This window comes from Kribbella sp. NPDC048915 (assembly GCF_040649595.1).
Taxonomy (GTDB): Bacteria; Actinomycetota; Actinomycetes; order Propionibacteriales; family Kribbellaceae; genus Kribbella.
Map to the genome: position 1 here is coordinate 57,455 of NZ_JBEZFT010000007.1, position 81,915 is coordinate 139,369.

Annotated in this window: 78 protein-coding genes (1 of these 78 running past the window's edge); 29 read left to right on the forward strand and 49 right to left on the reverse strand. The window is 68.8% G+C overall.

Annotated features, from left to right (window positions below):
- The 4 genes in view from AB0B82_RS06220 to AB0B82_RS06235 are tightly spaced (at most 34 nt apart) and all read right to left on the reverse strand, a layout consistent with a single transcriptional unit that may run on beyond the window.
- A protein-coding gene (locus AB0B82_RS06220; RefSeq protein WP_360163229.1) for a MerR family transcriptional regulator crosses the window boundary here: on the reverse strand, positions 1-16 show its 5' end (the start). 998 nt of this gene lie to the left of the window's left edge; only the first 16 of its 1,014 coding nucleotides appear in the window; it begins with the start codon at positions 14-16; its stop codon lies off the left edge, out of view.
- A gap of 34 nt (positions 17-50) precedes the next feature.
- Positions 51-569, reverse strand: coding sequence for an AAA family ATPase (locus AB0B82_RS06225; protein WP_360163231.1), 519 nt, complete (start codon positions 567-569; stop codon positions 51-53).
- 14 nt (positions 570-583) lie between these two features.
- Positions 584-1,735: an anhydro-N-acetylmuramic acid kinase gene (locus AB0B82_RS06230; RefSeq protein ID WP_360163233.1), complete on the reverse strand. Its 1,152-nt coding sequence runs from the start codon at positions 1,733-1,735 to the stop codon at positions 584-586.
- 1 nt (position 1,736) lies between these two features.
- A complete protein-coding gene (locus AB0B82_RS06235; RefSeq protein WP_360163235.1) occupies positions 1,737-2,909 on the reverse strand; it encodes an MFS transporter in 1,173 nt (390 codons plus the stop codon).
- A 342-nt stretch (positions 2,910-3,251) separates the two neighbouring features.
- Between AB0B82_RS06235 and AB0B82_RS06240 the strand changes: the two genes are divergently transcribed.
- Positions 3,252-4,154, forward strand: coding sequence for an endo-beta-N-acetylglucosaminidase H (locus tag AB0B82_RS06240; protein ID WP_360163237.1), 903 nt, complete (start codon positions 3,252-3,254; stop codon positions 4,152-4,154).
- A 58-nt stretch (positions 4,155-4,212) separates the two neighbouring features.
- Here the strand turns inward: AB0B82_RS06240 and AB0B82_RS06245 are convergent, their stop codons facing one another.
- Both AB0B82_RS06245 and AB0B82_RS06250 read right to left on the reverse strand, forming a co-directional pair.
- Positions 4,213-4,440, reverse strand: a complete 228-nt coding sequence (locus AB0B82_RS06245; protein ID WP_360163239.1) for a hypothetical protein — start codon at positions 4,438-4,440, stop codon at positions 4,213-4,215.
- Positions 4,441-4,527: 87 nt separating this feature from the next.
- The gene (locus AB0B82_RS06250; RefSeq protein WP_360163241.1) at positions 4,528-5,043 is read right to left on the reverse strand and encodes a histidine phosphatase family protein; all 516 of its coding nucleotides are present in this window, start codon (positions 5,041-5,043) and stop codon (positions 4,528-4,530) included.
- Positions 5,044-5,128: 85 nt separating this feature from the next.
- Here AB0B82_RS06250 and AB0B82_RS06255 point away from each other — a divergent pair, with 85 nt between their 5' ends.
- The 5 genes from AB0B82_RS06255 to AB0B82_RS06275 all read left to right on the forward strand — a co-directional run bounded on the left by AB0B82_RS06255 (position 5,129) and on the right by AB0B82_RS06275 (position 11,369).
- Entirely contained in the window at positions 5,129-6,997 is a 1,869-nt protein-coding gene (locus tag AB0B82_RS06255) for an acyl-CoA dehydrogenase (RefSeq protein WP_360163243.1), read from the forward strand.
- A 299-nt stretch (positions 6,998-7,296) separates the two neighbouring features.
- A complete protein-coding gene (locus AB0B82_RS06260; protein ID WP_360163245.1) occupies positions 7,297-8,556 on the forward strand; it encodes a hypothetical protein in 1,260 nt (419 codons plus the stop codon).
- Positions 8,553-9,200 carry a hypothetical protein gene (locus AB0B82_RS06265; protein ID WP_360163247.1) on the forward strand — a complete coding sequence of 216 codons (648 nt, stop codon included), beginning with the start codon at positions 8,553-8,555 and terminating at the stop codon, positions 9,198-9,200. The genes AB0B82_RS06260 and AB0B82_RS06265 overlap by 4 nt, the downstream gene beginning before the upstream one ends.
- On the forward strand, positions 9,197-10,453 hold the full coding sequence (locus AB0B82_RS06270) for a hypothetical protein (protein WP_360163249.1): 1,257 nt from the start codon (positions 9,197-9,199) through the stop codon (positions 10,451-10,453). Before AB0B82_RS06265 ends, AB0B82_RS06270 begins: the two co-directional genes overlap by 4 nt.
- A 139-nt stretch (positions 10,454-10,592) precedes the next feature.
- A complete protein-coding gene (locus AB0B82_RS06275) occupies positions 10,593-11,369 on the forward strand; it encodes a DUF4097 family beta strand repeat-containing protein (RefSeq protein ID WP_360163251.1) in 777 nt (258 codons plus the stop codon).
- A gap of 23 nt (positions 11,370-11,392) precedes the next feature.
- On the opposite strand, the gene AB0B82_RS06280 is transcribed toward AB0B82_RS06275, so the two are convergent.
- The 13 genes from AB0B82_RS06280 to paaN form a co-directional block, all read right to left on the reverse strand.
- A complete protein-coding gene (locus tag AB0B82_RS06280; protein ID WP_360163253.1) occupies positions 11,393-11,641 on the reverse strand; it encodes a DUF6458 family protein in 249 nt (82 codons plus the stop codon).
- Between the two features lie 60 nt (positions 11,642-11,701).
- Positions 11,702-13,483, reverse strand: coding sequence for an NHL domain-containing thioredoxin family protein (locus tag AB0B82_RS06285; RefSeq protein ID WP_360163255.1), 1,782 nt, complete (start codon positions 13,481-13,483; stop codon positions 11,702-11,704).
- Positions 13,484-13,536: 53 nt separating this feature from the next.
- The gene (locus AB0B82_RS06290; RefSeq protein WP_360163257.1) at positions 13,537-15,171 is read right to left on the reverse strand and encodes a hypothetical protein; all 1,635 of its coding nucleotides are present in this window, start codon (positions 15,169-15,171) and stop codon (positions 13,537-13,539) included.
- Positions 15,172-15,399: 228 nt separating this feature from the next.
- Entirely contained in the window at positions 15,400-16,302 is a 903-nt protein-coding gene (locus AB0B82_RS06295; protein ID WP_360163259.1) for a carbohydrate ABC transporter permease, read from the reverse strand.
- Positions 16,303-16,369: 67 nt separating this feature from the next.
- The gene (locus tag AB0B82_RS06300) at positions 16,370-17,269 is read right to left on the reverse strand and encodes a sugar ABC transporter permease (RefSeq protein WP_360163261.1); all 900 of its coding nucleotides are present in this window, start codon (positions 17,267-17,269) and stop codon (positions 16,370-16,372) included.
- A 43-nt stretch (positions 17,270-17,312) separates the two neighbouring features.
- Positions 17,313-18,590, reverse strand: a complete 1,278-nt coding sequence (locus AB0B82_RS06305; protein WP_360163263.1) for an ABC transporter substrate-binding protein — start codon at positions 18,588-18,590, stop codon at positions 17,313-17,315.
- Between the two features lie 203 nt (positions 18,591-18,793).
- Positions 18,794-19,825 (reverse strand): zinc-dependent alcohol dehydrogenase family protein, encoded by a 1,032-nt coding sequence (locus AB0B82_RS06310; RefSeq protein WP_360163265.1) that lies wholly within the window; start codon positions 19,823-19,825, stop codon positions 18,794-18,796.
- A gap of 15 nt (positions 19,826-19,840) precedes the next feature.
- A complete protein-coding gene (locus tag AB0B82_RS06315; protein ID WP_360163267.1) occupies positions 19,841-20,398 on the reverse strand; it encodes a hypothetical protein in 558 nt (185 codons plus the stop codon).
- Positions 20,395-20,958: a WHG domain-containing protein gene (locus AB0B82_RS06320; protein ID WP_360163269.1), complete on the reverse strand. Its 564-nt coding sequence runs from the start codon at positions 20,956-20,958 to the stop codon at positions 20,395-20,397. The genes AB0B82_RS06315 and AB0B82_RS06320 overlap by 4 nt, the downstream gene beginning before the upstream one ends.
- 65 nt (positions 20,959-21,023) lie before the next feature.
- The gene (locus AB0B82_RS06325; protein WP_360163271.1) at positions 21,024-21,542 is read right to left on the reverse strand and encodes a flavin reductase family protein; all 519 of its coding nucleotides are present in this window, start codon (positions 21,540-21,542) and stop codon (positions 21,024-21,026) included.
- Positions 21,543-21,657: 115 nt separating this feature from the next.
- The gene (locus AB0B82_RS06330) at positions 21,658-22,605 is read right to left on the reverse strand and encodes a serine hydrolase domain-containing protein (protein WP_360163379.1); all 948 of its coding nucleotides are present in this window, start codon (positions 22,603-22,605) and stop codon (positions 21,658-21,660) included.
- Positions 22,565-23,068 (reverse strand): serine hydrolase domain-containing protein, encoded by a 504-nt coding sequence (locus tag AB0B82_RS06335; protein ID WP_360163273.1) that lies wholly within the window; start codon positions 23,066-23,068, stop codon positions 22,565-22,567. Before AB0B82_RS06335 ends, AB0B82_RS06330 begins: the two co-directional genes overlap by 41 nt.
- Positions 23,061-24,731, reverse strand: coding sequence for a phenylacetic acid degradation protein PaaN (gene paaN / locus AB0B82_RS06340; protein ID WP_360163275.1), 1,671 nt, complete (start codon positions 24,729-24,731; stop codon positions 23,061-23,063). The genes AB0B82_RS06335 and paaN overlap by 8 nt, the downstream gene beginning before the upstream one ends.
- 95 nt (positions 24,732-24,826) lie before the next feature.
- Here paaN and paaI point away from each other — a divergent pair, with 95 nt between their 5' ends.
- The 5 genes from paaI to AB0B82_RS06365 all read left to right on the forward strand — a co-directional run bounded on the left by paaI (position 24,827) and on the right by AB0B82_RS06365 (position 29,246).
- Entirely contained in the window at positions 24,827-25,288 is a 462-nt protein-coding gene (gene paaI / locus AB0B82_RS06345; RefSeq protein ID WP_360163277.1) for a hydroxyphenylacetyl-CoA thioesterase PaaI, read from the forward strand.
- Positions 25,285-26,487: a 3-oxoadipyl-CoA thiolase gene (pcaF, locus tag AB0B82_RS06350; RefSeq protein WP_360163279.1), complete on the forward strand. Its 1,203-nt coding sequence runs from the start codon at positions 25,285-25,287 to the stop codon at positions 26,485-26,487. The genes paaI and pcaF overlap by 4 nt, the downstream gene beginning before the upstream one ends.
- Before the next feature lie 9 nt (positions 26,488-26,496).
- On the forward strand, positions 26,497-27,798 hold the full coding sequence (gene paaK, locus AB0B82_RS06355; protein WP_360163281.1) for a phenylacetate--CoA ligase PaaK: 1,302 nt from the start codon (positions 26,497-26,499) through the stop codon (positions 27,796-27,798).
- A 220-nt stretch (positions 27,799-28,018) separates the two neighbouring features.
- Positions 28,019-28,543: a DinB family protein gene (locus AB0B82_RS06360; RefSeq protein ID WP_360163283.1), complete on the forward strand. Its 525-nt coding sequence runs from the start codon at positions 28,019-28,021 to the stop codon at positions 28,541-28,543.
- A 76-nt stretch (positions 28,544-28,619) separates the two neighbouring features.
- Positions 28,620-29,246, forward strand: a complete 627-nt coding sequence (locus AB0B82_RS06365) for a TetR/AcrR family transcriptional regulator (protein WP_360163285.1) — start codon at positions 28,620-28,622, stop codon at positions 29,244-29,246.
- A gap of 15 nt (positions 29,247-29,261) precedes the next feature.
- Here the strand turns inward: AB0B82_RS06365 and AB0B82_RS06370 are convergent, their stop codons facing one another.
- Positions 29,262-32,507, reverse strand: a complete 3,246-nt coding sequence (locus AB0B82_RS06370; protein ID WP_360163287.1) for a BTAD domain-containing putative transcriptional regulator — start codon at positions 32,505-32,507, stop codon at positions 29,262-29,264.
- Between the two features lie 85 nt (positions 32,508-32,592).
- Here AB0B82_RS06370 and AB0B82_RS06375 point away from each other — a divergent pair, with 85 nt between their 5' ends.
- Positions 32,593-33,945: a serine hydrolase domain-containing protein gene (locus AB0B82_RS06375; RefSeq protein ID WP_360163289.1), complete on the forward strand. Its 1,353-nt coding sequence runs from the start codon at positions 32,593-32,595 to the stop codon at positions 33,943-33,945.
- Between the two features lie 284 nt (positions 33,946-34,229).
- On the opposite strand, the gene AB0B82_RS06380 is transcribed toward AB0B82_RS06375, so the two are convergent.
- The 4 genes from AB0B82_RS06380 to AB0B82_RS06395 form a co-directional block, all read right to left on the reverse strand.
- Complete coding sequence (locus AB0B82_RS06380; RefSeq protein WP_360163291.1) at positions 34,230-35,045, reverse strand: ABC transporter permease; 816 nt, start codon at positions 35,043-35,045, stop codon at positions 34,230-34,232.
- Positions 35,042-36,022 carry an ATP-binding cassette domain-containing protein gene (locus AB0B82_RS06385; RefSeq protein WP_360163293.1) on the reverse strand — a complete coding sequence of 327 codons (981 nt, stop codon included), beginning with the start codon at positions 36,020-36,022 and terminating at the stop codon, positions 35,042-35,044. The genes AB0B82_RS06380 and AB0B82_RS06385 overlap by 4 nt, the downstream gene beginning before the upstream one ends.
- A gap of 97 nt (positions 36,023-36,119) precedes the next feature.
- A complete protein-coding gene (locus AB0B82_RS06390; protein WP_360163295.1) occupies positions 36,120-37,436 on the reverse strand; it encodes an MFS transporter in 1,317 nt (438 codons plus the stop codon).
- Entirely contained in the window at positions 37,433-38,164 is a 732-nt protein-coding gene (locus tag AB0B82_RS06395; protein ID WP_360163297.1) for a GntR family transcriptional regulator, read from the reverse strand. The genes AB0B82_RS06390 and AB0B82_RS06395 overlap by 4 nt, the downstream gene beginning before the upstream one ends.
- A 265-nt stretch (positions 38,165-38,429) precedes the next feature.
- Between AB0B82_RS06395 and AB0B82_RS06400 the strand changes: the two genes are divergently transcribed.
- The 4 genes from AB0B82_RS06400 to AB0B82_RS06415 all read left to right on the forward strand — a co-directional run bounded on the left by AB0B82_RS06400 (position 38,430) and on the right by AB0B82_RS06415 (position 41,170).
- A complete protein-coding gene (locus AB0B82_RS06400) occupies positions 38,430-39,833 on the forward strand; it encodes a S8 family serine peptidase (RefSeq protein ID WP_360163299.1) in 1,404 nt (467 codons plus the stop codon).
- A gap of 96 nt (positions 39,834-39,929) precedes the next feature.
- On the forward strand, positions 39,930-40,511 hold the full coding sequence (locus AB0B82_RS06405) for a helix-turn-helix transcriptional regulator (RefSeq protein ID WP_360163301.1): 582 nt from the start codon (positions 39,930-39,932) through the stop codon (positions 40,509-40,511).
- On the forward strand, positions 40,508-40,837 hold the full coding sequence (locus tag AB0B82_RS06410) for a hypothetical protein (RefSeq protein WP_360163303.1): 330 nt from the start codon (positions 40,508-40,510) through the stop codon (positions 40,835-40,837). The genes AB0B82_RS06405 and AB0B82_RS06410 overlap by 4 nt, the downstream gene beginning before the upstream one ends.
- A gap of 123 nt (positions 40,838-40,960) precedes the next feature.
- The gene (locus AB0B82_RS06415) at positions 40,961-41,170 is read left to right on the forward strand and encodes a hypothetical protein (protein WP_360163305.1); all 210 of its coding nucleotides are present in this window, start codon (positions 40,961-40,963) and stop codon (positions 41,168-41,170) included.
- A gap of 25 nt (positions 41,171-41,195) precedes the next feature.
- On the opposite strand, the gene AB0B82_RS06420 is transcribed toward AB0B82_RS06415, so the two are convergent.
- The 6 genes from AB0B82_RS06420 to pdhA all read right to left on the reverse strand — a co-directional run bounded on the left by AB0B82_RS06420 (position 41,196) and on the right by pdhA (position 47,131).
- The gene (locus tag AB0B82_RS06420) at positions 41,196-42,026 is read right to left on the reverse strand and encodes a DMT family transporter (RefSeq protein WP_360163307.1); all 831 of its coding nucleotides are present in this window, start codon (positions 42,024-42,026) and stop codon (positions 41,196-41,198) included.
- A 56-nt stretch (positions 42,027-42,082) separates the two neighbouring features.
- Complete coding sequence (locus tag AB0B82_RS06425) at positions 42,083-43,033, reverse strand: aldehyde reductase (RefSeq protein WP_360163309.1); 951 nt, start codon at positions 43,031-43,033, stop codon at positions 42,083-42,085.
- Positions 43,030-43,467 (reverse strand): MerR family transcriptional regulator, encoded by a 438-nt coding sequence (locus AB0B82_RS06430; protein ID WP_360163311.1) that lies wholly within the window; start codon positions 43,465-43,467, stop codon positions 43,030-43,032. Before AB0B82_RS06430 ends, AB0B82_RS06425 begins: the two co-directional genes overlap by 4 nt.
- Positions 43,468-43,604: 137 nt before the next feature.
- Positions 43,605-45,086 (reverse strand): dihydrolipoamide acetyltransferase family protein, encoded by a 1,482-nt coding sequence (locus AB0B82_RS06435; protein WP_360163313.1) that lies wholly within the window; start codon positions 45,084-45,086, stop codon positions 43,605-43,607.
- Positions 45,086-46,063: an alpha-ketoacid dehydrogenase subunit beta gene (locus AB0B82_RS06440; RefSeq protein ID WP_360163315.1), complete on the reverse strand. Its 978-nt coding sequence runs from the start codon at positions 46,061-46,063 to the stop codon at positions 45,086-45,088. The genes AB0B82_RS06435 and AB0B82_RS06440 overlap by 1 nt, the downstream gene beginning before the upstream one ends.
- 3 nt (positions 46,064-46,066) lie before the next feature.
- Positions 46,067-47,131: a pyruvate dehydrogenase (acetyl-transferring) E1 component subunit alpha gene (pdhA, locus tag AB0B82_RS06445; protein ID WP_360163381.1), complete on the reverse strand. Its 1,065-nt coding sequence runs from the start codon at positions 47,129-47,131 to the stop codon at positions 46,067-46,069.
- 599 nt (positions 47,132-47,730) lie between these two features.
- Between pdhA and AB0B82_RS06450 the strand changes: the two genes are divergently transcribed.
- Both AB0B82_RS06450 and AB0B82_RS06455 read left to right on the forward strand, forming a co-directional pair.
- Entirely contained in the window at positions 47,731-48,669 is a 939-nt protein-coding gene (locus AB0B82_RS06450; RefSeq protein WP_360163317.1) for an EamA family transporter, read from the forward strand.
- Positions 48,670-49,183: 514 nt separating this feature from the next.
- Positions 49,184-49,771 (forward strand): hypothetical protein, encoded by a 588-nt coding sequence (locus AB0B82_RS06455; RefSeq protein ID WP_360163319.1) that lies wholly within the window; start codon positions 49,184-49,186, stop codon positions 49,769-49,771.
- A gap of 757 nt (positions 49,772-50,528) precedes the next feature.
- Here the strand turns inward: AB0B82_RS06455 and AB0B82_RS06460 are convergent.
- A complete protein-coding gene (locus tag AB0B82_RS06460) occupies positions 50,529-51,236 on the reverse strand; it encodes an SDR family NAD(P)-dependent oxidoreductase (protein WP_360163321.1) in 708 nt (235 codons plus the stop codon).
- 28 nt (positions 51,237-51,264) lie between these two features.
- Positions 51,265-52,344, reverse strand: a complete 1,080-nt coding sequence (gene hisC / locus AB0B82_RS06465) for a histidinol-phosphate transaminase (RefSeq protein WP_360163323.1) — start codon at positions 52,342-52,344, stop codon at positions 51,265-51,267.
- 155 nt (positions 52,345-52,499) lie between these two features.
- Here hisC and AB0B82_RS06470 point away from each other — a divergent pair, with 155 nt between their 5' ends.
- Positions 52,500-53,372, forward strand: a complete 873-nt coding sequence (locus AB0B82_RS06470; RefSeq protein WP_360163325.1) for an arginine deiminase family protein — start codon at positions 52,500-52,502, stop codon at positions 53,370-53,372.
- 50 nt (positions 53,373-53,422) lie between these two features.
- Here AB0B82_RS06470 and AB0B82_RS06475 read toward each other — a convergent pair whose 3' ends face one another.
- Both AB0B82_RS06475 and AB0B82_RS06480 read right to left on the reverse strand, forming a co-directional pair.
- Positions 53,423-54,037 carry an S-layer protein gene (locus tag AB0B82_RS06475; RefSeq protein WP_360163327.1) on the reverse strand — a complete coding sequence of 205 codons (615 nt, stop codon included), beginning with the start codon at positions 54,035-54,037 and terminating at the stop codon, positions 53,423-53,425.
- A gap of 19 nt (positions 54,038-54,056) precedes the next feature.
- Entirely contained in the window at positions 54,057-55,685 is a 1,629-nt protein-coding gene (locus tag AB0B82_RS06480; protein WP_360163329.1) for a phage tail tip lysozyme, read from the reverse strand.
- A gap of 168 nt (positions 55,686-55,853) precedes the next feature.
- Here AB0B82_RS06480 and AB0B82_RS06485 point away from each other — a divergent pair, with 168 nt between their 5' ends.
- Positions 55,854-56,522, forward strand: a complete 669-nt coding sequence (locus tag AB0B82_RS06485; protein WP_360163331.1) for a GntR family transcriptional regulator — start codon at positions 55,854-55,856, stop codon at positions 56,520-56,522.
- A 3-nt stretch (positions 56,523-56,525) separates the two neighbouring features.
- On the opposite strand, the gene AB0B82_RS06490 is transcribed toward AB0B82_RS06485, so the two are convergent.
- The 8 genes from AB0B82_RS06490 to AB0B82_RS06525 are packed head-to-tail and all read right to left on the reverse strand — an operon-like array spanning position 56,526 to position 65,349.
- A complete protein-coding gene (locus tag AB0B82_RS06490) occupies positions 56,526-58,556 on the reverse strand; it encodes a hypothetical protein (RefSeq protein WP_360163333.1) in 2,031 nt (676 codons plus the stop codon).
- A complete protein-coding gene (locus tag AB0B82_RS06495) occupies positions 58,553-59,767 on the reverse strand; it encodes an enolase C-terminal domain-like protein (RefSeq protein WP_360163335.1) in 1,215 nt (404 codons plus the stop codon). Before AB0B82_RS06495 ends, AB0B82_RS06490 begins: the two co-directional genes overlap by 4 nt.
- Positions 59,764-60,519, reverse strand: a complete 756-nt coding sequence (locus AB0B82_RS06500; RefSeq protein WP_360163336.1) for an SDR family oxidoreductase — start codon at positions 60,517-60,519, stop codon at positions 59,764-59,766. The genes AB0B82_RS06495 and AB0B82_RS06500 overlap by 4 nt, the downstream gene beginning before the upstream one ends.
- 19 nt (positions 60,520-60,538) lie before the next feature.
- Positions 60,539-61,348, reverse strand: coding sequence for a carbohydrate ABC transporter permease (locus AB0B82_RS06505; RefSeq protein ID WP_360163338.1), 810 nt, complete (start codon positions 61,346-61,348; stop codon positions 60,539-60,541).
- Entirely contained in the window at positions 61,335-62,210 is an 876-nt protein-coding gene (locus AB0B82_RS06510) for a sugar ABC transporter permease (protein WP_360163340.1), read from the reverse strand. Before AB0B82_RS06510 ends, AB0B82_RS06505 begins: the two co-directional genes overlap by 14 nt.
- Entirely contained in the window at positions 62,207-63,490 is a 1,284-nt protein-coding gene (locus tag AB0B82_RS06515) for an extracellular solute-binding protein (RefSeq protein ID WP_360163342.1), read from the reverse strand. Before AB0B82_RS06515 ends, AB0B82_RS06510 begins: the two co-directional genes overlap by 4 nt.
- An 18-nt stretch (positions 63,491-63,508) precedes the next feature.
- Complete coding sequence (locus AB0B82_RS06520; RefSeq protein ID WP_360163344.1) at positions 63,509-64,216, reverse strand: FCD domain-containing protein; 708 nt, start codon at positions 64,214-64,216, stop codon at positions 63,509-63,511.
- Positions 64,213-65,349: a DUF4185 domain-containing protein gene (locus AB0B82_RS06525; RefSeq protein WP_360163346.1), complete on the reverse strand. Its 1,137-nt coding sequence runs from the start codon at positions 65,347-65,349 to the stop codon at positions 64,213-64,215. The genes AB0B82_RS06520 and AB0B82_RS06525 overlap by 4 nt, the downstream gene beginning before the upstream one ends.
- Positions 65,350-65,452: 103 nt before the next feature.
- Here AB0B82_RS06525 and AB0B82_RS06530 point away from each other — a divergent pair, with 103 nt between their 5' ends.
- Both AB0B82_RS06530 and AB0B82_RS06535 read left to right on the forward strand, forming a co-directional pair.
- Positions 65,453-65,839, forward strand: coding sequence for a phage holin family protein (locus tag AB0B82_RS06530; RefSeq protein ID WP_360163348.1), 387 nt, complete (start codon positions 65,453-65,455; stop codon positions 65,837-65,839).
- Between the two features lie 10 nt (positions 65,840-65,849).
- The gene (locus AB0B82_RS06535) at positions 65,850-66,272 is read left to right on the forward strand and encodes a low molecular weight protein-tyrosine-phosphatase (protein WP_360163350.1); all 423 of its coding nucleotides are present in this window, start codon (positions 65,850-65,852) and stop codon (positions 66,270-66,272) included.
- A gap of 40 nt (positions 66,273-66,312) precedes the next feature.
- Here the strand turns inward: AB0B82_RS06535 and AB0B82_RS06540 are convergent, their stop codons facing one another.
- On the reverse strand, positions 66,313-67,524 hold the full coding sequence (locus AB0B82_RS06540) for a pyrophosphate--fructose-6-phosphate 1-phosphotransferase (RefSeq protein WP_360163352.1): 1,212 nt from the start codon (positions 67,522-67,524) through the stop codon (positions 66,313-66,315).
- 78 nt (positions 67,525-67,602) lie between these two features.
- Positions 67,603-68,070, reverse strand: coding sequence for an Lrp/AsnC family transcriptional regulator (locus AB0B82_RS06545; protein ID WP_360163353.1), 468 nt, complete (start codon positions 68,068-68,070; stop codon positions 67,603-67,605).
- 57 nt (positions 68,071-68,127) lie between these two features.
- Between AB0B82_RS06545 and AB0B82_RS06550 the strand changes: the two genes are divergently transcribed.
- Positions 68,128-69,030 (forward strand): EamA family transporter, encoded by a 903-nt coding sequence (locus tag AB0B82_RS06550; RefSeq protein WP_360163355.1) that lies wholly within the window; start codon positions 68,128-68,130, stop codon positions 69,028-69,030.
- A 20-nt stretch (positions 69,031-69,050) separates the two neighbouring features.
- Here AB0B82_RS06550 and AB0B82_RS06555 read toward each other — a convergent pair whose 3' ends face one another.
- Positions 69,051-70,064, reverse strand: coding sequence for an acetamidase/formamidase family protein (locus AB0B82_RS06555; RefSeq protein ID WP_360163357.1), 1,014 nt, complete (start codon positions 70,062-70,064; stop codon positions 69,051-69,053).
- A gap of 104 nt (positions 70,065-70,168) precedes the next feature.
- On the opposite strand from AB0B82_RS06555, the gene AB0B82_RS06560 reads away from it, so the two are divergent.
- The 5 genes from AB0B82_RS06560 (at position 70,169) to AB0B82_RS06580 (ending at position 75,490) form a co-directional block, all read left to right on the forward strand.
- On the forward strand, positions 70,169-70,861 hold the full coding sequence (locus AB0B82_RS06560) for a response regulator transcription factor (RefSeq protein WP_360163359.1): 693 nt from the start codon (positions 70,169-70,171) through the stop codon (positions 70,859-70,861).
- Entirely contained in the window at positions 70,858-72,513 is a 1,656-nt protein-coding gene (locus AB0B82_RS06565; RefSeq protein ID WP_360163361.1) for a HAMP domain-containing sensor histidine kinase, read from the forward strand. Before AB0B82_RS06560 ends, AB0B82_RS06565 begins: the two co-directional genes overlap by 4 nt.
- Positions 72,514-72,734: 221 nt before the next feature.
- On the forward strand, positions 72,735-74,129 hold the full coding sequence (locus AB0B82_RS06570) for a trypsin-like peptidase domain-containing protein (protein ID WP_360163363.1): 1,395 nt from the start codon (positions 72,735-72,737) through the stop codon (positions 74,127-74,129).
- A 132-nt stretch (positions 74,130-74,261) separates the two neighbouring features.
- The gene (locus AB0B82_RS06575; protein ID WP_360163365.1) at positions 74,262-74,777 is read left to right on the forward strand and encodes a DinB family protein; all 516 of its coding nucleotides are present in this window, start codon (positions 74,262-74,264) and stop codon (positions 74,775-74,777) included.
- Between the two features lie 5 nt (positions 74,778-74,782).
- Positions 74,783-75,490 carry a pirin family protein gene (locus AB0B82_RS06580; RefSeq protein WP_360163367.1) on the forward strand — a complete coding sequence of 236 codons (708 nt, stop codon included), beginning with the start codon at positions 74,783-74,785 and terminating at the stop codon, positions 75,488-75,490.
- An 891-nt stretch (positions 75,491-76,381) separates the two neighbouring features.
- Here AB0B82_RS06580 and AB0B82_RS06585 read toward each other — a convergent pair.
- Together AB0B82_RS06585 and AB0B82_RS06590 are read right to left on the reverse strand one after the other, a co-directional pair.
- Complete coding sequence (locus AB0B82_RS06585; RefSeq protein WP_360163369.1) at positions 76,382-76,711, reverse strand: L-rhamnose mutarotase; 330 nt, start codon at positions 76,709-76,711, stop codon at positions 76,382-76,384.
- Positions 76,712-77,406: 695 nt separating this feature from the next.
- A protein-coding gene (locus AB0B82_RS06590) for an IS3 family transposase (protein WP_360163383.1) occupies positions 77,407-78,617 on the reverse strand; the annotation gives its coding sequence in 2 pieces (ribosomal slippage) (positions 77,407-78,344 and positions 78,344-78,617; 1,212 coding nt in all).
- A 235-nt stretch (positions 78,618-78,852) separates the two neighbouring features.
- On the opposite strand from AB0B82_RS06590, the gene AB0B82_RS06595 reads away from it, so the two are divergent.
- On the forward strand, positions 78,853-79,662 hold the full coding sequence (locus AB0B82_RS06595) for a hypothetical protein (protein WP_360163371.1): 810 nt from the start codon (positions 78,853-78,855) through the stop codon (positions 79,660-79,662).
- 410 nt (positions 79,663-80,072) lie between these two features.
- Here AB0B82_RS06595 and AB0B82_RS06600 read toward each other — a convergent pair whose 3' ends face one another.
- Both AB0B82_RS06600 and AB0B82_RS06605 read right to left on the reverse strand, forming a co-directional pair.
- Positions 80,073-80,966 (reverse strand): nucleotidyl transferase AbiEii/AbiGii toxin family protein, encoded by an 894-nt coding sequence (locus AB0B82_RS06600; protein ID WP_360163373.1) that lies wholly within the window; start codon positions 80,964-80,966, stop codon positions 80,073-80,075.
- A complete protein-coding gene (locus AB0B82_RS06605) occupies positions 80,963-81,544 on the reverse strand; it encodes a type IV toxin-antitoxin system AbiEi family antitoxin domain-containing protein (protein ID WP_360163375.1) in 582 nt (193 codons plus the stop codon). The genes AB0B82_RS06600 and AB0B82_RS06605 overlap by 4 nt, the downstream gene beginning before the upstream one ends.
- Positions 81,545-81,915 lie beyond the last annotated feature (371 nt).

Sequence of the window (81,915 nt, forward strand, 5' to 3'; positions counted from 1 at the left end):
TGATCGTCAGCCTCATGAGCCCGACCCTGATCCCTGCACCAACTCGAAAGTCAACTCCGGAACCTGCCCCACAGGTTCAGCGCCTTGCCGAACCGTTCGCCGCGGATCCAGTCGTAGATGCTGCGGGCCACGCGCTCCGGCGAGACGTCACCGCGCACCGACCGCGGTACCCGTTTGCGGAGCTCGGCCGCGTCGGCGAGCGCTTCGGCGATCTGGTCCTCGGCCCAGCCACGCAGCGCCAGCCGTTTCCGCCGTACCGCGTCCGGACAGTCCAGATGCAGCCAGCGCCCCTCCGGCAGCTCGGTCGGCAGCGCCGGCGTCAGCAGCAGAACGGGCAGCCCGGACCGCCGGATCAGCTCGGTGATCCGTAACCAGAGCGCGTTGTACGCCGGCCAGATCGGCGCCGCTGTCGGACTCGCGATGTCGATCCCGAGCAGCCGGCCGTTGTCGTCCAGCAGCTCGTCCATGTCCATCACCACCAGGTTCCCCGGGCTCAGCCGGACCAGTTCCGGAACGACGGTCGACTTCCCCGCCCCGGGAGCCCCAGTCACCACGAACAACCTCGTCACGGATCTAGTGTGGGTTACTCCACCAGGAGGCGCACGGGAGGGCGCGGTTCACCGGCGATCGTGGGCAGTCCGCTCGATCCGGGCGTGACCGAGCCGAGGATGCTGGTATGGGCGGCGCCGGTGCAGCTCGGCACCGTTCCGCCCAGGCCGTGCAGGGTCAAGAAACCCAGGACCGCAAACGCGTACGCTTCCTTCGCCGCGGACGGCACGCCCAACTCGTCGGTGGTCCGGACCGGGATCTCCAGTTCGTCCGCGAGCAGGTGCATCAGCACCGGGTTCTGGATCCCGCCGCCCGAGGCCACCACCTCCGTCCCGCCGTACCGCCGTACCGCGTCGGCGACCGTGCGCGCAGTCAGCGTGGTGACGGTCGCAACCAGGTCCGCGGCCGGGATGACCGGCAGCCCTTCCATCGCCCGCGCCACGTAGCCGAGGTTGAACAGTTCCTTTCCGGTCGACTTCGGCGCCGGCCGCGCGTAGTACGGGTCCGACAGCAGCCGCGCAAGCAGTTCGTCGTGTACCTGGCCGCGCGCCGCCATCACGCCGTCCGCGTCGAACGGCTGCCCGGTCAGGTCGGCCACCACCGCATCGATCAGCGCATTCGCCGGGCCGGTGTCGAAGGCCACGGGCTCACCGTGCACGACGGTGATGTTGGCGATCCCTCCGAGGTTGAGCGCCACCGGTACGCCGGGACGCCCGCGCAGCCACAACACATCCATGATGCTGACCAGCGGTGCACCCTGCCCGCCCGCTGCGACGTCGCGCGAGCGAAGGTCCGACACCACAGGTACGCCGGTGACCTCCGCGATCCACGCCGGCTGTCCGAGCTGCAACGTCCCGCGCACGGTGCCGTTGTCGACCCAGTGGTACATCGTCTGCCCGTGCGACACGACCAGGTCCGCGTACCCGCCGCAGAGCTGCTCGACCGCCTGCTGCGCGACCGCCGCGAACGCCTGGCCGACGCCGGTGTCGAGCCGGCACACCTGTTCCATCGTCGTCGGAGCCGGCGGCAGCGCGGCCGCGACCGCCGCGCGGAGCTCGTCCGGATACGGCTGGCTCAGCATCCCGAGAGGCGTCAGGACCAGTTGGTCCCCATCCAGCCGCAGGTCGGCCGCCGCGGCGTCGATGGCGTCGTACGACGTCCCCGACATCAGCCCGATCACTCGCATGTCAGTCCCGCAACTCCCGTCGATGGTCGTCCCCGCGCAGTGTCAGCAATGCGATCACACTCACCGCACAGGTGACCACCACGTACCAGGCCGGGATGTCGACGTTGTTGGTCCGCTTGATCAGCTCGGTGATGATCAGCCCGGCCGATCCGGAGAACACCGCGTTGGACAGCGAGTACGCCAGCCCCAGGCCGGTGTACCGCGCACGGGTCGGGAACATCTCGGCCAGCATCGCCGGACCCGGTCCCGCCATCAGCCCGACCACCAGACCGGCCACGAACACCGCAGCTCCCTTCGCCGCGGTGCCCGACTCCTTGTCCTGCAACAGGTTCAGCAGGGGGAACGCCAGTACGACGACCAGCGCCGCGCCGGTCACCATCACCGGACGCCGCCCGATCCGGTCGCTCAGCCAGCCGGCCGGGATGATCGACACCGCGAACCCGGCGTTCGCCAGCACCGTCGCGACCAGCGCCTGCTGGAAGGTCGCGTTCAACGTCGCCTGCAGGTACGACGGCATGACGACAAGGAACGTGTAACCGGCCGCGGACCACCCCATCAGCCGCCCGATGCCGAGCGCGATCGCCTTCGCGACCTCGCCGGCCGGCGCCTTGCGCGGCTGCTCCTGCACCCGCTCGAAGCTCGGCGTCTCGTCCAGCTTCAGCCGCAGCCAGAGCGCGACCAGACCGAGCGGCAGCGCGACCAGGAACGGCACCCGCCAACCCCAGTCCGCCAACGCCGCCGCGCTCAAGGTGGTCGCGAGGATCGCCGCGAGGCCGGCACCGGCGAGCAGGCCGAGCGCGACCGTGAACGACTGCCACGAGCCGTACAGCCCGCGCTTCGTCTTCGGCGCGAACTCGGTCATGATCGACACCGCACCGCCGAACTCACCACCGGCGGACAGTCCCTGCAGTGCGCGCACGAGCGTCAGCAACCACGGGGCCGCCGCACCGACCGTCGCGTACGTCGGCAGCAGGCCGATGAGCGTGGTCGACAAGGTCATCAGCAGCAGCACGACGATCAGCGTCGGCCGCCGCCCGATCCGGTCACCGACCCGGCCGAACACCGCGGCACCGAGTGGCCGGAAGAAGAACGCCAGCGCGAACGAGGCGTACGTCTTGATCAGACTCTCCGCGTCGCTGGTCGCCGTACTGCTGAAGAAGTTCGCCGCGATCACCGTGGCGAAGAAGCCGTACGCGCCGAACTCGTACCACTCGACGAGTTCCCGACCGTCCCGGCCACCAACGACCGCCGCGTCCGAACTTGCGTGCCGCTACTCATCCGCTCCTCTTCCGTAAATCTTTCCCTCCCGCCGCAGCCATCATGGTCCATAACTTTCCATCCGCGCGACCCGAACCGCGGCGGCCGGCCGGCACCTTGACAGCCGCAGGTGCCGCGTTGATGATCGTTTCGCTATACCGGTTTATCTCTGACTTCCGCCTGGCTGTTGGCTGGGCGGAAGCTGTTGCTTAACCGCTATAGCGCTTCCGCCCACCTGTGACGAGGAGTCGATGAGCTCATGAAGCGAAGGACCTTGTTGTCTGCTCTGGCCGCCGGGACCGCTGCGGCCGCGACCGGTGCCGCGCTGCCCGCGGAGGCGGCCGGCAAACGTCGGCGTCCCCGGGCCAAGAACGGCCCGATCACTGTCGCGTACATCGAGGTGAACAACTACAGCATGCTGAACGCCGGCAAGTACACGCTGGCGAACGGCGGTGCCCAGGTCATCGACATCGCGCTGATCTTCGCGGCGAACATCAACTACGACGGCACCAAGGCGTACCTGCACTTCAACGAGCAGGTCCACGACGTACTCGACAACGTCGCGACCCAGGTCCGCCCATTGCAGCGCAAGGGCATCAAAGTGCTGTTGTCGATCCTCGGCAACCACCAGGGCGCCGGTTTCGCGAACTTCCCGGACCAGGCGTCCGCCGACGCGTTCGCGCAGGAGCTCGCCGACGCCGTCAACCAGTACGGTCTCGACGGCATCGACTTCGACGACGAGTACGTCGAGTACGGCAACAACGGCACCGGCCAGCCGAACGACTTCTCGTTCGTCTACCTGGTGCAGGCATTGCGCGAAAAGCTCCCGAACAAGCTGATCACGCTCTACGACATCGGCCCGTCGTCCGAGCGCCTCGAGTACAACGGCCAGAGCATCGCCAACACCTTCGACTACGCCTGGTGGCCGTACTACGGCAGCTGGGGCGTACCGCACGGCCCGACCGACAAGTCTCGCCTCGGCCCGGCGGCCGTCTCGTACACCGCAACCAGCGCGAGTACGGCGGCCGCACTGGCGCAGCGCACCGTCGACGAGGGGTACGGCGTCTACCTCACGTACAACCTGACCGATGCGGACACCTCGTCGTACATGACCGCCTTCACCCAGAAGCTGTACGGCAGCGCGACCGTCTACAAGCCCTAGCAGACAAAGGGATGGCCGGCAGGAAGCCGGCCATCCCCCGAAGCCTTGCGCGGTCTTGTCAGCCGCGCCCGCGACCCTTGCGGTCCTTCGCGGCATCGTCCACGCGCCGACGCAGTTCCTCGGGCGAGTCGCCGCGCCCGCCGCCCTTGAAGACGCTCTGGGCGGCGGCCGTCTTGCCGTCGGTCTCGAGACGGTCGACGACCTTCCCCCACTGCCGCTGGCGCTCCAGTGCCTTGTCACCCGCGAGATCGTCCTTCGCGCTGCCGCCCTTGTTGAACAGCCCCATCTTCGCCTCCTGATCACTACCGGTTCGTAACCCCCGTGGTGTTTGCGATCGTAGGACGAGGGCGGGCCACCGCCGGTTCCGTCGAAGTCAGACTTCGTACTCCCAGCCCGGCTGCCAATTGACGCCTCCGGCAACCAACTGCTCCAGCGGAGCCCGGCTGCCGTGGAGATGCTCCAGCGCCCACCGGTTCGCCGAGTGGGCGACCACGAGCACCCGCCGATCACCGAACCAGTGCTTGACGTCGGCAACAAATGAGCGGGTCAGCTCGAGGACGTCGGTGTACGACTGACCGCCCGGGAACGGCATACCGATCCGATCGACCCGCGGCTCGAGCGCCTCCCGCGGCGCGCCGTTGAGCTCGCCGTAGTTGCATTCGCGCAGCCGCCAGTCCTGGAAATGCGGTACCGCGAGCCCGGCCAGTTCCACGGTTTGTACGGCGCGGCGCAGATCCGAGCTGAAGACCATGTCGACGTCGCGGCGGCGCTCGCCCAGTGCGCGCGCCTCGGCCCGGCCGCGCTCCGAGAGCTCCCCGGGCAACCACCCGGTCGCGATCTCGCGTTCGTTGTCCACTGTCGTCGCATGCGTTTCGTAAATCAGCTGCACAGCTCACATCCAAACCCCCTTGGCCGACATTACCGGTGGGTATATACTTAAGTTACTGGCGAGTAAAGTGCATTGGGGAGTCTCCGTGAGCCACTACAAGTCGAATCTGCGGGACATCGAGTTCAATCTGCTCGAGGTCCTGGGCCGGGGCGACGTGCTCGGTCACGGGCCGTACGCCGAGATGGACGTCGACACCGCCCGCGAGGTGCTCGCGGAGGTGGACCGGCTGGCCAAGCACGAGCTGGCCGAGTCCTTCGCGGAGGCCGACCGGTTTCCACCGGTCTTCGACCCGGAGACTCACGAGGTCCGGATGCCCGAGGCCTTCAAGAAGAGCTACCACGCCTACATGGACGCCGAGTGGTGGCGGCTGGAGCTGCCGCCGGAGCTGGGTGGCCAGCCGACTCCGCCCTCACTGCGCTGGGCCGCGGCCGAGCTGGTGCTGGGCGCCAACCCGCCGGTGCACATGTACGCCGCCGGCCCGAACTTCGCGCACGTGCTCTGGCGCAACGGCACCGAGCGGGACAAGTTGATCGCGCACCACATCATCGAGCGCGGCTGGGGCGCCACCATGGTGCTGACCGAGCCGGATGCCGGTTCCGACGTCGGCGCCGGGCGTACCAAGGCCACGCTGCAGGAGGACGGCAGCTGGCACATCGAGGGAGTGAAGCGCTTCATCACCTCGGGCGAGCACGACCTGACCGAGAACATCGTGCACCTGGTTCTCGCCCGGCCGCAGGGCATCGAGGGCGTCGGCGGTCCCGGTACCAAGGGCCTGAGCCTGTTCGTGGTGCCGAAGTACCACTTCGACCTGGAGACCGGCGAGCTGACCGGTGAGCGCAACGGCGCCTACGTCACGAACGTCGAGAAGAAGATGGGCATCAAGGTCTCCACGACCTGCGAGATCACCTTCGGCGACAGCAACTACGGCGGCCCGGCCAAGGGCTGGCTGCTCGGCGAGGTACACGACGGCATCGCGCAGATGTTCCAGGTGATCGAGTACGCGCGGATGATGGTCGGCACCAAGGCGATCGCGACGCTGTCCACCGGCTACCTGAACGCGCTCGAGTACGCGAAGGAGCGGGTGCAGGGCGCCGACCTGACCCAGCCGGCCAAGGACGCGCCGCGCGTGACGATCACCCATCACCCCGACGTACGGCGCTCGCTGATGACGCAGAAGGCGTACGCCGAGGCGCTGCGGGCGCTGGTGCTGTTCACGGCGACATACCAGGACCGGGCCGAGCAGGCGCGGTACGCCGGTGCGCACGACGACCTGGCCGAGCGGGTGAACGACCTGCTGCTGCCGCTGGTCAAGGGCTACGGGTCGGAGAAGTCCTGGACGCTGCTCGGCACCGAGTCGCTGCAGACCTTCGGCGGCTCCGGCTTCCTGCAGGACTACCCGATCGAGCAATATGTGCGGGACGCGAAGATCGACACGCTGTACGAGGGCACGACCGCGATCCAGGGTCAGGACCTCTTCTTCCGCAAGATCATCAAGGACCAGGGCAAGGCGCTCGGGCACCTCGCCGAGCAGGTGCAGGCGTTCGTCGCCTCCGAGGCGGGCAACGGCCGGCTCAAGGAGGAGCGCGGACTGCTCGCCAAGGGCCTCGAGGACACCCAGAAGATCCTGGGCATCATGGGCCAGGCTCTGATGTCCGCGAACCCGCAGGCCGAGAACGGCGACCCCCGCAACGTTTACAAGGTCGGCCTGAACACCTCCCGGCTGCTGTACGTCCTCGGCGATGTGGTCTGCTCGTGGCTGCTGCTCCGGCAGGCCGAGGTCGCGCTGGAGAAGCTGGGCGGCGAGCTCTCCCCGGCCGACCAGGACTTCTACGCGGGCAAGGTCGCGGCGGCGCAGTGGTTCGTGCGGAACACGATGCCGTCGGTGCGGGCCGAGCGGGTCAAGGCCGAGCTGACCGACCTCGACGTGATGGACCTGCCCGAGTCCGCCTTCTGAATCCCGATCCCTCCGGCTCGGCCACTTGCGCGGGTCGAGCCGGAGGCGCGGGCGGTGGCGGCGACGGGCCATGAGCTGAGGTGGGCTGATCTGCCCCGGGCTGCCCCACGATCTGCCCTGTTGCGGAGCGTGATCGTGGAGCACCGTTGCTGCCCTGAAACACCGTGACCCTGGCTTGGCTTCCCCTGTCCGAGCCAGGGTCACGTCCAGGTCCGAGTCCCGGCAGGCGGTGGAACCGAGCGATGCGTCCGTGCGTCCGGATGACTATGCGCGGACCCGGTCGTCGTACCCTGTCGGCGATGCCCCTCCCATTTCTCACCGCGGTACTCGCCGCCTTCGCCTTTCTGCTGCCCGCCCTGCCCGCGGCCGCGGAGGGGATCGCGGAGACGCCGGAGCCACCGGATCGGATCGCCGCCGCGTGGCGGACCGACCGGCTGTACGTCGACGAGCGGTTGAAGGCATCCGTCCCGGCCACTGAGATCGCCCGGATCCGCGCCGCAATGAAGACCGCCGCCCTGCCTGCGTACGTCGCAATCGTGCCGAAGACCCCGGCCCTGGAGCCGCTCCTGTACGACCTGCCGACGTTGCTGCACGCAAGGGTCGGCGAGCCCGGGCTGTATCTGGTCGCGACGGTGACCTCGGACTACTGGTCGGCGGTCGAGGAGATGTACCGGCCGGCCGGTCTGCGCGGACGGACCCTGACCAGCGTCCAGCTCGAGGACAAGCAGCGGCTGGACATCCTGCAGGACCGCCCGGCGCCGCAGATCGTGCGGACGATCCAGCAGGCGTCGAGAGCGTACGACGGTCGTGCGATACCGCCCGCCCCGCCCGGCGATCTCGAGCCGGACCGCAAGGAGAACCCGAACCGCGGGCCTTCCCTCACCGACCAGCAGGACCGGGCGGCGTTCGTCGGCATCGGCATCGGCGCATTGGCCGGTTTGGTGCTGGTCCTGATCCTCGCGTTGCGCGGCCGCGACCACGCGCCGACGGGGTCCGGCAAGCGCCGGCGCGCCGACCGGCCGGTGCTCGAGGCACCGGACGTGGCCGCCAAGGCGGACGCAAAGATCCGACGGGCGCAGCAGGCGCTCGCCAGGCTGGAGCGGCGCCGCCACAAGACGGCCGACCAGCTCGATCTCCGCGACGATGCCCACCGCAGGCTGGATGCGGCCCGGGCGCTGCGGGCGGCGGATCACCAGGACGACGTCCTCGCCGCCGGCGGCGCGCTGGTGCTTGCGCGCCAGGCCGAACAGGCCGCCGCCGGCAAGGCAGTCCAGCCGCCGTGCTTCTTCAACCCCGTGCACCTGCCCGGGACGGTCAGCGTCAACTGGTCGGACGATGTCGAGGTACCGGCTTGCCAGCTGTGCGCCAACGCCATCCGCCGGGAGAAGACACCGGACGGGCTGCGGGTGCCGAAGCCGGGACTGTTCGGCAACGACCGCCAGCGGGTGCCGTACTGGACGCTCGACCCGGAGGACAGCCCGATGGTGGCGACCGGCTTCGGTGCGCTCTCCGACGATCTGCCCGAGCAGCTCGCGACCCGGAAGGACGAGGTCCGATGAGGCGACTGCTGCTGTTGCTGATGGCAACCGGATGGCTCCTCACGGGGACCGCACGGGCTGAGGTGCCGACGGATCCGAGGATCACCGAGGCGGTCAAGGCCTGGGCGATCGAGCCGCTGTACGTCGATCCGGAGTTCAGCTCGGTGGTCGACCGCGCCGAGACCTTGAAGGTCATTTCGGACTCGACCGTGCCGGTGTTCGTTGCCGTCGTACCGTACGGCGAATGGTTCCAGGAGAAGGGCGACGCCGTCCTGCTCGCCGGCTGGATGGCCGCTGCCAACGACAAGCCCGGGCTGTACGTCGTGATGGACGGCAGGCGCTCGTACGGCGCCGCCCATCGGGTCGACGTCCGGGTGTGGAGCTGGGGCTACCAGAAGGACAAGGAATCGCTGAGCCGGCAACTCTCGGGGTTCCTCGGTGAGGTGCGGGAGACGAACAACCGCACACCTGAGCCGGCCCGGACGGAGCCCACGCCGCCGCCCGCACCGGAGCAGCCGGAGCCGCCGAAGAAGTTCACCACCGGCATGGCGATCCGCAACGGCCTGGCCGGAGCGCTGCTCGGACTGATCGGCGGCGGCATCCTCGGTGGAATCGTACTGGCGGTCCTGGCCTTCACCGGCCGGCGACGGGAAGGAAGCACGTGAGAACCAGGTTCCTGCCGATCGCGGCAGCTGTGCTGACTGTGCTGATGGGGCTGACAGGGCTGGATCTGCTCGCCGCGGCGCCGGCCGAGGCCGGGACGGTGCGGACGCCGGCGGAGCGAGCGAAGGAGATCGCGACCGCACTGCGCAAAGACCCGATGTACATCGACCCGGCGTACCGGACGGCACTGCCGGAGAAGCTGCAGGCCGACCTCCGGGCCAAGGCGAAGGCCGTCGGGTACCCGATCTACACGGTCGTGCTGCCGCTGACGCCCAGCGACGAGTTCGAGGGCAAGGAGCGGGTCGCGCTCACGCTGATCATCGACGCGTTGCGGCGGCCCGGGCTGTACGTCGTGATGGACGGCGGCCAGCGGTTCCCGTGGTTCGAGCTCCGCGAGGTCTCGCAGGTCAACGACGAGAAGCTGCGCGCCGCGCGGGACCGCGCGCTCGACGACACCGGCTACGACGCCGGCCCGACCGAGGTGCTGTCCCGGATGTACGAACTGCTCGCCCAGCCGGGGATCCCGCAGACCACGAAGCGACCGAGCAGCGAACGGCCGAGCACCTCGTCCGAAGGCGACGACGGGACCGGCAGGACGGTCTTGTGGTCGCTCGTCGGCGGTGTCGTGGTCCTGATCGGACTGGGGCTGGTGATCGGCCGCGGCCGTGGATCGAAACGGGGGCGGGAGAAGACGTTCCACATCCCGCCGCATGTGGCAGCGACCGTCGCGGCCGAGCGGCGGCGGCGGCTCACCAAGGAGACGAACGCCGAGCTCACCGCGCTCGGGTCGGATCTCGCCGCGCTGCCGACCAGCCGCGGCGACGAACTGGCGCACCAGCAGGCCGCGCTCGACGGGCATGCGGCCGCGCGGAGCGTCCTCGACTCGTCGCCCGACCTGGTCGACCTGGTCGGCGCGATGGTGCTGCTGGACAAGGCGCGGCGCGAGTACAACACCGCGGTCGCGATCGCGGCCGGCCGGCGCACCGACGCCGTACCGGAGCTGTGTGCCTTCAACCCGCTGCACGGACGGTCGTCCGGCCAGCCGACCAAGGTGGAGTCCGACGGTACGACGTTGACGCTGCCGCTGTGCGGGGAGTGCCGGCGCGCGCTGAAGCGCGGCTCCGCACCGGCGTCGCTGCCCGGCAAGGACGGCCCGTACTGGCACGACAACTCGCTCTGGGCCCGGACCTTCTTCGGCACCCTCGGCGAGGACCTGGCCGGCGCGGTTTCGCGGGGCGAGCTGCGCCGCCGCTGACCGCTCCTTCCCCTGAGTGCTCCGACGGCCGTCCCTGAGGGTGGTTCAGGGGCGGGTCGGGGGATCTGCCTGATCCAGCCGGCCACCGCCGCGGCCTACTGTCGTTGCGTCACGATGGGGAGCTGAGAAGAGGCGGACGATGGCGGAGAACAAGCAGCTGGGAGTGGTCCTGCTGGTGGCAGCGGCCGGGCTGGCGTTCTGGCAGTTCGGGGACCGCGACTCCGACGACCGGCACACGGTCGACGAGAAGATCACCACGGTCGAGCTGGCCGCCGGCAGTTCCGACATCACCGTCAAGGTCTCCGACGACGACCGGACCACGGTGCAGGAGAAGCGGAAGTTCTGGTTCTTCAAGCGCGGCGACGCGTACTCGGTGCAGGACGGCGTACTCAAGCTGGACGGCGACTGCGGCTGGCAGTGCACCGCCGACTTCGAGGTCACCGTCCCGCGCGGTACCAAGGTGACCGGTGAGAACGGCAGCGGCGACCTCGAGCTGGTCGGCGTGGCCGGAGTGGACGCGAAGTCCCGCTCCGGTGAGGTCGAGCTGCGCGAGATCGACGGCGACGTGAAGCTCGACGTGACGTCCGGCGACATCACGGTGCAGAGCCTGTTCGGCAAGCTCGAGCTGAAGGCCAACTCCGGCGACATCGAGGCCACGGGGCTGAAGGGCGGCCCGGTGAATGTCGAGACCACCTCGGGCGACATCGAGGTCGAGCTCGCCGAAGCGAACGACGTGACCGTCAAGGGCACCAGCGGCGACATCGAGATCACCGCACCGGCGAGCGACTACCAGGTCCGCACCGAGTCCAAGCACGGTGAGGTCGAGAACAACCTCGGGAACACCGCAAATGGCGCGCACAGCGTCAACGCCACCACGACCTCGGGCGACATCGAGCTGCGCGCGGCCAATTCCTGATCGACCGAACCGGTCTCGAAGGGCTACTCCCGCACGTCGCGGTGGTGCTCCTCGACGACCCGGTACTCCTCTTCCACCGCGGGGTCGATGGCGTTCGTCTCGACCCGGCGCCGGCGGTTGGTGATGTAGAAGGAAAGCATGATTCCGGCCAGGCCGGCGAGCAGCAGGATGAAGCCGACGACCTGCAGGTTCACCGCGTCCCAGCTGTCCCGGACGGCGAACGCCAGCACGGCGCCGACGACCATCAAGAAGATCCCCACACCGATGCTCATCTGTGAGCCTCCCAGCGAGTAGCCCGACACCTTCGACGGTACCCGCTGGCAAACCGGACCTCACGTACTCGAGCCGGACAAAACCAATTCGACGCGGGTGGGGCCGTCGGCGGTGATCTCGATCGGCACGCCCCAGTCCTGGCGGTGCATATGGCAGGCGGGGAACTCGACCTCGTCGGAGTTGTCACACGACGCCGCCTGAACGGCGACATGCAGGACGCCGGAGCCGGCGTGCGGGTCGATGACCAGGCGGCGGACCAGGTCCGTGCTGTCGCCGGCGCCTTCGCGGAGCAAGTTGTCCGGAGTGGACGAGACCAGCAGCCGCGTCGAAGGCCCGTAGCGGTCGTCGAGCTTCTGCCCGGGCGGCGGGTTGAACACGACCTCGAGAGTGACCTCGCCGGCCGCCAGGTCCATCGGCGGGCGCTGCGCGCGGGTGCTGAACTCGTCGGCGGTCGCCGACGCACCGAGCGGTACTCGGGTCAGTCGGTGCGCCGTCGATTCGACCACCAGCAAATCGTTGCCGACGACAACCGCGCCGCTCGGCTCGGCCAACCCGGTGGCCATCGTCTCGACCGTGTCGGTACGCGGGTCGTACCGCCGTACGGCGCCGTTGTAGGTGTCCGCGATCGCCACCGACCCGTCCGGCAGGACGGTCACGCCGAGCGGATGCTGCAGCAGCGCCTCGCTCGCCTTGCCGTCACGCAGCCCGAAGTCGAACAGTCCGGTGCCGACGGCGGTGTGGGCCTCGGTGTCGATCCAGCGCAGCGCGGAGATCTCCGAGTCGGCCAGCCACAACCGGTCGCCGTCGGCGGCGAGACCGCTGGTCTGCGCGAACCAGGCCTCCTTGAGCGGGCCGTCCTTCAGGCCTTCGTTCGTCGTACCGGCCGCGATCTCGGTGACTGAAGTGAACGGGTCGAACGTCCACAGCTGGTGGACACCGGCCATCGCGATCCAGACCTTGTCCTGCCACCACGCGACGTCCCACGGCGAGCTCAGTACGTCGGTGCCGTCGCCGTCCATCCACTGCTTGCCGGTGCCGACGAGGGTCCGGACTGTGCCGTCGGCCAGCGTGATGCCGCGCAGCGCGTGGTTGACGGTGTCCGCCACGACGACGTCGTACCCGAGGTTGCCGGCTACGTCCGGCGGCAGGACGACCAGCCCGTTCGGCTCGGAGAACGCGGCCTGGTCGGCGGGACCGTCCACGAATCCACGCCGGCCGGTGCCGATCCGCCGTACGACGGTGGTCGCATCGTCCGCGAGCTCGACAATGCTGTGGTTGCCGGCGTCGGCCACCAGGAATCCGTTGTCCGCCGCAACCACCTTCGCGGGGAACCGCAGGTCCGTCGGCTCGGGCGTCGGCGCGACGTACGGCGATTTGCCGCGGGTGAGCGTACCGGCCTGCTCGTGCTCGACGACCAACTCGGCGAGCAGGGCGTCGAGGGCGTGAGCGTGTCCTTCACCGGAGTACTGCGCGACGATGTACCCGTTCGGATCCACCAGCACCAGCGTCGGCCAGGCGCGGGCGGTGTAGTTCTGCCAGGTGATCAGCTCCGGATCGTCCAGCACCGGATGCCCCACCTCGTACCGCTCGACGGCGGCCCGCACCGCCGCCTCCTCCCCCTCGTGCGCGAACTTCGGCGAATGCACCCCCACAATCACCAACGCGTCGCCGTACTTCTCCTCCAACGGACGCAGCTCGTCCAGCACATGCAGACAGTTCACGCAGCAGAACGCCCAAAAATCGAGCAACAAAAAGCGTCCGCGGAAGTCGGCGAGCGACAGCTCCCGCCCACCTGTGTTCAACCACCCACGACCACGCAACTCCGGCGCACGCACATGCATGCCCCCATTGTCCGCCGCCGCTCAACCCACCCGGCCCCTGGGTCAGTGGGTGGTCAGCGCGGGAGGATCAGCGTGTCGGTGAGAAGTTTGGCGGTTTTGCGGAGGGTGGCCGGGGACGAGCTCAGGTCGGCGGCGAGGGTGTAGGGGGTGAGGGTTTCGCCGGGGCCGACCAGGCGGTGGCGGTGGGCGATCAGCCAGACGATGGCGCGCGGCCAGGTGGAGAGGCGGGCCTTGGCGAGGAGGTCGGGGGCGTCACGGACCAGGCGTTCGGCGATGTCGAACGCGTCCGGCGCGTACGCCGTACCGAGGGTTTCGCCGGCCATCAGCCAGGCGTGCGGTGCGAGCACCGACAAGGTGGCGGCCTGGTGGTTGTCGAGACCGCGCAGATCGGGCTGCGGTGGCGAACCGAGGCCGGCCAGCGCACGGTACGCGTCCTCGAGATCGTTGGTCGCGTCATCGAGGAAGACCCGCTCGCCCGGCTTCGAACCGACCGGATCCATCATCGCGGCCGCTTCCAGGGCCGGTTGCCAGACGTCGACCGCATCGACAGCCTCGTCGACGACGTCGAGCGGCAGGTTGGTCCGGTCACCGGCGTACGTGAGCCAGGCCTTGACCACCACCGGCACCGCGTCGAAGTAGGTGCTGTCGGCAAGCACCTTGCGCGGCAGCCAGTGCGCGAGGAAGAGCTCGACGAGTACGGCGCTGACCCGCAGTGGACCGCCTACCGTGTGGTCGACGGCGTGGTCGATCCACAACCGGGCGATGTCCGCGGCGTCGCCGGGCAGCGCCGCGCCGTACGGCGAGGCGAGGAACTGCTCGACCAGCTGATCGCGCTGCCGCGGGGTCGGCAACGGCCGGATCGGCGGGCGGACCGGGCGCTCGGGCAGCTGGGTCAGTCGATTCACCAGCAGGCCGGTGAAGAACTCGAAGTCCTCGCTGACCGGCGGATCGTCGTAGTCGCGGGTCTCACCGAGCGCCTGCAGGATGATCCCGGCCGCGATCGGCGGGCGGACGGTCCGCACGGTCACCCGGCCGCCGCGCTCGTACGCATCGAGGACGCGGTCGATCGGCGGGCCGACGAAGACGTCCTTGACGATCGCGCCGATGTTGTTGTCGATGAACACCACGACGGTGTGCGGATGCTGCTCGTCGTCGTAGTCGAGCACGACGCTCAACCCGTCGCCGGTGATGTCCTCGGAGACGATCGCGCTGGTCAGCCGGAAGCCGGCGATCCGGGTCACCCACTCGGGGATCTCGTGCTGGGTCCGCAGCCGGGAGACGTGCGCCCGCTGCAGCGGTAGCCGCCCGGCGGGACCGACCGTCCGCGCGAGGCTGGTCAGCAGCACGAACGACTCCAGATCCCGGCGCTCACCGAGGACCCGGGCGGCGTCGGCCCAGAAGAACCGCTCCACCTCGCCGATCTCGTCCGGGCGCCCGGCCGGCCACAGCTGGTCGGCCAGCATCGCCGCGGAACGGGCCACCGACGCCTCGGCGATCACCGGATGCAGCGCTGCCGGCGCCGCGGCCAGATCGAGGGCAAGCGTTTCCAGCAGCGTCTCCAGCACGGCGACGCTGGGCGTGGTGTCGACGTCGACACCAGCCGCCGGCACCTGCGGTTCGCCCGGCTCGGAGCCGACGAGTCGCAGATGGCTGCGTCGTCCGTCCCGGTTGCTTGGAGACTTGGTCACCTCCGTGAGATTACCGTCCGGTCGCACTCCCCCGCAGTCCCCTCCGCGCGCCCTGTGGACAACTCCGCGGACAACCCCGCCCGCCCCGCGGACCACCCGCTCGCGACCCCGCCCACCGGCCAGTACGCCGACTTTGTGCACCGGATCCGTACCGGAACGCCGGAAAAGTACGGATCTGGTGCACAAAGTCGGCTCCCGGGGCCGGCGGCCCCGGGAGGTGGCGTGCGGTCAGCCCTTGAGGGCGCCGGCCATCAGGCCGCCGATGAACCAGCGGCCGAGCAGGATGTAGACGATCAGCGTCGGGAACGACGTGATCAGCGCGCCCGCCATACTCGCGGCGTAGTCGACCTTTTGACCGCCGGCCAGCGCCGCCAGACCGAGCGTGACCGGCCCGTTGCTCTGCTGGGTCAGGAACAGCGCGAACAGGAAGTCGTTCCAGACCGAGGTGAACTGCCAGATCAGCGTCACCACGAACCCGGAGATCGAGATCGGCAGGATGATCCGGGCGTAGGTCTGGACCAGCCCGGCGCCGTCCACCCGGGCCGACTCGATGATCTCGTTCGGTACGACGGTGGCGTAGTAGTTCCGGAAGATCAGCGTGCAGATCGGGATGCCGTAGATCACGTGCGCGATGATCAGCGTCGGTACCCCGCGGGTCACGTCCAGCTCGGTGAAGGTGGTCCGCAGCGGCAGCATCACCGCCTGGTACGGGATGAACATCCCGAACAGGATGAACGCGAACACGATGTTCGCGCCCGGGAACCGCCAGCGGGCCAGTACGAACCCGTTCAGCGACCCGATGACCGACGAGATGATCGCGGCCGGGATCGCCAGCGACAGCGACCGGACCATGTACGGCTGCAGCACGTCCCACGCCTTGCGCCACGGCTCCAGCGTCCATTCCTTCGGCAGGTTCCACTGCGCGGCGGCCGTGGTGTCGCTGGAGGTCTTGAAGCTGGTGATCAGTACGACGTACACCGGGATCAGGACGAACAGCAGAAAGAGCAGCAGCAGGACGTACCGGATCGTGCGACTGCGCCGCGTCGTGCCTTCGCTGATCCTGCTCCGCGGCTGCTTCCGGCTGACCGCTGCCGCCGCTCGACCTGTCGCCGTCGCAGTATCGGTGCTCATCCACGTCCTCGCTTCGCTCCGGGCGCGGATGGGACACGTCGCACGCTGTAGTTGACTGTTCGCTCACTCATCGTTCGTCCTCCTGCCGGACGGTGACAGCGAGGTACGGGATGACGAGGATCGCGACCACCGCGAGCATCACGATCGCGATCGCGGCGGCCTTGGCCTGGTCACTGCGCAACAAGGTGTTCCACATGTAGACCGCGGGCACCTCGGTACGGAACTGGTTCGGCCCGGTGATCGCGTAGATCAGGTCGAACAGCTTCAGCGAGATGTGGCCGAGGATGATCAGCGCCGACAGCGCGATCGGCGACAACTGCGGGAACAGCACGTGCCGGTACAGCTTGAACTCCGACGCGCCGTCCACCCGGGCCGCCTCGCGCAACTCCGCCGGGATCCCGCGGAAGCCGGCCAGGAACAGCGCCATGATGTAGCCCGACATCTGCCAGACCGCGGGCAGCGCGATGGAGGCCATCGTGGTCCACCGGCTGCCCGCCGTCCACCAGGGGTTCTCCAGGAAACTCAGATGGAGAATCTCGAACAACCGGTTCAGACCGCGGGCGTCCTCACCCTGGGACGGGTTCAGCAACCAGCCCCAGACCACACCCGAGGCGATCATCGAGATCGCCATCGGGAACAGGTAGATCGAGCGGAACACCGATTCGCCCGGGACGCCCTTCTCCAGCAGCAGCGCCCAGAGCAGACCGAAGATCAGCGTGCCCACGATGAACGCCACCGTGAGCACGCCGAGGTTCTTCATCGAGTTGATGAACCGCTCTTCACCGAACAGGTTCACGTAGTTCTCGAACCCGACGTACTCGGCCGGGCCCTTGCGTGCCGTGTGCCGGTCGGTCAGCGAGGTGTTGAAGGACCAGGCGATCAACCCGTAGACGAAGTACCCGAGCAGCAGGACGGTGGGCAACAGCACCAGGGCTCCGGGACCCCAGGTGCGGATTCGTCCGTGCACGATCAGCCCCCCGACCGGGGAGCGGTCCCCAACTCGACGCGCATCAGCTCGTCTTCATCGCGTTGCCGAGCGCCGTCTGCAGCTTGGCGACGTCCGGGCTACCGCTGAACTGGCTGATCGCGGACAGAATGTCGTTGTTCTGGCCGAGTGTGCACGCGGCACCATGGGCACAGGACGGGACGATCTTGTCCTTCTTCCAGTCCGCCATCGCGGCCTGCTGGTACTTCGGGTAGTCGGCCGGGTCCGCGTCCGAGCGGGCCGGGATCGAGCCCTTCTTGGTGTTGAACGCCTTCTGCCCCTCGGCCGAGCCGGTCACCTTCAGCCAGCACTTCGCGCCGTCCGGGTTCTGCCCGTTGGTCGGCAGCGTGAACGAGTCGGCAAGGAACTGGAAGTTGCCGGCGGTTCCCGGCGACGGCCAGTACGTGTATGCCGTGTCCGGCACCTTGTCGGCGAGCTGCTGTGCGGCCACCCAGTCGCCCATCAGCGTGTAGCCGGCCTTCCCGGAGTTCACGTAGCCGAGCGCGTCCGGCCAGTCGATGGACTCACGGTCGGGGTTGGTGTATGTCAGCAGCGTCTTGTACTTGTTCAGCGCCGCGGTCACATCGCCACCGGCCCAGTCGGTCTTGCCGTCCCACAGCCCGGTGAACTTGTCCGGACCGAGCTCGGCGAGCAGTACCGCCTCGACCAGCATCTGCTGCGCGAAGCCCTTGGAGATCGCCAGCGGCGCGGTCACGCCCGCGGCCTTCAGCTTGCCCAGGTCCGCGATCCAGGCGTCGACGTTCGCCGGGGCCTGAGTGGCGTCGATGTTCGCCTTCTTCAGCACCACCGGGTTCGCCCAGACGACGTTCGCCCGGTGGATGTTCGCCGGGATCGAGTAGATCTTGCCGTCGACGGTCAGGTTGTCGATCAGGTTCTGCGGGAAGGCCTTGTCGAGGCCGAACTCCTTGTACAGCGCGCTGACGTCGTCGACCTGACCGGCGTTGATGTAGTCCCGCAACTCGGCACCCGCGTGCGCCTGGAAGGTGGACGGCGGCTTACCCGCCTGCAGGTCGTTCGCCAGCACCTGCTTGGCGTTCGAGCCCGCACCACCGGCGACCGCGGAGTTCACGAACTTGAAGTCCGTGCACTCGGTGTTGAACACCGAAACCAGACCGTCCAGACCGGCCTTCTCGCCACCGTCGGCCCACCAGGTGAAGACGGTGACGTCCTTGCTCGCGGCAGAGTCGCCGCCACCACTGTCGTCGCTGTTCCCGCAGGCGCTCACCGCGAGAAGACCCGCCGCACCCACCAGCGCCAGGGTCTTGCTCAACCCACCACGCATGATTCACTCTCCGATCAGTCCGATGGAGCCGCCTGTGACAACGATGCCCCCTTGACGGCCCCACTCTGGTCACGCGGGCAGACGGGTGTCAACGTTCCGCGCAGGCGCGTTGCGCAGCCGTGACCCCGTACCCCTTGACGGCGTGAGAGCGCGCACATCGGCCCTCAGGAGCAGCGTTCCGCGCAGTGGAATTGCGCAAACGCTCAGGGGCGCAGCAGGACCTTGATCGCGCGCCGTTCGTGCATCGCGGCGTACCCTTCGGCGACGTCGGCGAGCGGCAGTTCGGTGTCGAAGACCTTGCCAGGATCGATCTCACCGGCGAGCACCTGAGCCATCAGATCCGGCAGGTACGCACGGCACGGCGCCGCCCCGCCGCTCAGGCCGATGTTGCGGCGGAACATCGTCGAGATCGGCAGCTCGACGCCGTGCGGTACGCCGACGAAGCCGACCGTGGCACCTGGGCGCGCGACGTCGAACGCGGTTGTCATCGACTGATCGGTGCCGACGCATTCGAGTACGGCGTCCGCGCCGACACCGCGGGTCAGTTCGAGGACGGCGTCGCGGGCCTCGTCGCCGCGCTCGGAAATGATGTCCGTGGCACCGAATTCCTTCGCGAGCTTCTGCCGCGGTTCGTGCCGCGACAGCGCGACGACCCGCTCCGCGCCCATCCGCGACGCCGCGAGGACGCCACACAGCCCGACCGCACCGTCGCCGACCACCACGACCGTGTCCCCGGCCTTCACCCGGGCCGAGCGCGCCGCGTGCCACCCGGTACCCATCACGTCGGACAGTGTCAGCAGCGACGGCACCATCGAGTCGTCGGGCACCTCCGGCGTCGCGACCAGCGTGCCGTCGGCGTACGGGAGTTTGACGTACTCGCCCTGGCCGCCGTCGGCCTTGTCGCTGCCGTAGCCGACCATGTTCTGGCAGGCGGTGTGGAACCCGGCCCGGCAGTGCGGGCAGGTGCCGTCGCTGACCACGAACGGCGCCACCACGAAGTCGCCGGGCTTGACCGTCCGGACCTCGGACCCGACCTCCTCGACGATGCCGACGAACTCGTGGCCGATCGGCCGTGGCTGCTTGACCTCGTTCTCCCCGCGGTACGGCCACAGGTCCGATCCGCAGACGCACGAGGCGACCACCTTGACCACCGCGTCACCGGGCCCGTCGATCCGCGGATCCGGCCGCTCTTCCAGCCGTACGTCGAACGCTCCGTGGATCACTGTGGCTCGCATGGAACTCACAGTAGATCAGGCCGGAACGGGCTCCACCGACGCGGGCCGTTTTGCGTCCCAGGCCAGCCAGACGCACGCGGCCGCGAGCAGTACGCCGTGCCCGATCCGCAGCGCCGGCGGACCGAAGAACTGCGGCAGGAACAGCCCGAACCCGACCGCGAACAGGATCGCCGGCACGGTCTTCCTGCGGACCGCGACCATGATCGCAGCGACCGCCATCGCCAGCAGCCCGAGGCCGAACATCGTCATCGCGTACGGGTTGAAGCGCACCTTCTCGGCCAGGTCGACGACGTTCGACTGGTTCGCGATCGCGTGCAGGCCGAAGACCTCGGCACCGTAGTACGGCAGCGTCAGGCCGGCGCCGATCCAGAAGACCACGGCCGCGGTGCGATGCCATGACAGCAACACGATCGGCACGATGACGAACCCGATCATCGCGCACAGGTGCGCGACGATCCACGCGGTCGAGCCCATCGCGGCGGCAGCGCCGGCGGTCGTGGTTTCGTCCTCCCACGGGCGAAGGACGGGATAGAGCAGGAACAGCACGCCTGCGACGGTCAGCGGGATCCTCATGATTCGTTCCTCAGACTGGCGAGATACAGCTGGATGAGTTGGTCGTAGGTCTCGTCGAGGTCCTCGGGCAGGCCGAAGCCGCCGGCCGACTCGATGGACGCGAAGCCGTGCACGATCACCCGCAGGCGCCGGATCGCCTGAATGGCGGCCGACCCCTGGAGTCCGTAGCCGCGCAGCGTCGCCCCCAGGACGCCGATCAGCTTCGTGCCCGCAGCTTTCTGGACGGGGTCGTGCATCGGGTCCATCGGCATCGCGGCGTACCGCTTCGGATGCGCGGCGACGTACGCCCGGTAGGCGTGCATCAACGCGGTGACCGCGTCGTCACCGGCGCGGCCGAGGACCGCGGCGGTGAACTGCTCGGTCATGTCCTCCAGCACCCGCACACCGACGAGCGTCTTCAGCTCGCCGAGGCTCGCCACGTGTTTGTACAGCGACGGTGTGGCGACCCCGCAGGCTTGCGCAACGGCGGCGAGCGTGAGGCCGTCGGGCCCGTGCTCGTCGACGAGACCGAACGCGACGTCGACCACGGCGGCGGGCGTCAACGTTCGTTTTACTACCATAGCCCTAAGGCTAATGCCATTAGCTTAGCGCGTCAAGCAGCCGCCCGGCGCGACGGGCCGAGCGGTCAGATCGTGAAGTAGCGGCCGCGGCGGTGGACCAGCGGCGGTACGTCGTCCGCGCCGAACTCGACGTGGGCGATCTCGAGCTGGACCTGGAGCGCCCAGCCGACCTCGGGCGGGTCCTGGTCCACGAGCGTGCAGCCGGCCCAGGTGCTGACGCCGACCGGCGCGGGACCCCACTCGGTGTCGGTCCAGTCGATCATCCGGAACGGTCCGCCCGGCGCGGGAGCGACGTACCCGAAGGCGTCGGCGAGCTTGCGGTGCGGTTCGCCGAGCAGCGAGACCACCGCGGTCCTTGCCGCACGCAACATTTCCCACAGGTCGGAGTCCGGGTCGATCAGTCCGATCACGTAGCCCGGTTCGCCGTCCGCGACCAGCATCGACGACACCGTGAGCCCGGCCCGCTCGCCCTCGTACGCCGTCGTCCACAGCCCGACCGGCGACGGCAACCGCCCCCGCAACCGCCGCACCGGACTCCGCTCCGACTCGGGCGGCATGAACGGGTGATCGCTGTGAATCGTCATGGGGCCTCCCGGTCTGGACTGAGGAGCCTAGGGAGCGTAGCGACCGGAGCGACGAGGGAAGACCGGGAGGCACAGCCCCATGACCCGCCGCGCCGGAGGCGTGGCATGTGCACAGTCACCTGGTCACGGTAACTCGGTTGCCCAGGTCGAAGGTGTGGAAAGGATGGAGGGTGAGGCCGCTGGAGCCTTGAACCGCTTCAACGGCACCGTTCGCATCGAACGTGAAGCGATACGCCTCGCCGTACGCGCCGTAGCCGTTGCCGGCGGTGACGCGGAGCGTGTCGCCGTCGACCTCCAACGTTTGCGGTTCCTCGGCCGGGTTCGCCCCGGACGGGTCGGTCGCGTAGAGCCGGCCGCCGAGCAGCGCGAAGTCGACAACGCCCCACAGGTTGGCGAAGCGGCCCGTGAAGCGCTTCAAATCCGTGTTGTCCCGGCGGTCCTTCGATCCGGCCAGGTCGAGCAGCCGGAAGAAGCCCTCGGCGAGCTGGCCCGCCGGGCCGTCGATCGCGTTCGTCAGCACCGAGACGACGACCCGCGCCTTCGGGTCGACGAGGGTCCGGGTGATGTGGCCCGGGTAGCCGCCGCCGTGCCCGAACAGGTCCCGCTCACCGAGCTTGGTCACCGACAGACCGAGTCCGTACCGCGCCTTCTCGTCCGAGCCGGTCGTCCACAGCGGGTGCTGCATCTCGCGCTTGGACTTGTCGGTCAGCAGCCGGTCGTCGCCGGGCAGGTGCGCGGAGAAGTAGGTCACCAGGTCGCGGGCGGTGCCGAAGAACCCGGTCGCCGAGGCCAGCGCGCGGGTGTCGACATGCTCGATCGGTACGCGCGTATCGGCGTACGTCAGCGCGCTGTACCCGGCGGCGTACTCGGTCAGCCGCGCCGGGTCCAGCTCAGGCCCGAGGCCGGACAGCCCGAGCTTGTCCACGATCGCGGTCTGCACGTAGGCGTTGTACGGCGTACCGCCGGCGGCCTCGATCACCAGGCCGAGGAGTCCGTAGCCGATGTTCGAGTACTTGAACCGCTCATTCTCCGCGATCACCGCCGTGGACTCGTCCCGCAGCACCTCGAGCAACTGCGCACGGTCCGGGAAGGGCGGTGGACAGCTGCCACCAGTTCGCCTCCGAGCTGTCGCGGGTCAGTCCGCCGGCGTGCGCCAGCAGTTCCCGGACGGTGCGTTCGCCGGCCGGCGTACCGACGATCTCGGTGACGTGCTGGGAAACCTTGTCGTCGAGCCGCAACCGGCCCTGCTCGACCAGCTGCAGGACGGCAGTCGCGGTGAACGTCTTCGAGTGCGACGCGATCCGGAACAGGTGCTGCTCGGTCAGCGGGACGTCGTTCTCGATGTCGGCGCGCCCGTACGCCGCGGAGAACGCGACGCCGCCGTCGGCGTACACCGCGGCCTGGATCCCGGGGACCCGCTGGTAGTGCTGGTTGAACGCCAGCCAGCTGTCGAAATAGCCGAGCGTTTCACGCAGTGTTTCCGGGTCGACGGCTGAATCGGGCGGGGAATTCAAGGCCTCAGACATGACGCCTAGACTGAATGACGCGGAAGCGACTCGCAACGTAAGCGCCGTCGGTGTATGTCGCGTTGGCCGCCGGATTCGCCCCGGTGCCGTGGAAATCGCTGAAAGCAGCCGATTGATTCACATACACCTGGCCGGTCAGGTTCTCCGACAGTGCGACCCCGGCGTCGAGGGCCGCGTCGCGGGCCTGCTCGATGATCTTGGCGTCGGTCGAGTAGATCCCCGCGGTCATCGCACCGTCCTCGGTCACGGTCGACCGGAACACGTCGATCGACTGCGCGGTGTCCGCGGTCCGGACCAGGAACGACACCGGCCCGAAGCACTCCCGGCCGTAGGTGTCCGCGTCGTCGGCGTCGATCGCGACCAGCAGCGGCGTCCGGACGACCGCGTCCGGGTACGCCGGGTGCGTGATCGCGCGGGACGGCAGCACGACCTCGCCGTACTCGTCGGCGAGTTCGAGGCGGCTGATCACGGCCTGGTTCACGATCCCGCCGAGGATCTCGACCGCGCGGGCGTCGTCGCCGAGCAACTTGTCGATCGCGCCGGCGATCCCCGCACCGACCTCCTCGAAGGACTTGTGCCCCTCGTCGGTCTCGATCCCGCCGGCCGGGACGAACAGGTTCTGGGTGGTGGTGCACATCTGGCCGGAGTACAGCGACAGCGTGAAGGCGAGGTTGGCGCACATCGCCTTGAAGGAGTCGGTGGAATCGATGACGACCGCGTTGACGCCGGCCTTCTCGGTGAACACCGTCGCCTGGGTGGCGTTCTGCTCCAGCCACTCGCCGAACTCGCTGCCGCCGGTGAAGTCGATCAGCTTGACCTCGGGCCGGGTCGCCAGCGGCTTGGCGAGGCCGTCGCCGGCGCGCTCGGCCGCCAGCGTGACCAGGTTCGGGTCGAAGCCGGCCTCGGCGAGCACCTCGCGGCAGACCTCGACGGTGATCGCGAGCGGCAGGACGGCCAGCGGGTGCGGCTTCACCACGACCGCGTTGCCGGTGACCAGCGACGCGAACAGACCGGGCCAGGAGTTCCAGGTCGGGAACGTGTTGCAGCCGATCACCAGCGCGACCCCGCGGCCGGTGACGGTGAACGTCTTCTCCATCCGGATCGGGTCGCCCTTGGCCGGCTTCTCCCAGGTCGCGGTCGCCGGGTAGCGGCTCATCTCCTCGTACGCGTACGCGACCGCCTCCAGCGCCCGGTCGAGCGCGTGCGCGCCGCCGGCCTGGAACGCCATGACGAACGCCTGACCGCTGGTGTGCTGGACCGCGTTGGCCAGCTCGAAGACGCGCTTGTGCAGCCGGTCGAGGATCTCCAGCGTGACACCGACGCGACCGTCGATCCCGGCGCGGCGCCAGTCCGCGAGCCCCTGCTGCGCGGCGGCCAGCAGCTCGTCCAGCCCGTCCTCGACCATCCGCGGGTACGCGACGTCCAGGCTGATCCCGTACGGCGACTGCTCGGTGACGACCGTGCCGCGCGCCCCGGGGATCTCGAGCGGATACGTCGCCCCCAGGCGGGCCTCGAAAGCGGCCTTGCCATCGGCCGCCGCGGTCTCGCCGTACACCCGCGGACTGGGCGACTCCGGGAACGCGGAGTAGTACCCGCGCTCGTGGATGGCCTTCAGCGCCCCGTTGAGACGGTCACGGTGGGTGGAGAGCAGCTCTGCGGTCATGGCAGCGATGTTACAGTCGTGGACGCGATTCGGACTAGGCTGTCACAAGGCTGTTTCGGCGGCCTCTGCGATCAGGCACAACGATGGGACGCAGCATGGAAGCCGGCAGGGAATCCGGCAGGGAATCCGGCGGCGACGACCTGGCGGCGCGGGTGGCGGCGGCGATGTGGGCCGACGACACCGCCAGCGCCGGCCTGGGGATGCGGCTCCTGTCGGTCGGCGAGGGCACCGCGCGCGTGGAGATGACAGTACGCGACGACATGGTCAACGGGCACGGCATCGCGCATGGTGGATTCGTGTTCACACTGGCCGACTCCGCGTTCGCGTTCGCCTGCAACTCGCGCAACCGGGTCACGGTCGCGCAGGCCTGCGACATTGTGTTCGTGGCCCCCGCGCGCCGCGGTGACCTGCTGCTCGCCGACGCCCGGGAACGGACCACCTTCGGCCGGAACGCGATCTACGACATCACGGTCACCCGCGGCGACGAGGTGATCGCCGAGTTCCGCGGCCGCAGCCGGGAACTGTCCGGAACCATCATCCCGACGGAGGAAACATGAGTCGCGAGGCGTTTCTGGTCGATGGCCTGCGCACCCCGATCGGTCGGTACGGCGGTGCGCTGTCGGCGGCCCGCCCCGACGACCTGGCGGCGCACACGATCGCGGCGCTGCTGCAGCGAACGCCCGTGGATCCGGCCCGGATCGACGACGTGATCCTCGGCTGCGCCAACCAGGCCGGTGAGGACAACCGGAACGTCGCCCGAATGGCCGTGCTGCTGGCCGGCCTGCCGGACTCGGTCCCGGGCACGACGATCAACCGGCTGTGCGGGTCCGGACTCGACGCGATCGCCTCGGCGGCCCGCTCGATCATTGCCGGAGACAACGACATTGTGGTGGCCGGCGGCGTCGAGTCGATGTCGCGGGCGCCGTTCGTGATGCCGAAGGCCACGACCGCGTTCTCCCGCCAGGCGGAGGTCTTCGACACCACGATCGGCTGGCGGTTCGTCAACCCGGCGCTCAAGGCGCAGTACGGGATCGACTCGATGCCCGAGACGGCCGAGAACGTGGCCGCGGAATTCGCAGTCTCCCGCGCGGACCAGGACCTGTTCGCGTTGCGCTCGCAGCAGCGGGCCGCGAAGGCGCAGGCCAACGGCCGGCTCGCCGAGGAAATCGTCGCGATCGAGGTGCCGGGCAAGCGCGGCGCGGTGACCGTCGTCGACACCGACGAGCACCCGCGTGAGACGTCCCTCGATGCGCTGGCCGCACTCAAGACGCCGTTCCGGACGCCTGGGACGGTCACGGCCGGGAACGCCTCGGGCGTCAACGACGGCGCGGCGGCCGTGCTCGTGATGAGCGGCGAGGCCGTCGAGCGGTACGGCGTGACGCCGCTGGCGCGGGTGGTCGGTACGGCGGCGGCCGGCGTACCGCCCCGGATCATGGGCATCGGGCCGGCGCCCGCGACCCGGAAATTGCTCGAGCGCACCGGAGTCGCATTGACCGACATCGACGTGATCGAACTGAACGAGGCGTTCGCGTCGCAGTCGCTGGCCGTCCTGCGGGAGCTCGGACTGCCCGACGACGCCGACCACGTCAACCCGAACGGCGGCGCGATCGCCCTCGGCCACCCGCTCGGGATGTCCGGCGCCCGCCTCGCCCTCACCGCGGCCCTGGAGCTTCGCCACCGCGACGCGCGGTACGCGCTCGCCACCATGTGCATCGGCGTCGGCCAGGGCATTGCGACCCTGCTCGCCCGTCCCTGAGGAGCCCTCATGCTCGGTGATGCCTGCCCGATCGAGTTGCGTGACGCCGGTGAGCGGCTGTCGGTCGACGAACTCCGCACCCGCCAGTTGTCGTTGCTTCAGGCAACCGTACGGCGCGGCTACGAGAACGTCCCGCACTACCGGAAGGCGCTGGACGCGGTCGGGTTCACGCCCGGGGACCTGCGGGAGCTGTCCGATCTGAGCCGGTTGCCGTTCACGACGAAGGCGGACCTGCGCGACAACTACCCGTTCGGCATGTTCGCCGTACCGCGGTCCGAGGTGGTGCGGGTACACGCCTCGTCCGGTACGACGGGACGCCCGACGGTGGTCGGCTACACGCGCAACGACCTGGACAACTGGGCCGACCTGATGGCGCGCTCGATCCGGGCCGCGGGCGGTCGCGCGGGCGATGTCTGTCATGTCGCCTACGGGTACGGGCTGTTCACCGGCGGGCTCGGTGCGCACTACGGCGCCGAGCGGCTCGGGTGCACCGTCGTACCGGTGTCCGGCGGGATGACCGAGCGGCAGGTGGACCTGATCCGGGACTTCGGCGCGCGGATCATCATGGTCACGCCGTCGTACTTCCTGTCGATCGTCGACGAGTTGGCCGCGCGCGGCCTCGATCCGCGCGACACCTCGCTGCGGATCGGGATCTTCGGCGCCGAGCCGTGGACCGAGCAGATGCGGCAGGAGGTCGAGGAGCGGACCGGGATCCACGCGGTCGACATCTACGGACTGTCCGAGGTGATGGGGCCAGGAGTCGCGCAGGAGTGCGTGGAGACGAAGGACGGTCTGCACATCTGGGAGGACCACTTCTACCCGGAGATCATCGACCCCGTCACCGGCGAGGTGCTGCCGGACGGATCCGAGGGCGAACTGGTCTTCACCACGCTGACCAAGGAAGCGTTCCCGGTACTGCGGTACCGCACGCGCGACCTGACCCGCCTGCTGCCCGGTACCGCGCGCCCGGGGATGCGCCGGATGGAGAAGATCACCGGCCGCACCGACGACATGATGATCGTCCGCGGCGTCAACGTGTTCCCCACGCAGATCGAGGAACAGATCCTGCTGGTCGACGGGCTGACCCCGCACTACCTCTGCGTCCTCACCCGCCCCGGCCGGCTCGACGAACTCACCGTTCAGGTGGAAGCGGCTCCGGACCTCGTGGACCGCAGTACCGCTGCCGCAACCCTCGCCCGCCGCATCAAGGACCGCGTAGGCATCACCGCCACCGTCGAGGTAGTGGCCCCGCACGGCCTGGAACGCTCCCTGGGCAAAGCCAAGCGCATCCGCGACGACCGCCGCCGCTGACGGCTTGTTTCACCACTGACCCCGGACAACCTGTCGGCCGTGACACAGACCGTTATTCGGGTGCCGGGGTGGGGCCGGTTCGGCTAGCGTGTCGGGTGCCGGGGTCTCGGCTCCCGGCCGGCGAGAGGAGGTGAGCGCGATGTCGAGTTCGTCTGTCGTGCTGCCCGTTCGCCGTGCCTGCGGCTGACCGGGTGGCTTCGTACCACCGAGGAGTAGTCGCATGTCCGAAGTACAACGGCCGCCGCTGACAGCTGACGAACGCACACAGCTGATCGGGTGGCTCGACCTGCAACGTTCGTTCGTCCGGATGAAATGCGCCGGACTCGGCGAGGACGACGCGCACCGCAGCGTCGTACCGACCTCGCCGCTGATGACGCCGGCGGGGCTGGTCGCCCATCTCCGCTGGAACGAGTACTCGTGGTTCCAGCTCAACCTGCTCGGCGTCCCCGACACCGGGCAGACGCCGTGGACCGAAGGCGGTCATCCCGACGCCGAGATGCTCGTCGACGACGTACCGCTCGCCCAGCTGCTCGACGAGTACGACGCCGAGTGCGCGCGCTCCAACGCCGCGATCGACGGCCTCTCGCTGGACGCCCTCGAGCAGGGCCCGTACGCCCCGCGCGAGGCCGCCTCACTGCGGTACGTGCTGTGCCACCTGATCGAGGAGACCGCCCGGCACGTGGGTCATCTCGACATCATCCGGGAGTTGATCGACGGTTCGAAGGGGTACACGAAACTGGAGTGACCCGACCCGGTTACACCCGCGCCGAGGGGTGGATAGGATGTCCGGGATCTGACACGGGGTAGCGACAAGAGGTGTGATGAGGGAACCCTCCGTACGCCGTTATTCCGGACGGTCAGTCGAGGAATGGAAGGCCGCGCGCCGGGAACGGCTGCTGGCCGCCGCACTCGAGCTCTTCGGGACCGACGGCTACCCGGCGACATCCGTGGAACGCCTGTGTACACAGGCGAAAGTGTCCACCCGGCACTTCTACCACGAGTTCCAGAACAAGGAAGCCGTGCTGCTCGCGGTGCACGCGCAGGTGATCGAGCTGGCGGTCCGCAGTACCGGCGACGCGTTGCGCCGGACCGCGGACCGTCCGGTCCGGGAGCGGATCGCCGCGGCCGTCGACTCGTACCTACGGACGATCATGTCCGACCTGCGGCGGGCGCGGATCTCGTTCGTCGAGGTGGTCGGCGCGAGCCCGGCGGTCGAGGAGCAGCGGATCGCGTTCCGGAACCTGCTGATCCGCAACGTCCGGGACGTCGGCGACACCGCGGTCGAGCGCGGCGAGATCAAGCGCAAGGACTTCCGGTTCGTCGCGCTGGCGTTCTTCGGCGCCGTCAACACCGTCGTGCACGACTGGATGCTGACCGACCCCAGACCGCCGGAGCAGCACATCCAGAACTCGCTGCGCGACCTGGCCGTCGAGATGCTCACCACCTGAGGTCAGGTCAAGACGCTAGTCCGGGTAGCGCTTGCGGAGTTCGGCGACGGCGTCGGCGCGGGTGAGCGCGGCGCCGCCGGCGTACGCCGTTTCGTACCCGTCGTCGCCCAGCGCCTGCCGGAGTCCGTCGACGGTCCGCCGCACGTCGCCGTCCGGGATGGCGCGGGTGCCCTTGATCGCGGCCGCGAGACCGAGCGTCCGGGCGGCCGTGGTCAGCTCGGCCCGGTCGCCACCGGCAGCCAGCACCAACGCGTCCACCGAGGCCTCCACGACCGACGCGCTGAGCGGCATGTCCTCCGTACCGAGTCCGAGCTGGACGGATTCGCGCGCAGCCCGCTCGGCGTTCTCGAGATCGCCGAGCGACGCATAGATCCGGCCGAGCTGCGAAAGCATGCCGGCCTGGCCGTGCGGTGCCATCCGCTCGGCCACCGGGTCGAGCATCGAGTAGCCGCGCTCCGCGAGCTCCTTCGCCTCCTCGAACCGGCCGGTGCGGTGCGCGAGCCGCGCGAGACCTCCGTACACCATTGCCTGCCCGCCGCGGGAGCCCGTCTCCTCGGCGAGCCGCAGCGCCCGCTCCAGGTCCGTCCGCGCGCCGTCGTAGTCGCCGAGCTCGAGCCGGCTGGCCGCGCAACCGCCGAGCAGTTGCGCGACGCCGTCCGACGTCCCGAGCTCCTCGATCAGCCGGAGCGCCTCGGTCATCGACTCCAGCGCCCGCTCGTGCTCGCCGCTGGTCGCGTAGTAGCCGGCCAGCCCGCGCAGCGCCATCGACATCCCGAACCGGTCGCCGAGCGTGCGGAAACCGTCGAGCGCGACGGCCAGGTCGACCACCAGCCCCTCGATCTCGCCCTCGTTCTCGCGGAACATCGCGCCCATCATCACGCCCATGTTCCGGATCCACGGATCCGGATGCCGGGCGGCCGCCTCGAGCTCGGCGAAGCTGCCCGCCTTGTCCCGCCGGATCGCCGCCCACACGGCGTTCGTAAACAGGCTGACCCCGGACTCGACCAGCATCCGGTGCCGCCGCGCCATCCACCGAACGGTCGCGAGCCCGCGCAGCATCTGCTGGAACGACGCGACCGGATCGGATTCCGTGGACAGCCGCCCGACCGCGAGCAGGTACAGCGCCTCGGCCTTGTCCAGCGGCACACTCCGCCCCGGCACGGCGACGGCGGCCTGCATCCAGCTCACCGCCTCGGCGGGACGACCGCCCATCGTCCAGTACTGCCCCAGCACAGCCACCATCTGAACGGCGACCCGCGCCGAACCACTGTCGATGGCCGTCCGCAGCGCGTCGATCAGGTTCTCGTTGTCGGCGGTCAGGCGAGCGATCCACTCGACCTGCTCACCGGTCCGCATCTTCGGCCGCGCGTTGCGCAGCAGGCGGCTGAAGTACACCGTGTGCGCGTGGCGGAAGCGCTCGTACTCACCCGAGGCCTTCAGCTGCTCCCCGGCGTACGCACGGACCGTCTCGAGCATTCGGTAGCGGACGGAGCGCTCGCCCGACGCGGCCTCGACCAGCGACTTGTCGACGAGCGAGGCGAGGACGCCGAGCACGGACTCCGCGGGCAGGTGCTCGTCGCTGCAGATCTGCTCCGCGGCCTCGAGCGACGCGCCACCTGAGAACAGCGAGAGGCGGCGCGCAACTGCTTGCTCGTCCGGGTCGAGCAGGTCCCAGCTCCACTCCACCACGGCCCGCAGCGTCTGGTGCCGCGGCAGGGCGGTCCGGGAGCCGCTGGTCAGCAGCCGGAACCGGTCCGCGAGCCGGTCCACGATCTGCGGCGGAGTCAGCGCGCGCAGCCGGGCCGCGGCGAGCTCGATCGCCAACGGCATCCCGTCCAGCCGCCGGCAGATCTCGGCGACCGCGTCCCGATTCGCGTCGGTCAGCTGGAAGTCCGGACGTACGGCGCGGGCGCGGTCGACGAAGAGCTGCACAGCGGGGTACTCGTCGACGGCCGAATCCTCCGGCGGCAGACCGAGCGGACCGACCGGGTGCAGGTGCTCGCCGGGGATGCTGAGCGGCTCACGGCTCGTCGTCAGCACCCGCAACCGCGGACACGACGCGAGGAGCGAGTCGACGAGTCCGGCGACCTCCTGGACCAGGTGCTCGCAGTTGTCGAAGACGAGCAGGACACGGCGGTCGCCGATCACCTCGACCAGTCGCTGCGTCGCTGCGCGGCTGGTCGGGAAGTGCTTCGGCGCGATCCGGGTCGGGTCGATGTCGACGTACTCACTGGCGCCGAGCGTCGACAGGACGGTCGGCGCCACATCGGCCGCGTCACCGAGCGGCGCGAGCTCCACGAAGTAGATGCCATCGCCGGACTCGCCGATGAGCGTACGTCCGGTCTCGGTGGCCAGCCTGGTCTTGCCGGCGCCGCCTGGTCCGACCATGGACACCAGCCGGGTGCCGTCGCTCAGCAGGCGAGTCAGCTCGGCTACTTCCTCACGCCGGCCGACAAAGCTCGTCAACGGAGCACGCAGGTTGCTGCGCGGCGCCGCAGGGGCCGGTGCGATGGGCGCTGCCTTCGCAGCTGGGTCCAGCGCGTCGCCCCGCAGTACTGCGACGTGCAGGTCGCGCAGCCGTGTGCCGGGGTCCGCGCCGAGCTCGTCGGCCAGCGTGGTGCGGATGCGTTCGTACGCCGCCAGCGCCTCTGCCTGCCGACCGTCGGCGTACAGGGCGCGGATGAGCAGCTCGTGGATGCGCTCGCGCAGCGGATGGTTGGCGGCCAGGTGTTCGAGGTCGCCGATCAGGTCGCGGGCGCGGCCGCAGCTGACCGCGGCCTCCGCCAGGTCCTCACGAGCGGCCAGCCGCAGCTCGGCCAGACGGTCAGCCTCGATCGCGGCGAACGGCAGGTCTTTCAGGTCGGCCAGCGCCTCACCACGCCACAACTTGTCGGCCTGGGTCAGCAGCGCGTGCGCCTGTTCCGGGTCGGACGTCAGCAGCCCGCGCCCCCGCCGTACCAACTCCGCGAACTGCAACGCGTCCACACAGTCCGGGCCGAGGGTCAGCGTGTAGCCGGCCGGACCGGACTGGACCGACACGCTCGACTCTGTGGCCGGCAGGCTCGCACGCAGCCGCGAGACGAGCGACTGCAACGCGTTCGCACTCGGGGCCTCACTGCCCCACAATCCGTCGACCAGCGTCTCGACACCGACCGGCCGCCCCGCGCTCAACGCCAGCCGCGCGAGCAGCCCGCGCAGGCGGACGCCGCGGATGTCGAGCGGAGTCCCGTCGGCCGCCCACATCGCAAGAGGCCCAAGCACCGCTATGCGCACCCCACCAGCCTCGCATATCCGCCGCCCCAAACACCCGTGCCTTTTGTCATCGGGCGATCTAAGGTCGGTGGTCGTGACTGAAATTTCCGCGCCGACACAGGTCGCGCTCTCTCGCATCGTTGCCGAACGTCAGTCCAAGGGCCGGGTGCCCGGGGCCGTGGGCGCCGTCGCCCGGGCCGGGAAACTGGCCTGGTCGACCGGGGTCGGGTCCGCCGACCTGGACCGTCCCGGCGTACCGCCGAACGCCGACTCGCAGTTCCTGATCGCGTCGCAGAGCAAGACCCTGACCGCGGTGGCGACCATGGCGCTGCGCGACGAGGGCAAGCTCAGCCTCGACGACACCGTCGAGTCGCTGCTCCCCGACTCCAAGCACGGGGGCATCACCGTCCGGCAGCTGCTCAGCCACGCCAGCGGCATGCAGCGCGAACCGGTCGGCGACGTGTGGGACCTGATGAAGTTCCCGTCCCGCGAGGAACTGCTGACCAGCTGGAACGCGGCCGAGCGGATCGGCAAGCCGCACCACCGCTTCCACTACTCGAACCTGGCATTCTCGCTGCTCGGCGAGATCATCGCGCGGATCGACGGCCGGAGCTGGTACGAGTCGATCAAGGCGCGCATCCTCGACCCGCTGGAGATGCGGCGGACCACGGTCGGCATGGACGGCGGCCCGGCCCAGGTCGGGTACTACGTGCCGCCGTGGACCGACGTACCGGTCCGGGAGCCGCTGCTCGACATCGGCGCGATGGACGCCTGCGGCGGGCTCGCGTCGACAGCGGAGGACCTGGCGAAGTGGGCCATGTTCGTCGCGAACCCGGTCGACGAGGTGCTGTCGAAGGACACCCTGGACGAGATGTGCCAGGTCCGGATCATGGCCGACGTGGACCGCTGGCAGCTCGCGTTCGGACTCGGGTTCATGCTGCTGCGCCGCGGTGACCGGGTCTTCGTCGGCCACGACGGCGGCATGCCCGGCCACATCACGTCGACCTTCGTGGACCGCTCGTCCGGTACGGCGGGGATCGCGCTGTTCGGCGCGACGTCGTCGCCGCCGCCCGGCATGATGGCGACCGACCTGATCATCAAGGTCCTCGAGGACGACCCGCTGCCGCCCGAAGCGTGGGTCCCCGGCACCGAGATCCCTGCCGAACTCGCCGGCGTCCTCGGCACCTGGTTCTCCGAGGGCTCACCGTTCGTGTTCACGATCCGCAAGGGCGTCCTCGAGGCCAAGTCCCCGGCCGCCCCCGAACACCAGTCCCCCGCCGTCTTCGAACGCGTCTCCGAAGACGTGTACCGCACCGTCGCCGGCCGCGAGACCGGCGAACTGCTCCGCATCACCCGCGACCCCGCCGGCCACCCCACAAAGTTGCACTGGGCAACCTACCTCTGCACCCGCGAACCCTTGTCCTTCGCCGAGCTGGGCCAGGCTTGAGCGGTGTTGCCCGGAGCTGATCGGTCGGCTAACCTATGAGCATTCCCCCAGTTGCTTCGGTGGCTGGGCGCGAGGCCCCACCTCTGGTGGGGCTTCTGCTTTTTCACCACCCCGCGGGCTTGCGGATCAAGGCTCCAGCCGAATCCTCCACCTTGTCGGGGAACTGGCTGGCACCGAGCACACCCGGACGGATCGCCGTTGTGGACAACCGATGCCGATCTGCCCCGGCCTGCCCCTGAATGCCCCGGTCTTCTGCGTACCTGGCGGTTCAGGGGCGGGGCGGTTCAGGTACGGCGGCGGTAGGCGCGGATGGCGAGCGGGGCGAAGACCAGGACGAGGCCGGCCATCCAGGCGAGGGTGATGAGGAGGGGTTTCTGGATGTCGCCGCCGAGCATCAGGCCGCGCATGGTGTCGACCAGGTACTTGACCGGGTTGACCTTCACGAACGCCTGCAGGAAACCGGGCAGGGTGTCGGTCTGGACGAACACGTTGCTGCCGAAGGTCAGCGGGAACATCACCAGGAACGCGATCCCTTGCACGCCCTGCGCGGTCTTCAGCGACAACCCCAGCCACACCCAGATCCAGCACATCGACAGGGCGAACGCGAGCACGACCACGAGTGCGAGCAGGCCGTAGCCGACCCCGTTCTGGAAGCGGAAGCCGAGGACGAACCCGGTTCCCATCAGGATCGCGATCGACAGCATGTACCGCACCGCGTCGCCGAGCACCGCGCCGATCAACGGCGCCACTCGCGCGATCGGCAGCGACCGGAACCGGTCGAACACACCCTTCGCAAAGTCGTCGTTCAGCGCGACACCGGTGCCCATCGTGGAGAACACCACGGTCTGCACCAGCAACCCGGGCAAGAGGAACGGCAGGTAGTCGCGCCACCCGGCGCCCTGCGCGATCGCCCCGCCGAACACGAACAGGAACAGCACCAGGAAGATGATCGGCTGGAACGTGACGTCCGCCAGCGCTTCCGGGTTCTGCCGGATCCGGACGATGTTCCGCCAGGCCAGCGTCAGGCTCTGCGGCACCCAGGCGAACGGATTCGTCCGGCGCCCCAGGTGGGCCGCGGGTTCCAGGATGGTCGCACTCATCGGCCCACTCCTTCCAGGATCTTCTGCTCTTCGGTGGTGTGACCGGTCAGGGCGAGGAACACCTCGTCCAGGCTGGGCAGCCGCAGCGACAACTCGGTCACCGCGATCCCGGCCTCGTCCAGGCGCCGTACGACGACGGGCATCGACGTACCGTCCGTCACCGGGACGCTGACCAGGGTGTTGACGACGTCGACCGACGGCCGCGTACCGACCGAATCGGAGACGATCGCGGCGACGCGTTCGAGGTGCGCCGGCTCGGCCGGGCGGACGTCGAGGGACTGTTTGCCGGCCTGGGCCTTGAGTTCGGCCGGCCGGCCGTTCGCGACCACGGTGCCCTTGTCGAACACCACGATCGAATCGGCCAGCGCGTCGGCCTCCTCGAGGTACTGCGTGGTGAGCAGCACCGTGGTGCCGTCGAGCACCAGGTTGCGCACGGTCTCCCAGACGCCGTTGCGGGCGTGCGGGTCGAGACCGGTGGTGGGCTCGTCGAGGTACAGGATGCTCGGGTCGCCGACCAGGCTCGCGGCCAGGTCGAGGCGGCGGCGCATCCCGCCGGAGTAGGTCTTCGCGATCCGGTCGCCGGCGTCGGTCAGCTCGAACCGCTCGAGCAGGTCGTCGGCCTTGACCCGCGCCTGCGACCGCGAGTACCCGAGCAGCCGGCCGATCATGATCAGGTTCCGGCGGCCGGACATGTCCTCGTCGACCGAGGCGTACTGCCCGGTCAGCCCGATGATGCCGCGGACCTTGCCGGCCTCGCGGACGACGTCGTACCCGCCGACCGTCGCGTGCCCGCCGTCCGGGCGCAGCAGCGTGCCGAGAATGCGGACCGCGGTCGTCTTGCCGGCGCCGTTCGGGCCGAGGACGCCGAGGACCGTGCCGGTGGGCACGCTCAGATCGACGCCGGCAAGCGCGGTCGTACTGCCATATTTCTTGACCAGACCGACCGCCTCGATGGCGGTCTGGCTCGTTGTGGTCATCGGTACCTCCCAGTGGACTCACTTCACTGGGACTACCGTCGCGCGGTGGCCTGGCAGCGGCCTGGCACTGCGCTGACAGGAGGCTGTCGCAGCCGGCTCAGCCCTTGAGCGGGACGATCCGGTTCCTGATCAGCGCCTGGTACGCCTCCGGGTTGTAGCGCGCGAGATGCCCGCGCGCCTTCCGCCGGTACTTGAGGATCTGCCGCGTCCCCACCGCCCACAGCACGTACTGGAACGCGAGCGCGACCTTGAAGTCGTGGATCGACTGCGCCGCGCCGCCGGACGAGGCGTCCAGCAAGATGCCGATCATGCCGATCGAGATCAGCGTGGCGATGAAACCGCCCGTGTTGACCATCCCGTTCGCCGCGCCGAAGCGGGTCGACGGATTGAACGTCCGCGCGTAGTCGAGCCCGAGCATCGACCCCGGTCCACCGGCGGCCTGGACGACGATCAGCAGCAGGAGCACCGGCAGCGGAGCCCGGCCCGGCCACAGCAGGACGACGGTCCACACCGCTACAGTGCTTCCGATCACCGCGAGCACGATCCACGACCGGTAGAACGGGAACTTCGCGGCGTACCGCCCGACCAGCGGGCCGTAGCAGAGGCTGGCGAGCACCGGAATGATCAGCATCGCGGCAGCGGTCGTCGGCGGAAGGCCCTGGCCCTGCACGAGGAACGGGTACCCCCACAGCAGGCCGAACGTGCTGCCGGAGAAGCTGGTCGTGAAGTGCGTCCACAGACCGAGCCGCGTACCCGGCTCCCGCCAGGCGCGGCGCAGGTTGGCCCGCACCTCGTCCAGCGGCTGCTTGGCGCGGCGGAGCGGCTCGTCGTACGGCGTGTCCTTGATGAGGAACACGACGAGCAGACCGGTCACCAGGCTGAGCACACCGGCGGCAGCGAACGTCGGCGTCCAGCCGAACGCATGGAAGGCGGCGGCCATCGGAACCGTCGACATGATCGCGCCGAGTCCGCCGAGCATTCCGGTCGCCTGCGACATGACCGGCTGCCGCAGCGCCGGGAACCAGGACATCACCACGCGCAGCACGCTGATGAAGACCAGTGCGTCGCCCACGCCCAGTACGGCGCGTGCAGCGAGCGCGGCGGGGTACGAATCGACCATGCTGAAGGCCGACTGAGCCACGAAGAGCAGGCCGGAAGCTGCGATGAGCAGTCGCTTCGACCCGTACCTGTCGAGCAGTACGCCGACCGGCACCTGCATGGCGGCGTACACGGTGAGCTGTACGACGGTGAAGCTCGCGAGCGCGGACGCGGAGATGTCGAAACGCTCCGCGGCCTGCAGCCCGGCCACGCTCATCGAGCCGCGGTGCAGCACGGTCACGAGGTACGTCAGGACAGCAGTGCCCCACACCGCCCAGGCACGCCGTCCGCCCAGGGGGAAGAGGAGTTCGGTCACCGAGTGCCTCGCAGCTCGGTCGCGGCTTCGGCAATGTGCGTGACGACCAGTTCGCGGAACCGCTTGACGCTGTTGCCGCCGAGCGCGTCGATCATCTCCTGGTGGGCAGCAATGGAGCGGTCCATCCGGGCCGGCTGCACCTCGATCCCGGGCACCCCCATCCGGACCTGCCGGTCGCGGAGGCTGTTGTAGAGCTTGGCCAGGATCTGGTTGCCGGCCGCTTCGACGATCGCCTCGTGGAAGGCGCGATCCGCCTCGAGGAAGGTCTTCGCGTCACCGGCCTTGCGGTGCGCGCGCATCTCGTCGACGCGCTGCGTCAGCGCCTCGATCAGCTGCCTGCGGCGCGGCCACACCTTCGCGGCAGCGTGCGTCTCGATCAGCTCGCGCGCCTCGAGCACGTCCTCGATCTCCTGCGGCAGCACCGGGAGGACGAGCGCGCCCTTCTTCGGGTACAGCTTGACCAGGCCGGACTCCTCCAGGCGCAGCAGCGCCTCACGCACCGGCGTACGGGACACGCCGACCGCGGTGGCGAGCTCACCCTCGGTGAGCAGTTCGCCGCCCGGGTAGCTGCGGTCGAGGATCGCGGCCTTCACATACGCGTAGACGCGCTCGGCCGCGGGAATCTTCTCTGCGCCCGGTGCCGCCTCGACGACCACTCGTGCGATCTCTGCGGTCTCGTCCCCCAGAACCAATGCGTCCGGCGCTTGCGCCGGGTCCCCGCCTGTCACTGCGCTCCCATCCATGCGACTCGTATCTCTGTTGTATCTATCTTACACGGAGCCTTAATCCACCGAAGCCGCCTGGTACTCCCCAGCTTGTCCACGAGTTATCCACAGGCAGATCCACAGGATGTGGGCAACTGAGCGTGATCGCGGCTGCGTGCAGGGTTTCCCTCGCGTTGTGGATGACGAAGTCCCACCGTCGGCGAATCGTCCTAGAGTCTTCGATACCGACCCGGGCCCGTCCGCCCGGGCGCTGCCCTGAGGAGGCGTCGTGTCCCGAACTTCTCGTCCGCGCCGGCTGGCCGCCGGCCTGTCCGCCGCCGCCCTGGCCTGTGTCTCACTCACCGCTGTGACGACGGCGCATGCGGCCGTGGCTGACGACGGACCGCTGATGAACTACGTGATCAACGCGAAAGCGACCCCCGGCCACGTCCGCAAGGCCGAGAACGCGGTCCGCGACGCGGGCGGCACCGTGCTGGTGTCGTACAAACAGTTCGGGGTGATCGTCGCGCAGTCGACGAACCCGGCCTTCAGCACCGACATCCGCAGCACGCACAACGGCCGTGAGGTGCAGTCCGTCGGCGCCACCCGGACCGCCGCGGTCAGCGAAGGCGCCGCCACCGGGCTGAAGTCGATCGAGGACGCCGAGGCCAACCCGGTCCTCGACCCCCGCGAGCACGAACAGTGGGACATGGTCCAGATCAAGGCGGACCAGGCCCACCAGGTGACCGACGGCTCCCGGGACGTCCTGGTCGGCATCAACGACAGCGGCATCGACGACACCCACCCCGACCTCGCCCCGAACTTCGACGCGGCGAATTCGGTCAACTGCGTGAACAACGGCGTACCTGACACCACTCCGGGCGCCTGGCGGCCGACGACCAGCTCGCACGGCACCCACGTCGCCGGTACGGTCGCCGCGGCGCGCAACGGCGTCGGCATCGTCGGCGTCGCTCCCGGCGTACGGATCGCGTCGGTCAAGGTCGTGAACGACGACGGCTTCATCTATCCGGAGTACTCGATCTGCGGCATCGTCTGGGCCGCCCAGCACAAGATGGCCGTCACGAACCACAGCTACTACATCGACCCGTTCCAGTTCTGGTGCAAGGACAACGGGGACCAGGGCGCGGTACAGGAAGCCGTCCGGCGGGCGTACGTGTGGGCGACCGACCAGGGCACGCTCTCGGTCGCGGCCGCGGGCAACTCCAACTACGACCTGGCCAACAAGACCACCGACAACAGCAGCCCGAACGACACCACCCCGGTCACCCGGACCATCGACAACGACTGCCTCGACATGCCGACCGAACTCCCCGGCGTGATCACCGTCGCCAGCACCACCATGGCCGGCGCGAAGAGCAGCTTCTCCAACTTCGGCCTCGGCAAGATCGACGTCGCCGCCCCCGGCAGTTCGATCCTGTCCACCCTTCCCGGTAATCGTTACGGCCTGTCCAGCGGTACGTCGATGGCGTCACCGCACGTCGCCGGCGTCGCCGCGCTGCTCAAGTCCACCCACCCGCAGTGGGGCCCGCGCGACCTCGAACGCGCCCTGTGGCGCGAGGCCGACGACACCGCCTGCCCCACCACCCCCGACCCGCGCTGCACCGGCACCACCGAGAACAACGCCTTCTACGGCGAAGGCATCACCGACGCCCTCGACGCCGTCACCCCCTGACCGAGCCGGGGGTCCCCACCCGGGACCCCCGCACACCGGGTCCCGCCACCAACCTGGGGTATTATCTGATCGGATAACGATTCAGGGGTTCGTGCGATGGACAAAGACAGTCAGACGGTCGTCGATCAACTCGGCCGCGCTGTTGCCGAGAGCGGGCTGTCCCAGTCTGCCTTCGCCGCCGCATTGGGGACGTCCGCGTCGCGCTTCTCCACCTACCGTTCCGGCAAGACCAAGCCGACCGCGCAGTTCTTCCTGCGAGCGCGGCGGATTTCCCGCGCCCTGCACATGGCGCACGAGCACAGGATCATGACCGCCCCGGCCACGGCGAGGGCCATTCGCGACGCCAATGACGACGAATGGGCCTGGCGAATGCTGCTTCAGGGTCGCGATCACCTCCGCCTGCTTCTCCGTCGGAACGATGGTTCCGAGGCGGCGTGGGAGGCCGCGCCCGGTACGACGGGACACGCCGGCTTCGACGTACTCCTCGCCGTCCTGACGGCGCACGAGTTCGAGGCCGCCGGTCAGGAACCGCCCGAGTGGACCGCGGTCGAGCCCCTGCCGGAGCCGTGGATTCCGGAGCATCCTTTCCTGGACCGCGCCGAGGTCATCGAGCAGACCTCGGACTACCTGGCCCGAGCCAACGTCTTCGTTCCCGCCCGTGACCTGGTCACCGCATGAACAACGCCCCTCACGAGTTCAGAGCCGGCGAGATCGTCGATCTCCTCTCGGAGCTCGACCAACGCCTGAAGGCGCGGGGCGTCGCTGCCTCGATCTTCGTCGTCGGGGGAGCGGCGATCGCCGTCACCTCGGACGACGATCCGCGGCGAACCGAAGACATCGACGCGATCACCCGCGACGAGGCCGTGGTCGAGGAAGCTCGCGCGATGGCGAGTGCACGCAAACTCCCTGAGGACTGGTTGAACACCCGAGCCAGCTCCTGGATGCCCCCACTGCCGGCGGATGCGTTGCAGCACACCGACACCCTCGGGCTGAACATCAAGTAAGCGGGTGACGAGTTCCTGCTCGCCGCCAAACTCGTTGCCCAGCGCCGCAAGGACGCAACCGACATCGTCGTACTCGCCGGCCGGCTTGGCCTGCAGCAGGCATCAGCCGCCGACCTCGAGCAATTGATCTACCGCTACTACACCGACAAGGACTCGCTCGAGTTCATTCTCGACGGCGGTGACGTCGCCCGCGAGGTGCGCTTCCTGGCCGAGCGGGCCGTGCGGCTCCGGGCCAGTGATCGTTTCGCCACGACGTCCCCATCACGATCGATCAGCACGGAGGCGACGGCTGTGCGCCGGCCCGATCGGTCGACTCCCCGCGAACGAAGCTGATCCACCCCCTCCCGCCCCGCTGGGGTCAGCCGGTGGTGATGAGGAGGATGCCGGCTACTACGACGGCTGCGGCGGCGGCTCGCTTCGGGCCGAAGCGTTCGTGGAAGAAGATCGCGCCGATGATCGCGCCGAAGATGATGCTGGTTTCGCGGAGGGCGGCAATGGTGGCGAGGGTGCCTCGGGTCTGGGCCCAGAGGACGAGGCCGTACGCCACCATCGAGACGACGCCGCCCGCGAGTCCGGAAAGTATCGCGGGGCGGGGCAGAACGAAGGTCCGCGGCCCGCGCCACGCCAGCACCGCGAGCGGGACCACGAACCCTTGCAGCATGAACACCCAGCCCATGTACGTGGCCACCGGCATCTTGTGGACCGCGAGTCCGTCGACCACGGTGTACGACGCGATCATCAGGCCGGTGCCGAGCGCCGCGAGCAGCGCCGGTGCCTGCCCGCGGCCCGGTCGGCCGATGAACACCAGCGCGATCAGTCCGGCCGAGACGAGGAGGACGCCGGCCAACTCGACCACGGCCAGACTTTGGTGCAGTACGGCGATGGACACGACGGCCACGACCCACGGCGACGTACCTCGGGCCAACGGGTACATCTGACTGAACTGTCCCAACTGGTACGACGCCAGCAGACCACCCAAATACGCCAGGTGCAGGATCGCGGACGCGATGATGTAGCCCCAGGTGCCGTCGGGCGGCAGCCCCATGAACAGTACGGCGACCAGCCCGATCACCCCGGCCGCCAACTCGAACAGCGCCAACCCGACGACACGATCCGGTGCGCCGTGCGCCATCGCGTTCCACGTGGCATGCAGAATCGCCGCGCCCAGCACGACCAGGATCACCAGCACCCGACCACCCTCTCATCGCCCGCGGGCGCAGTCAGGTGGATTAGCCACCAGGTGGATCAGAGCAAGCCGAAGTCTCGAAGACTCTCGGCGGTCTGCACGATCGTGGTCTCGACATCCCGCGGTTGCCAGCCGAGTACGGTGCGTGCGCGCTCGTTGTGGATGATCGGCCGCGGCCTCTCCGGCCCGGGTGCCTCTTCGATCGGCGTCGCCGCTCCGAGCCGAGCGCGCAGAATCCCTGCGAGCTCGAGGAAACTGAGCGACGGACCGTTGGCCACGGCAAGGAAACGGTTGCCTGCGGCATCGGGTGACGCCATCGCGCGAACGTGCAGGTCGGCCACGTCACGGACGTCGACGACACCGAACCGAGCCCGCGGTACCACGGACATCGACCCGTCGAGCATCGCCTTGATCAGCTCCGTCGACGACCGCAGCTCGGCAACGAGCGTCGGCCCGAAGATCGCGGTCGGATTGACGGTCACGAGTTCCGTCGACGCATCCTGCAGGAAATCCCACGCGGCGCGTTCGGCGATCGCCTTCGACCGTGGGTACGGCGCGAGCCCGGGCGTATCCGGATCCGTCCAGTCCGCCTCGGTGAACTCGGCCGAGTCCTTCGGCGTGTACCCGACCGCGGCGAACGACGACGTCAGGAGCACCCGCCGTACGCCGGCGTCGCGCGCCGCCCGCAGGACACGCAACGTCCCCTCCCGCGCCGGCACGATCAGCTCATCGGGATCCTCCGGCTGGACGGCGGGGATCGGCGACGCGACGTGATGCACTTCTTCGCACCCGTCGACCGCGGCCTTCCACCCGTCGTCGGACATCAGGTCCGCCGCGCAGATCTCCAGCCTGGTGTCGTCCGCGTCGCCGCCACGGACCGCGGCCCGCAGTTCCGCGGAGCGTGTGGTCGAGCGCACCGTCGTACGGACGTCTCGACCGTCGCGCAGGAGTCGCGCGATCAGGTGCGACGCGAGGTAACCGGACCCGCCGGTCACCAGTACCGGGCTCATCGGGCCACCTCCAGCTTCGGCACGACTTCCATCACCTGACGGGTCGCCTCGGCCTCGGCGGCTTCGTCGCCGCGGTCGCGGGCGTCCCAGAGTTCGGCCTTCCGGCGCAGGTAGGCCAGACGCACCTGCTGGGCGGCGATGTCGGCCTCAATGCGCTCCGCGTGCCGCAGCAGCAGGTCGCGCTGCTCGGCCGCGGCTTCCCGTCCGCGGGCGCGGTTGGCGAGGTACGTCCGCATGTCCTCGATGCCGACGCCGACCGCGCGCAGGCAGGCCAGCGCCTCGAGGGTGTCGATGTCGGCACTGCGGTACCGGCGGTGGCCGCTGGTCTCGTCGCGGCTGATCGGACCGACCAGGCCGACGTCCTCGTAGTACCGCAGCGTGGGCTCGCTCAGCCCGCTCCGCCGCGACACCTCTTGAATGGTGAAGCTCGTCATGTCCACGAGGCTCACACACTTCAAGCGCTTGAGGTCAAGCCGCGCTCACTGGGTAACTTTTCGTCACTCAGCGCACATTTCTTTCCCAGCGACCTGCGGAGGGCCCGGGCGACCGGCGCCCGGGCCCTCGTGCGGTGTCAGAACATCAGCGCGCGGGCCGGGTCCTCGAGGATGCTCGCCACGTCGGCGAGGAAGGTGGAACCCTTCTCGCCGTCGATCAGGCGGTGGTCGAAGGACAGCGCGAGCGTGGTGATCCAGCGCGGCACGATCTCGTCGTCCACCACCCACGGCTGCTTGCGGATCGCACCGACGGCGAGGATCGCGGCCTCGCCCGGGTTGATGATCGGCGTCCCGGCGTCGACGCCGAACACGCCGACGTTGGTGATCGTGAACGAACCGCCGGCCTGGTCCGCCGGTTGGGTCTTGCCCTCGCGGGCGGTGGCGACCAGGTCGTTGAGCGCCTTGCACAGCTCCGGCAGCGTCATCGCGTCGGCGTTCTTGATGTTCGGAACGATCAGCCCGCGCGGGGTGGCCGCGGCGATGCCGAGGTTGACCGCGCCCTTGTACACGATCTCCTGCGCCTGCTCGTCCCAGGCCGCGTTGACGATCGGCGTACGGCGGGCCGCCAGCGTGACCGCCTTCGCGACGATCAGCAACGGCGAGACCTTCAGCTCCCGGAACGCCTTGTCACCCTTGAGCCGTTCGACGAGCTCCATCGTGGCGCTGGCGTCGACGGTGATCCATTCGGTCACGTGCGGAGCGGTGAACGCGCTGGCCACCATCGCCTGCGCCATCATCTTCTGCACGCCCTTCACCGGTACGCGCGTGTCCTCGCGACCGCTGATCACGGGGGCCGGCTCGGACGCCGGGACCGCCGGCGCGGGGGCTGGTTGTACCTGGGCGGTCTGCGCCTGGGTTGCGTACGCCTCGACGTCCGCCCGGGTGATCACACCACCCGGACCGGTCGGGGGAATTGCGGTCAGGTCGATGCCGAGATCCTTGGCCAGCTTCCGGACCGGCGGCTTGGCCAGCACATGCACCGACCCGTTGCCGCCAGCAACTGGCATCGGGCCGGCCGCCGGAACGGGAGCGGGTGCCGCCACCGGTGCGGAAGCAGCCGGGGCCGGAGCAACAGGAGTCGGAGCAGCAGGAGTCGGAGCAGCGGGAGTCGGAGCAGCAGGGGCCGCGGTGGGTGCCGGGGCGGCAGCCGGCGCAGGGCCAGTGCCGCCCGGCGACGTTTTGCGCTGCCGGCGCTTGGCCTCGGTCGTCTTCGGCCCGTACCCGACGAGCACCGCCGTACGACCGGACCCTTCCGGCTCCGGCACCGACGGCACCATGTCATCGGCAAGAGCCTCAGCCGCTTCGGATGCCTCGACGGATTCGGTCTGCACGGAGATGATCGGCGTACCGACCGGCGCCGTCTCACCTTCGGGCACCAGCAACTCGGTGACCACGCCGGCGAACGGCACCGGCAACTCGACCAGCGACTTCGCGGTCTCGATCTCGACGATCGTGTCGTTGAGCTTCACGGTGTCGCCGGGCTTGACCTTCCAGCTGACGATCTCGGCCTCGACCAGACCTTCACCGACGTCGGGAAGCCGGAACTGCTGAATGCCCATCAGTACTCCATCACCCGGTCGACGCCGTCCAGCACGCGGTCGAGGTCGGGCAGGTAGTCGTCCTCCATCCGCGACGGCGGGTACGGCATGTCGTACCCGGTCACCCGAAGTACCGGGGCCTCGAGGTGGTAGAAGCACTCCTCGGTCACCCGCGCCGCGAGCTCCGAGCCCGGCCCGAACGAGAACGGCGCCTCGTGCACGACCAGCGCGCGCCGGGTCTTCTGCACCGAGGCGAAGACCGTCGGCAGGTCGAACGGCGAAATCGTCCGCAGGTCGACGACCTCGAGGTTGCGGCCGTCCTCGACCGCGGCCTCGGCCGCCTGTAGGCAAGTCTTCACCATCGGGCCGTAGCACAGCAGCGTCGCGTCGGTGCCCTCGCGCACGACCTTCGCCTGGTGCAGCGGCAGCGCCGGCGGGACGGACTCGTCCAACTCGGCCTTCTCGTGGTAGCGCCGCTTCGGCTCGAAGAACACCACCGGGTCGTCGGAGGAGATCGCCTGCTGGATCATCCAGTACGCGTCGACCGGGTCGCCGCAGGACACCACCTTCAGGCCCGGGACATGCGCGAACAGCGTCTCCGGCGACTCCGAATGGTGCTCGACCGCGCCGATGCCACCGCCGTACGGGATCCGGATCACGACCGCCATCGTGATCTTGCCCATCGAGCGATAGTGCATCTTCGCGACCTGGTTGATGATCTGGTCGTACGCCGGGAACACGAAGCCGTCGAACTGGATCTCGCAGACCGGGCGGTACCCGCGCAACGCGAGGCCGACCGCGGTGCCGATGATGCCGGACTCGGCCAGCGGGGTGTCGATCACCCGGTCCTCACCGAAGTCCTTCTGCAGACCCTCGGTCACCCGGAAGACACCGCCGAGCTTGCCGATGTCCTCGCCCATCACGACGACCTTCGGGTCCTTCTCCATCGCGGCGCGTAGCCCGGCGTTGATGGCCTTGCCGAGAGTGATCTTGGTCATCGCTCAGCCCTCACCTTCGAACGACGCGGCGTACGCGGCGAACTGGTCGCGCTGCTCGGCGAGCTGCGGTGTCTCGTCGACGTACACGTTCTTGAAGAAGTCCGTGAGTACCGGGTCGGGCAGCGCGAGGCAGCCGGCCCGCAGTTCGGCGGCGACCTTGTCGGCCTCGGCGTCGACCTCGTCGAAGAAGTCCCGGTCGAGTCCGGCGGACCGGGTCAGGTAGGCCTGCACGCGGGCGATCGGATCCTTGAGCTTCCAGTGCTCGAGGTCCTCGCTCAGCCGGTACTTCGTCGGGTCGTCGGAGGTGGTGTGCGCGCCCATCCGGTACGTGTACGCCTCGATCAGCGTCGGACCGCTGCCCTCGCGGGCGCGCTTCAGTGCCTGCTGCGTGACGGCGTACGTCGCGAGCACGTCGTTGCCGTCGACGCGGACGCCGGGGAAGCCGAAGCCGGCCGCGCGCTGGTACAGCGGGATCCGGGTCTGCCGGTCGATCGGCTCCGAGATGGCCCACTGGTTGTTCTGGCAGAAGAACACCACCGGCGCGTTGAAGACGGAGGCCCAGATGAACGCCTCGTTGACGTCACCCTGGCTGCTCGCGCCGTCACCGAAGTACGCGATCGTGGCCTCGCCGTTGTCCGGGTCGCCGACCGCGTGGTCGCGCTGCTGACCCATCGCGTACCCGGTCGCGTGCAGCGTCTGGGCGCCGATGACGATCGTGTACAGATGGAAGTTGTTCTCCTTGGGGTCCCACGCACCCTGGTCGACGCCGCGGAACAGGCCGAGCAGGTTCAGCGGGTTCACGCCCTGGCACCACGCGACGCCGTGCTCGCGGTAGGTCGGGAAGACCATGTCCTTCTTGTTCAGCGCCCGGCCGGAGCCGATCTGGGCGGCCTCCTGGCCGAGCAGCGACGCCCAGAGGCCGAGTTCACCCTGGCGCTGCAGGGCGGTCGCCTCGGCGTCGATCCGGCGGACCAGGACCATGTCCCGGTAGAAACCCTTGATCGCCTCGTCGTCCAGGTCGAACGAGTAGTCCGCATGCTCGACGCGCTCACCCTCAGGCGTCAGCAGCTGGACGAACTCGACCTCGTCGGAGGCCCGGGGCGGACTGACGGGCGCCTCGTGGGGCGCGAAGACTTCCGGGGCAGGGCCCGGCACCGACTCACTCACATGCACTCCTCGGGTTCGAGCGCGGGATCGCCGCGACCGCAACGTTGCACGAGGGCCGGCCCGTTGCGCCGGGTGAGGCTTCGCAGGCAGGTCCGCGTGATTCCAGGGGTTGATGCACTGTTGGCAGTGGACCTCCTCACTGGTCTCACCACCATCTTGCCGGACACCGTACCGACCAGGTGCCTGATCCGCTAACTGTCTGGACTCCGGCAGGTACGCCGGTACCGGAATCGGTCTCACGATGAGACGCCAGTCCATCCACTGGTCCGGTCCGTACGCTCATGTTACAGAGCTTCGCGTGATCCGACAGCGAGTGTCACAACTTGGTTGCGACCCGCTGCGATCGGCCGGCGAGCCTGGCCGAAGGGGCGACCCCAGCGCGCGTGACTGGCAGGAAACGGCGGTTCGTCGGCCGGATTTCGCTTGCGCGGGATGATCCGGCCACCGTAGCGTCAGGATCGTTCTTGCAAGACACCCCTGACAATTCGAGGAGCCGCGCGATGGCCGTTTCCGCTCCGGCCGACGTGGCCGACGCCGGCTCGCGGACGGCGTCGGGCGCCATGATCTGGACCGCACTCGCGGTCGTGTACGTCGTCTGGGGGTCGACGTACCTCGCGATCCGCGTCGTGGTGGACGCGGACATCCCGCCGATGCTCGGGATGTCGGCCCGCTTCCTCACCGCCGCGGTCCTGATGGCAACAGCACTGGCTCTCAAGTCCGGCTGGCGGCGGTTGCGGATCACCCGTCGCGAAGCGATCGGCGCGGCTACGGTGGGTGTCCTACTGCTTGCCCTCGGCAACGGAGCGGTGGCCGTCGCGGAGCAGACCGTACCGTCCGGGCTCGCCGCGCTACTGGTCGCGGCGATCCCGTTGTGGCTGATGCTGCTCCGGGTCGGCGGCGGCGAACGGCCGCGGGCGATGACCTGGGTCGGCGTACTGATCGGGTTCGGCGGGGCGGCGCTGCTCGCGTTGTCGGGTGGCAACACGAGCGCGAAGCCGTTGTCGGTCGCGATCCTCGTCGGCGGCACGATCTGCTGGGCGATCGGTTCGCGGTACGCACCCCGGCTCGGCCTGCCGCGCGATCCCCTGGTCACCGCGCTGTACGAGATGGTCTTCGGCGGTACGGCGATGGTGCTGATCGGCGTACTGCGGGGCGAGGCCGGGCGGGTGCACCTGCAGCAGATCGACTCGAGCGGTTGGATCGGACTCGCGTACCTGGTGGTGTTCGGGTCGCTGCTCGCGTACACGGCGTACTCGTACCTGCTGGCGAACGCGCCGATCTCGCTGGTCGGGACCTATGCGTACGTGAACCCGGCGGTGGCGGTGTTCCTCGGGTGGCTGATCCTGCACGAGAGCCTGACCTGGCAGATCCTGCTCGGCGGCGCGGTGATCATCGTCGGCGTCGCGCTCGTGGTAACCGCGGAACGCCGGCGGCGGTAGCGCCCCGCCGTACCGCTGATCTCATCCAAGCCGCGCGGAGACAAGGAAAGACCCGGGCCCGCGAGGACCCGGGTCTCCCACCGCTGCCGATGCGCGCGGCAGCGGGTCTGGCCGCCGGTCGCACCCTGCCCCGAAAAAACACGGCGCGATACTCCGGCAATGGTTCCAACATATTCCGACGAATCGTGCTATTGCCAATTCGGCAGCCACCGAGCCCACCGAAACAATCACCGCGATTCACCGGGTATCCGTCACCCGCGCTGACTCAACGAGGTACCCACATCTCGGTTACGGGTCGTTATGTCTCAACTTCCACTCACTCTCCCGACAGTGCCGTTACCGGCAAGTTGGCTGGTCAGAGGCTGGATTCGCTGCGCCGTCAGGGAAACTCACCGGTAGTCGGCGACATGTTCGGTGCTGTCGGAATAGCTGACAAAAAAGTTTGTAACCGCCTCCGCCAGGTGTCGTTACCACTAAGACGAATCCGTCAAAACCCGAAAGGAAACCTGGCATAATGCAGGTAACTCGCAAGATCGTCGCCGCCGCGGCTGTGGCGACCGTTGCCACCCTCGGCCTGGCCACCGTCGTGAGCGCGAACGTGCTCGACGACGCCCAGAAGAAGGCCCAGGGCACCGGCCTGGCCGACGCGGCGTCCGTGGTCAGCAAGGGCTACGGCCAGCACTGGGCGTGGGTCAAGAAGGACGGCGCTCTGGTTGCGATCGACGACAACAACGTCGGCCCGTTCCAGGCCTGCCACAACTTCGGCTCGGGCACCGGCATCGGCGGTAACGTCCCGGTGGACGACGTCGTCGGCATCATCGGCTGGGGCAACGACGGCAACAGCGTGACCGCCGTCAAGACCTGCGAGCAGGACAGCGAGCAGAACAACCGCAAGTGGGTCAAGGCCGACAGCAACGGGCTGGTCTCGGTCAGCAACAACAACGTCGGCCCGTGGCAGGCCTGCCACAACGAGATCTCCGCGACCGGCATCGGCGGCAACGTCCCGCTGACGAACCTGTCGGGCATCCTGGGCCTGGACAACGACGGCAACTCCGTCGACACGCTCAAGACCTGCGAGCAGGAGTCCGAGCAGAACAACTGACCCTCCCTGGTCAGTGATGCAGGACCCGAAAGAGTCACCTCGGTGGGGTGACTGATTCGGAGCACCACCCAGTAACACCGCAACACCCGCAACACCGCGGCGCCGGGAGCAAGCCTCACTCCTCCCGGCGCCGCTTCTTTATGCCCCCACCCACGCGGCCCCGCCGACTCACCGCAGTCACCGACTCACAACAGTCACCAAGGTCACCGCCGTCACCCACTCACCACAGTCGCCAGCGTCGCCGCAATCACCCACTCACCACAGTCGCCAGCGTCGCCGCAATCACCCACTCACCACAGCCCCCACTCGGCGCAGGCCCCCCAACTCACCGCAGCCGCCCGGCAGGCCCGTTCACACACCCGCACACACCACTCACACCGGCGCACCCCGGCGCACTGCCTCTCCTCGCCACGTTCCGAGTCCGGATCCGGGTAAGTTCCCGGGGGCTTGAACAAGATCCGGTGGGAACGCACAGGCAATAGCCTGTCCAAACCCCCCGCGCGGGGTCCACACCCACAACAACCGGCACGACGCCACACCGCCTACCCAGACGAGCAACAGCCAGACCGGTCCGATCGCACCGCCGGGCCGATCTGATCGCACCGCACGCCCAGCCGATCAGACCCCGGCGCGTACCCAGCCCGAATCCCGGTCAGTCCCCGAGGGCTTGAACAAGATCCGGTGGGAACGCACAGGCAATAACCTGTCCAAACCCCCCGCACACAGTCCACACCCACGACGACCGGCGGCTGGTTTGTCAGAGGGTTCGGAGGTCGGTGCAGGTGCCGTTGGGGAGGGGTTTGCCGAGGAGGGACCAGATGCCGGTGGCGGCGGCTTCGGGGGTGGTGAGGGCGCCGGTGCGGTGGAGGTCGTGGAAGCGAGACACGGCGGGGAAGTCGGATTCGGGGGTGGCGCGGATCGCGGACTGCATGGCGGTGTCGACGACGCCGGGGGCGACAGCGATGACGCGGCAGCCGCCGGCGGGTTGTTCTTGGCCGACGGTGCGGACCCAGTGTTCGAGGGCCGCCTTGCCGGCGTTGTACGACGACCACCCGGCGTACGCGGTGGTCGCGGCGCCGGACGACAGCATGATCAGGTGCCGCTCGCAGGTGAGCTGCGCCGACGCCCGGAGGAACGCGGCGCCGAGGACCTGGGGTGCGGCCGAGTTCAGCAGCACCGCCCGGGTGTAGGCGTCCGGGTCGGCGCCGGCTGCCGGTCCGATCGGGTTGATCGTGCCGGCGTTGTGGATGAAGACGACCCGTTCACCGTCGTACGCCGACAGCTCGGCGGTGAAATGTTCCGCGACGCGGGCCCAGTCGGCCGGATCCGCGAGATCGGCCCGGAAGTGTTCCGTCGTACCGCCGCGCCGGGAGATGTCGACCACCCGGGCCGGGAACGGGACCGACGCCGCCAGCGCCGCGCCGATCCCTGCCGATGCCCCGGAAATCCAGACCAGCCCGCTCACCGGCGACCCGCTCCCGCTGCGCCGATAATCATCGGTTCCAGGTGCGGGCGACGTCGAGGAAGAGGTTGTTGGCCTCGGGTTCGCCGATGGTGATGCGGATGCCTTCGCCGGGGAAGGGGCGGACCGAGACGCCTTCGGCTTGGACGGCTTCGGCGAACTTCATCGTGTCGTCGCCCAGCTCGAGCCAGACGAAATTGGTCTCGGTTTCCGGGACGTCCCAGCCGGCCTCGCGCAATGCGCCGACGACCCGCTCGCGCTCCACCACGAGCGCGTCCACCCGCTCCATCAGCTCGTCCTCGAAACCGAGCGACGCGATCGCCGCCGCCTGGGCCACGTGGCTGACGCCGAACGGCAGCGCGCACTTGCGGATCGCGGCCACGATCTCCGGGTGGCCGATCGCGTACCCGACCCGGAAGCCGGCCAGCCCGTACGCCTTCGAGAAGGTCCGCAGTACGACGACGTTCGGCCGCTCGCGGTACAGGTCGACGCCGTCCACGATGTCATCTGCGCGGACGAACTCGCGGTACGCCTCGTCGATCACGACGAGTACCGAGGACGGTACGGCGTCGAGGAACGCGACCAGTTCGTCCCGCCGTACCACCGGGCCGGTCGGGTTGTTCGGCGTACAGACCAGCACGACCTTGGTGCGGTCGGTGATCGCGGCCTCCATCGCCTTGAAGTCGTGGCGGGCGTCAGCGGTCAGCGGGACCTGGACCGAGGTGGCGCCGGTCAGCTGCACCGCGATCGGGTACGCCTCGAACGAGCGCCACGCGTAGACGACCTCGTCGCCGTCGGCGACCGTCGCCTGGAGCAGGTGGTAGAGCAGCGCGACTGAGCCGGTGCCGACCGCGAGGTCGCTCACCGGGACGTCGAACCGCGCCGACAGCGCCTCGAGCAGGTCGACCGCGCCCATGTCCGGGTAGCGGTTCATCTGCGCGGCGGCTGCGGTCGCGGCCTCGAGTACGCCGGGCAGCGGCGGGTACGGGTTCTCGTTGCTCGACAGCTTGTACGTCGGCCGGCCGTCCGTGCGCGCCGGCGGACGGCCCGGCTTGTAAGCCGGAACGTCGTCCAGGCAGGCGCGAAAGCGAACCTCGATGTCAGGGGTCATGCCCGCAGGTTAGTCCTTACCGAACCGCAGAACCACCCTGCCCGGAGCGACCTGCCGCGAGGGTTTGACTCCGGGTACGACGAGCCTCAAACTGACTGATTGTCGGACAATCAGGGGATCTGGCGATCAGGTCTCAACAGTCGTGGGAGGGTGTCATGGGGCAGCCGCTGGAATGGGGTCGTCGGTACTTGATGGTTCGGCCGGACCACTTCCGGATCGACTACGTGATCAACCCCTACATGTCGACCCAGGACCAGCCGGACCCGGCGCTGGCGCTGAAGCAGTGGGAGTCGCTGCGGCAGGCGATCGTGGACGCCGGCGGCGAGGTCGAGGTGCTCGAGCAGCGCGCGGATTCGCCGGACATGGTGTACGCGATGAACCTCGGGCTGGCCACCGCGGACGGGCGCGCGATGCTCTCGCACATGCGGTTCGAGCCGCGCCGGAAGGAGTCGCTGAGCGCCGCCGAGTGGTTCACCGAGCACGGGTTCCGGCTCGACCGGACCGGCGGCGAGGGGGTCGGCCCGCATTTCGAGTCCGGGGACGCGTTCGTGTTCGGTGACAGCCTGGTCGTCGGGTACGGACCGCGGACCGAGGTCGAGGCGCTCAAACAGCTGGCCACCGAGTGGAACATTCGGGTCCGCGGGCTGCGGATCGCGCACGAGGGGATGTACCACCTCGACCTGCCGTTCTGCCCGGTCGACAGCACGCACGCGATGATCTACCCGCCGGCGTTCGACGTCACCAGCCAGGCTGAGCTGTCCGGGATCGTGCCGGAGCCGATCGTGCTCACCGACGAGGAGGCGTTCGCGTTCTGCGGGAACTCGATCGTGGTCGGCGAGACGATCATCATGCCGGCCTGCTCGCCGCGACTGGAGGCGCTCTTCGCCGGCCTCGGGCTGCGCGTGGTCGTCCTGGACCTGTCCGAGTTCCACAAGGGCGGCGGCTCGGCGCGCTGCCTGACCAACCCGCTCGACTTCCCGCTTGCCCCGATCACCACTCCGGGCGGCGAACTCCACCTACCAGCCTGAGCTCCGGCCGGTGCCGGTCCGTCGGGAACACCCTCGGACCGGCAGCCGAGCTACTTGCCGGTCTTCCAGATGATGTCGAGTTTCTCCGGGTCGAAGCCGTAGCCCTGCATCCACTTCAGCGCCTCGGTCCTGCCCCGGTCGCTGTAGACCTCGATCACGATCGAGATCGCCACCGGGTTCTTCGGGTCGGACTTGGACTTGGTGTACGTCGCCTGGAAGCCGGGGCCGATGTACGGGAGCTGGGCGAGGATCGGGTACTTGTTCTGCAGCCGCTGCTGGGTCTCGGCGAAGTTCTTACCGGCCTCTTCCTCGAGCTTCTGCTCCTGCTCGGGGTTCTGCTTCGTCCACTGCCGGCCCTCTTCGCTGTTCGCGTAGAGGTACATCTTGTAGCTCAGCCGGTCGCTGCCCGCGGTGAACTTCTTCGTGTACGTCTCGAAGCCGCGCCGCGAGCCGACCAGGGTGTGCTCGCCTTCCTTGATCTTGACCTCGCCGTTCGCCGGGATCTCGTGACCGTCCAAGGTCAGCGTGAGGTCGTTCGGGATCGATTCGACGGTCAGCGTGGTCTCCGCGGTGCGGTTGAGCAGCGCGGCCCCGCCGATCATCACCAGCAGGACCACCAGCACGACGCCGCCGATCGTGAAGAGTCGCCGGTTCTCGTACAGCATCAGATGCTCCTGTCCATGCTCAGCTGTTCGTCTGCGGCGCGTTCTTCAGCCGGAAGACCCAGAATTGGCCGCCGACGTCGTACAGGTGGGTGGCCTCCGGGACGTGCTGACCCAGCGAACCCGACGCGGAGTCGTAGCCGCCGCCGTCCTTGCCCCACGGTCCGACGTACAGGTAGGTGTGGCCGGGCCCGTTCAGGATGTCACCCGGCTTCATCCCGCCCGGCGGTACGGCGTGCCAGGAGTCGTACTTGCCGGAGTTCATCATGTAGTCGAACTGGACGCCGGTGGACACCTTCGGGAAGTTCGGGTCGGCGCCGCTCATCCGCATCACGGTCGCGACGAACCGCCCGCAGTCGCTGTAGGGCACGTAGCCGTTCGGCCCGTCGTTGTACTGCGCCATCGCCTGGACGAACTCCGGCTTCGCGAGACTGGCGTCCGTACCGTTGTGACCGCCCTCCGGCCAGGCCAGGTTCTTCGCGACCTCGGCAATGTTGCCGCTGCCCGCGCCGCACGCGCCGCCGGTGCTCGCCGCGGCCTCGGTTTCGCCGCCGTCGCCGCCGGACGGCGCGGAGTCCGCGAACTGCTGGTAGACGTGCCGTGCGTTCGCCTTACGCTCGGCGTACCGCGGGTGCGACGGGTTCTCACTGCCGGCGAAGCGCTCGAACTTGTGGCCGAACTGGAAGGCCGCGTCCTCGACCGAGTTCGCCGCCTTCAGCGCGGTGCCCGCGGCGCCTTCCGGCAGCGGACCCTCGCCCCGCAGCTGTTTCAGCAAGAACTCCAACTGGTACCCGAGGGAGGCGATCGTCTCGTCGGAGACACCGTCGTCGCGGGACGGCCGGATCATCTTCCCGGCCGGCGTCCACTGCACGATGCCCCAGCCCAGCGACGAGTTGATGACCTCGCTCGGCATGCTGACGGTGCCCGGGTTCGTCCCCTGCAGCCGCCCGGGCTCCACGCTGGACTCGCTGATCATGTTGCCGACGATGCCTGCGGCCTGCTCCTTGGAGTAGCCGTTCTGGACGAAGAAGTTGAAGGCCTTCTGCTGGTTGTTCGCACCGGAGAGGTTGCCGTCGACGCAGCTGCAGGCGGAGCTCTTCGAGGAGTCGACGACGAACGGGTTTTCGTCCGGCTTGGGGACAATGGACCAGTTGCCGTCGTTCTTCTGGTCGGCCCACATCTCCCAGTGGATGTGCGCGCCGGCGATCCCGATCGGCGCACCCTGCGCGTCGGTGCCCTCGCTTCCGGTGCCCGCGGTGCCGATCTTGTCGCCGCGCTTGACCTCGGCGCCCTGGTTGACCGTGATGGTCTTCAGGAACTTGTACCGGGTCTCGACGCTCTCGAGCCGGATCCGCACCTCGTTGTCCGAGGCCTTCATCACCTTGCCGTCGTGGGAGGCGTACACCGGGTCGTCCTGCTCGACCCGGAAGTCGTAGCCGCGGTGGAACGGGGTCCACTCCGAGTCGATCTGCTGCCGATCGGTCGGGTACCCCATCAGGCTCTCGTTCTCGGCCTCGGCCTGCGCGCACTGCGCCTCGGCCGAGTCCAGGCCGCCCAGCACGCCGAGCAGCATCAGCAGCACGATGCCCAGCGACAGCGACACCAACAAAACGAGTCCGGCGGCGATCCGCAGCAGCTTGCTGGCTTCCACGAAGGCTCCTCGCTCGATCTGGTGCTTCCCGCAGTCCGGGGGAAGGGGCGGTCACTGGGGAAAATGCTGCCTGAAAACCGGGTCATCGTGTCGGGAGTTATCCACAGGCTGGTCCCGGGCGGTGGGGCGGGCGCGACAACGGACCGGGTCTGCACGAGAATCGTTGCCATGTACGAACGGCTGCGGGTGGACCGCTCGACCACGGTGGACCGGGTGGTCGACGCGCTGCGTGCCGCCCTGTTCGCCGGTGACCTGCAGCCGGGGACACCGCTGCGCGAGCAACCGCTCGCCGAGGCGCTCGGGGTGGCCCGGAGTACCGTCCGCGAGGCGATGACCATGCTGGTCACGGAGGGGTTGGCGGTCCGCGAGCCGAACAAGGGGGTCAGCGTCGCGATCCTGCACCCGGCGGCCGTGGCCGACATCTGCCGGGCCCGATTCGTGCTCGAGTCGGCAGGGATCCGCGCCTGGTTCGACGCCGACGAGGCGGCCCGGGAGCGGGTCCGGGAGGCGATGCGGGTGTTCGCCGCGACCGCGAAGGACGGCGCGGACCCGGAGGCGATGACCGAGACCCACCTGGCCATTCACCGCAGTCTGGTCGCACTGACCGGCAGCGAGCGGCTGATCGCCACCGCCGACTCGATCACCGGCGAGGCCCGGCTCGCGCTGGCGCGGGTGGACGCGCTGCGGCAGGACGCGCGCCAGCAGGTCGCGTCCCACCGCAAGCTCATCCGGTTCCTCGAGCGCGGGGAGCTCGACGAGTGCGTCGAGGAGCTCCGCCATCACCTCGCCGGCGCGGAGGAGTCGCTGCTCGAGGCCATCGCGACTCCCCCGGCCTGAGCGTCAGACCAGCCCGTCGGCCGTCACGTCGTACGTCTTCGAACCGACGCGCAGGCCGGTGAGTCGCGCGTCCGGGTCGAGCGCCGCGACCTGCGGATTCGCGGTCACGGTGCCGTCGAGCGCGACCTCGATCCCAAAGATGCCCTCCAGAACCAGGCTGACCCAGGCACCGGACGACGAGCAGGACCAGTCGATCAGGTACGGGAACTGCGGCGGCGACTTCCGCGCACCGCCGGCCATCGGCGGCTCCGCCTCCTCGACGAAGTGCGCCTGACCGCACGGCCCCTGGTTGGCGGTCTTCGCGAGGCCGGGCAGCCAGTCCAGCAGTACGTCGCCACGCCCGAGCGCGAACAGTGCGCGGCCCGCGTCGGCCGGCCACGCCGGGTACGCGCCGTTCCACTGGTGGTCCGGGCGCACACTGAAGGCTGCGTCGGCGTCGTACGGCGACAGCGCGCGCATCCAGGTGGGTGTCTGCAGCTCGCGCTGGAAGAACGCCACCATCTCCTCGCACTGCGTCTCGGACAGGTCGTCCGGGATCGTCGTACCGACGATGTTGAAGTCGTAGCAGTGCCGGACCGGTACGAGCGTGCCGTCCGGCTGCCGGGCGTGCCAGAAGCCCTTGCCCTCGACATACAGCTCGTTGACATGCGCAGCCTGCGTCGATGCCTCCTTGCGGAGCAGCGCGGCGCGGTCGGAGTCACCGGCGCGGTCAGCGAGCTCAGCGGCCACCCGCATGCACCACACGTTCGCGGCGTTGAAGCTGGCCACCTCGTGCACGTAGCTGCTGACGCACTCCAGCAGGTTGTCGATACCGCCGTAGTCGGCCAGCGCATGCTCACCGCGCAGTCCGCGCCACGCGGTCGCCCAGTCGTGCACGTGCTCGCCGACCGGCTTCGCGCCGACCGTGGTGTCGAGAAACGCGTCGTCGCCGGTGAAGCGAACGTAGTCGCGCACCAGCCGGGTCATGGCGAAGTCGTTGACCGAGTACCAGTAGCCGACCGGTCCGCCGGTCAGCCACTCGGTCCCGAAGTGCTTGTGGGTGTCCAGGTCGATCCAGTGCTCGATGTGTTTGCGCATCGGCTCCGGGTCGAGCAGTGCATGGGTGAGCGAGGACAGGCTGTAGTCCCAGATGAACGTGGTCGTCTGCCAGTACCGCGGCATCAACGTGTCGTACGTCCGTCCGAGCACACTCGCCGGGTTGTCCCGGCGGAACCAGATGACGCCGAGCACACCCCACCAGTACAGCTTGCGCAGCGCCTCGTTCGACGTCTCCAGCACCGGTAGCGAACCGCTGAAGCCCTCGCTGGACGGGTCGAACGCGTCGGCGATCGCTACGTCCCACATGCTCTCGGCAACGTCGAGCACCGCGGGTACGTCGGCCACGCAGACGTCGAAGTGCTGCGTCGCCTCCTCCAGCGTCCCGGCTAGCACGTGCACGTACGACAGCCGCGCAGTCCCGTCGGCGCCCAGCTCCACCGATGTCTCGAGCACCGACCTGTCCACAGTGCTCGGGACGTCGAGTCCCTGCACGCTGACGGCCGACGCCGAGTCACCTGTACCGACGACCCGGCCGTCCACCACCCGCAACGTGTTCGGCTCCGACGGGGGCTCCGGGCGCAACCACCCGCTGGGCGAGCGCGTCGCCGTACTGGCGAGCGCGAAGCCTAGCCGCACGGACCGTCCCGGCGTCCCCGACACCTCGAGCTGTACGACGACGGCGGGCCGGCCTGGCGCACAGGCGGTGGTGGTGCGTAGCGAGAGCCCGTCCACGGTGGTGGAGCGCACCACGCAGTCCGGGCGCCACACCACCTCGACCGTTCCGCCGTACGAACGCGCGAGCCGGCCGTCGACGTACAGCTGAGCGGTGATCGTGTCGCCGTGCGAGTACGGCGGGAAGTTGACACTCCGGATCGCCATCACGTCGTGGTCGACCTGCGCCGTTCCGAGGAAGTTCGTCAGCCCGGGCGGGTTGAACATGTCGTCGTAGGTGTGCGTAAGGACGTCGCTGGCCAGGTCGGCGCTGCGCGGAATCATGAGGGGTCGGCCCAATCGGTGTTCGGGAGCAGGGGGTACCAGTCGGGGCGGGCTGGGTCGCGGTCGTAGGGGTACGTGCCGAGTTCGCGGAACAACTCGGCGTACTCGGCGAGCTTGTCGCGGTCGAGCTCGACGCCCAGGCCGGGCGCATCGGGTACGACGATCGCGCCGCCGACGTACGGAAGCTTGCCGCCGGCAATGATGTCGTCGCGCAGGTGGTGGTAGTGCGCGTCCGCGGCGAACGAGAGGTTCGGGACGACGGCGCCGAGGTGCAGCATCGTCGCCAGCTGGATGCCGAGTTCACCGGACGAATGCACCGCGACACCGAGCTGGACCGTCTCGCACACCCCGGCCGCCTTGATGCACGGCCGGATGCCGCCCCAGAACGTGGTGTCGAGCAGGATCACGTCGACGGCCGGATCGCGAACGTTGGCGGCGAGCTGCTCGAAGTTCACCACGACGGTGTTGGTGGCCAGCGGGATCCGGGTCTTCTCGCGGACGCGGCGCATCCCGTTCAGGCCCCAGGTCGGGTCCTCGAGGTAGTCGTTGTCGAGGTCCTCGATCGCGCGCGCGAACCGGATCGCCTCCTCGACACTGAACGCGCCGTTCGGGTCGAACCGGACGCCATGCCCCGGAAAGGCCTCGGCCAGTGCCCGGAAACACTCCCGCTCGTAGTCCGGCGGGAACACGCCGCCCTTCAGCTTGTGGACGCTGAAACCGTGCTGGTCGACCAGCTCGCGGGCGTGCGCGACCAACTGCTCCGCCGTCCGGATCTCGCCGGTGCCGTCGTCGTTCGGATGCCGGAAGAACAGGTAGCTGGCGAACGGCACGCGGTCGCGGACCTTGCCGCCGAGCAGCTCGTGCACCGGTACGCCGAGCTCGCGACCCTGCAGGTCCAGGCAGGCGAACTCGATGGCCGCGAGCAGCTGTGTGCGGTTGTTGTAGAGACTCGCGGTCGGGTTGGCGAGCATCCAGCGCAGCGCTTCGGTCCGGGCCGGGTCGTGACCGACGAGGTACTCCTTCAGACCGGTGACCGCAGCCTCGGCGCTCTGTCCACCACCGCCCATCTCGCCGAGACCGATCAGCCCGTTGTCGGCCTCGACCTCCACGACAGTCCGGACGAAGCGTCCCCAGTGCGCTCCGTTGCTGTGCCGCAGTGGCGCCTCCAACGGCATCGTGACCGTGGTCGCGCGGACGTCGACGATTTTCACTTGGCGTCCTCCGGCAGTACGACGGCCAGCCCGGCGGTGAGCCCGCCGTCGACCTTGACGTCCGCCCCGGTCACGAACGACGCGGCCGGGGACGACAGGAAGTGGATGACGTCGGCAACTTCTGCCGGGGTCGCGACGCGGCCGAGCGGATGCGAGCGGCCCCATTCGGCCACCACGTCGTCGGTCGACCGATCACCGGCGAACTGCGCCGCCGACGTCCGCAGCATCGGGGTGTCCACGGAACCAGGGCAGACCGCGTTGACCCGGATGCCGTCGGCGGCGTGATCGACGGCCATCGCGCGGACCAGACTCAGCAGCGCGCCCTTGCCCATCGAGTACGCCGCGACGCTCTGCTGCGCCGCATACGCCTGGACGGACGCGACCACCACGACACTGCCGCCGCGAGGCAGCTTCGGGACGAACGCCTGGCAAGCGAAGAACACGCCGCCGACGTTGACCGCCATCACCTCGTCGAAGACCTCCGGCGGGGTGTCGACGACGGTGCCGTACCGCTGGATGCCGGCCGCGCAGACCAGCACGTCGACGGCACCGATCTCGTCCGCGGCCGCGGCCAGGGCGGCGCGATCCGAGACGTCCACCTGGCGGCCGATCACGCCGTTGCCGAGCGCCGCCAGCGCGTCGGCGTCCCGGTCGAGGGCGATCACCCGGTCGCCCGCGGCGACGAAGCGTTCGACGGCGCCGCGCCCGATCCCGGCGCCACCGCCGGTCACGACCACTGTGCGGCTACTCATAGACATGTCCTCCGAGAGATCAGAACTGGCCGAGGGCGAGGCCTCGGGAGAAGAAGCGTTGGGCGGCGAGGAAGAGGATCACGGTCGGCAGCGACACCAGCAGGCCGCCCGCCAGCACGGTCGGCAGCGCCGCGCCGCCGTACGTGCTCTGCAGGCCGGTCAGCGCCGGCATGATCGGGCGGACCGACTCCGACTGGCTCAGCGTCAGGCCGAGCAGCAGGTCGTTCCAGACGAAGGTCGCCTGCAGGATGAAGATCGCGGCCAGCGCCGGACCGGCCATCGGGAGGTAGATGCTGCGGAAGATCCGGAACAGTCCGCCGCCGTCGACGACCGCGGCCTCGAACACGCTGCGCGCGATCCCGGTGAAGAAGTTCCGCATCACGAACGCCGAGAACGGCACGCTGATCGCGGTGTAGACAATGATCATCCCGGTCCGGGTGTCGTACAGCCCGGAGTTCGCGTATCCGGAGAACAACGGCATCAGGATCATCTGCAGCGGGAAGATCGTGCCGCCGAAGACGAACACGAACCACAGGAACCCGAAACGCAGCCGCAGGACGACGATCGCGTACCCGGCCGCCGCGCCGACCAGAACCGCCAGCACCGGCGCGATCACGCTGTACATCGTGGTCGCCACCAACGTGTCGCCGAGGGCGGCCTTGCTCCACGCGTCGCCGAAGTTCGTGAACAGCGCGAAGCCACCCGGTTTCCACACGGTCTTCGCGTCGTAGCCGTCGATCGACTTGGACGCGTTGACGATCAGCAGGTAGACGGGCGCGAGCCAGATCACGCCGAGCACGATGAGGACCGCCGTCTTAACCCTGCTCACGTGCGTCTCCCAACTGGTAGCGCAGGTACAGGATCGAGGCCGCGAACGTGACCAGGCTGAGGAACAGCGCGATCGCCGCACCTTGGCCGTAGTCGTTCAGCACGAAGGTCTCCTTGTACATCGACAGCGCGAGCGTCTCCGACGAGGTCCCCGGTCCGCCTTGCGTCATCACCCACACCACGTCGAACGTCTTCAAGCTGCCGACGATCGACAGCCCGATGACCACCGTGGTGATCGGACGGAGCTGCGGCCACAGGTGGTGGCGGAACAGGCTGAAGCCCTCGGCACCGTCGAGCCGGGCCGCCTCCAGCGGCTCGTTCGGGATCGACTGCAGACCGACTACGAACAGCAGCGCGTTCACACCGGCCGCCTGCCACGTGGTCGCCACGATCATCATCAACGTGTTACCGGGACCGGCCTGCAGCCAGCCCGTGTGCTCACCGGGGAGCCCGAAGAACCCGAGCGCCTGGCCCAGTGCGCCGTCCGGCTGCAGGACGAATCCCCAGATGACACCGACGGCAACGCCGGAAATCGCGTACGGCAGCAGGAACGGCAGCCGCAGCCACGTGCCCCACCGGTGGCCGTACGTCAGTACGGCCACCAGCAGGCCGAGTGCCACGGGCAGCGTGACCATGCCGACCACCCACAGCAGCGTGTTGACCAGCGCCCCGACCAGGTCGGGGTCGCTGAACATCGCCTGGTAGTTGGCCAGCCCGGTCCACACCGGTGAGGCCAGGCCGTCGTACTCGGTGAAGCTGACGTACGTCGTCCACAGGAACGGGAGGTACAGGAGCAGCGCGACGACCGCTACCGCGGGCAGTCCGAACAGCGGCGCCGCGCGCGCTCCGGTGCGATCACTCACTTCTGCTTGGCCCAGTACGCGTCCGCCTCGGCCTGGATCTTCTGCAGGCCGGGCATCGGGTCACCCGGCTTGGTCACGAACGCGCCGAACACCTCGAGCGCCTTGTTCGCCACCGGCACCGGCGTCGCCTCGAACCAGCGGTTGATCAGCCGGTACCCGTCGCCGCCGACGTCCTTGTTCAGCTTCGCCAGGCCCGGGTCCTTGACCTCGGCCTTCGGGTTGAACGACAGGTCGCCGCGGGAGTTCGCCCAGGCGGTCTGCGCCTGCGGGGTGAGCCACCACTCGGTCCACTTCTGCACCGTCGACGCGTGGTCGGACGCGGCCGCCGAGCAGACCGGCCCGGTCTCGAAGATCATCGAGGTCTTCGGCAGGTCCGGGTTCACGTTCGGGATCACGAAGAAGTCGTAGTCGGTGCCGGCCTTCATCTTCAGCGTGTTCAGGTTGCCGCTGAACCAGGTGCCGAAGTTGATCATCGCGACGTCGCCGTTCTTCAGCTGCGCCTGCGGCTCGGTCTTCGCGCCCGGGTCACTGAAGTAGCCGGCCTCGATCATCTTCTTCCACTCGTTCATCACCTCGACCACACCGGGATCGGTGTACTTCGCCTTCCCGGTGGCGAGCGCGTCGTACAGGTCCGGGTCCTTGCCGGCCAGCAGGGTCTCGAACCAGACGAACGAGAACAGGATGTTGGTCTGGTAGAACGGCTTCACGCCCGCGGCCTTGACCTTGTCGGCCACCTGCAGCAGCTCGGCCCAGCTGGTCGGGGTCTTGGTGATCCCGGCCTTGGCGAAGACGGACTTGTTGTAGTACATCACCCAGTAGCCGGCGTTCAGCGGGACGCAGTACTGCTTGCCGTCGAAGGTGAAGTACTCCTTGAGCTGCTCCGGTACGTTGCCGTCGGCAATCGCCTTGTCCCACTGCTCGGTGGTCTCGGCGACGAGCTTCTGGTCCACCAGATCCTGAAGCTCCTTGCCGGTGTGCCAGCTGAACAGGTCGGCCTTCTCCTTGGTCCGGAACGAGGACCGGATGAACGCGGTGTAGGTGTTCGCGTCGGAATACCCGACCGGCTCCATGCCGACGCCGATATCCTTCTTGCTCGCGGCACCGACCTGGACGAACGCGTCCTTCCAGCCGCCCTTGTCGTTGTAGAACTTGAGCGTGTCGACCGGCTTGTCCTCGCCCTTCTTCGGCGCGGCCGCGCCGCCGCCACCTCCACAGGCGGACAGAGCGAGCGCACCGGCGATCACCAGGGCAGCCAGCGCCTTGCTTCTGTTGCGTTGCATGTCTTGCGTCCTTCCAGCTCAGGGGTGCTGAAGTCTCTGATTGATGACGGCCAGGACGCCGTCCAAGTGTTCGCGGGTGAGGAGTTCGGCGAGGTCGGCGTCGCCGGAGCGAATCGCGTCGAAGATCGCGCGGTGCTCGTCGAGGTCGGCCTGCCGGTCGCCGTGGATGTGCAGGATCTCCAGTTGCTCGCGGACGTTCACGACGGTGACCGACTCGACCACCTCGGCCAGGGTCGCGTTCCCGGACGCGAGGGCCAGTGAGCGATGGAAGTCCATGTTCACCTCGGCCAGCTGCGCGTGGTCGCCGGATGCGATCAGCTCGGCCGCTGTCTCCAGGTCCGTCGCCATCCGCTCCAGCGCTGTCTCGATGCGCGTCTGTGCGGCCAGCGCGGCGACCGGCGGCTCGATCAGGGCGCGCGCCTGCAACAGCTCGACCAGGCGATCCGGAGTCGGCGCGAGCGCGAGCGGGTTCGCCAGGATCAGCCGGCCGACGTTCGGCCCGACGTACACACCGGAGCCGTGCCGCAGCTCGACGGCCCCCGTGGCCTCCAGCCGGCGCAGCGCCTCCCGCACGGTCGGTACGGCGACCTTGAACCGCTCTGCGAGCGACCGCACCGCCTCGAACTGATCACCCGGCGACAGCTTCCGCTCGGCGATCAGCGCGAGCATCGACGTCGCCAGATCGTCCAGCAGACTGCGGCGTACGACGCCGCCGGTCGAGCTCATTCGGCTGCCTCCAAGGTGACCGAGACGAAGCGCGGACGGTAGATGCTCACGTCGTCGTACAGCTCGTCGCTGACCAGGCTGTTGACGTTGTAGCTGACCAGCAGCGACGTGCCGCGGCGCAGGTCGGGGTGCTCGTGGGAGTTGTACGTGATGATGTTTCCGCCCGTCTCCGGCGTCTGGTACAGCTCGACCGGGTTCACCCACGGACCGGTCGGCGAGCAGGAGAAGTACCCGAGGACGCGCTTGCTGAACAGCTCGTTGGTGTCGTGCGTGACGAGCAGGTAGCCGTCCTTCCAGCGCGTGACGCTGTGCTCGTTGGCCACGCCCTGCAGCGTCCGCACCGACGCGGACTCGTCCGGCGACCAGCCCGAGCCGGTCCAGTACTCCCACGGCTTCGCGGTCAGGTCGTCCCCGCGGACGCGTGCCACGTGCTGGTACTTCGCGGCGCCCAGGTCTTCGACGCCGTACACGTAGGTGTAACCGCCGTCGCGCTGCAGCCAGCCGGACCACTGCACACCTCCACCGGACGGCAGCGGCGTGAGGCTCTTCAGCTTCAGCGAGGTGCTGTCGAACCGCGCGAGGTAGTTGCTCGCCCAGCGCCAGTCCCACTGACCCGATCCGGTCTTCTCGAAGCGCAGCGCGACCACGTCGAGGTTGCGGCCGGCGTTGCTGGTCTGGGCGGCACCGAACCAGTACCAGCCGTTCGACGGCGGCGGTACGAGCGCGGTCGGGTTGCTCGGCGTACCGCCGGTGACTGTGGTCAGCTTGTCGCCCTTCTGGACAACGAACGAGTTGTTGAGGAACGGCGCGGTGGTCGGACGGCTGCCGTCCGGGTTCACCGGGCCGAGGAACGTGTCGGAGAAGACCCACGCGGTGCGGCCGCCGCGCAGCGGCACCGAGTACGTGCTGTCGGCGCCCGTCCAGCCCCTCCCGGTGTCGGAGTAGGCGTTCAACAGGCTCTCGGGCGCGGCATGCGGGGTCGCCGTCGCGGTCCAGGTCTTCTGGACGGCGCTGCAGGTGGACGGCTGCGGCGCCGCCGTGGCGGAGACAGCGGAGGCAGCGGAGGCAGCGGGGACAGCAAGGCCTGCTGCCGTGAGCGACAACGCGACGACTGCTACCAATGGGCGGGACATGAAAATGATCAGATCACTTGGTCATTTCCGTGTCAAGAGTCAGGGATCTCTCCGGGTGCGTCCCGGGACGGAGTGCTACCGCGCGGGTGGGAGGATCGACCGCATGAAGAACTTGATCATCAGGTTGCTGGCCAACGCGGTCGCGCTGGCGGTGGCGAGCTGGCTCGTCTCCGGCATCACGCTCGAGGGAGCGACCACCGGCAAGCGGGTGCTCACGCTGCTGATCGTGGCCGCGATCTTCGGCCTCGTGAACGCGATCGTGAAGCCGGTGGTGAAGCTGGTGTCGCTGCCGTTCCTGATCCTCACGCTCGGCCTGCTGACCTTCGTGATCAATGCCTGCATGCTGCTGCTGACCTCATGGATCACCGGCAAGCTCGACGTCCAGTTCCACGTCGACGGCTTCTGGGCGGCGCTGCTCGGCGCGCTGATCATCAGCGTCGTCGGCATGATCCTCAACGCGGTGCTGCCGGAGAAGGCCGAGATCCGCTAGTGGTCCGCTGATGCACGTCGAGATCGTCTGCACCGGGAACATCTGCCGCTCACCGATGGCCGAAGTCGTGCTGCGCGCCAAACTCGCCGGAGCCGGCGTCGACGGCGTCGAGGTGACGAGCTCGGGTACCGACGGTTGGCACGTCGGCGACCGGATGGACCCGCGGGCCGCGGCCGCGCTCCGGCGCCGTGGGTACGACGGCGGCGCGCACCGCGCCCGTCAGTACGACCGATCGGCTGCGCCCGACCTGGTGCTGGCGATGGATTCCGGGCACCGCGAGACGCTCGGACGGTACGGCGTCCCGGCGCAGCTGTTCGCGAGTAACGACGTACCGGATCCGTACTACGGCGAGGACGACGGCTTCGACGAGGTCCTCGCGCAGATCGAGAAGGCGGCCGACACCTGGGTCGACCGCCTCCGAACGGCCGGCTGAACCACCGGCCGAAGCAAGATCGGCCCTGACCGAAGCAAGCTCAGCTCTGGCCGATGCGGGTCTTCAGCTCGACGAACCAGTCGACGGTCGGGTCGAACTCCTTGCCGCCGGCGATCCGCGGGAACTCGATCGCGCGCAACTCGTCACCACGCTCCTCGTCGTGGCCGACTACGCCGGCCTCACCGCGCAGCGCGGCGTCGACGGCGTAGTCGGTGCACTCCTTGATCAGCGCGAGGTCGCGGTCGTTGGCCGCGGCGGAGCGGCTGAAGTACCCGCTCTTCTGCACCATCGTCTTCTCCGCGCCGATCCGCTCGGCGAACTGCTTGGCGAACCAGGCGCCCGGGTTGATGGTGTCCAGCTTGACGTGACCGAACGGGTCCCGGCCGACCTCCTCGCCGCGCGCCTCCATCTCGGCCACGATCGACGGCACCCCGGCACCCTCGGACAGGAAGATGTTGACGCAACCCTCGTCGTCCATCACCTTGCGCAGCCGCTCGGCCTCGGCGTCCAGGTCGATCGTTGCCTCCGGCACGTACACCGCGTGGATGTCCCAGCCGCCCTTGGTCAGGCCGATGCCCGGGTTCCACTCCTGCTCGTCGACCCACTGCTGGTAGGCCTGTGCCGTTGCCGCGGTCAACCATCCGCAGTTGCGGCCCATCACCTCGTGGACGATCAGCATCCGCGGGTTCGAGCTGTGCTCGGCGATGATGTTGCGGGCGAACAGCGCGCCCTGCTCGGCCGCCGTCCAGGCGCCCAGGCTCTGCCGGATCGGGACCACGTCGTTGTCGATGGTCTTCGGCAGACCGACCACGGTCAGGTCGTAGTCGTGCTCCTGCAGGTACGCCGCGAGGTCGGCGGCGGTGGTGTTGGTGTCGTCACCGCCGATCGTGTGCAGGACGTCGACACCGTCTGCGACCAGGCGCTCGGCGGCGACCTGTAGCGCGTTCTGCCCGTCCTGGATCAGGCCGCGCTTGACCAGGTCGGCGGTGTTGGTCAGCTTGACCCGGCTGTTGCCGATCGGGCTGCCGCCGAACTTGTGCAGCAGCGCGGCCTTCTCCCGGACCTCCGCAGTGATCTCGACGAAGCGGCCGCTGAGCAGACCGTGGTACCCGTTCAGGTAGGCGATGATCTCGACGTCGGGCGCCACGGCGGTGTAGCGCTCGATCAGCCCACCGACGGCGGACGACAGACAGGGCGCGAGCCCGCCGGCGGTGAGCAGGGCAACTCTGCGGACAGACTTGTCGGCAGCCATGGATCGGGTCCTTCCGGGAACGTCACTGAAGTCGCCACCAGACTAGTGATGCAGACCACTCCCGGCGGTGGTTGGGGTTCACCCTGCGGACAACGGCACGCTGCGCGGCGGAATCGGCGTGGAGACGATGAACGAGCTCGTGGTCTGGCCGTGCGGCAGGAACTGGTCCAGCACTCCTTCGAGCGCGGCGATCTCGGCGACCTGGACCCGGATCAGGAAGCAGTCCTCGCCAGAGATCCGATGGCACTCGACGACCTCGGGAACCCGCTCGGCGAGGTCGATGATCTTCGGGATCTGGTTCGGGCCGGGGCGCAGCCGGACCCAGGCCGCGACCGGCCGGCCGAGCGCGCCCGGATCGAGGTCCAGCCGGTACCCGCGGATCACGCCGGACTCCTCCAGCCGGGCGACCCGCTCGCGCACCGTCGGCGTCGAGACACCGAGCCGCCGGGCGAGCTCGGTGGTCCGCAGCCGGGGATCGGCGGTCAACTCCTGCAGGATTCGAGTATTGAGCTCATCCAGCAATTGACTTCTCGTTTCGGTAAGCACGACCGCCTCCTGGGCTCCGAATCGCCATGGCTGGCACCGTATTTTATTTCTACTGTAATGAGTGTGACTACTGCTACCGAAGCTCCTGCACGGATCGGCCTGGCGGCGGGCGCCGCGGCCGTCACGGTCGTCCTCTGGGCGTCGTCGTTCGTCGCCATCCGGCATCTCGGCAGCCAGATCTCCGCCGGTCCGCTCTCGCTCGCGCGGCTCGGCCTGGGCAGCGTCTTCCTCGGCGCGCTGCTGCTCAGGCGGCGGCAGCACCCCGTCGTACGGCGCTGGCCGGCCGGACGCGACTGGTTGCCGCTGATCGCCTGCGGCGTGCTGTGGTTCGGCGTGTACAACCTGGCCCTCAACGAGGCCGAGCGCCGGCTCGACGCCGGTACGGCGGCGATGCTCGTCCACATCGCTCCGCTGCTGATCGCCGTCCTCGCCGGGATCGGGCTGGGCGAGGGATTCCCCCGGCAGTTGGTGATTGGCGGTCTCGTCGCCTTCGCGGGCATCGTCGTGATCGGTACGTCGACCTCCAGCGGTCGCGCCGAGACCTGGGGCGTGGTGTTGTGCGTGATCGCAGCGATTTCGTATGCCGTCGGCGTGGTGACGCAAAAGCCGCTCCTCAGTCGGCTGCCCGCCGCGGAGGTCACCTGGCTCGCCTGCACGATCGGTGCGGTCGTCTGCCTCCCCTACGCACCCACGCTGGTCGACGAACTGCAGTTGGCCGACGCGTCGACGGTCTGGTGGGTCGTGTACCTGGCCGCGTTCCCGACCGCCCTCGGCTTCACCACGTGGGCTTTCGCGCTCCGCCGTACCAGCGCGGGCCGCATGGGCATCACCGTGTACGCCGTACCGGTCGTAGCCGTCCTCCTGGCCTGGCTGGCGCTCGGCGAAACCCCCACCCCACTCGCCTTCGCCGGCGGAGCACTCTGCCTCGCCGGCGTCGCCATCTCGAGGAGAACCACCTGAAGTTCGGTGTCGTTGTCCCGCTACAGCGCTTCGCGGAGGAGGTTGTTGCCCAGTTCGCGTAGGTGCTGGTGGATGCCGTCGTACGCCGTGACTGGTGGCAGGAGGCGTTTCGGGAGCTTGGTGACCACGCTGTAGTTGGCGTCGACCACGTTGGCCAGCGGGACCTCGCTGACCTGGCTGAGCAGTTGGTACGCGTCCAGCTTGTCGAGCCCGTACAGGTCGCCCAGCCAGCGCACCGTGTCGACCTGACCGGCCCGCCACGCGTCCTCGAGTGGCCGGGCCGACCCGATCACCGAGAGGTACTCGTCACTCTCCAGTCGTGGCCAGACCGGTCCGGGCGTCTTGACCAAGTCGACGATCAGGACGACGTTCATCGCGCCCTCGACGGCCGTACCGCAGGATTCGCCCTCACCCTGCCGGTAGTGCCCGTCACCGACCGAGAACAGTGCGCCTTCGACGTTCACGTTCAGGAAGCAGGTGGTGCCGGCGCGCATCTCCGGAGTGTCCATGTTGCCGCCGAACGTGTCCGGCACCAGCGCCGAGCGCACCTCGCCGGCGGCCGGCGCCACACCGACCGTCCCGAGCATCGGCTCCAGCGGCAGCGCAACCTCCAGTTCACTGCCCTGCGCCTGGAAGCCGACCGTCTTCCGGTCGCTGTCCACCTCGTAGATCCAGGTGCGCTCCGGCAGCGGGTCCTGCAGCGTGGCGGTCCGGTCCGTGCTGGTCAGCCCGCCGAAGAACGGGATGGTCGCCGACGCGCCCCACGTCCGCGCCGGGGTCAGCTCGACGAAATGCAGCGCCAGCGTGTCGCCCGGCTCGGCGCCCTCGACGTAGAACGGCCCCGTCTGCGGGTTGACGAACGGCATCGTCAGCGAGGCACTGGCGAGGTCCGCCGTACTGCGGATGCTGCCGGCGAAGGCGTCCTCGGTCCACAGCCGCAGGGCGGTACCGGGGCGGACCCGGCGAACCGGCGGCGCGCCGCCGAAGGTCCAGGCGAAGTCGGAGGGCTCAGGGGTGAATTCGACGATGTCCACGTCTGGCAACCTTGGGGTGAGGATCAGCGGGTTCTCAGCCGATTCTCACAGAAGCGGCCTACTCTCGCGGTGAGCGGGATTTCGAGCGAAGCGGGGCAGACGACATGCGGGTACTGGTGGTGGACGACGACCGGGCGGTCCGGGACTCGCTGCGCCGTTCGCTGGAGTTCAACGATTTCGAGGTGGTGACCGCGACCGACGGCGCCGAGGCGCTCGCGGTGATCGGCAACGTGGAGCCGGACGTCGTGGTGATGGACGTGATGATGCCGCGTCTCGACGGGCTGGAGGCCACCAAGGCCTTGCGGGCCGCGGGCAACAATGTGCCGATCCTGGTGCTGACCGCGCGGGACGCGGTCGCGGACCGGGTGGACGGCCTGGACGCCGGCGGCGACGACTACCTGACCAAGCCGTTCGCGCTGGAGGAGCTGTTGGCCCGGCTGCGCGCACTGCTGCGCCGCAGCACCACCCCCGGCGAGGGCGGGCAGCGCGGCGAGGTGCTGCAGTACGCCGACCTCGTGGTCGACGTGGACGCACACGAGGTGCACCGCGGCGACGTACCGATCCAGCTGACCCGTACCGAGTTCTCCCTGCTCGAGCTGCTGATCCGCAATCCACGCCGGGTGCTGGAGCGCGCGGTGATCCTGGATGCGGTCTGGGGCTACGACTTCCCGACCACGGCGAACTCGCTCGAGGTCTACATCGGCTACCTGCGCCGCAAGACCGAGGTGAACGGTCTGCCGCGCCTGATCCACACCGTCCGCGGCATCGGCTACGTGCTGAGGGACACCCCGCCGTGAGCCAGCAGCCCGACGGCTTCCCGTCGTACGCCGGCCAGCCGCAACAGCGCGAGCCTCAGCATCAGCCCCTGCAACAGCAGCCGCACCAGCAGCAGCCGTCGCAGTCGCCGGAAGGCATGCAGCAAGGCTCCGCGCAGTCGCATCCTGGTGGCAACGGGAGTCGCGTCGCTGCGACGGCCGCCCGGACACAGACCTGGTGGGCCGAGACCCTCCACAAGCTGACCCTGCACGCCCGCGTGACACTGCTCGCGGCAGTAGCGGTCGGCCTCGCCGTGGCGATCGTCAGCGTCGCGGCGTACGTCACCGTGCGCCAGCAGATGTACCAGAACCTGGACGACAGCCTGATCCAGCGTGCTGGGCAGGCGTCGCAGAAGGGCGTCCTGACCAACCTCGAGAACCTGCAGAACGCCTCCGCCGACGCGCTCGGCCTGAGTGACATCCGGGTGGGCGTGCTGGGCGCGGACGGCCAGCAGTTCGGCGCCCGGAACAGCCCGCTGCCACCGATGGGCGAGCAGGAGCTGGAGATCGCCAGGAGCCAGGGCAACGAGGTCAGCCTGCGCACCGTCGGCGTCCGCAACGGCGGATCGCACTTCCGCGTGGTCGCCGTCTCGACGCAGTACTGTCCGGTCAACGCTCCCTGCAACGAGATCAAGGACCTCTTCCAGCCCGGGGCGCTGGTCGTCGCACAGTCGCTGGGGTCGATCGACCAGACACTGCACAACCTCGGCGTCGTGCTGTGGGCGTTCGGACTGATCGGCGTCATCGGCGCCGCGCTCGCGGGTAACGCGGTGGCGCGGTCCGGTCTGCGGCCCTTGGCCCGGCTGACAGGAGCGGCCGAGCACGTCGCCCGGACCGAGGACCTGAAGCCGATCCCGGTGACCGGGCGGGACGAGATCTCCCGGCTGGCGATGGCGTTCAACGCGATGCTCGGCGCGCTCGCGCAGTCCCGCGACCGGCAGCGCCGGCTCGTCGGCGACGCGGGGCACGAGCTGCGCACGCCGCTGACCAGTGTGCGGACGAACCTCGATCTGCTCGCCCAGGCGGACAAGCGCGGCGGGCTGAAGCCCGAGGACCGGCAGCAGCTGCTGGACGACGTCCGCGCGCAGATGGACGAGCTGACCACGCTGATCGGTGACCTCACCGAGCTGGCCCGGGACACACCTGAGGTGCGCAACGCCGAGCTGATCGAGCTGTCGAACGTGGTCGAGGACGCCGTCATCAAGGTACGGCGGCGCGCGCCCGGACTGGAGTGGGACGTACAACTCACGCCGTTCCCGGTGTGGGGCGACGAGCGACTGCTCGGGCGCGCGGTGACGAACCTGCTCGACAACGCGGCGAAGTACAGCGTGCCGGAAGGCGCGGAGCCCGGCAGCGACGGCGAGCCCGTCGGACGCGTCTGGGTCCGGCTGGTGGACGGCGTACTCACGGTGACCGACTCCGGGCCGGGAATCGCCGAGGCGGACCTGCCGCATGTGTTCGACCGGTTCTACCGCTCCAGCGAGGCCCGCAGCCGTCCCGGGTCCGGTCTGGGCCTGGCGATCGTGAAGCACGCGGCAGAGCAGCACGGCGGCATGGTGTACGCACGGAACGCGCCGGGCGCGGGCGCGCAGTTCACCCTGTGGCTGCCGCACGCGGCGACCCAGACCCGCTGACCAACCCGTCGCGAGCAGAACCGGTTGCGAGCAGAGCCCTTTACGCGCACCTCTCCTGCACGTGAAGGGCTGCTGCACGTTGGGCGCTGCACGTTGTGAGCTGCTGCACCTGGTGGGCTGCTGTGAAGTGCTGTCGATCTTCAGCGGATCTTCATGGAGTTCTTCGGTCACTCCGAGGTGATCTTCAGGGCGTTCTCAGGTCCGGCCGACACAGTATTGCCATGACCGAGAACCAGCCGCAGCAGCCGAAGAACCAGCCCGGCCAGAGCTCTCAGGGACCGCAGGGGCCGGAGCGGACGCAGCAGCTGCCGATGTACGGGCAGCATCAGCAGCAGTTCGCGTCTCAGGGCGGACAGCCGCGGATGGACTCGGGGCCGCAGGGGCAGCGGCCGGGACAGTACTCCGCAGGTGGGAGTGGCTATCCACAGTTCGGCGCACCGGGGCCGCATCAGGGGGCGACTCCGGGCCCGAACTGGCCCATCGGACCACAGCCGGCCGCCGAGCCGAAGCCGAAGCCCCGGGCCGGACTGGCCGTGGTCGCGCTGACCGCACTGCTGGTCGGCACCGCGGGCGGTGTCGGCGGCGCAGCGGTCTACTCGGCGACCGCGGACCACACCGCGAACACCCCGTCGGTGACCGCACCGCTGAACGGCAACCAGGCGGCGCCGGCGTCCGCACCCGACGGCTCGGTGCAGAGCGCCGCGTCGAAGGTGCTGCCGAGCGTGGTGAAGATCGCGGTCACCACTCAGCGGGGCGGCGCGACCGGGTCCGGCATCGTGATCAGCAAGGACGGTCTGATCGTCACGAACAACCACGTGGTCGCCGGCGGCGGACCGGGCGCGAACATCACGGTCACGCTGAACGACGGCCGCACAGTGAAGGCCACGGTCAAGGGCACCGACCCGCTGACCGACCTGGCCGTGATCGATGCGGACGCGGACGACCTGACCCCGGCCACCCTCGGCGAGAGCGGCAAGCTCCAGGTCGGGCAGGGCGTGGTCGCGATCGGTTCGCCGTTCGGGCTCGACGCCACCGTGACCAGCGGGATCGTCTCGGCGCTGAACCGTCCGGTCACGGGCGGCGACGACGATCCGGACAGTACGACGGTTTTCCCAGCAATCCAGACGGACGCCGCGATCAATCCGGGCAACTCCGGCGGCGCCCTGATCGACCTCGCCGGCCAGGTGGTCGGTATCAACAGCGCGATCAAGACCGCCGGCGGATCGGGACAATCCGAGGGCGGAAACATCGGCCTGGGGTTCGCGATCCCGATCGACCAGGCCAAGCCGATCATCGACGAGCTGGTGGCCAAGGGCAAGGCCACGCATGCGCGGCTCGGTGTGACGGTCGGTGACGCGCAGTCGTCCGACGGGCTCACGAGTGGAGCACGCCTCGGCGAGGTGACGCCTGGCGGTGCGGCGGATAAGGCCGGTCTGCAAGCGGGTGATGTGGTGACCGCTGTAGACGGCAAGGCGATCGCGTCAGGGGACGCGTTGGTCGCCGCGGTCCGTTCGCACCGCCCGGGCGATCAGGTGAAGCTCACGATCGTCCGCGGCGGCAAGACCCAAGCCGTCACCGCCACCCTCGGCTCCGACAACGGGAACCCGACAGGCTGACCGAACGTCTCACCAAGACCGGACTGCGCCGCCCACCGAGCGGCGCAGTCCCTTTTTCTCGCGCTGGGCTTCTGTTGCGCTGCGGGTTTTATTGCGCTGCGGTGCGAGTCGGGATTGGTTACGGTCGCCGGCATGACATTGACGAGGGAGAGACCTCCGTACGTCGCCGACGAGCGCACGTTGCTGGTGGGGTGGCTGGATCAGCAGCGCGCGCTGGTGCGCTGGAAGCTGGAGGGACTGGCCGCGGACGACGCGTACCGTGCGGTGCTGCCGAAGTCGCCGTTGATGACGCCGGCCGGGCTGGTGTCGCACATGCGCTGGACCGAGCATTGCTGGTTCAACGTGCTGTTCCTGGGCGAGTCGTACGCGGGCAATCCGCAGTTCCAGGAGGAGCCCGAGGACGCCGACATGCGGATCGAGGGCGTCCCGCTCAGGCAACTGCTGGACGAGTACGAGGCGCAGTGCGCGCGGTCGAACGAGATCATCGCGGCGCACTCGCTGGACGCCACCGGGACACAGCCGGATTTCCGGGCCGCGCAGGCTACGCTGCGGTGGATGGTGCTGCACATGATCGAGGAAACCGCGCGTCACGTCGGCCACCTGGACGCGATGCGGGAACTGCTCGACGGCGGCACCGGGTATTACTAGACCTTGTGGAGATCCATCGCGCGGACGACCGGTTCCGGACGACGAGTGACTGGCTGGAGTCGCGGCACTCGTTCTCGTTCGGGCCGCACTACGACCCGGCGAACGTCGGGTTCGGCTTCCTGGTCGCGCACAACGACGAGACGGTTGCCCCCGGCACCGGCTTCGGGACGCATCCGCACCAGGACCTGGAGATCGTCACCTGGGTACTGCGGGGCGCGCTGGCGCACCGCGACTCGCAAGGCAACAGCGGGACGGTGCACCCGGGACTCGCCCAGCGGATGAGCGCCGGCTCCGGGATCCAGCACTCGGAGTGGAACGACGGCCCCGAGCCGGTGCACTACGTGCAGATGTGGGTCCGGCCGGATCGGTTCGACCTGCCCGCGTCGTACCAGCAGGCGGAGCTCGACCTGACCACCGGCGAGCTGATCCCGGTGGCCTCCGGCCTCGCCGAGCACGCGTCCTCGACCGCGATCCACCTCAATCAGCCGGGCGCCGGGATGTCCGTCGCGCGCCTGGCTCCGGGCGGTACGATCACCCTGCCCACAGCGCCGTACCTGCATCTGTTCGTCGCCACCGGTACGGCGATCTTCGAAGCCGCGGGCGATCTCGGTACGGGAGACGCCGTACGCCTCACCAACTCCGACGGCCAACGCATCACCGCAGGTCCCACGGGAGCCGAACTCCTGATCTGGGAGATGCACCGGTCAGGCTGAGCCAGTCCGCGACCTGCGGAAATGGCGCGCCCACGACCGGGCCACCAGGACTTCGTTGGCCGCCACCACTGATCGGGGTCGGACGGCGAGCCTCCGACGCGGGCCGGATCGGCGATGACGTCGTCGCGCCGGACGCCGGGGAGCACGTGGTACCGGATCGAGTCGAGTTCGGCGACGAGCGCCAACGGCCACCAGAGCGCACGCACGTACTCGGTCGCCTGGCCGGGTCCGTCCCAGTCGTAACAACCGCGGTAGACGCCTGACTCGTCAGCGGCGAACCAGAGCTTCGACACGAACCCCGGGAAACCGGCGAACAGGGGCGTGTTCAGCCAACTCTCGGCCCGGAACAACCGGTGCTGCCACGCTGCCCTGACGCCGCGCAGACGGAACTCGACGATCAGCACACACGGGTCGGTTCGACCCGATCTACGAGCCGATTTCGCATGAGGCACCCGCGGCTCCAGCACCACCCGCGGCTCCAGCACCACCCGCGGCTTCAGCACCGTCTCGCGGTAGACCCGCGCCGTCGACCCGTCGGCGAATCGCACCCGCAGACCGACCAGATCCCGCGGAAGCCGCAGGCGACCACGCGCAAGGTGTACGACGGTACGCACCGCGCACGCCGCCAATCGCGGCAGCGCAACCCGGGCCGGAAGTTGAACGACCTGTCCGCTCACCCCCTCACCATCGCCCCGACGCGCGCTGCGGACAACGACGGAACGTCCCGCTGTGCCGGGGACCTTCGCCCTAAGGATTGGCGGGGATGCCCTGGTCCTTTGGTTCAGGTCCTTTGGTTCAGGTCCCTTGGTTCAGGTCCCTTGGTTGGGTTCCCTTGGCTCGGGTTCCCTTGGTCTGGACCTTTGGTTCAGGCTGTTGTCTCGGTCCTTCTGTTCAGTCCTTCTGTTCGCTCATCGTCCAGACGTGGCGCAGCGACTGGCCGGCGACGCCTTCGGGGTTCTGGGCGAATCCTTCGACGAACTGGCTCATGTGCTGCTGCCAGCGCTGGTCGACCGGGTCTTCCTTCAGGCGCGCCACGGCAGCCGCAAAGTCGTCGGACTCGACCAGATGGAACAGATCACGGCCGCTGCGCCAGATCGACCAGTCGTCGATCCCGGCGGCACGCATCACGGTGATCAGTTCCGGCCACACTCGGGCGTGCTCGAGCTCGTAGGCCTCTTCAGTTCCAGGGATCAGGCGGCTGTGCAGCGCAAGGCGGGTCACAAAGCAGCAGAGTACGCTCGCCCCCACCCCCCGTGGAACGCAGTTCCACAATCCGGCCAACCCAATTCACCCAACGACTTGCCCCCGATTCTCCAACCCACTCACCCCACCAGCACCCCCGGTTTCAACACACACCGCCGCACAGCCACCTGCCACTTCCCGCCCCCACCCCCGCCCCACGCCACCGCACACCGCCCACCCGCACCCACGACCACCTGCCCACGCCAACGAGCACCTGTCCACCACCCACCAGGACCTGTCCACGCCCACCAGGACCTGTCCACGCCCACCAGGACCGCCCCGGCGACGGGCCGCGCCAGCACCCCAAGCTGGGGGTTTGAACAGCTACCAGTGCGTGGAGACCCGTTATTACCTGTGCCACCCCACCGGACCTTGTCCACGCCCACCGGAACCGCCCAGGCCAGCGTGCAGCGCCAGCGCCAGAAACCGTGGGCGTGAACAGGTACCGGTGCGCGAGGACCGGTTATTTCCTGTGCCACCCCACCAGAACCCGTCCACACCCACCAAGAACTGTTCACGCCAACCGCACCCTGTACACCCCACGGGCCCAGCCCACACCCACGGGCCCAGCCCACACCCACGACCACCTGTCCACACCCACGAGCACCGGTCCACACCCACGAGCACCTGTGGGGTTGACCCGTTTCGACGGACAGGGTTGGTGTGAGGTCGGTTCACGCTACCTGTTCGATGGTGATGGTGTGGGTTGATTCGTAGGTGGCGGGGCTGAGGTAGCCGAGGGTGGAGTGGCGGCGGCGGGTGTTGTACCAGCCTTCGATGTAGTCGAAGATCGCGCTGGTCGCGGCCTTGCGGGTCGGCCAGGTACGGCGGTGGATGAGCTCGGTCTTCACGGTGGCGAAGAACGACTCGGCGACCGCGTTGTCCCAGCACTGGCCCTTGCGTCCGACCGACAACGACACGCCGAGATCCCGTGCCAGGCTGGCGTACTGGGTGGAGGTGTATTGGCAGCCTCTGTCGGAGTGAAAGACGACACCCGGCGCGGGACGGCGCCGGTTGACCGCATCGGCGAGAGCGTCGGCGACGAGGTCGGTGCGCAGGTGGTCGGCGACGGCCCAGCCGACCACGCGGCGGGATGCGAGGTCAATGACGGTGGCCAGGTAGAGCCAGCCCTCCCAGGTGTGGATGTAGGTGATGTCGCCACACCAGCGGCGGTCCAGCTGACCGGGCCGGCCAGGATCGATGCCGAAGTCGCGGCCGATCAGGTCCGGGCGGTGCGCGGCGTCCGGGTCAGCGATTGTGGTCTTCTTCCATCGTCTGGGTACGTGCCCGTGGCGGTCGGCGGCTCGCATCAGCCGGGCCACGCGTTTGCGAGAGCACCGCTCACCCTGAGCTCGGAGCTCATGGTGCACCCGCGGGGAGCCGTAGGTCTTGGTGGACTCGTCGTGGATCTCGACGATCTTCGCGGTCAGCTCGGCGTCACGCTGCTCACGCAACGACGGTCCACTGGCGCGGTCGGCGTAGTAGGCGGAACGGGAGACCTTCAGCAACTCACACGCTCGCTTCACGTTGTGGTTGCCCTGCTTCTCCGCCTCGATGAACGGGTAACACCTGGTCGCCCTGGTCACCGGGTCTCCTTCGCGAAGAAAGCCGTGGCCCGCTTGAGGATCTCGACATCCTCACGGAGCCGGCGGTTCTCCCGCCGCAGCTGCGCGAGCTCGTCCTTCTCGCTCGTGGTCAGTCCGCCGTCACCGGTGCCGGCGTCACGCTCGGCCTGCTTCAGCCACTCCCGCACCGCGGTCTCGGTCAGATCGAAATCCTTCGCGACCTGACCCACCGAGCGGTCGCCCCGCCGGCACAGCTCGACGATCTCGGCCTTGAACTCAGCAGTGAACGAACGACGAGGCCGCGGCTTCTTCTTGCCCATGGACTCCATGATGAACATCCTTCCGGAGCACAAGCTCCTGATCTCGGATGTCCGTCAAAACGGGTCAGGCCCAGAGGTGAACCGGGCGGCGTTCACGGACAAGACAGTGGCGTTGGCTGAGAAGGTGTGTGACACCGCGGCCAAGATTCACGGGTTGCGCCGGATCAGAAAGACCGAGCCCCAGGTCAGCAAGAACCCCCGCGGCACCCGAGCCCGCCGGGGTCTAGTGCGGCCGATGGCCGCGGTGATCCCGGAGGATGAGCTGCTTCCCGACGTCAACACGGTCGACCACGTCGCCGCAGCAGCCGAGGCGTACTGGGAGGTCGCCGGCAGCTTCGTGGTGAACCCGTGGAAAGACGGCCGCACCTCCTTGAACATCACCCTGATGTACGCCGGCGGCTGGTCACTTCTTGAGACCGTCATGGTGAACTACACACAGCCGGGAGCGGCCCCGACCGCGGTGAGCGCGGCCCGGATGCTCCTCGAGGAGGCTGCACGGGCCACCTGGCGGTACTCAGTAGCACCTGACAAGGCCGAGGCCAGGTTCGTCCAGTACTTCGACGAGTACCGTGCGATGCGCCGGAACACCATCAACACCCTCACCGGCAGCGGGATTTCCAGGAAGACCGCCGAGCAGATCTTCGCCATGCCCGCCAACGTTCGCCTGACCAAGCCGCTGGACCAGGTGACCAAGGGCAGGGAGCCGCTGCCCACGATCACCAGCATGCTTCGAGACCTCGGCAAGCCCTATCCCGAGCCCGGCTGGCTCGAGCTCGCCTACACGCTGCTAAGCCAGATGACACACAGCACGCCGGTCGCCTACCTGCACACCCTGCGAGCCGGAAACCCTTGGACCAACGACCTGAGCCCCGAGATGCTGGCCCTCACGTTGGACGTGGCGTGCCTGGGCAGCGCTCGGTTGATCGGGTTGGGAGCCTGGCTGCTCAGCGACCTGAGCGAGGAATCCAAGGAGTATCGGAACCGGCTCGCTCGAGCGGCCGCGGACGTACACAATGCTGCGCGCAGCGTGCACTTCCTCGACTGACCCACACAACGAGTCTGCTCCGTCGCGCTGAGGTCAGGACACCTTCCCGACGAACGCAACGGCGGCCTTCTTGGCTTGCTCTCGCATCACCAGCGAGAGCGCGTTTGCTCCCGCCCAGGCAAGTTTCATCTCTATCTGGACCGTTCCGTCAGCCTGAGTCTCCGGAGGGTTGCCCTGCTGCTCGATGTCCCTCAGTCGGCGCTCATCGGGACCAGAATCGCGAGGTCCTGGAACGCGTTGACCATCCTGGCCAGCGCGTCTTCCAGGAGAGGGAGGTTCACGTGGGTATTTGCACCGGCCCACGGATCGACAATGCGATCGAGGGATGCGTGGCCCGGCCCACTTGTTGCGCAGATCGCGGGCACGCGTGATCCCAGCCGGCGTCCCCCGAAGCTCTGCGCGGAACGGGACTACCGCCAGATGGCGCGTTTCGGATCCCAGTCGAGATCGGCGGCATCGAAACGCAGTGGTTGCTCGGCGAACCTGAGCACACCGTCGAGGACTTCGGCGAACTGCTCGGGCAGGTGTTGCGAGGTGTTGCGTCGGCGCCACCCCGCCCATCTGGTCTGAGCGAACGCCGCATATCCGTCCAAGACGTCTGACAAGGGAGCGAGGGTCGCGCCGCGGCCGCGGGCGACCACCTGAATTGCACGTTGCAGATCGGACCCGCTGATCGGGTGGCGTCCGGCCAGGGTGTAGATGTCGCCGAAGTCGCGCCAGCGGGTGTTCGCGATACCGCGCTGGACAGCGGTGACGATCTTTTCGGCATGGACCATGTGAAGCGGGTAACCGGCGATCCGGATCGGATCCCCACCACGAAGGCGGGGCACGTCGACGAGTGCCGGTTCGGGCCAGATCGGGTCGCCCACATTGAGGTCGACATGGAAGGGCAGCCGGGCGCTCGCAAGCCGAGCGTCGACGTGAACGCGGACACCGGAGTACTGGTCTTCGTCGCGGATCACGTCCGCGGTGGCGGTGAGCGGGAAGAACTGAATGCCGTCGTCGATGTGGGAGTCGCCGAGTACGGACCGAACGAGCTCGAGGACAGCGTCGGTGGAGTTTGCCAGGTCGCGGCCGGCCAGGTCGACGTCCTTGGTGGCTCGGCGGGTGTTGAAGGCCGCGAGCAGGACACCGCCTTTGAGGACGAACTTGTCGCTGACCGGGCTGGCGGCCAGACGCGCGAGAAAGCCTTTGAGGACGTAGAGCTGGAGCAGTTCCTGGGTAGTGCGGCCGGTTCGCTGGGCCTGATACTTCAGGTCGAGGTACGCGTCACCCGCCGGCGTGCCACGCGCGATGGGGCTCACAGAAGGATCTCCAGCGTCTGGCGTAACGGTGCCAGTGTGCGGGGGAAGGACTTGGCCAGCCGCAGAAGCTCCGATGGCTGTCCTCCCCCACGCAGCCACCGCTTGAGTGCTTCGTTGGCCAGGTCAGGGCCGTCGAGGTGGCGTAGCCGGAAGGCGTCGATGATGCTGCGCTCGGCGGAGTAGAGGCCGATGGTCCGGCCGGCCCCGATGTCGAGAAGGTCCCGGCCGATGGTGAAGGTGGCCGGATCGAAGCTTCGCCACCTGACCGGCGCGGTCGTTTCCGGACTCCAGGCACCGCGCGGTATCGCGATGTCGATCTCGGCCGGGATGTCGTCGATGAGGTCGTGGCGGGCCAGCGCAGATCGCAGGCACAGCGTCGCCTGTGGTGATTTGGACGCGATCTCGATCAGGTCGTCGTCGCCTATCCAGTCGTTCTTGCGGTAGAGCCCGCGAGACAGTGCGGTGATCTGGCCATGAGCGATGAGGTTGCGGAGCTGCCGCTCGCTGATTCGTTCGATGGCCTCGGAATAGCGGAAGGTCTCGGGCAACTCGGCCAGCAGCTCGTCGTTCGTGGGCACCACACACCCCCTCCGGCGGTAATCCTCTACATCAATATGCCTAGTGTAGAGGATTACCTACAGACTGGCTGGGGCACACGCCTGGGCGGTTCACGCTTTTCGACAGGGGTTGCGCTCCGCGTTCTGTCTCCGCCTAGACCCCGGCGATCAGCCGCAGCGCCTCGACGCGCTGCGTCTCTCCGCCGGGAGAGGTGTCGAGATTCGCCTGGTCTCAGATGACCTTCAGCGCTAGATCTCAGACTTCTGAGCCGCCGCTTCGGCGAGGCCGACTGAGATCTAGAGCATGTCTGACAAATGTCGGGTCCAGGCGATGACTGCGTTGAGGACGGCGGCGGCGCGGTAGACGACGGCGAGTTTGTCGTAGCGGGTGG

Bases quoted from the DNA above. Each gene is read 5' to 3' on its own strand.
- AB0B82_RS06230 (WP_360163233.1), bottom strand. From the start codon at position 1,735: ATGCGAGTGATCGGGCTGATGTCGGGGACGTCGTACGACGCCATCGAC.
- AB0B82_RS06240 (WP_360163237.1), top strand. From the start codon at position 3,252: ATGAAGCGAAGGACCTTGTTGTCTGCTCTGGCCGCCGGGACCGCTGCG.
- AB0B82_RS06245 (WP_360163239.1), bottom strand. From the start codon at position 4,440: ATGGGGCTGTTCAACAAGGGCGGCAGCGCGAAGGACGATCTCGCGGGT.
- AB0B82_RS06260 (WP_360163245.1), top strand. From the start codon at position 7,297: ATGCCCCTCCCATTTCTCACCGCGGTACTCGCCGCCTTCGCCTTTCTG.
- AB0B82_RS06265 (WP_360163247.1), top strand. From the start codon at position 8,553: ATGAGGCGACTGCTGCTGTTGCTGATGGCAACCGGATGGCTCCTCACG.
- AB0B82_RS06275 (WP_360163251.1), top strand. From the start codon at position 10,593: ATGGCGGAGAACAAGCAGCTGGGAGTGGTCCTGCTGGTGGCAGCGGCC.
- AB0B82_RS06280 (WP_360163253.1), bottom strand. From the start codon at position 11,641: ATGAGCATCGGTGTGGGGATCTTCTTGATGGTCGTCGGCGCCGTGCTG.
- AB0B82_RS06285 (WP_360163255.1), bottom strand. From the start codon at position 13,483: ATGCATGTGCGTGCGCCGGAGTTGCGTGGTCGTGGGTGGTTGAACACA.
- AB0B82_RS06295 (WP_360163259.1), bottom strand. From the start codon at position 16,302: ATGAGCACCGATACTGCGACGGCGACAGGTCGAGCGGCGGCAGCGGTC.
- AB0B82_RS06305 (WP_360163263.1), bottom strand. From the start codon at position 18,590: ATGCGTGGTGGGTTGAGCAAGACCCTGGCGCTGGTGGGTGCGGCGGGT.
- AB0B82_RS06310 (WP_360163265.1), bottom strand. From the start codon at position 19,825: ATGCGAGCCACAGTGATCCACGGAGCGTTCGACGTACGGCTGGAAGAG.
- AB0B82_RS06315 (WP_360163267.1), bottom strand. From the start codon at position 20,398: ATGAGGATCCCGCTGACCGTCGCAGGCGTGCTGTTCCTGCTCTATCCC.
- AB0B82_RS06320 (WP_360163269.1), bottom strand. From the start codon at position 20,958: ATGGTAGTAAAACGAACGTTGACGCCCGCCGCCGTGGTCGACGTCGCG.
- AB0B82_RS06325 (WP_360163271.1), bottom strand. From the start codon at position 21,542: ATGACGATTCACAGCGATCACCCGTTCATGCCGCCCGAGTCGGAGCGG.
- AB0B82_RS06335 (WP_360163273.1), bottom strand. From the start codon at position 23,068: ATGTCTGAGGCCTTGAATTCCCCGCCCGATTCAGCCGTCGACCCGGAA.
- paaN (WP_360163275.1), bottom strand. From the start codon at position 24,731: ATGACCGCAGAGCTGCTCTCCACCCACCGTGACCGTCTCAACGGGGCG.
- paaI (WP_360163277.1), top strand. From the start codon at position 24,827: ATGGAAGCCGGCAGGGAATCCGGCAGGGAATCCGGCGGCGACGACCTG.
- pcaF (WP_360163279.1), top strand. From the start codon at position 25,285: ATGAGTCGCGAGGCGTTTCTGGTCGATGGCCTGCGCACCCCGATCGGT.
- paaK (WP_360163281.1), top strand. From the start codon at position 26,497: ATGCTCGGTGATGCCTGCCCGATCGAGTTGCGTGACGCCGGTGAGCGG.
- AB0B82_RS06360 (WP_360163283.1), top strand. From the start codon at position 28,019: ATGTCCGAAGTACAACGGCCGCCGCTGACAGCTGACGAACGCACACAG.
- AB0B82_RS06365 (WP_360163285.1), top strand. From the start codon at position 28,620: ATGAGGGAACCCTCCGTACGCCGTTATTCCGGACGGTCAGTCGAGGAA.
- AB0B82_RS06380 (WP_360163291.1), bottom strand. From the start codon at position 35,045: ATGAGTGCGACCATCCTGGAACCCGCGGCCCACCTGGGGCGCCGGACG.
- AB0B82_RS06385 (WP_360163293.1), bottom strand. From the start codon at position 36,022: ATGACCACAACGAGCCAGACCGCCATCGAGGCGGTCGGTCTGGTCAAG.
- AB0B82_RS06405 (WP_360163301.1), top strand. From the start codon at position 39,930: ATGGACAAAGACAGTCAGACGGTCGTCGATCAACTCGGCCGCGCTGTT.
- AB0B82_RS06410 (WP_360163303.1), top strand. From the start codon at position 40,508: ATGAACAACGCCCCTCACGAGTTCAGAGCCGGCGAGATCGTCGATCTC.
- AB0B82_RS06425 (WP_360163309.1), bottom strand. From the start codon at position 43,033: ATGAGCCCGGTACTGGTGACCGGCGGGTCCGGTTACCTCGCGTCGCAC.
- AB0B82_RS06430 (WP_360163311.1), bottom strand. From the start codon at position 43,467: ATGACGAGCTTCACCATTCAAGAGGTGTCGCGGCGGAGCGGGCTGAGC.
- AB0B82_RS06435 (WP_360163313.1), bottom strand. From the start codon at position 45,086: ATGGGCATTCAGCAGTTCCGGCTTCCCGACGTCGGTGAAGGTCTGGTC.
- AB0B82_RS06440 (WP_360163315.1), bottom strand. From the start codon at position 46,063: ATGACCAAGATCACTCTCGGCAAGGCCATCAACGCCGGGCTACGCGCC.
- AB0B82_RS06450 (WP_360163317.1), top strand. From the start codon at position 47,731: ATGGCCGTTTCCGCTCCGGCCGACGTGGCCGACGCCGGCTCGCGGACG.
- AB0B82_RS06455 (WP_360163319.1), top strand. From the start codon at position 49,184: ATGCAGGTAACTCGCAAGATCGTCGCCGCCGCGGCTGTGGCGACCGTT.
- hisC (WP_360163323.1), bottom strand. From the start codon at position 52,344: ATGACCCCTGACATCGAGGTTCGCTTTCGCGCCTGCCTGGACGACGTT.
- AB0B82_RS06470 (WP_360163325.1), top strand. From the start codon at position 52,500: ATGGGGCAGCCGCTGGAATGGGGTCGTCGGTACTTGATGGTTCGGCCG.
- AB0B82_RS06475 (WP_360163327.1), bottom strand. From the start codon at position 54,037: ATGCTGTACGAGAACCGGCGACTCTTCACGATCGGCGGCGTCGTGCTG.
- AB0B82_RS06485 (WP_360163331.1), top strand. From the start codon at position 55,854: ATGTACGAACGGCTGCGGGTGGACCGCTCGACCACGGTGGACCGGGTG.
- AB0B82_RS06490 (WP_360163333.1), bottom strand. From the start codon at position 58,556: ATGATTCCGCGCAGCGCCGACCTGGCCAGCGACGTCCTTACGCACACC.
- AB0B82_RS06500 (WP_360163336.1), bottom strand. From the start codon at position 60,519: ATGAGTAGCCGCACAGTGGTCGTGACCGGCGGTGGCGCCGGGATCGGG.
- AB0B82_RS06515 (WP_360163342.1), bottom strand. From the start codon at position 63,490: ATGCAACGCAACAGAAGCAAGGCGCTGGCTGCCCTGGTGATCGCCGGT.
- AB0B82_RS06520 (WP_360163344.1), bottom strand. From the start codon at position 64,216: ATGAGCTCGACCGGCGGCGTCGTACGCCGCAGTCTGCTGGACGATCTG.
- AB0B82_RS06525 (WP_360163346.1), bottom strand. From the start codon at position 65,349: ATGTCCCGCCCATTGGTAGCAGTCGTCGCGTTGTCGCTCACGGCAGCA.
- AB0B82_RS06530 (WP_360163348.1), top strand. From the start codon at position 65,453: ATGAAGAACTTGATCATCAGGTTGCTGGCCAACGCGGTCGCGCTGGCG.
- AB0B82_RS06535 (WP_360163350.1), top strand. From the start codon at position 65,850: ATGCACGTCGAGATCGTCTGCACCGGGAACATCTGCCGCTCACCGATG.
- AB0B82_RS06540 (WP_360163352.1), bottom strand. From the start codon at position 67,524: ATGGCTGCCGACAAGTCTGTCCGCAGAGTTGCCCTGCTCACCGCCGGC.
- AB0B82_RS06550 (WP_360163355.1), top strand. From the start codon at position 68,128: ATGAGTGTGACTACTGCTACCGAAGCTCCTGCACGGATCGGCCTGGCG.
- AB0B82_RS06560 (WP_360163359.1), top strand. From the start codon at position 70,169: ATGCGGGTACTGGTGGTGGACGACGACCGGGCGGTCCGGGACTCGCTG.
- AB0B82_RS06570 (WP_360163363.1), top strand. From the start codon at position 72,735: ATGACCGAGAACCAGCCGCAGCAGCCGAAGAACCAGCCCGGCCAGAGC.
- AB0B82_RS06575 (WP_360163365.1), top strand. From the start codon at position 74,262: ATGACATTGACGAGGGAGAGACCTCCGTACGTCGCCGACGAGCGCACG.
- AB0B82_RS06595 (WP_360163371.1), top strand. From the start codon at position 78,853: ATGGCCGCGGTGATCCCGGAGGATGAGCTGCTTCCCGACGTCAACACG.